Raw genomic sequence first — 115,343 nt, 5'->3', positions numbered from 1 at the left:
TGTCCACGTCGATGAAGCTGACACCCTGGTCGGCGGCGTCGGCCAGGAGCAACGCGCGGGTCTTGTGTCGCGTAGCGGGGCGTACGCTGTCGCGCCAGATCGTCTGCGGCTCGTGTGCGAAAGAGTCCCCGAGTTCGGTGTTGGAGGTCATCCATCCCGAGTGCCCACACACCCGGCAATGCACAGCGGGGAGGTAGGTTCCGTCAGCGGGTGGGCCGTCGTGCCACCAGTCGAAGCTCGGCTCTTGAGACACCTGACGCAGCATTCTGGTCAACTCCCGCACCCATAGCTGCACCTGCACGTTGAGGAGAGGACGGAACGAGCCGTGATCGTCACGGATGCGAGCAAGTGACAGTAGCGCGAGGAACTTCAGGAGCGCCTGCTGCACCTCGACGGGTCGTGCGGCGTTGTGTACTCCCCAAGGCAGAACGCCGGCCTGGGTGATGCGGGTTACGGCATCTGGCGGGGTAAGGGGTTCATCACTCAAAGCGTCTATCACGGCTCGAGTGAGAAAGTGGGTGCGCAGTGCATCACCGATCGCGATGGGGTCCGCGTAGTCGACAGGCGCGGCGTGCGCGCCCTGTTCGACGGCGGGTTCGAGAACGGCGCGCGCCAGAGGTTCCCACGATCCCTCCACAGCTGCATCGGGCATCGGCGCCTCGAGGATGACCTCAACCGCCGGAATGTCGAGGCTGAAATCGACATGAGGGACCACGTCGACGGCGGTCAGAGACGTTTCCGTGACGAGCGATTCGGGCGGGAACTCGGTTCCGAAGATGGTCTCGGCAAACCCACGCAGCTCATTCGAGTGGCTTCCCCCACCGAGCGTCGCGGAGGTCGCGACAGGGGTGACACGACCAAGCGGACGCCCCGTCTCCGCGACGCCGAGACGTGCGCCGAGTCGACGGATGAGCATGGCGACGTCGGTGCCCTGCGCGCCGTCGTAGGTGTGGAACTCGTCGAGCACGAGGTACTGCAGCGTGGAGGCAGCGTTGTCCCACAAAGGATTGTCGCCCACCCGCAGAAGGAGCAGGTCGAGCATCTTGTAATTGGTGAGCAGGATGTCGGGCGGGTTCTTACGCAGCTCGTCGCGGTTGTCGACGAGCTGGTTGCGCGTGGGGGTGCGCCGCCGGCCTGTACCACCGATGTAGACGCCAGCGGTGACATCGCTCAGCTGCGGATCGTCGTGTAGGTAATTCGCGAGACGACGCGCCTGGTCGGTGACAAGCGCATTCATCGGATACAGGATGATCGCTTTGATCCCCTGCTCGCCGCGCGCGGTGGCCCTCCGCGCGTGGTCGAGGAGCGGGACGAGAAACGACTCGGTCTTACCCGAGCCCGTTCCCGTGGTCACGATCGTCGGCTGCGCCGCGTCGTCCCGGGTGGAGAGCCGCTCGAATGCAGTTGCCTGGTGCTGAAAGGGGCGGAACCCCTTGGGCATCCATTCCAGCGGCGACGTCCACTTGGCTGGCACTTGCTGGTATGGCGTGCGCACCTTCAGGTAGGGGCCGCGGAAGATCCCAGTCTCCGGGTGCCGCAGGAACTCGCTGAGGGCCGATCCTGCGTTCGGATCAGCGAGAGCGAAGGTGGTGGACAGATACTCGGTGATCGAGTCCTTCGTTTCCTCTGCGAGCAGGGACGGGAACGTCGGCGCTACAGTGTCACCCATTCAGACCGAGCCTCCGCTCGAAATCGGCATACGCCGTCCGCATCTCGGCCTCGCGGTCAGGCTTGTAGAACCACGGCTTGTCGTGGCTCTCGTCAGGCGGGAACGGCGTATATCGGTCGAGCAGATCGCCGCAGTCCTCGCCTTCGAGGTATGCCTGCAGGAGCTTGTAGTCGTCCTTCTGTTGCTTGACGCCCTGAGCGTGGTGATCCTTGGCGATCTTCCGTCCGTTCACATCGAAGTACATCTCATATTCGTATTTGCGGAGCACCGGGAACTGCGCCCGGAACATCACCGCCAGGTGATCGGCGGTGAGGCCCAGCATCAAGGCTGCGAGCGCGTCAATTTCGACCAGGGCCGCGCGACGTTCGAACTCTGTTCGCAGCGGGGTGGCCATCGTCCAGCGCTGCTCTGCGACACCGAGATCGGAGGACGCGTCGAACGCCGGGGTCCAAGTGTCAGTGGCAAAAGCCTCCTGATGCAAGCCCTCCCACAGCGGGGCGTAGTCGCGGGTAAGGCAGTTCAGCCGGAGAGTGCGGAGAAGAAGGTACGGCCACGCCGGGTGGTCGATCGGCGCGGGGAATCGGTCGATCAGCTCGGCATGCACGTGGCTCATGCCACTGACCTTGACCAGGTAGTCGAACGGCAGCGATGCCCACAGCCCCGCGACCAGCGCGGTGTTTCTCGAATCCCCGGCTCGGACCGAGAGGTTCGAGCCGGTATGGACGGGCGCTGCGCACGTCGATACCGTGCACGTGTGCACGGTATGGACGTGCGCTGCACCAGGCGGGATCAGCGCCGCATGCAATGATCGCTCCAGCGCAGGCTGGGTCATACTCCGCCATGCGATACGCCAATAATCCGTCGCTGGCCGGTCACCCCACTGCGGGATCGCCGCATCGTAGCTCCCGCGCTCACAAGCACGCTGATAGTTGGTGCGTGGGATTACCCATTCCACAAGCTCAGAGAGATTCCACGTACTATAGTCGCCCTTGCTCTTGCACTGCTCATTTGGCTCCTTCGCGAACGGAGTTGCCACGGTGAAGTGTGGGCCCTGGTATACAACGTCTTCCCAGCCGCTTGGATATTCAGTTCGCCACTCGATGAAACCGTCTTCTTTGGCGATCTTTTCATTCCAGATGCTCGACCACCTGTACCCCACATCAGCCAGCCGCAACGACTGATGCGCGAATGTCGACAAGATCCCGATATGTTCGCGAGTCAATGGTCGAACAAGACGAGCATGCCTTGCAGGAGTTGCAGGAGGATCAAACAGTAGAGCCCAGTCTCCGAGTACCACGTCGTCGATTGTCGTGATCCGGGATGCATGTGGACGCAGATCCCATCCTCCCCAGGGATACTGAGAGCCTGGGACTTCGCCCGCGGGTTCTCCCGCCGCAAGCGAGCTGTCGATCACCGCTGGGTCTACTAGCCCGAAAGAATTTAGGAAGTTGACTACCCGGGGTGCGCCGTAGATCGATACGCCGAAGTATGTAACCTGTGCAATCTCATTAAACAAAAGAAGATGGTTCGAGAACTGCCAATGCCGCCGAAGCCGGGGGTATGCTGCGGCTCTCAGGTGCCCAGCCTTTGGATCCGTAAAGTGAGTCTCTGGATGAATCAGGCCAGCAACCCCTCGGCCTCCTGAGGACCGCCAAACACGCTCAATAAAGTTCGTGTAGAGATTTGTCCGCACGCCCCGAAGCACAGGATGCTCTACCGCTGACCCCAGGTGGGTAGCGGTGCCGCTCCACGACACCAGGTCACCAATGTATCTCGACAACGCCGACTTGTCGTCGAGCACCTGAGTGCGCCTGGCCTTGAAGGTTCGGTCAGGAATTCGTTCCTCCAGACCAAAATATGGGTCGGAATCTGCGAGCATGGTGGTTTCCAGCCAGTCTGGCCGCACCCACGGTGGGTTACCGACCTGCAGGTCGAATCCGCCGCGCTGGAAGATCTGCGCGAAGTCGAGTTCCCAGTGAAAAAAGCCTTGTTCTTCGGCGATTCCCCGCGCGGTTCCGAGCCACTGATGCTTCGACGCCAGCTTCCACACCGGCCTCATGCCGTAGAAGTCGCGCTCGAGGTCGTCCATCTCCGCTAGCTGACCAAAACTGTCGACCGCCTCGTGGAACATGGTCTGGCTACCATCGCCGTTGCGCACTCCGTCGAAGCCGAGCAGCTCTTCGAAGGTCGCAATCCACTCGTCAAGGCTGGGAGGTATGGGATGGTTTTCCTTCTGATCAGCGGGGTCCTTCCCCGGTCCAGTCAGGGGCCAGAACCACATCGCGCACCACGCATCCATTGCGAGCCGCAACCGCATGTACGGGCCCTCCGGATCCAAGAGGTCAGACTCGACCTGTTCACGCGTGACAGCGGTTTCGACAATTGGAAGCGCTGCGCCCCACATCGATCTGACGAGACACCTCTCGTTCGCTGATCGCGAGACGACGCAACGTCAGCTCCCACAAGCGCTCAACGCGGCGGGACAGGGCGCGCAGCCGGTCGAGCTGCTTCTTGTCCGGCTTCTTGGTCACCTCCTTGCGCCACTTCTTAAGCGCTTCAACCGCTTCCGGCATCAGCTCCTTGGCCTGCTTCGCATCGGCGGCGGCGGCCCATCCGCTGGCGGGCAACAGGAAGTGGTGGATTTCGCCGTCACCGATGGGCCCCTCCGACAGCGGCCGGTCGACGGGCGGGGTCGTGAGCCAGCTCTTCTTTGCCTTGCCGAGCGAAGTGAAGTCGTAGGTGGCGCGGCGGGCACCGATCAGTGAGTTGCCGCGGCGCAGGTGCAGACCGAACCACGGGGCCTGCAATCCACGGTGCATCACGTTGAGCCACAGCGACACCTCCGCCAGCTCCACGGCGGTGGCGTTGAGGTCCACACCGTAAGCGCGGTGCAAGGCCAGGTAGGCCTTCACCTTCTGCAGTTCGGTGGTGTACTGCTCGGGCTCGATCCGCTCGCCCAGCTCGTTCTGCCGCCGTACCAGGTACTCGGCGGCGAGCTGGTTGATCGCCTCGTTGAGGAACGCGCCGCTTCCGAGCGCCGGCTCACAGATCCGGTACTCGAGAATCTGCGCCGCGGTGGTCTCGGCAGTAATCAGCTCGGCAAGTGCGTGCTTGACGACGGTCTTGGTCAGCACCTCGGGTGTGTAGTAGGAGGCGCTGCGCTGCCGGTCGCGGCCTGAGAGCCGGAACACAAAGCTGCCCTTGGCATGCCGGACGATGTCCTTGCGCCCCGTCAGCCGGTCCTCGCGCCACACGATATCCTCGGCGGCGTAATCACCGGACTTGGTGGAGGGTACAAGCCACGAGCCCTTGTCGGCGTTGCCGTCTTTCGCGACTTCGACCATGTCATCATCAGCGATCAGACCGGAGTACGACATCAACCCTTCGTAGACGGCGCCGAGCTGGTTAATGCCGAGCTGGGCGTAGGAGATGTAGCCGCGCTGCTTGTTCTTGTTCTTCGACGGCTTCGACAGGAGCAGCAGGGTGAGCACCTCCTGCAGCACCCGATTGCTGATTTTGACGTCGTCGATCAACGGGGTGCGTTTGGGATCGAACAGGTCCGAGCGCATCGCCTCGAACACCAGCCCGTCACTGTCCTCGGTGCCAGCGCCGTGACCGTCGTTGACGAGCCGAAACAACAGGTCCAGTGACTCGTGCAGGTGATGGCCGTCGGCCGAGCGTCCGGTCAGGGGGACTTGGCTGATCTCGCGGAGCCGGTCCAGGCCGTACCCGGACCCGTACTCGGGCACACCGACGGGAAGGATGCCCAGCTCTGGACGAGCTTCCGCGAAGAGTAGGAACAGGATTCGGTACAGGAACCTCAGCGACTGGATCGTCAGGTCCTTTGGGAGTTCCGGGATCCCCTCGACAGGAAGGCCTGCCGCGCGACGCTGCGCGAGCACCTCGTTGGCGATCTTCTCGATCGAGATGCGCAGGCCCTCGCGGAGATCCTCGCTGACGCCGACGGCGTGCTTCTCGGAGTCCTCGGTAAAGGCATCGAGGGTCGCCTTACCGTCGTCGTTGGGCAGCAGCACGTCCGCGGACCAGAGTCCGGCGTGGTGAGCGAGCTCGCCAGCGGCCTTCTCGTCGCGCCGGTCCAACGCGGTCGCGACGTCGAAGGCGATGTAGCGGCCCTCAGACCACCGGGCGGCGTCGGTGAGCAGCACCGTGCCGCCGGCGATCACGAGCAGGTACCTCGGTGCGTGGTCACTGACGAACAGCTGGGTGATCGCTTTCGACACCGACGCAAGCTCTTCGGTCTTCTCGCTGGTGATCGTCAACTGCAGCGGGTGCAGCAACTCGGCGTCATCGGCGAACAGGGAGTCGGCGTCGGTCGCTGGCACCGCCTGCAGGATGTGCAGTGCGTCCGCGTCGGCCGCGCCCGGGAATCGCGCGATCAGCGGAACGGCGACCGGCGTCTCCCCCTGGAAAGTCTCCAGGACAGTCTCGTCCGGCTCGAAACCAACCGCCCGCAGCAGACTCGCGTGCGTCTCGGTCACCACCGTCGTGTAGTCGGGATGCGTCGGAGCGGGAAGCTCGCCAAGCGCCCGGAGGTAGCTGCCGCTGACCCCGGCCAGCCCCTTGATTGGCGTGGCCTTTTCCTGTTCCGCGCGTTCCTTCCATACCTTCCCCAGATCCTTCAATTTGCTGGGGAAGACCTCCGCGAGCCAGTGTTCCGACAGGTAGTCGTTGACATTGGAGATGGAGTCGAACATGGCTCAGCTACCTGCTTTCGGCACGATCACGGCGACGACGCGAACGAAGGGGTCGCCGCTGGCGGCGAGGGCATCGATGAGAGCCGTCGACTGGTCGACGGTCGCCTCGATATCCAGTCTCGAGCCGGTGCGGCGGCTATCGGTGACAATGTCGAGAGCGGTCTGCTCCCAACCCTTCAGCCCGCTGCGGTAGTCGTCGATGCGGCGGAGGAGATCGGCTTCGAAGTCGTCGCGCCGGTCGCGGATGTGTTCGGCGGCGGCGTCCACCGCCGCACCCACCCGGTACTGCAGTGCATCAAAGTCGACGTCGGCGAACCCGGCATTCGACGCGCCCTCCCGAATACCTGCTTGGTCGAGGGTCTCGTCGAAGTCCCCGACCTCGGGGTGGTCGGGAAGACCCCGTACCGCACCCCAGTGCGAGATCGCGGGCTGGCCGAGCGAGTTGGACCACACGGCCTGGGTGAGGAACACCGGCTCGTCCACGTTTCCGGACAAGACAGGAATCTCGTTGCGCCCGAACCGCGAGATCGATCGGTCGGCTGCCCAGTCGAGTACGGGATGGATGGGGGCCAGGAAGTGCACGTCCGGCCACGCACTGTCCGTCGACTTCCGCGCACGTTCCAGACGTTGCTCAGAGAACTCGTTGCTCCCGGACAGCCGGAGCCGATCCGCGATCTTCTGCTCGTCAAGGTACTCGGAAGGCAGGTCGCGGAACCGCGGAACCAGATCGGCCGGCGGGTTGAACGCGATCATGTCCTTGTCGTCGTCGCGTGTCACATCCAGTGCGTGACCACCGGGTTCGGCAGCAACGTCCTTGAGTGCGTCGGTGAGGTAGTTGTCGTCGTCCTTGAACAGCGACCGCCGCGGCACCTCCTCCGGCGTCGGGTCCCCCTCGTGACCGCCACCGGTGGCCATCAGGCCGGCGAAAGGATTCAGGGCCGCCGGTGTGGCTTCCGGGACCACCGCGTCCAGATCCTTGCCGTCGCGGATGGCCTTCATCACCGTCTGCTCTTCGATCTCCGCGTCGCGCACATTGAGTAGAACGCCTGCGTCACCGAGAGCCTGGTTGGCTTCGTACTCCTTCTGCAGCAGCTTGGTGACCACCCGCAGATCGCTCGGCACGTCGTCGGCGTCGCTGGTAAGCGCCAGGGCGGCGATCTGCGGTTCGTGCATCTGTCCATACCGGTCGATGCGACCGTTGCGCTGCTGGATCCGGATGAACGACCACGGCAGGTCGTAGTGGACCAACTGGTGGCATTCCTTGTGCAGGTTGAGACCCTCCGAGGCCATGTCGGAGGCCAGCAGGATGCGGATGTCCGAGCCGGCCTGGCCGAAGCTCTCGACGACGGCCTGCACCTTCTCGTCGGGAAGGCCGGCGTGCAGCACCTGTACCGCCTTCGCGGGCAGCTTGAGCCGCTTGGCGACCTCAGATTCGAGCCAGGTAAGAGTATCGATGCGCTCGGAGAACACGACAGCGCGAATGGGTGAGCCCTTGCCGACTCCGACCTCCGTGAGGTGGTCGATCAGCTTCACCAGCTTGGACGGTGCCTTCGCGTCGGCCTCCTCCGTCAGCTCGTCGAGCCGCAGCAGTGCCTTGGCCTCCGGGGATGTCGTGGAGTCGAGGGTCTTGAGGCGGCGTCCGACGCTCGCGCGCAACGCCTTCGGCGAGGACAGGAAGGCCTTGAACAGGGTCCACGGGAACAGCTGCCGTCCCTGCCCCGTCACCACCGAGCCGCCGTCCGGGTGCAGCCAGGTGTCCTCGAGCTCCCGCAGAACCGCGATCTCTGCGGCGTTGGGTACGACCTCGACGATCCTCGGAGTCCGCCGCTGCTTCCACTTGTGCGCAACGTCGAGCTTGACATCGGGAGAGTTGCGGTGCCGCCGGACGTAGAGGTGCTCGATGTCCTTGGCGGTGTACTCGGTTCGGTCGGCGATGGCGGTGGGGTCGAGCAGGTTCACCAGCTCCGCGAACGACTCCTGCTTGCCGTTGTGCGGTGTCGCACTCGCCAGAATCAGCGCATCCGTCTGTACAGCAAGCAACTTCGCAAGTTCATTGTTCTGGGTTCCGCGGTTGATCAGGTTGTGGCACTCATCGATGACGACGGCGTCCCACTTGTGGTTCTTCAGATGGTGCTTGTACTTCGCCGGGTTCTTGAGCGTGTCGATCGAGACGATCACCCGCTTGTAGTAGCTGAACGGGTTCCGGGAACTCGGCAAGGTCTGCTTGACCTTCTGGATGCCACCCGAGTCCAACCTCACGAGGGGGATCGCGAACCTCGTCCACAGTTCGTGCTGGAACTGCTCGAGGACCGCGCGGGGCGTGACCACGAGGATGCGCTCGCCCCGGCCGCGCCGAATCAGCTCCGACAACAGGATGCCGATCTCCAAGGTCTTACCGAGACCCACGGCGTCACCGATGAGGATCCGCGGACGGAGGTTCTGCAACGCCTGCGCTGCGGGACGGAGCTGATAGTCCATCCTGTCGAGGAGGCCCCGGTGGCCGACCGCAATGCGCGTCTCGCCGGCCGGGACCGGGCTGCTGCGACGCACCGATTCGAGCCACAGCCGTGAGCGCCGGAAGCCCTCCGATTCGTCGAGCACAAGCTTGCCGTCACGCGGATCGAGACGGTCGATCGTGTCGAGGGAATCGAAGAAGACCGCATCCTGGTCGCGGACAAGCTCGCCGATTCCGGTCACCTCGACGCGCGTGCCGTCACGCTCGGTGGTCCGCACCGACCGGACGAGCCACTCCTCGTCACGGACCACAACGCGCTCACCAGCGGCGATGTCTGCCACTCAGGACTCCTTCGAACAATTAACGATCGGGGTCAGATTAGTCCCCGAGAGGGCGGCATCGTGATATGACCACCAGTAATGCACCGGCCGCCGGGGCAGGGAGATTGTTGACCCCTCGCCCCGGCCGCCGGTCGGATCAGCCGTGGGAGATGAATCCGCTGAACAGGCCCTCGGACTCGCGCCCCTCCTCGGGAGTGCCGAACAACAGTGCGCGGTCAAGGAAGGTGTTGCTCAGCTCGCACGACGTTTCCGGAACCAACACGCACGCGTGGCAGGCGGCCAGGTTCAACGCATCGGTACCGGACGCCGTCGATTCGATGCAGACAGGGTCGGACGAACACCATGACAGTCTGGTCAGCCCCTCACGCAAGACGCCGGCGAAACTGTCGGGTGCGGCCTGCGATGCCACGCCGCCGAGGCTCCCCGCGGAGTCCGAGCTCGCCGTGTAGACGAGAATGCCGGCCATGTCGTCATCGACGTAGAGGCGCTCCCGTAGCGACGCCGCCGGGTAGCCGGCGTCCAAGGACAGCTGGTCGATCAGGACGTGCGCGAGTGTGTGAACGGCGACCTCCACGATGTCGACACGGGGAGCCTCAGGGCGACCGAACTCCGCCGCCCGGCGTCCGGCAGCCGTCTGGAGTGCTTGCTGTCGATCCTGCGCGAAGGGCTTCGCGGCCCATTCCGCCAGCTTGGCACGATCCAGTGCGATGAAGACGCCTTCACCGATCACCTCGATCGCCGGCAACCAATGCGTCCGCTGGCGCGACAGATCGCACAGCGCCTCGGACCCGGGCTCCGTCACACCGTCGAGGCGCGAGAACCCGTACAGCGCGCGGACCTCGCGCAGTCGAGTCACTTTCCGAACGTCCGTCACTAGATCGGGCAGAGACGGGTTCAGCTGCATCGGCAGGCACACGAAGTCTGCTTCGATTCCGATGTCCTCCCGCCCCGTTATCAGGGCATTGAACTCGTCGCGACGCAATGCGTCCTCACTGATGTCGTCGTCTGCCTCGGCCCCGCGTCGGCGTTCGATTTCCGCGGCGATGTCCGCGGTCGAGTATTTATCATTGGACAGCTTCGCGACTTTCTCGAGCACCTTCGGTGGAACCGGATCGAGATCCTCGAGCAGGATCCAGTGCTTGTCGACCAGTTTCGCCAGCGCTTCCGAGTACGGGGGAATGGAGATCGCCGACCGCACCGCCGGAAACCACACGTTCGACGCACCACGCTGCAGCACCCGCGGAGTCTCGGCGCAGTCCTGCTTCGCTTCTGCACCCAGCCACGGCCGCGCACCGCTGCAGGTACCGAACTCGGCGAGTGCCTTCGGTCCGAAGGTTCCATCCAAGTTCTTCGGAGCGACTCCGCAACTGCATTTGAGGACGAGGTCCGCAAGCGAGGACGTGCGTCCGAGGGACACCATCTTCATCTCATGCGTGGTTCCCTCGCCCCAAGCCGCGCCTTTATGGAGCCATCTGAAGTACGGGAACTCGTCGATGTGGCCCTTCGAGCAGGCAGTGATGAGACGGAACGGCGTCAGCAACGGCTTGTCCTTGCATTGAGCACATTTTGCGACGTTCCAGTCCTTCGCCAGGTCGTACAACGACCCGATGCGGCGGCACTTGGGATTGGGACAGACTTGGGTCAACGGAAACCGGATCACCGGGACGTCACGCGCCGTGCCTGCCGGCGGCGACTTCAGCTCGGCGACTCGGAGGGACCGAGCCAGTCGGGGTTCGCTCACCGGCTGTGCCCGGTTCTCGTTCCACTCGTCCAACCCAACGATCATGAAGCTGGTCGTTTCGGACGGAAACAGGCCACCGATTCCGTACGTACTGAGAAGTTGACCCCTGCGGGCCTTCGCTCCGGTCGTCATTACTTCCTCTTCATCGCAATCTGGTATAGGCCGCTTTCAGCATCCACTTCGCGCATGCTGCGCGTCGTCGGCCAGGGGACTTCTTCCAGTGAGTAGTCAATGTGGTCGTTCGTCAAAGCGTCAGAAGGATCTACCAGCAGTGCCGCTTCGAGATTCCGGACGTTCTGATATCGCATGTTCGGTTTCGCATCACCGGCCTCGACCCACACGTCGAGGAGTTGATCAACCTGGCTCAATGTGTCCTTGAGCTCACGCTCGCTTTCCTCGTCGCCCGGCTTATCTGAGTCCATGAGCACCGCTCGGGCCCGCCTCGCAATGAGATCAGCGATTTTGCGCAGGTCATCCCAGTGATTCTCAGCGAGGTACGCGGCCGTGTCCGGGGCGAGCTCCGGCACAAGCAACCGCGCCAACGAGACCAACACCCCATGGAGTCCGCGGTCCCGAGCCCTCGCCGCGAACGGCGTTGCGCTGGTGGCCTCAACGGCCCGGTACAGCGCCTGGTGGTACGGAACGAAGCTCTCGTAGTGTGACCGGTCCCGCGAGCGTGCCGCGTTGAAGATGGTGACCACGAGGCCCGGGAACTTGCGTCCGACACGGCTGGTCGCCTGGATGTACTCCGAACTCGACTGCGGCTGCCCCATCACCGTCATCAGCCCCAGACGGTCGATGTCGACACCGACGGAGATCATGTTGGTCGCCAACACGACATCATCCGGGTCACCGTCCGCAAGCGTCGCCTCGATCTGCTTGAGACGCAGGGGAATTTCCGACGAGGCAACACGGCTGGTCAACTCGTTTGCCGGTTTCAGTTCCCGCCCCTCGGTGTCCTTCCTGTTCGCCACCACCCGTAGTCGCTCGCGGACGTCGCCCTCCACCTGGAGGTTCGCACTGCCGAGAACGCGGAGGCTGTTGAAATAGCCGAGTAACGTCCAGTATGGATCCCGCGTCGCATCGTCTCCGTCGATGTCTTGGGCCGCCTGCAACAGGGCGGAGTACACGCGCACCATCAGAGTCGCGTGGCTGGAACCCGGTGACATCACGCCGACGTACTCGCGGGTTCCGTGCGTCTCCCGCGGAGCGGGCTCAGCAAAAAACGACTCGTCCGGGTTGATCCCCGGCGGCGGGAACTGTGCTGCCCGACGCGCGAAGACGGACCGGATCTGTTTCTCCGCCCGCCGGATCGTAGCGGTCGATGCGATAGCTTTCGGCTGGCCACGGTCGTCCGACTCCGCGAGGGGATCGGTCGAGCATGCCGCGTCGACCGCTGTCTCGTACAGGCCGACCATCGAGCCCAGGGGACCGGAAATGAGATGCAGCTCGTCCTGGATGATCAGGCTGGGCGGGTACCCGACACCGTCGCGGGCAAAGAGCTTGCCGACGTCTTCCTTCCACGCCATCGCAGCGAATTTGTCGACCGTTCCGAGGATCAGCTCTGGACGCTCGCGGTAGATATCCTCGTCGACAACGTGCACCGGCAGTCCGCTTGCGAAGTCACAGCCCACGGTCCCACATGCGATCTGGAGGTGTCGTTCCGGCAGCTTGACTATGGAGTAGTTGTTGTGGTCCATCAGATTTCCGCACCACGGACACTGGGTGAGCTGTACCGGATTCTTCTCCTGCAGCTCACGTCCGGAAGCGAGGTCACTGAGCGATCGTCGCGCCTCGGTCAGCGTGTTGGGGGTGCCGCCGCCACCGACCCAAAGCCCGATCGAGAACGGCAGATCACCGATGTCCGGGTTGGCCTTACGCACCGTTTCCAAGGAACACATCAGCATGGTGGCACGCTCGAACTGCTGAATGGTGAGAAGCCGCAGGGTATAACGCATTATGACGGCCACACCTCGTGCGTCGCGGTCCCCGAGTCTACGGTGCAAGATGGAAAACGCAACGAGCCCCAGGTAGGCCTCCGTCTTGCCACCGCCGGTGGGGAACCACAACAGGTCCGCGATCTTCCGGTCCGGATGGTGCCGGTCGGCCAATCCTGGAAGGTTCAGAAGGATATATGCGATCTGGAACGGGTACCACCTGTCCTCAGCACCGTCTCCGACTCTTCCTTTGGCTCCCTTACGGACCCAGTCCTGTCGTGCACGCTGCAATTGCATCGCTTCGTTCGACAAACGGAAGGCTCTCATGCTGGTCGGGTCATCACATAGCAGATCGATACCTGCCTCGATACGATCCGCCGCTTTACCTGCTGCGATTACGTGACGGCTTGCGATACCGAGCAACTCGGCCGGCACATCGGAGCCTCCCGATGAGAGATTTCCGTCGAGCGTCTTGATCCATTCCCGGTAACGACTTACGAGTCCGCGGAGACTCGCAATGGCTTCCTCGTCGGAAGCCGTTGCCAGGAATGACATCCGGAGATCCACGGAGTCGTCGAGAAGGCCAGGTCTCGCTCGCGATACCTCATAGGTTGGCAGGAACGTCGTCTCGACGCGGTCCACAGCCTCCCCAACCGTTGCGGTATCCCACTTCACGGCGCACCCATGGCCGATCGCGAAGGTCCGCTTGTTGCGGTAGAGCAACGCGGAGCTGTCGAGATCCTCGTCGTGGCCGAGGTTCACATAGCTGGTGCGGTCGACGATTGCCGGCACCGCTGTCGAGATGGCTAGACCTACTTGGAACCACGCCTTGCCGTCGCGTAGCTCTCCCTTTGTAGCTCGATTCGTGTTGCGCAGCGCCACCGAGACCGTGGAGATACCGTCACGCGGAGGCCTCACGTACACGTACAGCTGAAGTCCCTCGACGATATCGCTCTTCGGACCTACCACACCCGGTTCATCGATGGGCACCGAAATCGGCTCGAGCTCCAGTGGGGACCGTTGCCAATCGTCCGATCGCTTCTTCTTCGCTTGCGGGTCTTCACCTTCCACCGGCACTGCGGAGTAGGCCGCGCCCTTGATAGCGATCGTGATGTGAGAGGCATCCGCAAGCCGGGCCGAGAACGTCAATCCGACCGACGAGGGGTAACGCATCATGGCCTGCGCAACAGGACTGTCTTCGGTTGCCTCCCCGTCAGAGTCTGCGCCGTCCGGTTCGGGGGTTTCCTGGCGCCGATCGTCGGCGGGCCACAGTGCGCCCACGATGTACCGGTCGAGCGGCGCCTCCGAGATGATCTCGTGCTCACCGCCACCTGGACCGATAACGTCGCACACGAGTTCGTCGACCATTTCCGTCCTGAACCGGTACTTCTCGTCCAGGGACGTACCTGCAGCACTCACGAAATCTCCTCCATGTTCGACCAATCAGGTTGTGCCAGACCTATGACTCGCGGCGCAAGCCATAGCCCGGAAAAGCTGACATCAAGTTCCCTGGAACGCCGCGGGTCCCCGGCAACGGTTTCGACCGATACGAGCGACAGCCCGGACAATGTCGCCGGCCAGGAGCCACCCTTCATGGTGAATGCCTTGACGAGGGACTCGTTGAACTCCTGACTCGTACGTCCGACGACGCGTCCGTCCTCCGTTTGCAGGATGTACGAAGGTAAGTCGGCTGTGGACTGTGCCGGATCCAGGGTCGCCTCCACAGACATTCCGACGAGATCCTGAGAAACGAGGTTCGCTTGGACGATGGTTGCATCATTCGCAATCGAGACTGGGACATCAACTTCGACGTCCGTGTACTGGAACTCCACTGCCCTGGTGCGCTTCTTTGTCGACTTCCATTTGTTGACGCGCTCCTGGATTCGCCCAGGCAACCATTTCATCTCCTGGTACATCGCGTACGTCCTCGGCAACTCACACAAATAGATCGAGTCTCGCGCTCGACTGAGTGCCACGTACCGTTCTCGGATACCAGCCCACAACTCTTCACCCGCCCATGCGTACGGGCGATCGACGAGGAATACTCGATCGAACTCGAGCCCCTTGGCTTTGTGCACCGTGGAGACGATCACGTTGCTCGAATCAGGCTCGGTCAGGGTCAACGGAATGGCACCCGACTTGATCAAAGTCCGGATCCGCGCCACGTTGAGGGCATCGATCCGACGCGCATTGCCTTCCGCAGTTTTGAGAAGGTACCAGCCATCTTCTCCCTGGTCCTCGCCCAGGATTCGTTCCAGAGACGCTTCGACCTCTGACCTTCGAACCACTGTGCCGTCCAACGAACCTAGGGCCTGCGCAACCCAGCGTGCTGCGCCGAAGTCCTGCGACTGCCGTCGCACCGCGTGTCTGACACCGTGCTCGTTCAGGTACTTCGAGACCCGAAGGACCTCTCCGTTTGTCGCACAGAGCACGGCAGTGGTGCCGCTCTCGACGGATAACATGTCCACCCATTCGTCGATCTCTCCCAAGGGCAGCAAGCTCGCTTCGAATTCGTCCAGCGCGGCTTCAGCTTCGCCTGGATCCGACATGTCGCGGAGCCGGTGCCCCAGCTCGACGACTCGCCTAGGGTCAGTCCCACGCGCCCGGTAGTTTTCCCCGAGTCCGACGCTTCGGACACCGAACTCGTTCTCGAGCGCCTCGAAGACCTGCTGTGAGGACGTCTTGCTCTTCGACTTACCCAGCTGGAAGTCGTAGATGCCTTGGAGCGGATCACCGAGGGCCGTCACACCAACCTCGGGATCGAGCCTGCGCAGAAGCGCCAAGACGAAGTCTGCGCGGTCGCCGACGAGATCTTGCACCTCGTCCATTACGACGTGCCGGAGATCCTCGACCTGGAACGGTACCTCCTCGGACTCATTGAGCAGCATGGTGGCCCGACGAATCCGAGCTTCGTAGGAACCGATCGGCTCGACGTCCGCATCGAGCAAGATCCTTCCCGCGAACGAATCGAATGTGCGCACGTTTGCGGCCGCAACGTCGCGGTTTTCCAGACGCCTAGTCACCGCCGATACGGCGGCACGAGAGAAACTCAGTACCAAGACCTCCGTGGATGCAGAGAGCTGCTCCTCGTCGACCAGAAAGCCGATCCGCGCAGCAACAACTTCGGTCTTACCCTGACCGGCCCCCGCGATCACCAGCAACCGATCGTCGATCGGAGCCTCGACGACAGCTCGCTGCTGTTCGTTCAGCTCGATTGTGCCCTGCATTCCCGTCACTTCCTGTTCCACAAGTGGTCGAAATGATGGAACGCGAGTCGCGTTCCGAAGGCATCAATGTTGTCCCGCACGTTGACGATCAACACTTCCTCAGAACCACCGTTCTTTGGACCTCGCAGCCCGCGTCCGATCATCTGCTGGTACCGGTTGGGGCTGAACGTCGGACGAGTTACGTACACGGCACCAACTTTGGGAGCGTCGAAGCCCTGGGACAACACGTTGTAATTGGTCAGAACTCTGATTTCGCCGTCTCGGAAGCGCCGGACAAGTCGACGGCGCTCAGGGGCCGGGGTATACCCAGCGATCGATGCTGCCGGCACCCCACTGTGTGCCAATACAGCGGCCAACAGTTCGGCGTGCTGCACCGACGCCGTAAAAACCAGTGCGGTCATGTCCGCCGGTAATGATTCCAGTGAGTCCAGAATCGCCCTGTTGCGATCGTTATCCATCGCAACCTCATTGAGGTCGATCCTATAGTCGTCGAAATGCATAGCCGCAGCATCAGGGTCCTTACGCACCTTTGCCGGGGTCAGAGTCATGCCCTCGAGTTCGATATGACGTACTCGCGCGAGGATCCCCATGTCTTGGAGCTCCTCATGAGGGTCCTTTTCGAACACACCTCGGGTCAGAAGGTTGGAGTCGTACCGGTTGATCAGACCCTTCGTCTGATCCTCGTTGTGTCCGCGATATGGACTTGCGGAGAGCCCGATCAACGTCCGGTCGCGTTGATTGGTCCCACGTTTGAGCCACTTGAACAGCTCGGTGTACGTCTTGGTGATGGACGTGTGTGCTTCATCGACGAGGACCACTTCTGCATCCGTAAGCCACTCATGGTTGCCCTTGCGACTGAGCGACAAGAGTTTCGCGTCGGTTGCGACAACGAGATGTGCGCCGTCCTCCGCGGGAGTTGCATCATTTGCTCCCCACAAGCGACTGATCGTCAGTCTCGACCCCGGTTCCGCGATCGCGGACCATGTATACGACCAGGTCTCGACGGCCTGCTCACACAGTTCATCCGACTGCGCAATCCAAATCACAGTAGGTTCCGACTCCGACGCCTTCAGGTGTCGAATGATCGCCTCGACCGCAACACGAGTCTTTCCGGATCCAGTCGGGAGCGACACAATTCCTCGATTGAGCCCCTCTGGCCCAAGCACTTTCAAGAGGTTTTGAACAACTTTTTCCTGGTAGTCGTGGAGCGACGGAAGTCCGACCGGCCCAATGACCTGGAAGCGTGGCGGTGGCGCTGCCGCACGACTTCCTGCAAATTCAGCGGGCAAGCCGAGATCCTGTACCGCTGCTGAAGCATGCACGCCTCCGGTCAATCGAGGCAGGACAATTCCGTTCTCCTCGATTGCAGGAGCAATCCTTGTGAGAAGCCCTGCGCCCTTCGACGCCTTCGCCATGGCCGCGATGTCGGTATCCGACATCGTCCGACCGGTGCGGCGTTCGGCAAGAGCTTTTGCTCCGGCTGGAATTTCCTTTTCGAGTGCTTCTACACCGGCCAAGAGCACGAGCTTGCGATTCTCGTCCTTCTCCGCCCGGACCTGCTGGCGAAGTCTCTTCGCCTCTCCTCGAACTCCGATGTCCAGGACCTTCTTACGATCACTTTCGGTGAGTCCGAAATTGAACTCACGCGACAGCTTCGCCAGCAAGTCGTCGTCGGACAATCTGTCGAGGTGATACAACGTCGCTTCGCCATCACGCAGCAGGGCGTGGTCGGTGATCTTCGTGCCGGGGGTTGCCTCGGCACGCACCTCGACGGACACGTCGGAACACGGGATCAGCTCGATCGCCGGCAATCGTGGAACAAACGCACGGAGTCCGGGAAACCGATCTGCAATCAGTACAGGCTCGCCGGACGCAGCGGCAAGGATGGTACGGCTGATGATTCCTTGCGAATCGGACAGTCCCCAGCTCGTGATCAGCGCATTCTTCGCCGCAGCGTCGGTGGCGAGAATCGCCGCGTACCCACTGTCGACCAACGCCCCGTAGTCGCTGAGGTTGTCCGTGGCGTATGCCTCGGTGGGAGCGGTGAGGGTCGCGCGCGCGTGCGTCACTCCGATTTCGTCGGGTGCCGGAGCTCCGACCTTCGCAGCAGCCGAGTAGAGGCGATTGAGTGCGTCCTGATCAAGATGAATCCAGGGTGCCAGAAGGATCTGTTTCCAGTCGCGGGCGGTGACTGCCTCGCGCAACTCCAGAGCTCGAGCTTGCTCCGGAGTGACCCTGGCGACGGGCATAACATCGTCTGGCACGCCAGGGATACTCGCGAACGCCTCGCTTACGGGTTTGACGCCCAGCGGCGTCTCCAGTCGGCCGTGACGGATCATCCACCACACCCCCGGGTTGGTGAAATACATCGAGGGAGCCCCGCTGTTGCCCGTAATCTCGATGCTCCACCGCCTCGTCGACATGCGCAGCACATGCTTCGTGAGTGCACTGCGGCCCTGATCGCTCAGGCGACCCACGATGTCGAGCCCGCGAACAGTCCCCCCTCGCACGATCTTGACCCTCGACGCAGGGATCTTGAACCCAAGTTCCTTGGCCTGTCTGATTGCCTCCGAACGCGCAGTTTCTTCCCACTGCCGAAACCATTCCTCTTCAGCGCCTGGATGTTCCAACTCGGGCTCGGAGAGCGCCCCCAGGTGTCGCAGGAGCGTCATGTCCTTCGCATGGAAGGTCGTGTCCACTGCTACCCCGGCGTCGCGACTCCCGTCCTCCGGAACAACCACCCCGGGAAGTAGCACGTCGTCGAGCATTTCGATGCGGCGCGCAATAGTCCGCACCGGGACCCGGCCACGACCGAATCCTGTCTCCAACAACTTTCCGACCTCGACCACCGGAAGTCCGCGTGTCAGGTCCCACAACGACTCGACGAGACGACCGGTGATCTCGACCTTCGCCATCTGGTCGATCAGCGCTCTCAGACGGCCTTTTTGGTCTAGGCGGCCGATACCGAGACCTTCGAGAGTTTTTCTCACGTCCAGATCTGCGATGACCGCTGGATGGACAAATCGATTGTCTACTTCTGCGTCGGTATCGGGTAGAAATACGGTGCCCGGTCGTGGTGGCACCAGTTTCTCACCCGCTGTAAGAATGAAAGCGCCCTTGCGCATTTCGACCATGTGGTCGGATGCGAACCTATCGATATCGGATGCGAGCCGAATCGCTTCCTGTGCACCCGGCAGTCCCGCTGTTGCCAGATCATGTAACCATTCCCCCACACTTTGCGAGCTCTCACCGGCAAGCCTGACCAGGCGCGCCGCAGTCGCTACGCGAGCCTCGGTGCGCCAAACTGAAGGGTGAACCCAATTTCGGGGTGTGTTGGAGACGGACGCCCAACGCGTGAGCCACGGCTCGTACTCAAACAGGAATGCAGGCTGCCACTTCACGTTCCCCGGAAGGGTCATTCGACCGTCCATGTCGGGAAGACACGGTGCCGCCGCAACCGCTTCCATGATTCGATCGTTGATCCACGCATCAGCCCACGAACGGATCTCCTTTCCACGCGCGGGCAGGATGTCCATCACCGAGCCTGGGTCCGAATTATCAACGACGTCAGCCAGATTCGACGAAACCAGCGCAGGAAGGACACTGAGAATCTCTTCGTTGTAATGCCCTTTCAAGATGTCGTGTCGGTCTTCATTCGTCTTGAAGGGCGCGTTGATAATCCCGGTCAAGGATGTTGTCGAGGTCGTCGGGAAGTAGGACCAGAAGGTGCCCACCTTCGTACGTCCCTTCTCGGGGACTGCCCACGTGAGCTCGATACTGCCGCGCCCGGTGATTTCCCCCGCATCCTTCCTCGCGGCGGCACTCGGCTGATGCGTGGCGCGGTAGACGTTCCATACCGCGACCTGGTCGGACGATTGCAGGACTACTCGGCTTCCTTGTCGAATAGCTTGCCATTCTCGCCGCTCACGATCACGAACATTGTCTAGAACAAGTTGGTCGACGTGCTCACTGAAGAGAAGAAACTCTGGCGGGAAATTTGCCAACGCTCCAGAAAGCCAGTCGGAGCCGTCCAACAACGGGAGCCGGACAACGGTCGTCGCCCATACCATCAGCTCCGCGAGAACCGGATCGGTCGCGGCAGCCACTATCGGATCGAAAACGGTTGCCGTACGAAGCACAGGTGTGCGGTCTGCAGTCGGAACAACTTCTCGGATCAGCGACGCACTAGCCTTCCGGTCGAACCGGATCGACACGTCCCGGCTGATGATCTCAGGCGCGTCGGAGATGCCGAGGACGGATTTGAACCCCAGACCGTAGCGGCCGATCTCCTCGTCTCGCTTCCTCGACAAATGCGAGGCCATCAAAGTCTCGATTCCATTCCGCGTCAGAGGATCACCCTCGTTCGCGCAGTACAACGTGTCGTCGGTTAGGACCAGCACGATCCGCCCACGCCGTCCGACCAACGCATCCGCCGCGTTCTGGACGAGTTCGTGGAGTTGCTTGCGTCCGTACCCTCCCTCGACGTTGGAAATCTCGATCCCGGCGTCCTGTTCAACCAGGTTCGGCTTTGCCCGATAAGCGGCCAAGCATTGCTCGGTCTGCTCTCGTACGTGCTCTGCCATCGACCCCGCAACACCACTCCACTGCGCATTCATCCCTGCCCCATTCATCGACCACATGTTTGCCACCCCCGGCCGAAGCCGTCTGCGGAATGTCGTCAAACGAGCGCCTTTCGTTACGGGACATAACGGGCACTCGACGCCGAGCCGCACAACATTGCCAGAAAATGCCGACATGTCAAGAGCTTGGCACGCAGGATGCACCCAGCTGAGAACCGTGGCCTACTGGGCTCGTGTCCACGACCTGCGGATCATGCGTGGAGGGCAGTTTTCGAATCGATAGGCTGTTATCACATATCGACCTGCGCACGGTGCCTCGTGAATTCGGATCCGATCCACTTAGCGTTCACCGTCGCTGCGAAGAACTCCTCGTTGACGCGATCCGACATTCCGAGAGCAGCGGCCAAGATGTGGACGGCAAGCCGCGGCGGAATCGCGTTACCGATCTGCTGCGCGATCGCGTTGCCTGCCCAGGGATAGTCCCTGGGGAAAGTCTGCAACCGGCCTGCTTCTTGCGGACTGAACCGTCGGTCTCCGCTTGTCGTCACAACTCGATTCCGGGATACTTTGCCGGTAACGGTTGCCGCCGGTTCGTTGGACGTGCGCCTACCTCGCGCCTTCGGGTCGCCACCTGTTCCGTAGTTGGAGATTACTTCGAAGGGCTTCTTGGTGTCGAGTGCATCAGCCATCGTCCGCCAAGGAAGCAAGTGCACTTCACCCTCACAACGCTTTACACCTTTTCGGTAGCGTCGGTGAGTCGGTTCGGGGAGCACAGGATTGCAATCGCGGCGTGCAATAAGAATCGCACGGCGCCGAGTCTGTGGTACGCCGTACTGTTCCGTACAAAGGACACCGAACGCGGACTGGTATCCCACCGTCGCGAGTGCCTCTGCATACGCCTCCCACACCGGGAGGACTGCCGGTACCTGCTCCAGGATTATCGCTTCGTAGGGGCGGCCCGCTTGGTCAGCTTCCAGTGCCCATCGAAGCGGCTCGAGGACCAGACCTGTACGGTCGTCGTCGAGATCTTCGAGACTCGGTCGGACATCCTCACCCGCCGCCATTCGCTTCACGAAGGCCAACACCTGGTCAAGAGCCCGCCTGCCGGCACCCGAACCGGCCACCGTATAGGTCTGACACGGCGGCCCACCAGCAAGAACGTTGCACCCACTGAAGTCCGAGTCCGATGGGCCATAGTCACGGACATCACCGCGCTTTGTATCGAGGAGCGCACCGTCGCGCGTCGCGCAGGCATCGAGATCCCATTCCAGACCGATCACCGGAACACCCAGCCAGTGCGCGGCCACGTCGAGCCCGCCGGGCCCGGCGAACAAATCGACGATCCTGATTTGCCCAGGTAGACGGGGCAACGCGGCGGAACTCATGGGAGAGATTCTATCGGGCTGCCGCCGCCCGAAACGACAGACCCACCGTGGCCAGTGAAGGTCAAGCGCTGTAGGCACGCGTGGAGCGGCAGGGCGGCCACGCCCTCCCGATTCAAGAGCTGCCCAGGCGCACCATGTTGTCCATCCACGTATTGAACCGTTCGGTGTGCGCGGTCTAGGCAAGGCTGGCTCGGTCGTCGAGGAATCCGCGGATGAGACTGCGATCTTGACGGAAAGACTGAAGCGGTCCTTGACATGCATGCGTGTCCATGGTGCGAACTGGCGCGTTTCGTGCCAATGACGAGCTCGGACAAGACCCGGGTAGGTGCGGACCCGATCCTCGGCCGAGGATAGTTCTCCCTCGAACTGACAACTACCCCACTCGTGCATCAAGCGGCACCGGCCTCGGGTCCGAAGAATCCGGTCTCAGTATGTTTTCTCTCGACACAGCTAGGCGCTCCTACAATCGGGAGCGACGTGAGAGCCGGCGGGCTCTGCTCGTCGGGGCTATTCACGCAAACCTTTTTGCCTTGACCCGCTCCAGCGCAGCGTCGGTCCCCAACTCGCTTCGATATCCCGGATTCTCGAGATAGAACCGCAACAGCGAGTAGAGAAGCACCGGATCGATCGGGTGCATGTGACAATGCACTTCGATCATCGGTGTGATGGGCAGCCCGTCCCACCCGAGACCTCGGGGCACCGTCGCACGTCGCTCCCACTGTGCTGCTGGGTGCCCGAGAAGCACAACCGCCCAGTTTCCGAGTACTACGGGCCTGACGGTGAGGATGGAATGCCAGTCCAACGTCGATTCCAGACTCCAGCCTCGCTGGTGGATCACGTTCGGCGTCAGTACAAGTCGTCCACGGCGAATTCTTCCGATCAGCATCATGGGAAGAAAGAAGCCCACAACACATCCGAACACGCTCAACAAGATGACGAGCACTATCGTTCCTCCACCACCGCCGTGACGAAAAATGTCCGCTGCAGCCGACAGACAGAGTCCAGCCCCCGCGATGAAAAATGTCGTCACCACTGCGAATACGATCCGCGAATGTTCGATGACAGTCGCCGACACGCCGTTCCACTCCATGGTTCGAATCGAGCGCACCCGATTCCTGCGGGCGTTCGCCACGACGGGCATCAGGATCGCGCTCAGGAGAAAAACACTGAACAAGACTCCGTATTTCGCAATGTAAGGATCACCGATCACGAGTCCACCTGCCGCAATGAGTAGCGCAGGAACGGAAAACGCCGACATGACGATCACCGAGAGCACCAGGCGTCGAGTCCATCTTCGCGCCGACCATTCGATCGGTCGTGAGAGCTGATCAGAAGAGTGCATCCCAGATACCTTCCACAACATCGCCCACGGCCGATCCGGCCTCGGCGACCGCGTCGACACCGGCTGAAACAGCACCTCCCACATCTCCGATCCCGTTGGAGTACACAGCGTCTACCGAACCTGACGTGAAGAGACCCGCTGCTGATCCCGCGGCTGCACCGGCAATCGCCCCCGCCGTTGTCCCCAGGATCGGCACAACCGACCCCGAAATGGCACCGATACCCGCGCCCGCTGCCAACGAGGCGCCGAATCCCGCAGCCCCGGAAACAACCGCCTGGCCAACCGGTTTGTCCGTGGCAAGGACGTCGTATGCCACGCCTGCAACCGCCAAAGCTCCGCCGAGCTTGATCCCACTCGTTCGCGCCAGGCCGTCAGACCTGACAGCCGCGGCTGCCGCGTCGTCGGCACGATGGGCGAAAGCCCTCCCGAGATCGAAGTCTCGGTAGATCACCGAGGCTGGTGTACCGGGTACTCCCGCTCGCGCCAGGTCGACGTACTTCTGCGCTTCTCCGGCCAAGAACGCTGCGTTCTTCCTCAATGCGGCCGCGTTCACAACAGCGAGTGCACCGGATATGCCGTTCACCGAGTTGGCTGCAAAGAAGAACCATTTGCCTGTAATTTCCGCCCCAACGTTGCGGGTCGATTCCAGCGCGATCATCCAGACAGATCTCGCGGCTCTCACTGCGGCGTCGGCGATCTCGAAGGCTGCGGTCAGCTCGTCATGTCGACGTCGTGCCGACACAGCGGCGTCGTGGGCCGAAACAACGCTCGGCGACGCGTCCTCCGGCGGTACGCCGGGAACGGACGGCGGGGTTCCCGGTGGATGAATCAGCCCGCCTTCCACCGCCAATCCGGATTCCCGTGCCGCGTCGCGTGCGCGCTCGAGATCCGACTGGGCGGATCGCAGTTGGCCGGCCAGGTCGTCGATGTGCCGCCCGCAGTCGGCGATCGCCTCAGCGAAGCGCTCCGCGGTCTGTGCGTCAGCAGTGATGAGCTTCCTGAAGTCTTCACTTGCCGCGCCTTCCCATCCACCGTCCGCCAGGCGTCGGGCTGCATACATCGCATCGACCGCCCTGTCCACTTCGGCCCCGAGTTTCTCGTTGAGCCATCGACTCACGGTACGAATGGATTCGGGGTCACCGGGCAGGCGGGTATCGAGCGGCTGACTCATTCGGTCCACGCTCGGGTCAGGTCGGAGGCGAGATCGTGATCCCCGTTGCGATACGCGGTGTTTATTTCTGCGACGACAACGCTGGTTTTCGCGAGAGCAGCCACCAACTCGCCCCCGTTCTCGAGCAGCAGCGCCGCGATCCCCAGTACGAGCGCCGTCGCGTCCCCTGCATCGACCGACAACGGAACGGTCTCGCCGACTTCCCCGACAGTCCTACTGGCAGCGCCGCATGTCGCCGTGATCTCCTCGAGTGCAGTGTGATCGACGTAAAGGCTCACTCCCCCGGCACCTGTCCCTCCGGCGTGACAACATCCAGCAGCAGCAGGTCGAACGGGTCAGCGCGGTGAAGAGCCTCCAAGGCAACCGACGGGAGTGCAACCCACGGTTTGAGGTCCCCGCAACACCTCTGGAACCTGTCGAAGGCGGAGTAGGCCAGAAGCGCCGTCCGGCCATCTTTTGTGCGTCTCAACTCGATCACTGCGTCCGCCGGATCGGTCACTCTCTCGATGCACGGCAGATAAACGATCGGCGGTATTTCTCGCGCAGCACTGGTCACATTTCCCCCTAGGTCCGATCACCGATCCCCACCGGTGTTCCCCACCCGGATTCCGGCGCCAAGGGTAACGCATTGCGACGTGCAACAAGTGAGCGTGATCTTCGAGGGACCGTAGTCGCGCGTGGGGCACCCGGGTGTCAGGCATCTGCCGATATCGTTGTCGATCATTCGAACAGGGGACAGTCAGAAGACCCGCAATCCCCTAGAGTCACCTTTCTGAACTGTGCCTGCCACAATCACACTGCTTCGGCGTCGGATACCAACCTTCGCTCTCGCCGCGTTTGGTGCCTTACGCACTTTCACCGCCAATACCACCCCGTGGTTGATTTTTCGATTGATTTGGATGGCACACCGAGCCAACCCGCACGAAGGAAAGTACATGGTCCTACCCCTGATACCTGCCGCACTGATCGCGATCGGTGCCGTGACCGGTGGCGGCGGTGTTGCTCTCGGTGGCAAGGGCATTGCCGACCGGAAGAAGGCCTCGGGCCAGTTGCGTACGGCCGTAGAGCGCTACACGAAGCGGCGCGATGCCATCGAGGAACGCATAGGCAAGACGAATGCCGAACTCGAAGCGCTGGGCGACCTGCAGCAACAATCACTGGTGGACGTCGTGTTGCGAATGGCAGAGTTCCTTCGCCGCCACGAAAAGCAGGTCCGAGACAACGAGAAACTACTGGCCGACGGCCTTCACGCAGGCATCTCCTATTTCGACGGGCCGTGTGGACTCGAACTCAATCTCGGCGGGTGGATCAGCGGAGCGATGGGAGCGGCGGCGACCGGAGTCGGAACCGCGTCTGCAGTCTCGGCCGCGGCCACCAGCTTTGGGGTTGCCAGCACGGGGGCTGCCATTTCAGGCCTGTCAGGAGCGGCCGCGCAGAGCGCCGCGATGGCTTGGCTCGGCGGAGGCGCATTATCGGTGGGTGGAGGTGGAGTCGCGCTCGGGGCAACCGCGCTCAATGTCGTCACCCTCGGTCCCGCACTACTCATCAGCGGTTTCGTCATCAAGGGTCAGGGCGAGAAGGCACTCACCGAGGCCGCCGAACTCCGAACAAAGATCGACATCGCGAATGCCGAACTCGGCACCACAGATGCGCTTTTGACGGGTATCGACCAGCGGATCGATGAGCTCCGCGACCTCCTCCGCACATTGACCACCAAAGCCGTCGCGGCACTGGACCTTCTCGACTCGGAGGGTTTCGACCCACGCGTCCACGCATCCCGTTTCCAGAAGGCGATGGCACTCACCGTGGCCGTCCGGGATGTCGCTGCGACTCCCGTCCTCGACGAAGAGGGCGAACTGAACGAGGACAGCGCGAAAATGGCCGTACGGTACCGCCCCATGACCCGAGGAGCCGGCAGTGGCGCCGAAGAAGCCTGATCAGAAAATCTACGAAGGCGACGTGTTGGGCCCCGTGAGACGCGCGATCTCTGCCGCCGACGGATTCACCGCGCTATCCCAGTTGGTCACAGCTGCACAGGAGTGCATCGAGATCCACGCCGTCGAACAAACGAAGCGCGCGAGACTCCACACCTACGCAGCCGCGGAGGTCCAGCGCATCAAGTCCGCCGAGTCGATTGTCAAGGGATACTTCGAGCAGGCGTTCGCGGAGCGACGAGCGACGTTCGACGCTTTGTTCACCCGGCTAGACCAGGCACTCGAGCAAGACAACGCGCAAGCGATCAGTGACGTGCTGCGGGGAATCGTCGACATTGCCAAAGCATCTCCCCTCGCGGATCTGGGCGACCTCGGTCAGATCCGCGCCGCACTCGACGACCCAGACCAGGTATGGGAGCTCTGAAGTTCGGCACATGAACAACGATCCGATTCCCGCACCGGTAGATATCGGCGCACTCTCCGCCAACATGCGTGTCACGGCCGATGCGCTCGATGTCAGCGGTCATGTAATTCCCCAGGTTGAGGGGTCGGCCCGTCACGTAATTCCTCACCCGGCCGTCACGTAATTCCCCACTCTTGGGGCGTGTCGGCCGGGGTGTGGGTGCTGCTGCAGGTTCGCTTCCTCCCAAGGTCCACCGAGGACCTGGGAAGGGGCCCGACGGTGGCAAGGAGAACGTGGACGATGACCGATCTGATGGAGTTGTTCCGGCATTGGCATACCGGCCGCTCCCAGGTGCAGATCTCGACAGCCCTGGGACTCGACCGCAAAACCATCCGCAAGTACTTGGCCCCGGCGCTGGCGGCGGGGCTGACCCCCGGCGACGGCCACAAGTTCGACGAGAACCTGTGGCGCGAGTTGATCGCGGCCTGGTTCCCCGAAGTGGTGGACCCGACGCCGCGGGCGGTGACCTGGCCGGCGATCGCCGCCCACCACACCTGGATCGAGGGCCAACTCGACGAGTCGGTGACCGTAGCAACGATCGCCCAACGACTGCGTGACGACCACGGTGTCCCGGTGTCGGAATCAACTGTGCGTCGCTATATTTCGGCGAGATTCGCCGATCGGGTCGCGGCGTCGAAGGCCACGTTTCCTCGCGGGCCGGTCCCGCCGGGCGCTGAGGGGCAGGTCGACTACGGCAAGCTGGGGATGTGGCGCGATCCGGCCACGGATCGTCGGGTGGCGGTGTGGGCGTTCGCGATGATCCTGGCGTGTTCACGGATGCTGTTCGTCCAACCGGTGCTGCGGATGGATCAAACCTCCTGGTGCGCCTCGCATGTGGCCGCATTCGAGTTCTTCGGTGGCGTCCCGACGCGGATGGTGTGCGACAACCTCAAAACCGGGGTGGACCGCCCCGATCTCTACGATCCGCAGATCAACCGGGCCTATGCCGAACTCGCCGACTTCTATCAGGTGCTCATCGATCCGGCCCGGGCCGGAAAACCCAAGGACAAACCACGCATCGAGCGCCCGATGCCCTATATCCGGGACTCGTTCTTCCGGGGCCGCGAATTCACCTCGCTGACGCAGATGCAAGCCGCCGCGCTGACATGGTGCACCGACGTCTACGGCCGGCACCAGCATCGCGGTCTCGGTGGTGCGCACCCGGCGGTGGTGTTCGACGCCGTGGAAAAGCACACCCTGATACCGTTGCCGCCCAGGAGGTTCGAGCCGGTGGTCTACTCCACCGGCAAGCTCGTCCCGGACTGCCACGTCAAGTCCGGCAAAGCGTTGTATTCGGCGCCGTGGCAGCTGATCGGCCGACGATTACTGGTGCGCACCGCCGGGGATGTGGTGCAGATCTTCCACGACGAGCAGGTCGTGGCCACCCATATGCGCCGCCCCTCGGGACGGGCGACGAATTCCGAGCATTATCCGCCGGAGAAGACCGCGTTCACGTTGCAGACGGTGGTGTGGTGCCGGGCCCAGGCCGAGCAGATCGGGCCCGGTGCGGTCGCGATCGTCGACGAGTTGTCGCAGGTCAACGCGATCCATCGACTGCGGTCGATCCAGGGCATCGTCCGGCTGCGGTCGGGCTACGACGATGCCCGAATCGACGCGGCATGCGCCCGGGCCCTCGAGGTCGGTGATCCGCGCTATCGCACCGTCAAGGGCATCCTCGTTGCCGGCACCGAACACGACGGGCAGGATGTCGCCGATGCCGGTGTCACTGCCCCGGCGTTGTTGCGCGGGCCGGCTGCGTTCGACACCGAACGCTCAGCGTGAGACCTGCTGACCGACTATCTGTTTCCCTCTTCAGGAGGATTCTGTCATGACCATTCACGATCCCAGCCTGCGTGCTGCACTGAAAACATTGAAGCTGACCGGCATGCTCGACACTCTCGATGCGCGCCTGGCGCAAACCCGCGATGGGCAACTCGGGCACCTCGAGTTCCTGCAGGTTCTCTGTGAGGACGAGATCGCCCGCCGGGAAACCGCCGCCTTGGCCCGGCGGGTGCGCCGGGCCAAGTTCGAGCAGCAGGCCACCTTCGAGGACTTCGACTTCACCGCCAATCCGAAGCTCCCGGCCGCGATGCTGCGGGATCTTGCTGCTCTGCGATGGCTCGACGCCGGCGAGTCGGTGATCCTCTACGGGCCCGTCGGTGTCGGCAAAACACATGTGGCACAAGCTCTTGGACATTATGTGGCCCGACGCGGTGGGGATGTTCGGTTCGTCAAGTGTTCCCGGATGCTCGCCGATCTGGCCGGTGGGCATGCCGATCGCACCATCGGCCAACGGATGCGCGAATACACCCGGCCGTTGGTGTTGATCATCGACGACTTCGCGATGCGCGAGCACACCACCACCCAGTCCGATGATCTCTACGATTTGGTGTCCGACCGGGCGATTGCCGGCAAGCCGTTGGTTCTGACGAGCAACAGGGCCCCGAAGGATTGGTATCCGTTGTTCCCGAATCCGGTCGTGGCCGAGTCTCTGCTCGATCGGTTGATCAACACCAGCCATCAGATCTTGATGGACGGCCCGTCCTACCGGCCACGCAAACGTCCCGGGAACCGCACCGCGGCCGCGAACCGAACCAATCGGGGCACCGGCCCGGCTACCCTCGACTCAGCACGCCCCGCGCATAGGGAATTCCGTGACGGAAACCCCTGGGGAATTACGCGACGGTCGACAGCTCGAGTCTGCCGAGATGCTTGTCGAGTTCGCCATCCCGAAACTCGAGGCACTCGACCCGAACGAGATTCAGACCATCGACCCCGAGATAGGGACTCTTTCCGACGCCGCAACAGCCGACTTGCTGAGGGCACTCGGGGAGGAACTTTCGGATGCGCTGTGGGCTCTCAGGAAAACTCGGGCACATATGGTGGCCATCGCAACTCAGACCGATCGGATGTACCCGAAGGCACGGTGACGCGGGTGTGCACGTAACAGCACCAGAAGCTGGTCACCAGTGTTGATGCACGGACACCGACGGTTGGCGGTACCTACGATGCTGCGATCCTCCCGCGTCAGAGGAGCATCGCCCACGGCGATAATTGTGCGTCGCCCAGTTAATTCAGGTCCTGGAAACAACCGGCCATTTCGGGACGAAGCGAGCGCTACAGGTTTTGCCGCCAAACGTATGCACTTCAGGGAGGGGACTGCCCCCGGTTTGGTTGACATCTTGACCTGCCCCACGGTTAGGTTTCCAAATCTGGTGATGAGTCGAAGACCTTCCTGAAAGGCTCCGACCATGCCTCGCCCCTATCCTCCCGAGTTCCGCGCCCGCGCCATCGCGCTGGTTCGTTCCGGCAAACAGGTCAAACAGACCGCTTACGAACTGGGCATTAGTGCGGGATGTCTGCACACATGGCTCAAACAGGACCGCATCGATCGCGGGGAGATCCCCGGCAACACCACGGCCGAATCTGCAGAGCTGACCGCGGCCCGCAAGCGAATCCGGGAGCTCGAAATGGAGCTGTCGATCATCCGGCAGGCGTCGAAGTTCCTGGGCGAGGACAAGCCTCACCCAAAAGGGTCCACCCGGTGATCGACCGCCTGGCCGACGCCGGGACCCCTATCGACGTATGTTGCAGAGTGCTCGGAGTCTCCCGTCAGGGCTACTACCGATACAAGAGGCGACCGACGTCGGCGACCGATCTGCGCCGGCAGTGGCTGACCGGATTGATCCGGGAAATCCACGTCGCCTCTCGTGGCACCTACGGTTACCGCCGCATCTACGCCGAACTGACCATGGCAATGGGCGTCTCGTGTAGTTCACGGTTGATCTCGGTGCTGATGACGAGAGCCGGAATCTACGGCCTACCAGGCCCAACACGCATCAAGCGACTACGCGGGGTCGTCACCACCGGCGACCTGGTCAACCGCAAGTTCCATCGACTGCGACCGAACGAGTTGTGGGTCACCGATATCACCGAGCACCCGACGCGGGAGGGAAAGGTGTTCTGCGCCGCCGTCCTGGACGCGTTCAGCAGGCGAATCATCGGGTGGTCGATCGACTCGCGACAGGACTCGACCCTCGTCATCAACGCGCTTGATATGGCCATCCGGAACCGGCGGCCGGAGCCGGGCGGGATCGTGCATGCCGATCACGGAGTCCAGTTCACCTCATGGGCTTTCGGCCACAAGATCCGTGCTGCCGGACTCATGCCATCCTTCGGAAGTGTCGGCGACGGGCTGGACAACGCGATGATGGAATCGTTCTGGTCGTCGATGCAGATCGAGTTGCTCAACCGGAAGAGGTGGAAGACCCGCATCGAGCTCGCGAACGCGATCTTCGACTACATCGAGATCTTCTACAACCGGCAACGCCGGCATTCTCCGCTGGACTATCGCACCCCGATCGAACACGAACTACTCTCCGAGAAGAACCTCATCCCCGCCTGAGACTCATCACCCAAGGTGGAAACCAAGCAGTAGGGCAGGTCAAGTCAACTGAAGTGGGGGCAGTCCCAGGCGATGAAGAAGCTAGACAAGTCCACCAATGACAAGGTGTGGGCATTCATCGAGAAGCTCTCAGCCGACCACACCGCCCCGGGCCTTCACATCGAACCGATCAAGGGTTCGGTCGACCCCCGGGTCCGCACCGGCCGGGTAGACCTGAACTTCCGCGCGATCCTGTTCAAGATCGACGCCAAGCTCGGCGAGGACCCGACCTTCATCTACATGGGAACCTGGCCGCACGACGATGCCATCATGCTCGCCGAGCGCTCGAAACTGCGGGTGAATCCGATCAACGGCGTCCTCGAGGGCATCGACGATGCCCACGTTCCGTCCGCGGCAACGATGCGCTCTGTGCCCGAAGAGGAACAGCCGGAGGCGCTTCTGCGCGAACGGTCGCTGCTGTACGTCGCAGCGAGCCGGGCTCGGGATGCGCTCGTGGTGACGTGGATCGGAAAGAAGTCCGCGCTGCTGGGAAGCGCAACCGAGTAACAAACTGACGACTGCCACCCTCGCGCGAAGCCGGAACGCGTGAGGTGGCGGCGTAGCTCCTCACCCGCGCCCAGCTGCACGACAAGCTCGTTTCAAGATCGATCGAAGGCATGATGCATCCAACGAGGAACGCGGCGCCGACATCGACCAAGAGATGTCGTGGATGCCGTTCGTCACGCTCTGACAGGTCACGCTGGATATGGTGCTCGCAGCCGAGGTACCAGGTGGACTCGGCCACACCTACACCTCCGAAGCGGCGTTCTTCTGGACCGACCTTCTCGAAGTCGAGGACGAGGTGCGGGTCAAAGCAATCCTCGACGCACTGTCCCGGCCGAATGACGACACAATTCACCCCCACAATTAATCCCCGGCTGTATCGTTGACGACATCGTTCTGTCACCCCGTGATACAAGATCGAAATCCCTTGCGAATCGGCACAGGAATGCGAACCGGGATACGCCGAGTCACAGGTACTGGAAACTGCCGATGCGCGGAACTTCCGCGGAAAGGTGTCGCGTATGTGCACCCGAGTCGTGTGGCACGGCCCATCCGGTCAAGTGCTTGTAGGCCGGAACATGGATTACCACCGCGAGACCGCCACCAACCTGTGGGCGTTACCCCGGGGAATGACACGTGACGACGGGGTCGGCGGGCAACTCTCGTGGACGTCGAAGTACGGCAGCGTGGTTGCGGGAGCCTACGACGTGATGACCGTCGACGGCCTCAACGAAGCCGGGTTGGCGGGGCACGTCCTGTGGCTGACCGAGTCGGACTACGGACACCGCGACACCAGCAAACCCGCGCTGAGCGTCGCGGTGTGGATGCAGTACTTCCTCGACAACTTCTCCACCGTCGCCGACGCCGTCGCGTACGTCGAGGAGAACGAACTGCGGGTCGTGCCGCTGGGCGATCCCGCGACCGGCGAGGTGCCGGCGGTTCACCTCGCCCTCGACGATGCGACGGGCGACTCCGCGATCATCGAATACCTCGACGGCAAGCCCACGGTGTGGCACAGCCGCGACTACATAGTCATGACCAACTCACCCACCTACTGCGAGCAGTTGAAACTGCTCGAACGCGTCCAGGGGTTCGGTGGCGACGAACCTCTCCCCGGCACCGATGCGGCACCCGACAGATTCGCCCGCGCGACCCACTACGTCGGTCGACTTCCCGTCCCCGACAGCCAGGTTCAGGCGATCGCGGGAATGTTCAGCGTCATCCGCAACGCCGCACAACCGTTCCGAGTGCCGGATCCTGGGAAACCGTTTGCATCACAGACGCTTTGGCAGACCGTCGCAGATCTGACGGGCAAGCGTTACGTCTTCGAGTCGACGACGCGTCCCAACATCGTGTGGGTGGACCTCGAGGATCTCGACTTCTCGGAAGGCGCGTCGGCAGGCAAGTTGGATCTGCTCGGCGACACCGCCGTCGAAGGTGGTTTGGTGGGCAATGTCAGTGATCGCTTCGAGAATTCGGATCCGCTGACGTTCATCGCCCTACCGTCGTAGACGCCGCACCCTTCGTATACGAAGAATCCCCAAGAGACGATGTCTTCGGGAATCCTTCGCTGAGAGTTGTTGCACATCAATAAATATCAGGCACCTTGTACTTTGCTGAAGAAAGCGGGTGGAAAGACGCACTGTAACATTCCCGTCCGAGAACCTTTGCTACCAAGCTGTTTCAGTAATCGTCCCTCCCGGCGATCGATTGCATATCAACCCGGCCGGGTGTGATTCCGCGACGTTCCAGCTCGCCCCACAGTCCGGTCATTGCCGCAGCCGGGTCGAGGTAATATTCCGACTCCCGGACCCTCCAGAACTTCCACCCACTCCGGTGCAGTTCACGCTCCCGCTCGAGGTCGGCTTGCTGCCGGTCGGGGCTTGTGTGCCACTGCCCGTCATCGCACGCGACCGCGAGCTTGCCTGCCGCTCCGGTCACCACGAGATCGATGAAGTGGCCGTTCACCTCGACCCGCGGGTTCACGTGATAGCCGCGGGCGACGATGTCGAGGAACACTTCCTGCTGGAAGAGACTGTCGAACGCCTCGTGCCGCTCGTCGCGCGTCACGCTGTCCGGCATGGGTGCGGCGGGCAGCGTCGACGTCGACTGCATATGGGAGAGCAGCGAATACCGCAGGTCGGTCCGTCGCAGCGTGTCGAGCGTCCGCGAATGGAACAACCACAGCTGGTCCTGAGCACGCGACGCCGCAACGTTGAACCGCCGCTGGTATTCGGTACGCGTCATCGCCGCGATGTTCTGGTCTGGCGCGACGACCATCGACAGGAACACCACGTTCCGCTCGTCGCCCTGGAAATCGGGGGGCGTGCCGACGCGCAACCTGCGTTCCTCCCACTGGGCCGGGGTGAGCCGGTCCAGCAATTCGTTCTGGATGACGTCGACCTGCGACTGTCCCTGCAGAACGACCACGCCGAACGTCTTGCCGTCATATGCCGGGTCCTGGACACACTGCACGAGGGTGTCGACGAGGGCGTGGGCCTCGACGGGGTTCGCCAACGTGGAGTTCTGTCCCGTGACGGCAGCACTTTCGACGTACGTGGTGCGTAGTGGCGGCAGCCGGTCGGACCCGTACTGCCGCAAGGGAACCAGCGGATCGTCCGCATAGAACTGTTCGCTGGACCACGCGATGATCTCCGGCATCGACCGGAAGTGTTCCCGCAGCCGGATAATGCTTCCGAACCGTGACCGCAGCAAGGAGAACAGACTCGATCGCGGAGTAAAGCTGTCGCGCAGGTAGTTCGGAATATCGGGCAGGTACGAATCGAGACGAGTGAAGACGCCGTCGAGTGCACCCAGCGACACCGCGCTCGGTGCGCACTGCTTGTCGTCGCCGACGACGATCACACGCGGCGCCAGCCACAGCAGGAACAGACTGCTGATGTCGACCTGGCTCGATTCGTCGACGATGACGACGTCGAACGAATTCTGTTCGGGTGGAACCGAAGCGAGCACCTGCTGCAACGGCATCACCCACGCCGGCACCGCTCCCTGCGCGACCTGCATGGCCTCGCGCGCCGCTGCACGATAGCGCTCCGCATACCGCCCGGTTCCTTTACCGATACTCGCGACATGGTCACGGTACGAATGGAGTGCCTGGACCTGTTCGGCAGTCGTGCGGGCGAGACACGCACTCCACGCCTTCTCCTCGACGAGCTGCGTCGTCAGGCGCGTGATGTCCTTCTCGACTGCGTCGAGTTCACGTTCGAACTGCCCGTCGTCGCTACGTTCGTGGAAGCGCCGCACCCAGTCATCTGCACGTCGCCACGCCCACGCATCCTCGATGTGGGCGAGACGAACCGGCCACGCCAAGCTCAACGGATTGTCTCCGAGGGTCTGCGCGAGCGCCGGTGCAGCAGTCGTCAAACGCGCCTGCAGGGCTACGAGTTCCAGCTCCTCGCGTTGTTCACCGACCGCGCGATCCCACGCGTCGAGCGCCGCATTGATCGCGTCGAAGTCCGCTTCGTGGAAGGCTCGTGCTAGCGCGCGTCCTTCGGGCGACGCTCCGCCGGCAGTCTGGCCCCGCACATACATTCCGATGGATTCGAGCCAGTTCTTGCTTGCTTCCGCAGTGCCCGTCGCGGCGATGGCCCGGGCCGACTCCGCGATGGACCGCGCCTGTTCGACGCTCGCGATCCGCGGCGCACCGGGATGGACATCGCGTAAAGCCGATTCGACGTCTCGCACCCGTGCCACGAGACTGTCGATGATGACGCGGTCCCGGTCGATGAAGGCGAGGGTGCCCACAGCACGGCTGCGCGACTCGTCGAGCTCGATGTCGATGCCCAGATCGCGGAGGACGACCCCCGCCACCCGGATCGCTTCGAGCACACGGAGGTGTTCAGCGACGATGCGCACCGTGTGGGCGGTGGTAGCCGCCACGCCGTCGACGGTCGCCGGCTCACCGAGCGCCTCGACCGCAGATTGTTCGTCGCTTCTCAGGAACCGAGCGAAACCACTACGCCACGTCTCCCCGGCCTCCAGCTTGCGGGCGAGTGCGTCGTACGCCTCGAAGGCGAGCGGTCCCGATACCGGCACCTGGACCGAGCTGGCACCGACGATCCGGTCGGCGTCCTGCGCGGCCTGCACGAGTCCTGCGAGCTCGGCGGTCTTTCCCCACAGATGCTGAGCCTTCCCCGACAGGACGTCGTCGGCGACGCGACGAATTCGAGCGTCGAGGCGATCTGCATCCTTCAGAGCGCCCTGCAACTGCTCGCACCGCTCGCGGATGTGGGCGAGTGCCTCGAGGGATGCCCCCTCGAGTATCCGCAGCAATCCCTGCATCTCGTCGTTCGCGGTGCCGCTCGATGCCTGTGAGACGGCCGCGCACGCGTACTGGAGTTCCCTCTGGGTGGGGAGGGACAGCTCCGGGAAGCGCTGGTGCCGGCGTCGCGCACGCTCGACGCTCGACCGCTGATGGAGCGCATGGAGGGTGACGAGCTCGTCGACCGTCAGCGGCGGGGTGTCGGTGAGGAGAGGTGCGGGCAGCCACTCGTATTTGGGTCGTTGTGCGCGGACCCGCCGGACGATCGAGGCAACCGTCCCCTCGTAGCCGGCAGCGACCTCGGCATGGACCGATGCTTCCTCGGCTCGCGCCTGCCGGATCTGTTCCATCAGCGTCGCTCGACGGCCGAGTGCATCGTTCCGTTGCGTGGTGAGTTCGTCGATGCGTTCCTGCGCGCGCCGCGCGTTGAATTGCGCTTTGCGGATGGCGATTTCGCTGACGCTGCGGGTGAGTTCCACAGACCCGCCGTCGACCGGGTCGGTCACCGCCACACACAGGTCCTGGAGTTCGTCCGGAAGCTTGTCCCGGAGTACACGCAGCGCCTGCGCCTTCTCACTGGTGACCAGCACGCGCTGGCCACGCGCCAGCAGCGCGGACACGATGTTGGCGATGGTGTGGGTCTTGCCCGTACCCGGTGGGCCTTCGATCACCACGCCGCTGTCACCCGCGAGCCGGTCGAGGATCTCGCGTTGTTCTTCGTTCGCGGGCAGTGGAAGCAGCGGATCCCCAGTGAAGAGGGACGACGGCGTGCCGATGCGATCGAGCCATGCGACACGGTCTGCCGGCTCGATGGCTTCGACGAGCTGCGCCAGACCTAGTGGCACCGGGTTCGCTTCGTCGGCGGCGGCCTCGGTCATGCGGTTGTAGTACTCGATGAGTGCGTGGGCACCGCGTTTGCGCAGGACGAGTGCGGGTGACGGGGTGACGAATGCGTCGGGCGCCGATGCTTCTTCTGCGCGCTCGGCGACCTCGACGCGCAGGGTGAGCGCACGCTCGGCCCAGCTCTTCAAGAACGCCCGCGCGGCGGGATCGAGGGGCGATGCGACCTGAGTGACAAGGGAGTCGTGCAGTTCGCGGACACTCGACGGGTCGAACACCTCCAGCCCGGTGAGGATCTGAACATCTTCCAACGACGGGCCGGCGCCGGGATCCAACCGGACCACCAGGTCGCCGGAGTCGCCGTGCCGCTCGATGAGAGCGGATTGCGTGATCAGGTGTGTGCGAACCCGCGCGCCCGCAACCCGCTCGGACAGGTGCAGCAAACCCGACGCGACGACGAGTTCGAGCGATTCAGGCTGGTCTTCGAGGTCGAGCATCGTTCGCTGCAGGAACGTGTACAGATGCGACGCGGCTCGTCGTTCACGGTCGGCGGCCGCCCATGTCCGCCAGTCCGTGAGCCAGGCGTCGAAGCCTGCCGCGGTGTCGGGGGCCGTCGGGTCGAGTGCGGGTTCGATGTCGGAGTCGCCGATGTCTCCGCGAACATACGTCGCGAACTCTCCGGAAGGGAGTGGCGGGTCTTCGAGCTGAGCACGACGCGCGCGCAGGAAGACCTCACCCGACGCGGCGTGGGCTTTCAGGCCGGCTCTGATGTTTCCCTCCTCGAGGGACATCACGGCACGGTGTTTGTCGACGATGCGAACCGGTGCGCTGCGGGCTTTGACGAGCTCTGCCATGAAGGCAAGCAGGCGTTGCACGCGGTCCCTCAGTTCGGGATCGTTGTCCCTCGACGCGACGTCCACTCCACACCCTGCTTCCACCCGCCGACGGCAACGGACCCCACCACCTTAGAAACTGTCTCCGGCGAGTCCGCGTCCGGTCCCGCCTCGTCCCCGCACAAGTGCATTGAATTCCGCCGACACTACCCTTCGACCTGCGTAAAAATCCCCTGCTGTTACCGCCAGGACAGTGCAGGGGCACCAGTTGCGAGCAATCAGCCGACGCCGGGCTTTCCATGCATGCTATTTGCTCGCCCAACGGGGATCCGCGCACGGAAATGCGCGAGCGAATCACCATTGAGCGCGCAGATCGACAACGGTTCGGCTCATCAACCCTCACTGAGCAGGCGACCGCATCCCCATTCGTCGGTCGGAGCAACCACCCCTGGTGTCCGCCCGATAGAGCCAAGTCCGCGTCCGGTACCTGGCTGCGTCCCTAGCCGGTGGCTTCGACAAAGCGCGAACCAGAAGGCACCGGCTTGTTAACCAGCTCCCGCGGCGAGTGAAGATTCACGTACAACCGCGGAATCGAAGCCGGCGTCACCGCCAATTCTGCCGAGTGCGCGACAGTCTCGAGACGAGTCCGCACCGGGAGAAGCTGAAAGGCTACGCTCGGCTGGTAGTCGTGGGCAGCGGGGCTTCACACCCCGCCCAGCCGTTTCAGCAACTCCTCTCCACCGACCGTCCGTATGAATGTCGGGTCCCCGCACACGATCAACTGGTCGCGGGCCCGGGACAGCCCCACATACAACCGTTCCCGCGATCGCTCCTGCGGCCGCGATTCGTTCACGGCAAGCACGACGGCCCGACGCTCGAGTCCTTTGAATCCCAGGACGTGACCGTAGAACACCTGGTCGCTGTCCCAGAAACTCTCCCAGTACGCTTCAGGCCCGGCTTGCTGCCTCTCGACCTGCTCCGGATGTCGACTCCCGGTCGCGAGGAGCGCGACATCCTCGGGCCGCCAACCGCTTTCGAGCAACGTCTCGATGGCATCGTCGGCGCGATCGAGCGCATCTTCCGGTGCGCACGGAACGAAGGTGACGTCGGGTCCGTCGCCGCCGAGCAATCGCATGCGTTGCCCGACGAGCGGTGTGAAACACCCGGCGATCTGCTTGGTGTTGCGGAGGTTCTGATCGAGCACCAACGGCACCAGCGCAACCGGGGGAACACCTTCCCGATCGAAGACCCGCTGCCCTTCGTCGCTGAACACGTAGATCTCGCCGGCATCCTCGTCTCTCAATACAGCGAGAACCGGCCGCCACCAATCGTCGGCGAAGTCCTGCGCTTCGTCGACGACCACGGCGTCGAACCGCTGCCCGTTCGGAAGTTCGGCTGCGAGTTCCGCCATCCGCGCCGGGAGCACATGCTCCCAGAACGCCACGGTTTCTTCCGTACGCACGCTCTCCGGCGGACCTTCCGGGGCACCCCAGCGTCGGCCGAGTTTGTGAAATTCACCGACATAGGCGGGACGCTGTTTCCGTGGCAGTGCCCTGGTGACGCGTTCGAGGTAGGACGCGAGCCCGTGGGAATAGCAGATCAGCGCGACACGCTTGCCCTCCTTGGTGAGCCGACGAGCCTTTTCGATCGCGAGGAAGGTCTTGCCACTTCCCGCTCCTCCGCGGATCTCGACGCGGGGAAGCAGACGCGCCGCATCGAGTACCGCGGCTTGCTGCTGGGTGAGCAGGTTGCCGGCGTCCTCGTTCTCGAGCGCGCGCGAGACCACGTCGCGCTGAGGCAATCCACGCCCCGACAGCACATCTGCGAGTTCGAGGATCGAGTCCGCGTCGATCCCGGTCCTCGCGACGTACTGATCGATGAGCACCTTCATGAGCTTGCCGACGATTCCGCTCAGATCGTCACGGTCGACCACCTTCCAGCGGGGACATTCCGGCAAGGCGAAGTCTGCGGGAAACGAACTGTTGGGGAACACGACCACGTGATCCCAGCGCACGTGGCCGACGGGGCGGCGGGGATCGTCGTCGACGTACCGGCGCAACGCGTACATTGCGCCCCGCACCTGTCCCACCGGATCGATGACGGCGGGTCCGCCCGGGCGACGCTGATACCACGCGCCGTTCTCGTACCAGACTCCCCCGCCCTTGACCTCGAGGCAGATCACACCGTAGCCCTCGAGCGCCACGACGAAATCGATTTCGTGGTCCTTGTCGTGGTCGGTGACGCGCTGGTTCGCGACCACGAGGTCGTTCGGCCCGAGCTGATCGATCAGCGCCCGCCACACCACTTCTTCGGTGACATGCGCAAACCTCGGCTCCTGGGGAATACGAATGCTCATCGCGGGTCTCGCGACGGTAGTACCCGTGAGCGTTCAGGCATCGACGTCGACCCCGTACCGCACCGCGAGGGCCGCGAGGTCGTCGTCGTAGCCCTGCCCCACCGCCCGCAGACGCCACTTGCCTGCCCGGCGGTAGATCTCGGTGAGCACCATCGTGCGTTCGGTGGTCCCGGCGTCGAGGACGAAAGTAGCGGCAGTACCTTCGTCGCTGTCGACGCTGACGGAGACGGCGCCGAGGTCACCGAAGGTACGGTCGCCGTCGATGGCCGCCGCGATGGCGATGCGCTCGCACTCGGCGGGCAGCGACGCGAGGTCGACGCGGACGCACTGCTCACTGCTGCCGTCGATGGTCAGTTCCACCACCCCGTCGTCGAACACGGGGTTGTTGTAGAAGACGAAATCGTCATCGGTGTCGACTTTTTCGTCCGAACCGAGCAGGAACGCGACGATGTCGATGTCGAACTCGTCGTCGACAGCTTCGGCTTTCCACGCGATGTTCACCGACCAGGACGTGATCTTCGCGGGCAGGTCGGTCACCTCGCCGAGCGACAGCACCGGCGCCGTCATTCGGGATTCGGTCCGCATGTGCGGTGGGATCACACCCTTCTCCACCGCGGCGTTGACGTCGTCGGGGGTGAGGACGGGCAGCGCGCGTTGCAGCACCCGGGGCATCCGCTTGTCGCTTTCGCCGCCGCCGAGGACCAGCGCGTCGGTGACCGCGGCTGTGAAGTTCAGGGCGGGCCTGGCACCGAGTTGCGCGATGCGTGACCGCATCATCACCGCTTCGAGATGGGTTCCGCCCAGCAACAGTACTTTTCGGCCCGACCACAACTTGGGCTTGTGGCCCTGCAGCGCCCAGCCCTGTGCCGGCGCCGTGTCGTCGGGGGCGGGGGCGGTGACGACCTGCGGAGTCTCCACAGGGATCTGTGCCTGCGGCACGACATCGATGACGGTGGCGACTTTGGGCTCGCCGGGAGCGACCCGGGTGAGAAGGTCGTCGAGGTGTCGCTCGCTGATGACGGGAATGCCTTCGGCCATCGCCTTGCGCACCTTGGCGGTCTGCACGACGGGGTCGTTGCACACCAGCACACTGGTCTGCCGGCTCGCCTGGTTGAGGACGTCGAGCCCTGCTTCGGTGAGGCGCTCGGCGAGTGCCGTCCGCGGCGTGGCGGTCGACCCGCTGATCACGACCTTCATACCCTGCACGAGACCGGCGTCCGTGAGCTTGCCCGGGTTCTTCCACCGGCAGGGAACCCGGGTCACCGATGCCGGGTACACCGACTTGCTGCTCCGGCAGTTCACGACGGGCAGCGGAAGTTGCAGTGTCTGTGCCATTCCGGCGCTGCGCAGAAAGATTTCGGTCAGCACACGCGCGTCGTCGTACGCGTCGTGTGCCTGGAGTTGCTGAATCTGCCAGTGCTCCGCGAGCGTCGCGAGCCGGTAGTTGGGAAGGTCCAGGTCGAGGCGGCGCGACAACGCGAGCGTGCACAGCCGCTGCTGCACCGGAAGTGTCCTTCCCGCCCGCCGGAACTCGGCGTCGAGAAAGCCGTAGTCGAACGACGCGTTGTGGGCGACGACGGTGCCGCCGGCGAGAATGTCCGCCAGCTCCGACGCGATGTCTTCGAAGCGCGGCGCTCCCGCGAGCCGCTCGCGGGTGAGGTTGTGGATGTGCACCGGCCCGGGGTCGCAACCGGGATCGACGAGCGACGAGAACTCCCGCTCGACCGAACCGTCCTCGCGCAACGCGAGCGCGGCGACGCTGAGCACGCGGTGGGCGTTTGCACGCACACCCGAGGTCTCGACATCGACCACCACCCAGCGATGCCCTCGGGGCAGCGTGAGGGTTCCACTCGCCGGCGCACGAAGATCGATCACGTCTACCCCTCCGGATGTCCTCCCGGCCGAGCTGAAACTCGGTCCGATCGGACATTCTTACCGGAGGATTCGGCGCCTGAAAACTCGCCCCTGCACTTCTGCCGGCGCTGTAACGCCGTCGCTCATCCCGTCGATATGTGTGGTTCCACCGCCCAGCGATCAGGTCGAAGAATGTGCCGTGAGCAGCACTTTCAGCGCACCCGTCTCCCCTGCCCGGCCGAATACGTCATATGCCTCTTCGAAGTCGTCGAGGTTGAACCTGTGGGTGATCATGGGCGACGTGTCGAGCCGTCCACTCTCCACGAGCCCGATGAGCGTCGGAGTGGAATACGTGTCGACGAGGCCCGTCGTGATGGTCAGATCCTTGATCCAGATGTCCTCGAGATGCAGTGTCGCGGGCGAACCGTGGACGCCGAGGTTCGCGACGTGTCCGCCCGGCCGGACAAGCGCCACCGCCTGCTCGAACGTCTGCGGCACGCCGACCGCTTCCATCGTGACGTCGGCTCCGAGCCCACCGGTGAGGTCACCCACGACCGCTGCGACATCGTCGCGTCCACCGTTCAGAGCGATGTCCGCTCCGAAGGATCTCGCGGCTTCCAGGCGACTGTCGGCGAGGTCGACGGCCACGATATGGCTGGGACTGAACAACTTGGTGCCCAGAATCGCGGCGAGACCGATCGGCCCGGCGCCGATGATGACCACCACGTCGGCCGGACGCACACACCCGTTGAGTACTCCCACCTCGTACGACGTGGGCAGGATGTCGGCGAGCATGAGCATCTGCTCGTCACTGACCCCCTCGGGGATCTTGTAGGTCGAGTTGTCCGCGAACGGAACTCGCACCAGTTCGGCCTGGGTTCCGTCGATCAGATGTCCGAGAATCCAGCCGCCTCCGTTGAGACATTGGCCGTACCGCGCCTCGCGGCAGTATCGGCATCGGCCGCAGGCGGAGACGCACGAGACCAGTACGCGGTCACCGGCCATGAGATTGCGAACGCCGGAGCCGACTTCGACGACAGTGCCCACGGCTTCGTGACCGAGAATTCGTCCGTCCGTCACCGCCGGAACGTCACCACCGAGAATGTGCAGATCGGTGCCGCAGATCGTCACCGCGTCGACGCGCACGATCGCGTCGGTCGGTTCGGTGATCGTGGGGTCGGGCACGTCTTCCCACGCGCGTTGTCCCGGACCATGAAATACCAGTGCTTTCATCCTCGGCCTCCCGCCGATCGATGGCGATTCACTCTCCAGAATGACACCGGCCGGGACGTCTCCGGGGCATATCCGGGCTTTCGGACGCCGCGACCGCACGCATGCCGATCACGCCGAATCCGGTCCGGAGCAACCGATATGCCGCTTCCGTCCGCATCGAGACGCAGCGACCCGGTGCGGACGAGATCAGTCCTCATCGCCGCGCGGAACTGTGCCGGGACGCGCCTTCCGGAAACCGTCGCTGTCGATCGGAATTCCATGGCCTCTTCTCCCGAGAATTACCCCCTCATTCTGCTAGTTTTCGTCGCACGGCATCGAATTCCGTCCCCTCGACGTGGCTCCGGCGCAAAAGTCGAAACGGAATGGACGAACTACAGCCCGCCGGCAGAACGTCCTACGACGAAAGCGACCCGCCCGTGACGACGACGACCGACACCACTCCGGCCCCCGCGCCTCATGAACGCGTCTCCCTTCCCATGCGAATGCGGCATGGAATCATGAAGTGGCTCAGTCGGTTCAGCTTCCTCGGGCTGGTGGTGGCGTTGCTGTTCTATTGCTGGTCGCTCACGCCCTCGCTACTTCCGCGTGCGTGGTATCTGCAGGGGGTCGCCACCGGAATCAGCATCGTGACGGGCTACGGGATCGGCGTCCTGGTGGCATGGGGGATACGCAAATGCGGATTCGACGTCCGAGTGCCACCGAAAGCCGCAAAGGTCCTCTGGATACTGCTCGCGTTGGTCGCGATCGTGGTGGTGCCGACGTTCCTCGCGCTCGGGTCGCGCTGGCAGAACATCAGCCGCGAACTCGTGGGCATCGAGAGCGGAAGCAACTGGGACTATCCCGGCGTGCTGGCCGTAGCCCTGTTCCTCTCGCTGATCCTCCTTCTCATAGGGCGAGGTCTGCGTCGTGTCGCGCAGTTCATCACTCGGCAGGTCGTGCGGATTCTGCCGGTGCCCGTCGCGCGGGCAGTGAGTGTCGTGGTGGTGGGAGCCGTCGTATTTCTGGCGCTCGAGGGCCTGCTCGCGGCCGGGATCACGCGTATCGCCGACGGGTCGGCGAAGGTGGTCGACGAGGGCACCGCAGCCGGTGTCGTGCAACCGCAGTCGCCCGACCGGTCCGGATCCGACGCGTCGGAACAACCGTGGGACTCGCTCGGACGCGAAGGCCGGACGTTCGTCGCCGGCGGACCGACACCGGAGGAGATCGGTGCGGTCACCGGTAGGCCGGCCATGATGCCGATCCGGGTCTACGCGGGTTACCGCTCGATCGAGAACGCCGGAGGACAGTCCGAACCCGAAGAGATGGACACCCTCGCTTCACGTGTGGTGGCGGAACTCGACCGCACGAACGCATTCGATCGGGAGTATCTGGCCGTCGCCACCACGACGGGACGTGGATGGGTCAACGAAGACGTCGCGTCCAGCCTCGAATACCTCGCGGACGGGAACTCGGCGATCGCCGCGATGCAGTACTCCTTTCTGGCGAGTCCGCTGGCGTTCCTCGCCGACCGGGTTTCCCCACGCAACGCCGGTCGCGCACTGTTCGAAGCCGTGTACGACCGCTGGAGCGACCTGGACCCGAACACACGGCCGAAGCTACTGGTCTTCGGTGAATCCCTCGGATCGTACGGCGGCCAGTCGGCGTTCTCCGGGGCGCAGGACATGATTACCCGCACCGACGGCGCCCTGTGGGTGGGCACCCCCGATTTCACCGAGCAGTGGCGCAGGATCACCGACTCGCGCGATCCGGGCAGCCGCGAAATCCTCCCCGTCGTCTACGGCGGTCAGAATGTGCGCTTCGCCGCCACACCTGCAGATCTCACCGACCTTCCCGGACTGCGCCAATGGGAGTTCCCCCGCATCGTGTACTGGCAGCACCCGAGCGATCCGATCGTCTGGTGGTCCACCGACCTGATCCTGAACCGCCCCGATTGGCTCCGGGAAGAGCGCGGCGCCGATGTCGACAAGAGCATGTCGTGGATCCCGTTCGTGACGTTCTGGCAGGTGACCCTGGACATGGTGTTCGCCGCTGACGTACCCAGTGGCCACGGCCATGACTACGGCACCGAAGCAGCGTATTTCTGGGCGGACATCCTGGGAATTGAGGACCAGGCATTCGCTCAGCGCGTCTTCGATGCCCTCTCTGCGGGACCAGGCTGAGGGCGCGGACTCCGCCGAAGTTCGTTCCGCTCCGCCGAACCGGGTGTGCTAGCGTCTGGCGCCAACTGCGGATCCGGGGGGCTCATGAGCAGGCGGGGCTTGGCGACGTGTTCTCTCGTGGCCGCAATAGCTGTCACGACAGGATGCGGGTCTCCACCACCCCCCGACGAACTTGCTCGAGCCGAAACGGTTGTCGAGACGTCGGAAGTGCGCACACCGCGCGTCGTCGACGACTCCGGACGTCCTCCCGTCACCTTCGATCCGTGCCTCGACCTCCCCGACGACGTCATGACGGAGGCCGGCTACAACGCGGCGCACAAAGAGTTTTCGGATATGCCGATGGGGTCGTACACGTTCCTGGGCTGCACTTATCGGGATCCCACTGTCGTTCCCGGAGTTCGCCGCGGATACAGCCTTCTCGTGCTGGCAGGCAACGTCACACTCGAAGAAGAACTACAAAAGAACGGTCACGTTGCTACCGAGACCATGATCAACGACCGCCCCGCCCTCCTCGAGATCGATCCCGCCACTGGCGGGACCTGCAGGTTCGTTCTCCGAACGGCTTTCGGCATGGTTATCTTCAGCAGGATTTACCACAAGGACCACCCTGGCCCCGTGCCGCAACGCGAATGGTGCGAGGGACTGGAAGCGCTCGTAACGGCGCTCGAACCATCTATCACGAGCTGAGCCGAAACCACTTGGGAGGAAACCTGTGTCAGCCTTCGTTCGACTCGAACCCCATGTGATCGACGAACTAGTCACCATCTGTAACACCATGCTTGCCGAGCTGCACAAGGTCGGGGAAGCAACTGAGAGGCTTTCCGCAACGCACGGTTTCGGCGATCTCGAATCCGCCCGCCAACTCGCCGCCGGTTACAGCCGCAAGGCGGCCGGCACACCAGAATCCGCGCGCGAGCGGATCGAACAGTTCATCGACACTCTGACCCAACTGCGCGACGCGTTCGCGGCGGGAGGCGAGGACTTCCTCGACACGCAATTCGACTGGGCACGCGCACTCGACACCGCGGACAGGGACGTGTAGATCCTGATCTGCGCGTCGAACGGAGATTCGCTCACGATATTCGCCGCGCGAATCTCCGTCCGGCGAGCATTTCCTCTCTTTCAGATGGTTAACGGGGAGCGGCGTCCACCAGGTCGTGGGCGACGCCGTAGTCCACGCGCATACGGTCCATCGCTGCGTCCCGAACCTTGTACGCCCGCGCTGTGGTCCGAGCCTTGTCCGGGTAGCGCCGCTCCTGGATCCGGTTGACGAGGGCGAGCGCGGGTCCGGCCCGGCGCACCACGTGCTTGAGCGGGCTGTCCGGGATCCCCAGCGCATCGGCCTCCGCATCACCTACGAAGACACGCTGCAGGCTGTGCATCAGCGTGAGAGCGAGAGATGTTCGCACACGGTCGTTTCCGGGCAGGAGGTTCGCGAGTTCCGGGACGAGATAGTCGTCGGTGAGTGCGGCCACGAAATCTCGGTCGTCCTGGCTCGGTCCCGGAGAGGTCAACCGGTACAACTCCTCGACGAGCACGTGATCGGCTTCTTTACACAGGTTGAGTTCGTCGCTCATGCCGATCACATGCCCGACGTAGCGCCACAGGTGGTAGATGTCGTCGAGTTCCGTGCGGGTGAAACGCACGCCGAGCGTCTGCATCGCTTCGACACAGATGTGCCCGAATTCGGCGATGGTGAACGCCATATAGGGCTGAGGGATCGGCACACCCCATGCGTCCTCGTCCCACAGTCCGCTCGCGACGATGCCCCGGCGCACGTGTGCGTGGATGAGCCGCACCCGGACGGTGAATGCGAAACCTTCTCCGTTGCGGCGCATTCCGTCTCGCGCGATCACATGCCGCAGCCACTCCCCCACCTCGACGGAGCGCACCGCCGGCTGACTCACGTAACGACCGGTCAGCGCGAGAGGCTTCCCGGCGATCTCACTGGCGGCACCCCGAAGCAGCGACGCCGCCCCGAGCACCATGCCCATCACGGGGGTGTGACGGATGAGGGCATCGGCAGCGTGGTCCAGGCGGTCGTGGTCGAGCCACTCGGGTTCGTCGTCGAGGCGTGTGAACAGCGCTCGTAGCGACTCGGGAGCGTTCGGGACAGCGTGGATACCGTCTGCCAACGCCCTGCGTACTTCGGCTGTGGCCGAGGAGGAACCGAAATCGTCGGCGACGACCGCGTCGGCCAGTGGGTCGGCCTGCCACATCCCGTCCAGCCACCTGCTTCCGAGGTCGCCGTAGCGACGCACAGCGAGATCTGCGTTGACAAGTTCGCGCGGAATGCGTCGATTCATACATTCCATGCAAACACGAGAAATCCTCACTTACTATTCATTTCTTGTGACCAGCACACCGAACGGCAATTCGGCCGGTAGAGGGGTACGAACATCCCCGACTCAGCGCCGTGCCAGAGAGATGCGTACGCACCTTCTCACGTCCACGCACGAGCTTCTCGAGCGTCGGCCCGGGGCACGCGTCAGTACGACGGCTCTCGCCGAACACGCCCACGTGAGCATCGGCACCGTCTACCGCTACTTCCCGGACATGGACTCCATCATCGACGAACTGAGGATGACGGCCGTCCACAACATCACCACGGCGCTGTCGACGGCAATCGCCCGCGCGATGGACCAGGCGTCTCTCGACGCTATGGTCACGGTCGTGGAGGGGCTCACCTCGGCATTCGAGAAGCACGCCCCGGTCCTGCGAGTGTCCTACACCTCGAACGAGGCCGAGTTCGGCTTCGCCTGGGCCGACATCGAGGCCCCCCTCCGCCCCTTGGCGCGCATCATTCCCACACGCCTGCGCCCCGATCTCGACGACGACGCACTCGACGACCTGGTCTTCATCGTCATGGGTGCCACCGCGAGTCTGTGCTCCCGGATCGCCCTGCTCCGGCCCCCGGATGCCGACCGGACGAAGCTGATCTCGGTAGCGGCGAAGATGCTCCTGGCGGCAGTCGAAGGTGCGTGACCGATCAGCCGCGCACATCCTCGAGTAGGTCGTCGTCCAGCGAGACGCGTACGAGCGCCGCGGCAAGCGGAGCGAACCGGCCGTCGGGCGCGTGCTTCTCCAATTTCTCCGACTCTGCGGGCACACCGAGCGCTTCGGCGCCTTGCCGGGCACGCTTGTCGAGGTAGGGCCGGAGCCAGGTCCACACGTCCTGGACTTCGCGCAGGAAGATTTCCGCTCCCACAGGTCCGATTCCGTCGAATTCCTCCAGCAGACGGGCCGCTGCCGCAGCGTCACCGTCAGCACGCTGTGCCAGTTTTCTCAGATCGCCCTGGTACTCGGATTCGACTCGTTCGCCCATCTCGCGCAACCGAGTGGCAGTGCTCTCGTCGTACCGAACGTAGTGACCGCGTCCGAGCGCAGCAATCACGTCCGGACGTGGCGCCTTCGCCATTGCCTCCGGGGTACGCCATCCTGCCTGAAACAGTTCTTTCGCCGCAGCGACGGCGATATCCGCCGATATTCGCGTACTCGACAGCAACGCGAGGACGAGAAGCTCGAACAAGGGCTTCGGGGTGTCTTTCAGTGTGATGCCCGCATCCTCCGCGTACGTTCGTCCGGCGCGATCGAGCAGTTTTGTCACGGTGTCCATCGACATCCTCCTGGAAGCGGCTGGTTCTGTCGTGGTACCCGAATTCCCGACCCGCACACTCACCCACTTCGACGGGGATACGCTGCGGCGAAGTCCCGCCGAAGGAGCCCGATGACCGAGGACGCACCCAACCGCTCCCCCGCCGGCATCGTCGGCGGAGCAACCCTCGAAGAGAAGGCGGGCTTGACCAGCGGGCTGAACTTCTGGTTCACCAAACCGCTTACCCGGTTGGGCATTCCGTCGATCATGCTGACAGACGGGCCGCACGGCGTCCGCAAGCAGTCCGAGGGCGGCGACCATCTCGGGCTCGCCGACTCGATACCAGCGACCTGCTTTCCCCCCGCCGTCGCGCTCGGTTGCTCGTTCGACGCGGCCCTTCTGGAACGCGTCGGCGTTGCGCTCGGCTCGGAAGCCCGCGCCGAGCAGGTCGGTGTCCTCCTCGGTCCGGGGATCAACATCAAGCGGTCGCCGCTGTGCGGACGGAACTTCGAATATCTCTCGGAGGATCCGTTGCTCGCGGGCATCCTCGGCACCGCGCTGGTTCGCGGTATCCAGTCGCAGGGTGTCGGTGCGTCGCTGAAGCACTTCGCGGCGAACAACCAGGAAACCGATCGGATGCGGGTGTCGGCGGACGTCGACCCGCGACCTCTGCGGGAGATCTACCTGCGCGCTTTCCAGCGCGTCGTCGAGGATGCACGTCCCTGGACGGTGATGTGCTCGTACAACCGCATCAACGGGGTCTACTCGTCGCAGAATCCGTGGCTGCTCACCGACGTGCTGCGAGGCGAATGGGGATTCGACGGTCTTGTGGTCAGTGACTGGGGCGCCGTCGCCGATCGGGTCGCGGCGGTGGCCGCGGGCCTCGACCTCGAGATGCCGTCGAGCGGAGGTCGCACGGATCAGGAGATCGTCGACGCGGTGCGGTCGGGCACGCTGGACGAGACGGTGCTCGACACGGCAGCAGCGCGGGTCGTCGACCTCGTCGGCCGTGTCGTCTCGCGCGCCGAAGCGGGCGCGAGCTACAACGCCGACGACCACCATGCCCTCGCACGGGAAGCGGCGGCAGCGAGCGTCGTGCTCCTGCAGAACGACCGCGCCCTCCTTCCGCTCCCTCTCGACATGGACATTGCGGTGATCGGCGAACTCGCCCGCACTCCCAGGTATCAGGGAGCGGGATCGTCGCGGATCAATCCCACCCGGATCGACACACCGCTCGACGAGATCAACGCACTCGCGACCGGGAATGTTGCATTTGCCGCCGGGTACCTGCTCGACGGCACCGCCGACGACGCACTCCGCACGGCTGCCGTCGACGCCGCTGCCGGCGCCGAGGTGGCTGTTCTGTTCCTCGGACTCCCCTCCGAACTCGAATCGGAAGGCTTCGACCGCCCCGATCTCGAACTCCCGTCCGAGCAACTACGACTGCTCGACGACGTGGTCGCGGCGAACCCCGACACGGTGGTCGTGCTCTCGAACGGAGGTGTCGTGCGGGTGTCCGGCTTCGCGCACACGGTGCCCGGGATCGTCGAAGGGTTCCTGCTCGGACAAGCGGGGGGCGGCGCGCTGGCCGACGTGCTGTTCGGCATCGTCAACCCGTCCGGGCGTCTCGCCGAAACGATCCCGGTCAGGCTCGAGGACACTCAGTCGTTCACGAACTTCCCGGGCGAGCACGGGCACGTCCGCTACGGGGAAGGATTGTTCGTCGGCTACCGCGGCTTCGATGCACGACGCCAAGATGTGTCGTTCCCGTTCGGACATGGCTTGTCGTACACGACCTTCGAGTACGGCGCCGCGGCCGTGACCGCTGGCGACGATCTGGCCGTGACCGTCACGGTGACCAACATCGGAGACCGCGCCGGGTCTGAAGTCGTGCAGGTGTACGTCTCGCTGCCGTCGTCCGCCGTGTCGCGGGCACCCCGCGAGTTGAAGGGATTTGCGAAGGTATTCCTCGAACCCGGCGAGTCGCGGGAGGTCCGAATCGCGGTTCGCCGATCGGACCTCGCCTACTGGGACACCCGTATCGATGCGTGGGTGGTGGAGGGCGGCGTGTACACCGTGGAGGTCGGCGCGTCGAGCCGCGATATCCGGGTCACGGCGACTGCGGAAGTCGCCGGCGATGCCGTGAACGTGCCGTTGACGTTGGAGTCGTCGATCGGTGAAGTTCTGGCCAACCCTGCTGCCGCCGAAGCGCTCTCGACGATCTTCGTGGCGTCGGGAGACCGGCAGGCTCCGGCTCTCGATCCTGCGGTCCTCGCCATGGCAGCGTCGATGCCCATCGGCCGGATTCTCAGCTTCGGCGATTTCGGAATCGGCGAGGACGAGATTCAGCGCCTGCTCGATGCCGCCAACGGGTAATCCTGCGAATTTGCGCGGTGAATTGTTATCTGCCAACGCTATTGCGTGAGTAGATCCCGATTGAGCGCGCAGATCGCGGCGATACGGTTCTGCGTTCCCTGTGCTAGCGTCTGCGGCAATCAGCGGATCGGGGGGTCGCGTGGGTGGGTGGAGCTGTGTCGTGCGAGCGGTCGCATCGCTGGCTGTCGTGGTGACGGCGGTGGGATGCGCATCCGGCGCGGCGACGCCGAGCGAGCCGGAAGCTGTCGAAACCCCGACCTCGACGACGAGGACGCCGCGGGTCGTGGACGACTCGGGTCGCCCGCAGATCACGTTCGACCCGTGTCTGGATATTCCGGACGAACTGCTCGCGTCTTCGGGTTTCGATCCCAGGAGCAAGAGGCCCAAAGAGTTGCCGATGGGCACCTACAGCTTTCTCGGCTGCGATTATCGAGGCACGCTCCACATACCTGGCGTCCTTCGCAGTTACAGCCTGATCATCCTTTCGGGCAATGTCACCCTCGAGGAAGAACTCGCGAAGAACGGGCACGTCGCGACGGAGACGGTGATCAATGGTCGACGCGCTCTCCAGGAAGTCGATCCAGCTCTGTCTGGCAGCTGTGCCTTCGTACTCGAGTCGGAGTTCGGAATCGTCATATTGAGCCGCATCTACAACGCCGATCACACTAGGGGCGTTCCCCAGACGGAGTGGTGCGCGGGTTTCACGGAACTTGTCACGGACATCGAACCTCTCATCGACGGCTAGGACATCACTGAATGAGCCACTTCGTACGACTGGAACCGCACGTCATCGAAGAGATCGTCGCAATCTGCAACACAATGCTTCACGAATTGGGGTTGGCACGGGCTCAGTCGGAAGGGCTCACACGGACCGACGGTTTCGGCGACCTCGAGTCCGCCCGACAACTCGCCGACGGTTATGCACGCAAGGCCGCCGGAACACCGGAATCCGCACGCGAGCGCATCGACCAATTCATTGCCACCCTCACCGACCTGCGCGACGCTTTCGCTTCGGGAGGGGAAGCATTTCTCGAGGCCGAGTTCGACTGGGCACGACAACTCCGGGGGATGGAAACCGAGCTATGATGCCGCCGCGTGTGTCGGGATCAGCGAGGACGAGATTCAGCGCCTGCTCGATGCCGCCAACGGGTAATCTTCCAATCCAATTTGCGCGGTGGATTGTTATCTGCCAACGCTATTGAGTGAGTAGATCCCGATTGAGCGCGCAGATCACGGCGATACGGCGCTGCGTTCCCTGTGCTAGCGTCTGCGGCAATCAGCGGATCGGGGGGTCGCGTGGGTGGGTGGAATCGTGTCGTGCGAGCGGTCGCATCGCTGGCTGTCGTGGTGACGGCGGTGGGATGCGCGTCAGGCGCGGCGACGCCGAGCGAGCCGGAAGCTGTCGAAACCCCGACCTCGACGACGAGGACGCCGCGGGTCGTGGACGACTCGGGTCGCCCGCAGATCACGTTCGACCCGTGTCTGGATATTCCGGACGAACTTCTTATCGCGGCTGGGTACGACCCGCGAAGCAGAAAAGTAGCCGACTATCCGATGGGAAGTTATACGTTCCTGGCGTGCGGATACGATGGCACCGTTCATATCCCCGGCGTGCTCTTCCGATACGGGCTCAACGTTCTGGCAGGCAACGTAACCCTCGAAGAAGAGCTCGCCAAAGACCGACTCATTGCAACCGAAACAACCATAAATGGCCGGCAAGCGCTCTTGGAAGTCGACAACAACAACCAGAATTCCTGTTCGATCGCCGTGGAGACCGAGTTCGGCATTGTCATCTTCAGCCGCACGTACTACCCCGATCACACACGTGGCGTACCCAGAGAGCAATGGTGCAGCGGTCTCGATGACCTCGCGTCATCGATCGAACCGCTTCTCGACCTGACACACGGTTGACTCGGAAGGATCACATCCATGGCTGAGTTCGTCCGCCTCGACCCTGACGTCGTCGACGAGATCGTCGCAATCTGCAACACGATGCTGAAGGAATTGATTGCGACACGCGAGACAGCAAACAGGCTGCTCGAGACCCGCGGTTTCGGCGACCTCGAGTCCGCCCGACAACTCGCCGACGGCTACGCCCGCAAGGCCGCCGGAACCCCGGAATCCGCACGCGAGCGCATCGACCAATTCATTGCCACGCTCACCGACCTGCGCGACGCTTTCGCTTCGGGAGGGGAAGCATTTCTCGAGGCCGAGTTCGACTGGGCACGGCAACTCCGGGAGATGGAAACCGAGCTGTGATGATGCCGCCGCGTGTGTCGGGCACGGAACATCGAGTGCCCGTGGCAGGCTCACGAGAATGCATCCGTACGACGAAGGATTCGAGCCTCCGAAGGCCTGTGCCGAGTGGTGCCGGGCACGGCCCTTCGACCTTCAGGTGCTCGACGACGGCGTGACGGTCGATTTGCAGTGGTGGAACGATCATCTCGAGGACGCGGGACACGAGATCCGGTTGCGGGGACGAAACCTCGACGGCCGCATCGTCACCACCGGCACTGCGGTGGTGCAGCGCAACGACCTTCGGTTGGGTAGCGACCTGATCGATGCCGACCACGAGGCTCTCGGCCTGTTGTTCCTGTGTGCGGCATGGCGCAGCGCGCATCCACGACGAAGAGCGGTGCGGCGGTTCCCCGACGTCCGCGACGTGCGCACCCCCGAAGGTCGCCACCCGTTCGCGAAGATCAAACGTGTCCTCGACTATTGCGCCAAGACGAAAGGACTCCCCGACACCTCTCGTCAGACCTGGTCGGGCTGGCCCGACATTCCGGGAGTGGGTGTGCCGTTGATGGCGTCCTACCTGTGGGCGGTGGAGGCGCGCACGGACACCGGTCCCGCGCAGATGCTGGACCAGCACGGTGTATCGACGCTCGTGCACGAGGGATGGCTCGAGGACCCGTCGGTCGCAGACTTCACCGTGCGTCGCTATCACCGGTACGTCGAACTGATCAACACGTGGGCCGGTCTCATGGCCACGCGACCGGAATTGGTCGAGATGTGGCTCGTCGATCGGTGGCATGCGCGGGTCGTCGAAGCCCGGGACGGATCCCACGCGACTCCGCGCCTGTTCTGATCCGCGCGTACTTGTCCGCAGACACGGCATTTGTCCACAAGGGCGCCGGTACGTTGCCTTCGAACGCTCGGACCCGTGACCTGATCGGGCACGATCCGCTGCATGGACGAGCCGGAAGTGCTGACGAGGACGTCGCTCACGGCCGCAGGGGCGTCGGACAACGACATACGGCACGCGCTGCGCGCGGGCACACTCGTCCCGCTTGCCCGCGGCGTCTACCTGCGGCGGACCGAGTACGACGCGCTCGACGAGGCGGGGCGCCATGGCGTACACGCGCGCCACGTCGGTTCGCGTCTCGACCCGGGTGAAGCGATCAGCCATGTGTCCGCGGCGGTTCTCCATCGTCTCGACATCTGGAAGGTGCCGCTGACCCGCGTGCACATCTCGCGTCCCGGGCGACACGGGCGAATCACGCCACACCTGCACGCGCACCGCACGAGGTTCGGTGACGACGATCTCGTGGAGATCCACGGAGTCGCCGTCACGTCGGTCGCCAGGACGGTCGTCGATCTCGCCCGCACGCTGCCGCGCGACGAGGCGGTGGCAATCGGAGACTCCGCTCTACGCCTTCACCCGAACACACGCCGGCAGTTGGCCCCGGTACTGGCGCGGGCACGACACCGCACCGGTACGACTGCCGCGGCATCGGTTCTGGGTTTTCTGGACGGAAGAAGCGAGAGCGTCGGTGAATCGCTGTCGCGGATCCGTATGCGAGAGTCCGGGTTACCCGCACCGGATCTGCAACGCGAGGTGGTCGTGCGCGACGGACGGCGGTACCGCCTCGACTTCTTCTGGGACGGCCTCGGCATCGTCGGCGAGTTCGACGGCAGCATCAAGTACCGCGACCGTCGTGACCTCCTCGCCGAGAAACGTCGTGAAGACGCATTGCGCGACCTGGGACTGGAAGTAGTCCGCTGGAACTGGGCAGAGCTGGAGCGGTTCGAGGTGGTCGCGGGCCGGTTCGCACGCGCCGTCACCCGTGCACGCTCCCGGAATGCCGCAGCCGCGCGGTGAGTGGAGAGTTGCGCACGCTGTTCCGGGAGCCGATCCCCACTTACCGCGCAAATACCCCAGTTCACCTGCGGCGTATGATTCCCGGAGAAGTCCTGCCCGTCGAGAAAGGCCCCATCGTGTACGTCATCACCAACCGCATCGAGGTTCCCGCCGAGACGGCAGAGGCATTCGAGAAGGTCTTCGTCGACAGCATGCGCGAAACCCTCGACGGCGTTCCCGGCCTCAACCGCACGACTCTCCTCCGTCCGGCGGCCGACGGTCTCCCCTACCTGTCCACGATGGAGTTCGACTCCAAAGACGACTTCCTCGCCTGGCTGCGTTCCGATTCGTTCAAGGCCGCGCACTCCGACGATCAGGCACCCGGTATGCAGGCACCGTCGGCCGTCGAGCAGCACACGCTCGTCGAGGACATCGTCTTCGAGAAGTAGCAACACCCTCTTACACACGACGGCGCCCACCGGAGAATCTTTCCCGGTGGGCGCCGTCGTATCTGGGGTACGTCTACACCGCGACGGGCTGCCGTTCGGGCGCGACGACCGGCACGACCACCGGAGGCTGCGGCTGCGTCGCAGGCCGGGTGACCAGTGCAACCGTCACGTAGGCGACAAGCGCCACGATCGCCCCGAGGAAGGTTGTCCAGCCGTCGGCGGCTGCGGTGACGAGGTCGTTCGGGATGTAGAACAGGGTGTTGTCGACGCCGTAGATCGTCGGGGTGAGTACGAAGAAGCCGACGCGCACGCCGATGCCGCAGATCGCTGCCGCGGCGACGGCCCGGCCGTCACCCCGCTTCCAGAACAACCCGAGGATGAACGGCACCACGAGCGACGCCAGCAGCAGGTCGAAGGTCAGGGTGAGCAGGATGCCGGTCTGCGGAACGCGCAGGGCGACCAGCGCTCCGAACGCCGCCATGGGCAGCATGCACAGCCGGGTGGCCCGCATGACGTCCGAGGACATGGCGGCGTGTTCGCCGCCGACGCGGAAGAGGTTGCGTACCAGGACAGTTGCGGTGGAGAGCAGGACGCCGCTGATGGTGGTGAGCGAGGCCGTCACGAGTCCGGACAGCACCAGGATCGACAGCCACTTCGGGGCGTACTCGCCGAGCAGCACGTACAGGATCGGGCCGTCCACGGCGCTGTCCCCGACGATGGAGATTGCCGCAAGTGCGACGAACGAGAGCGGTACGCACAGAACGAGGATGCCGGTAGCCGCCGAGAAGCAGGCCCGCTGCGCGGCGTGCGGGCTCTTCGCCGAGAACACCCGCTGCATCAGGTCGATCGCGACGATGTTGCCGAGGCCGAGGGCGATCAGCGTTGCCCAGTTGATCGCGGCACCCTGCGCCGGGTCCGTGAGCTGGCCGAGACCGCCGATGCCGAGCCCTTCCGGAGCCGAGAATCCGGGACCGAACGCCACCCATCCCAGCAGGCAGACGATGCCGACCGCCATGACCGCAAACTGCACGACACCGGTGTAGACGCTTGCGAACATTCCCCCGGCCATCGTGTAGGCCAGAACGAACGGGATCAGAACCAGCACTGCGACGGTGTAGTCGAGCCCCACGAAGTATTCGAGAAGGTATCCCAGCGCGACGAGGTTGCCGGCGAGGAGGATGCCGAAGCTTCCGACCGTCAGGACCGAAGCGGTGATCTCGGTGCCGCGCCCGAAACGCTGCGCGAAGTACTCGGGCAGGGTCACGACACCGGTCGCCCTCAGCTTCTTCGCGAAGAACAGCCCGACGAGCAGCACGCTCAACGCGACGCCCAGCGGCATCGCGGCACCGGCCCAGAACCCGAACCCGGCAGCGAGATCCGCGCTGCCCAGTGTCGCGTTGGAGTCGATGACCTGGGACATGAGCAGCACCGCGAGGATCGGTGCCCCGAGGGATCGTCCTGCCAGGAGGAAGTTCCCCGTATCGCCCCGGACCTTACGGGTGGAATAGAAGCCTGCGCCGAGAAGAACGACGAGGCATACGGCAACACCGGTGATGATCATGGCAACTCCAGATGAGGAGGTCAGACGGCAGGAGCGCTGCGTTGAGCTTCGCGTCCGAGCGAGTAGAGGGGTCGTGCGTTGTCGGGAAGGGTGATCTCGCCCGAGGCGAGTCGGCGCTGCAGGTAGGTGAAGCTCTGCGCGGTTTGCGCGAACAGGTGGTCGCCTGCCCGCACACCGTCGTATCGCGGTCCGTCTGTGGTGACGAACTGAGGCAACGGCTCGACCCACGTGTTGTAGTCGACGTTGAAGAACAACGGGAACGAATAACGCTCGTGCGATACCTTACGCACCCGATGTGACGTCGCCGTAAACTCTCCGTTGGTCCAGATCTCCAGCAGGTCACCGATATTCAGCACGAACGCATCGTCGGCGTAGGGAACGTCGATCCACGTTCCGTCTGCGTTGACGACCTCGAGTCCGGGGGCGGTGGGCCGGAGCAGCGTGAACACCTCGTAGTCGGTGTGGGCGCCGATGCCGGGACGGTCTGCGGCGCTGGGGTCGTGCGGGTAGTGGATCAACCGCAGCTGGGCGGGCGGGGTGCTCACGTGCTTGTCGAAGAGGTCCGCGGGTTCTCCGAGCGCTTCGGCGAAGGCGCGCAACAACAGTCGTCCCAGCGAGAAGACCGCGTCGTAGTAGGTGGAGACGGGTTCGGCGAAGTCGTCCAATTCGGGCCATTGGTTGGGACCGAGCAGGGGGTTACCGGCCAGATAGTCCGGGTGATCGGACGGGAGGTCTATCGACAGGTCGTAGGCTTCCTTGTGGTCGGGAGTCGCACCCGCGAACACTTCCTCACCGGCGGGGACGTATCCTCTGTGGTTGGTCGAATTACCGATGTACACCTTCATTTTCACATCGTCCGGTTGCGCGAAGAACCGCTCGGCGGCACGCTGCACCGCCGCGAACGACGCGGGGTCGATGCCGTGTCCGACGATCTGCGCGAACCCTATTTCTCGTGCGGCACGACCCAATTCGGCGATAACGGCGCCGCGGTGCACCGGATCGCCGGTGACGAGTCCTGTGACGTCGATGGTCGGAATGCTGGTGAACGTCACGCCATGCCTTTCTGTTCTGTCTCGGGAAGATCGAGTCGGCGCCAGCGGCGCACGATCGGACGGCCGTCGACGTCGATGTCGGACGTCGACAGGATTTCGCCCGGCACGGGGTCGAGCGTGGCGCCGACCCGGAACGGGAGCGTGGAGGCGGTAATGCGCCACTCCCCGAGTCCGGTACTCCCGAAAGATATTTCACAGTTCATCAGTTCCCGGGCCGCCGACAACGTGCCGGCGCCGCGGATCTGCTCGTGCAGCGGTGCCCCGTCGATCGGACGGGTTCGGCCGCGGGCGAAGGCGAAGTCTTCGCCGACCCGGATCAAGATTCCGGGAGCGCCGGTCTCGACGTCTTCGAGCAGGTATTCGTCGATGCTCGACGACGTGGCGCTGATCCGCCAGTGCTCGAGGTAGTCCTCGAAGACACCGTGCTCGGCCACGGTCGTGGCGTCGAGCAGTTCCAGACTGCCCGCGTCCGGGTGTGGGCCGGGCGGGTGGACCGCCACCGTGCGGGTCCATTCCACATGCCCGCCGTGGGAGAGCAGACGCCCTGCGAACCCGTCCTGGGTTGCCAGGACGAGCAGGTCGTCGATGCTCGTCGCGCCCAGCGACCGGGCCTGCACCGGGACTTCCGCCGCGGGCCGACGAAGATCGCAGTACAGGCTCGCACCCTGCAGCCAGACGACCCGGCTGGTGGTGTCGGGCGCCGCGCCCGGGCGCGCCAGCAAGGTGCGCTCGAAGCGGGTGCCCGAAATCGTGAGGGTGTCGGCGGCAGTCATGCGCCGCCGGCTTCCCAGCGCGCCCGTTCCTGCGCGAAGGCAACGGACTGGACCGCTTGGAACGACTCGATCGATTCGGTGTTCTCCGAGAGGAATTCGCGGTGTTGCGCGAGGGAGAACGTACCGTCGGTGATGTCCACGCCTCCGCCTCGGCCGGCCGCGAGGTCGGCCCGCAGATCGAGGAGTTCCTCGGGGTCGACCGGGTACCACGAGATACGGTCGAAGAACCTGAGCAGCCACGGGGTGCCGTTCTCGAACGCGCCCGCGGGTTGCGGGTGCCGGTGGTTCCACACCTGGGTGGTCCGGCCGACGAACTGGTACCCGCCGGGTCCTTCCATGCCGTAGATGCACAGGTAGGCGCCGCCGATGCCGACCGCGTTCTCCGGTGTCCACGTGCGGGCCGGGTTGTACTTGGTGGTGACGAGACGGTGCCGGGGGTCGAGCGGCGTGGCGACCGGTGCTCCGAGGTAGACGTCACCGAGACCGAGCACCATGTAGTCGGCAGCGAAGACGGTGTCGAACACGTCGGCAACCGTGTCGAGGCCGTTCATCCGGCGGATGAACTCGATGTTCCACGGGCACCACGGTGCGTCGGCGCGCACGCCGTGCATGTAGCGCTGGATGGCCTCCCGCGTCGCGGGGTCGTCCCACGACAGCGGCAGGCGCACCTGCCGGCTCGGCACTTCCAGTTCGTCGCTGTCACCGATGGCATCCTCGGCTTCGGCGAGCAGACCCAGAAGCTTCGGGACGGGCAGCACGTCGGGATCCACCTTGACCTGCAGGGACCGGATGCCCGGTGTCAGCTCGAGAAGGCCGGACGGACGTTCCCCTTCGAGACGCTGGTGCAGCGCGTGGACGCGGGCACGCAGCGCCAGATCCAGTGTCATGTCGCCGTATTCGACGAGCACGTTGTCGTCTCCGCTGCGCCGGTAGGTGACGGCGGTGTTGCCGTCGCGGCGCGCGAGCACGCCGTCGTCGCCATCTCCTCCGGCCGACGACACGAGCGAGAGACCCGCGCGTCGCGCAACGCCGAGGTCGCGGCGTGACGCCGCGTGCTCCGACCGCACGGGCACGAAACGGATGGTGTTGCCCGGGGCGAGTTGCCCCAGCTTCCAGCGGTCCGCGGCGACGACCGTGACCGGGCACACGAAGCCGCCGAGGCTCGGTCCGTCCGGACCGAGCAGAATCGGAGTGTCACCGGTGAAGTCGAGTGCGCCGATCGAGTAGGCGTTGTCGTGGATGTTGGACGGGTGCAGGCCCGCTTCCCCACCGTCGGCGCGCGCCCACTGCGGCTTCGGCCCGATGAGCCGAACGCCGGTGCGGTCGGAGTTGAAGTGCACCTCGTATTCGGTGGCGTAGAGCGCATCGATGTCGTCGCGTGTAAAGAATTCGGGCGCTCCGTGCGGCCCTTCGGTCACCGCGATCTCCCAGCGGCTGCTCAACGCGGGCACGTGCTCGGCGGGCACCGCGGAGCAAGACCCCTCGGTGACGTCGCCGAGGACGAGCACATCACCGTCGCGGAGAGTGCGGCCTTCGTGTCCACCGAACGTGCCGAGGGTGAATGTCGAGGCACTGCCCAGGAACTCGGGTACGTCGAGCCCGCCGCGTACGAGAATGTAGGCGCGGAGCCCGGGGCCGGTCACCGCCCCGACGTCGAGCAGGCCACCCTCGGGGACGACGACGGGCCGCCACTGCGGGACGGGGGTGCCATCGACGCGCACCGTGACGGGCGCTCCGGTCACGCAGACCTCGGTGGCTTCGGTGAAGCGGAGTGCCGGGCCGGCCATGGTGGTCTCGAGCCCGGGCGCACCCTCGGGGTTTCCGAGCGCGACGTTGCCGAGCCGGAACGACAGGTCGTCCATCGGCCCCGACGGAGGGACTCCGACCTGCCAGTAGCCGGTGCGGCCCGGGTAGTCCTGGACGGTGGTGAGCATTCCCGGTCGTTCGACCGTGATCTTGGTGGTCATGGGCGTCTCATGCCCCCCCTCGGCCGGGTGACGATCATCCGCACCGGAGTCGGATCGAAACCGTTGCAGGGGTTGTTGATCTGGGGGCAGTTCGACACGAGGACGAGCACGTCGCGTTCGGCCCGGATCGCGAGGCGCTTGCCGGGAGCCGACAGACCGTCGACGATGCCGAGCGTGCCGTCGGCCTCGACGGGCACGTTCATGAAGAAGTTGATGTTGGAGACGAGGTCACGCTTGCCGAGGCCCCATTTCGCGCCTTCGATGAGGAAGTTCTCGACGCATGCATGCTGGTGCTTGGTGTGATGCCCGTAGCGCAGGGTGTTCGATTCCTGCGAACACGCGCCGCCGACCGTGTCGTGGATGCCCACCTCGTCCGCGACGAGTGTCATCAGCGGTCCGCCGTCCGCGTCGCGCAGTACCGAGCCCGTGGTCAGGAACAGGTTTCCCTGCCCCGCGACGGTGGCTGCAGCGCTGTAGCGGGCGGTGTGGTCGTGTGCGTCGTAGACGAGGGTGTCGACGGCCTGGTTGCCGTGGAGATCGACGATGGTGAGCACGTCGCCCGCGGCGACGACGGTGGACCAGGGTCCGCGGACCCCGACGACCTCGTCGAGCAGGACGCGGCCGGAAACGAGGGCGAGGTCCGTGGAGTCGAGCGTGGCGGTCATGTCAGTTCTCCATTCCGGAAGCAGCGGCAGCCCAGGCGTCTTCGGTGTTGAGCACGGCGCGCTGGTATTCGGGGTCGGTAGCGGGGAGCGAGTCGAGGTCGGCGGGTGCACGCCACGCGAGGATTTCGAGTGTGCTGGTCGGGAACTTCTCTGCCGGGTCCAGCGGGTGCGCGGTGTTGGCGAGCAGCACGATCACCGGCAGGTGGAGAATCAATTCGACGTAGGTGTCGGGCCCCGCCGAGCCGGTGCTCGTGAGCGTGCCGTCGTCCTCGACGCGCACGCCGTGGAAGAACGACAGCGACGGGGGCAGGTCGCGCGGGGCGAGATCGTGTTTCGCGGCGGCGACGGTGAAGAGTTCCCGTCCGGCGGGAGCTTCCGAGTGCAACTCTCCCGCTCCGTATTTCGCGGTGTTTCCCGCGAGGTGCGTGGTGCCGCACAGCGCGTCGTGGCGGCCGGAGGTATCGGCGACGATCGTGGCGAGCACCCGGCCCTGATCCGACAGCAGCGGATGGCCGGTTCCCAGATACGCCTGCCACGGCACTTTCAGCGTGTCGGCGACGTTGAGCCGCTCGTGCGGGGCGTCGGCGCGGAACAACAGGAGGTTCGCGCAGGCCGCACCGTGGATGTCGCGGAGTCGCAGGCGAGTTCCCCGGGCGAGCACCTTGCTCGTGTAGCGGCCACCGGGCACGGTCTCGGCCCAGACGAGGGAGGCGGCGCGTCCGGTGGGAGCGGCCGGCCACGCGGACGCCGGAACAGTGGGCATGCCGTCGGTGACGATGCCCGACTGTGCCCGTGCGTGGGCGCGGGCGGCGTGGGTGGTGGCCGTCGCGAGGGTCTCGGTCATGGTACTCCGATCGTGGCGCTCGGGGAAACTGTCACTCGACAGTTTTCCGAGCGCGCATATTCGGAGAATTGCCGCGGCGTAACAACTCCGTGACCCATGTTTCGTCCGGATTTCGGAGTTCTCACGGCCGGACACGACCGCGCGGCGCACACGACCGTTGTGCCATGGTGAGGGAGTGACCCACGCAGGACCGGGCCGTCCCCGGCTACGAGAACCACGTCGCCCCGGCGCCACCGCGCGTGCCGAAATCCTCGATGCCGCAGCCGAACTCTTCACCACCCGGGGGTTCGCGTCGACATCGACCCGGCTCATCGCCGACGCGGTGGGCATCCGTCAGGCGTCGCTCTACAACCACTTCGCGACGAAGAACGACATCCTCGTCGCACTGCTGGAGGACACCGTCGAGCCCACGGTCGAATTCGACGCGGGCCTGGATGACAACCACCCCGCGGCGGTGCGGTTGTGCGCACTGGCTTGGTTCGACACCGCCCAGTTGTGCGCGGGCAGATGGAATCTCGGTGCGCTGTATCTGCTGCCCGAAGTGCGCACCGAGCAGTTCGGGCGTTTCCGGGCAGAGCGGGAGCAGTTGGCGGTTCGTTATCGGGATCTGGCGGCCGAGATCGTCGGAGAGAACGATCCCCGGGCGGGCCTACCGTTCCGGCTCGTCGAGTCGGCCATCGCGATCCGCGCCGACGACGAACGAGTCGACGCCAAGCTCCCCGAGATGCTCGCGACGGCGTCGCTCGACGTTCTCGGCGTGAGCGACACCGCCGCTGTGAAGCGGCACGCACGTGCTCTCGTGATCGGGGTCCCCGATCTGCCTCCCGGGCACTGAGGCACGGGAGGCCGGGTCACCGGTTTTCGTCGGTGCTGTCCGACGGGGAACGGTTGGCCCCTTCGAGCACGTTGACCTCGCGCTTGTTGCTGCCCGGCCCGACGTGCGCCTCGGTGCGCATCTTCTCGGACATGTGCGGGTAGTGCAGTTCGAACGCGGGGCGCTCCGACCGGATCCGCGGTAGCTCGGTGAAGTTGTGCCGCGGCGGCGGGCAACTCGTTGCCCACTCGAGCGAGTTACCGAAGCCCCACGGGTCGTCGACCGTGACGACCTGGCCGTAGCGGTAGCTCCTGAACACGTTCCACACGAACGGCAGCGTAGAGGCACCCACTATGAAGGCACCGACCGTCGAGACCGTGTTGAGCGTGGTGAACCCGTCCGAGGGCAGATAATCCGCGTAGCGACGCGGCATGCCCTCGTTACCGAGCCAATGCTGCACCAGGAAGGTGGTGTGGAAGCCGATGAAGGTCAGCCAGAAGTGCCACTTGCCGAGGCGTTCGTCGAGCATCCGCCCGGTCATCTTCGGGAACCAGAAATAGATGCCGGCGTACGTCGCGAACACGATGGTGCCGAAGAGCACGTAGTGGAAGTGCGCCACGACGAAGTACGAGTCGTGCAGGTGGAAGTCGAGCGGCGGGCTCGCCAGGATGATGCCGGACAGACCGCCGAACAGGAACGTGATGATGAAACCGACGGCGAACAGCATGGGTGTCTCGAAGGTGATCTGCCCTCTCCACATCGTGCCGATCCAGTTGAAGAACTTCACGCCCGTCGGGACGGCGATCAGGAACGTCATGAACGCGAAGAACGGCAGCAGCACCGCGCCGGTCGCATACATGTGGTGCGCCCACACGGCGATCGACAGCGCCGCGATGGCGATCGTCGCGTAGACCAGGCCGCTGTAGCCGAAGATCGGCTTGCGGCTGAAGACCGGGAAGATTTCCGAGACGATGCCGAAGAACGGCAGCGCGACGACATACACCTCCGGGTGGCCGAAGAACCAGAACAGGTGTTGCCAGAGGATCGCGCCACCGGTCGCGGGATCGTAGATGTGGCCCCCGAGCACCCTGTCGACGATCGCCCCCATGAACGCTGCCGCGAGCAGCGGGAACACCAGCAGGACCAGGATCATCGTGATGAAGATGTTCCAGGTGAAGATGGGCATGCGGAACATCGTCATGCCCGGAGCGCGCATGCAGACCACCGTGGTGATCATGTTGACCGCGCCCAGGATGGTGCCGAGACCCGTGATGACCAGGCCGAGGAACCATAGGTTCGCGCCGACACCCGGCGTGTGTTCCTCGGACGCCAGCGGCATGTACGACGTCCACCCGAAGTCGGCGGCACCCCGAGGGGTGACCAGGCTGTACACCACCGTGAGCGAGCCGAACAGGAAGAGCCAGTAGCTGAACGCGTTCAGCCGGGGAAACGCGACGTCGGGGGCGCCGATCTGCAGCGGGAGGATGTAGTTCGCGAACCCGAACACCACCGGGGTCGCGTACATCAGCAGCATGATTCCGCCGTGCACGGTGAAGAGCTGGTTGTACTGCTCGTTGGACAGGAACTGCAAGCCGGGACGCGCGAGCTCGGTGCGCATCAGCAACGCCAGCAGCCCGCCGATGAGGAAGAAGACGAAGGAGGTGACGATGTACATCAACCCGAGCGTCTTCGGATCGGTCGTGGTGATCAGGTCGCGAATGACCGCGCCCTTCGGCTTGCGTCGAGGGGGATACGGCCGCTTCGCCTCGACCGGAGCAATCACCGCGTTCATCGGGCCTCCTCACGCCGCACGGGGCGACGATCTCGACGATGCAGACGGACCTGCACGCGTTCGACGGCGTGCGTCCTCAGCCTGCGGGGCAAGCAGATGCGTCCCAGAGTAAGGCGTGTACCTATCCCGCGGAGCGGTTCTCGGTGATTAGTTTTCGATCCTCACGTAGTGCCGGAACGACCTTTTCTCCGAGCAACCGCATGCTCTCCCACGAGGGATCCTCGGGCATGCCGGCACACAACGGATGGGTGGTCACGTCCGGGAGGATCCCCTCCCTGCACCGGCGGATCAGGCCGTCGGGCGTATCCACGAGATAGGTGCCCGCGGCGCGGAGTTCTTCGGTCGTGGTGGATCGATCGAACACGTGCGACAACGCGGTACCGCTCTGGTGCCAGGCGGCATAACCCCGGGCGTCGGCGAGCAGATGATCCCCGTACCGCGCCCAGAATTCGTCCGGATCGGCTGCGCAGAACACCGTTGCCGGTCCGGGCGGGGGCATCATCACGTGCCCGGGCCGGCGCCCGAGCCTCTCGCATTCCGCGCGGTACAGGTCGCGTAGCGCTTCGTCGGCGATCTGGGGCTGGAAATTGAGGCCGAGCCTTGCTGCCCGGCGCGCAGCGGTCGGTGTGCCACCGCCGTAATAGGCGACGGGGTGCGGGCGGGACAAGGGTGCCGGGGTCACGGCGCCGACCCGCCCGGCGCGGTCCACTCGCTGGGTCCGCAGTGCCTCGAGCACCAGTTCGAGTGCGTTTTCCGTGTCTTGCCCGCGACTGGTCCACGGTCGGCGATAGAGCGCGTACTCCTCGGTGCGATATCCGAGCGCGAACACATACGACACCCGGCCACCGGACAGCAGGTCGATCACCGCGATGTCCTCGGCGAGCCGCACGGGGTCGTAAAGATTGACGATCAGCGCAGAGACAGTGATGGGGATCGTGCGGGTCCGGGCCGCGAACGCCGCGGCGACCGGGAGCGGACTGGGCAGGTACCCGTCCTCCAAACCGTGGTGTTCGGAAAGCATGACGACGTCGTGCCCGGTGGATTCCGCGTACTCGACCTGTTCGAGTGCGCGCGCGAACAGCGCCTGCCGGTCGCGTGGTGTCGCACCGGGCGCACGGAAGTCGAAACGGGTCGCGAACAGGGTTCTGGACACGGCAGCCACTCGTTTCTCTCCGGCGTAACTCGGAACAGCCACAGCGTCGTCGTTTCACGCTGTGGGCGATTACCTTGCCGAATCACCGGACAACTGTCCAGACTCCTCGGTACGCGTGTTCCGGGTGTCGGCTCGAGGAGGATCGGTCCATGAACGGCAGGACAGCAGTGGTGATCGGCGGGGCGTCGGGAATCGGCTGGGCCACGGCCCGGCTTCTTCACACTCGCGGAGCGACCGTGGTGATCGCGGACATCGACGGGGCCGCCGCTCGCGCGCGGGCCGGCGAACTGGGCGCAGGCGCCCGTGCGAGCACCACCGACGTCACCGACGAGAGCAGTGTCGAAAGGCTCTTCGCCGAGGTGGTGGCGCGCGAAGGCGCTCCGGACACGGTCGTCGAATGTGCCGGGGTGTCGATGCCGGGGCGCATCACCGACCTCGCGCTCGAGGACTGGCAGACCACGGTCGATGTGTGCCTGACCGGTGCTTTTCTGGTCATGAAGCATGCGGGGCGCGTGGTGCGCGACGGCGGCAGCATCACCACGATCGCGTCGCTCAACGGGCGGCAACCCGCTCCCGGGATGGCTGCGTACTGTGCGGCGAAGGCGGGCGTCCTCATGCTCACCGAGGTTGCGGCGCTCGAACTCGGTGCACGAGGAGTACGAGTGAACGCCGTCTCCCCCGGACTGGTCGACACCCCGCTCACAGCGGGAGTCGCGCTGGTGCCCGGTCTGCGCGAGGACTATCTCGAGAACACCCCTCTCGGACGCGCGGGACGTCCTGAGGAGGTCGCCGAGGTGGTCGCGTTCGTCGCCTCCGATGCGGCGACCTGGATGACCGGAGCGACGATCGACCTCAACGGCGGCGCCCACACGCGCCGCTACCCCGATCTGCTCGCGCACCTCGCCGCGATGGCATCGCCGCTGCCGGACGCCACGAACCCGGGAAAGTAACCGCGATCCACGCCGGTGCGGCGGTGTGGTCCCGGCGGCGCGGACAAGGCATGGCTCTACCCGAGAACGTGTTCTACATTGTGACCGTCGTCACCGAACACTCCGGATTCACCCGACGTTGGGGGAAGGTCATACATGTCGGCACCGAGTACCGCTGTCATCGGCGCGGGAATCAGCGGCCTGACCACGAGCAAGATGCTGTCCGACTACGGCGTGCCCTACACGTGCTTCGAGATGTCCGATCGCGTGGGCGGGAACTGGGCCTTCGGTAACCCCAACGGACGCAGCAGTGCTTACCGTTCGCTGCACATCGACACGTCGAAGCATCAGTTGTCGTTCAAGGACTATCCGATGCCGGCGTCGTATCCCGATTTTCCTCACCACTCCCAGATCAAGGACTACCTCGACGGATATACCGACGCCTTCGCCTCCGCGACAACATCGAGTTCGGCAACGAGGTGCTCCGCGCCCGGCGCCTGGACGAAGGGGGCTGGGAACTCGACCTGGCAGACGGCGGCACCCGGCGGTTCGAGTTCCTCGTTGTCGCCAACGGCCATCACTGGGACCCCCGGGTCCCCCGATTTCCGGGCGACTTCACCGGGGTGGCGATGCACTCCCATCACTACATCGATCCGCAGACTCCGCTCGATTTCGCGGGCAAGCGCATTCTTGTCGTCGGCATCGGCAACAGTGCCGCCGACATCGCCGTCGAACTGTCATCGAGAACGCTTCGGACGGAGGTGACGCTCTCGACTCGGTCGAGTGCGTGGATCGTTCCCAAATACATCGCCGGGCGCCCCGCCGACAAGTACTACCGGACGGTGCCCTACGTACCGCTGGCCTGGCAGCGCAAGCTCGCACAGTGGGGGCAACCCCTGCTCTCCGGCAGGCCGGAGTTGTACGGTCTCCCGTCGCCCAACCACAAATTCTTCGAAGCCCACCCCACGCAGTCGGTGGAGTTGCCACTGCGTCTGGGTTCGGGCGACATCACCCCGAAACCCGACATCGAGCGGTTCGACGGCCGCACAGTGCATTTCGTCGACGGTAGCTCGACCGAGATCGATATCGCCGTCTACGCGACCGGCTACAACATCACGTTCCCGTTCTTCGAACCCGATTTCCTCAGTGCGCCGGACAATCACATCGCGCTCTACAAACGGATCTTCGCACCGGGACTCCCCGACCTCGCCTTCGCCGGTTTCGCACAGGCGACGCCGACGCTGTTCCCCTTCGTCGAATGTCAGGCGCGGGTGATCGCCGCGTATGCCGTCGGCCGCTACGCACTGCCCGCGGACGACGAGATGGAACGGGTCATCGTCGCGGACCAGCAGAAATTCACCGGGCACATGCTCGATCGTCCACGGCACACCCAGCAACTCGATTATTTCGCGTACGAGCACGACATCCGCACACACGAACTGCCGGCCGGACTTGCCCGTGCCCACGGAGGCGACCGATGACATTCCACTCCTTGCAGTTCCGGTCACGCGACGCCGATGTCGACGCCTGGCACTTCCCCGCGAAACCGGGACGGCTCGACGCGTCCGGACGAGCGCCGGTCGTCATCATGGCGCACGGACTCGGAGGAACGAAGGACTCCGGACTCACCCCGTTCGCGGAACGCTTCGCCGATGCGGGGATGCACGTCGTGGCGTTCGACTACCGGGGGTTCGGTTCGTCCGGCGGTGACGACCGTCAGCGCGTGGACCTCGACGGCCAGCTCGCCGATTACCGTGCCGCGATCGACGCGGCGCGGCGCCTCGACGGAGTGGACCCGGATCGCGTCGTACTGTGGGGTGTCTCGCTGTCGGGTGGTCATGTCCTGACGATCGCCGCACACGACTCGGGTATCGCAGCGGTTGTGGCACTCACACCGCTGGTCGACGGCCTCGCCGCCGGACTGCTCGCCGCGCGCCACACACCGGCGGCGAGCCTGCTGAGATCCACCGCCATGGGCGTTCGAAGCAAAGTCGGATCACGAATCGGGCGCGGTGCCAACATGATTCCGCTGGTCGGGGAACCCGGCGACATCGCAGCGTTGAATCTCGACGGGCACCGCGAGGGTTATCTCGCCATCGCGGGCCCGACCTGGCGCAACGAAGTCGACGCGACGATCGTGCTGGAACTCGGTACCTACCGCCCCGGCCGCCACGCCGCGTCGATCCGGTGCCCGGTACTGGTGCAGATCGCGGACTTCGATCGCAGTGCGCCACCCCACTCCGCTGCCCAGGCGGCCTTCCGGGCGCGCGCCGAGGTTCGCCATTATCCCTGCGACCACTTCGACGTATGGCCCGGGAAAGACTGGTTCGAGCCGGCAGTGACGCACCAGATCTTCTTCCTGACACGGCATCTCGCGGACTCTTCGACTCCGAAGCCGGACACCCCCGAGGTCTCCGGCGACCCCGTCTCTCCCCTCCCACCACACTGAGGACGATCACCATGGCCGACACCGTTCAGCAGGCACTGCGCGCACTACTCGACGACGACACCGCGGCGATCGTTCACGACACCGGACGCTGGACCTGGCGAGAGCATCTGACGGAGGCGTCGGCTCAGGCCTCGGCACTGCTTTCGATTCTCGACCACACCCGGCCGGTGCATGTCGGCACGCTACTCGGCAATACACCCGACATGCTGCACGCTGTGGCGGCCGCAGGGCTCGGAGGGTTCCCCCTCGTCGGCATCAACACCACGCGACGCGGCGAGAGCCTGGCCGGAGACATCCGACGCGCCGATTGCCAGGTGGTGCTCACCGATCCGGCGCATGCCCCGCTCCTCGACGGACTCGATCTCGGCGACATCACGGTGCTCGACGTCGCGAGCCCGCAGTGGCGGTTGCTCGTCGAAGGTGCGCCTCCCCTCGAGCCGTACCGCGAGGTGGAGATGATGGACCCGTTCATGCTGATCTTCACCTCCGGTACGAGCGGCGACCCCAAACCCGTTCTGCTCGCTCAGATCATGGTGATCTTCGCGGGCAACAACCTGGTGTCGCGCTTCTCGATCACCTCGGACGACATCGCCTACCTGTCGATGCCGATGTTCCACTCGAACGCGATCCTCGCCGGGTGGTGCGTGTCGCTGTGCAGCGGCGCAGCCATGGCGCCGGCGACGTTCTCCGCGTCGGCCTTTCTCGACGACATCCGTCGTTACGGCGCGACGTACATGAACTATGTCGGCAAACCTCTCGCATACCTTCTGGCGACGACCGAACAGAAGGACGATGCCGACAATCCGCTGCGGGTGGCCTTCGGTAACGAGGCCACCGACCGCGATATCGACGAGTTCGCGAGGCGGTTCGGGTGCACCGTATGGGACGGCTTCGGTTCGACGGAGACAGCCGTGATCATCACCCGCGAGGAGGGCACGCCCGAAGGCTCCATCGGAAAAGGACTCGCCGGCGTGGAGGTGTACGACTCGGTCACCGTCACGCAGTGCGCACCTGCCGAGTTCGACCACAACGGTGCCTTGAGCAACGCGGACAAGGCCATCGGCGAACTCGTCAACACGCAAGGGGGCGGCTTCTTCACCGGCTACTACAACGATCAGGAGTCGACCGACGAGCGGATGCGGCACGGCATGTTCTGGTCGGGCGATCTGGCATACAAAGACGCCGACGGCTGGATCTATCTCGCCGGCCGCACCGCGGACTGGATGCGCGTGGACGGTGAGAACCTCGCGGCAGCACCGATCGAGCGGATCCTCCAGCGGCTTCCGCAACTGAGCCGGGTCGCGGTCTACGGTGTTCCCGACGAACACGTCGGCGACCAGGTGATGGCAGCCATGGTGCTCCGCGACGACACGACACTCACCCCGGATGAGTTCTCCGAATTCCTTGCTGCTCAGGCAGATCTGTCACCGAAGGCGTGGCCGCGCCACGTCCGGATCGACGCCGACCTGCCGGTCACCGCGACCAACAAGATCCTCAAACGCGAACTGAAGGAGCAGGGAACAACCGCCGGAGCCGGCGCGCTGTGGTTGCGGACGGGTACCGACTACACCCCGGTGTCGTAACCGCCCGGCCACGCGGGCACGGGTCGCGCAGGGCCGCTCGCCGACCGCTCAGCTGCTACGTGCGAGGTACTCACCGAGCGCGGGGGCCTTCGGTCCGTCGAGACGCCAGAACGTGTCTCCGTCGTGCGACTCGATGTCGCCGCTGAGGAAACCCGCGACAGCGTCGGCGGCGGTGGTGGGGTCGGGGAAACGTCGCCCCTCCATCGGTCCCCGCGTGATCTCGAGCGCGCCCGTAGTCGTGTCGAAGCGTCCCTGCACGCGGTAACCGCCGACATCGGCGCACACCGCGACGCGCGGGTCGACCTCTTCCGGCTGCGCTGCGGGACGCGCTGCGGGGGCTGCCGTCCGGCGGGGGCTGCGCCGCGTGGGAGCGCACGTACGAGTGGTGTCCTTGACCGCGTCGAGCCCCAGCAGGTCCCAGCGGTCGAGGCCGTGCGCAACGCCACTGAGCGGGATGGGATGACTCCCGGTCGCGGTCCGGCCCGGGCGCTCGGTGAGCCACAGCGCGACCTCTTCCTCGATCCCGGCCTCGATCTCGGCCGACTCCACGATATAGAACGCGGGGGGCTTCTGCCCGAGGTCGACGAAGACCCAGTGCGACGACCCGGTCTCGTCGCTGCCGGCGATGCCGTCCTGCCGACGTGCGAGCCACGGTCCGCCCTCGGTGGTCCGCACGCGGACCACCCGCTTGACCCCGTCGGTACCGCGGACCTTGACGGTGCGCTGGTCGTCGAGAGGTTCTGCGCGTCCGCCGCGCTGTTGAACGTCCGTCACAAAAGCGGCCATGCCCTGACCTGCGATATCACCCATGCCTGCTGTCCTTCTCTCGTGCACGAAAACCGACGCGAGGTGGCGTGACGGCGTCGCCGCACAACTCGGGGGGTCTGCTGGTAACCCTACGGGTCTCAGCCTGGTAACGACAGTTTCTGTGAAGCATCACCGAAATACGTCCCCCTTCGTGGTCAGGGCTTTGACCCGTTCGACGATGCGGTCACGCAGTTTCGAGGGCGTGCGCCACCGCATCGCGAGCTTGTCGTAGTCCATCGCATGCTCGGCGATGATGTCCTTGAGCCGCTCCGCGTCGAGGACGTCGAGTTGCACCCGCAGCCCGGGCTCGCCGGCTTCGCGGTAGACAGCGAACGGGTCGAACGGGCCGGGCGCGCGCTTGCCGCGACGAGCAGGCGCTTTCTGCGCCGGGGCTACGCTCCCTTCCGGGGCTGTGTCGCGAGCCGGGACTGTGTTATCAGGGTCCGCCGCACCGAGCGCATATCGGACACTCGAGGTGCCTCCTGTCCCGGATGCCGGTCCCGCTCCCGGTGACACCGCTCCCTGCGAGAGCACGGTCGACAGCGACTTCGCGAAGCGGGGCGTACGGGCCGCTTCGTCGGCGACGACCCGGACGAGCGCGACGAGTTGTCCCGCCGTCCCCGGCGCGGTGTCGTCGAGCCTGAGCAGTGCCGCGGTCGCTTCGCCGATCTGCATGCGCAGACGAGCCTCGCCGGTATCCGGTTTCGTCACAGGTACACCTGCGCGTTCATCAGAATCGTCTCGGTGAGAATCCGCAGCGCGTCGAACTGCCCCGTATTGCCGTACTTGCGCTTGAGAGTGCCGTACGGCACGAACTCCGCGGAGGCGGCGATCTGGTTCGCTTCCGGAACCCACGCGGGTACGACATCGGCGATCCGGTCGTCACGCTGCAACTGTTCGATGATGCTGCGGTGGAGGTTGGAAGCGCTGCGATACTTCGTGATGACCAGACCGATTTCCCGGAGGGGATGACCCGTGCGCTGGGCAAACTCCTGAATACGCTTCTGCAGCTGGGGAATTCCGTACGTCGACAGGATGTCCGGGATAGTCGGGATCAGATACCCGTCGGCCGATCTCAAACCGTTGAGCGTGAGCATGCCCAGGTTGGGCGGGCAGTCGAGGAGTATGTAGTCGTATCGATCGGCGATCGGTTCGATCGCCTTCGTGAGGATCTCGATCGGCCGATGCGACCCCGGGTCCGCGTACTGCCGGTGACTGAGACCCTCCTGGATCTCGATGAGATCGAGCGAGGACGCCAGGAGATCCACCCCGCGCACGGCCCGGACCGGCGAGACGTCGTGCTGAAGGGCCTTCTCGATGTCGAACGAGGCGGTATCGGATTCGATCGCACCCCGGAACAGCGCCGCAAGGGTGCGGTCGAGCTCGTTGAGTTCCTTCCAGCGCTCCTCACCGATCATCATGGTGGTGAGGTTCGTCTGGGGGTCGAGGTCGACGAGCAGTACCCGCTGCCCGAACTCGGCGGCCATGAACTCGCCCAACGCCGCGGTCGTCGTGGTCTTACCGACGCCACCTTTCAGGTTGATCGTCGCGATTACCCGCGCCACCGTGCACCTCTTCGGAAAGATCGACTGCTCTTCCGATAGAAACGTACACCGCGATCCGGACAAACATGACGTCCGGTCTTATCTGCCCTTCGCCTCGACACCGACTCTCTCCAGCCCGCCCGAGGTATCCGCGCGGACGACCGAGTCGGCAGTTGCGAACCCGCTGAGCGCAAGCGCAGGCGCGCGGTCGACGACCGCGTGCACCACGCGCCCTTCCGACATGAACACGATCATCCCTTCGGCGCCCACCGTCGGAAGGTCCTTCCACACGAGACCCGAGGTATCGAGGATGCGGTTGACCTCGCTCATGAGCAGAGGAACACGGAAGTAGTACATCCGGTCCCAGTCCTCCCCCTGCAGGTCCGCAACCTGCGCGAGATCACCCAGCGTGCGTTCCTGACCGCCGGCGAGCACCTCGCTGAACGCTGATTCGAGCTGGGGATCGTCGACCACCGTCACCGCAGGATCCCCCCCGCATCCTGCGATGACCATCGCCATGACTCCGGCTGCTACCCCTGCCGATACCCGTCGTGCAAACACCCACGCCACCCCCGCCATTCGACCCCCAGATGAACGCGAGGAAACTACCACCGAATCGGACATTTGCACCAGTGAGGCGTCTCACATTTTGGGGACTGGGTGGCCGGACCCTGCCACACGCGGGAAACCTGTGACCGGACACAACGGACACGGTCAATCCTTGCCGGTGAGCTCCGCAATGTCGCTCCGGAGCGCGGTGTGCAGCGAACCGATGAGTTCCGCGGCCGACCCGAACTGGTCTCCGACGAAGTCGGTGTTCTCGGCCGAGAGCTCGCGCGCGCCCGACCGCCCGATGAGATCGTCGATACGCTCGTCGAGGCTCGCGGTGCGGCGTGCGACGTCGACCATGCCCATCCGGCTTTCCGCGTTTCCGAGCAGATCGCCGATCCTGGCGAGCGCCGCCACCCGGGCGAGAAGCTGGTCCCACACGGGATCGAGCGCCGCGACCCGCGCGTCCAGCGCAGCCCGTGCGCCGGCGCCCCGTTCGCCCGGGATACTCCCGATCGCGGCGCCCAATTCCACGAGCAGTCCGCGCAACGACACCGTATCGACGGCGATCTGAGTGATTTCCTCGGCCAGATCGAGCTGGGCCCGCTGTACCGCGAAGTACTCGGAGCGCCACGCCGCCGACGACTCGATCCGGTCGTAGAGGGAGCCCGCCAGGAACAACAGGGTGTCGTACCGGTCGACGAACCGGTCGTCGTCCTCCGGCATCCGGCGCGCGAGGAGATCGGCCGCTCGACGGCCGGCGTCTGCGGCGGGGGTGCGCTCCGACCACCGCGACACACGGTCCACCGCCACGGACAGGGCGGCACCTCGGGCCTGTTCGGCGGGCGCGACCGGCAGCGGCGCCGGAGTCTGCCGCAACGCCGCGAACAACGCTTCTCGCTGATCGAGTTCGAGGTGGAGCCCATCGCGGCGATCCCTGCGAACCGCACGCACACCCTGCGCGTAGTGCGACGGCGAATGCACGATGGTCTGCTCGGCAGCGCGGAGGCGCTTGGCGAGTTCGTTCGCGCGGTATTCGAGGACCAGGCGGGCGGCCCCGGGACGCTGCTTGCCCAGGCGGGCCACGAGATGAGCATGCTCGTCGGAGAGAAGGCGCAACGCTCCGAAACCGTCGACGGTGGGGAATCGCCGACCGGCACGCCGCCGGTTCGCGAGGACCGTGCGTGCCGATTCGTCGAGATGACCCGCGGCCAGCGCGAGTGCCGCCGCATCCGAGAGCGGGCCGTGCCTGCCGTCGATGGCACACCGGTCGCACCAGCGGCGCACCTGTCCCGCGATGCGTTTCCGTCGCAGGCCGGGCGTTTCGAACTCGTCGGATACTTCGGGTCGGTCTGAGCCGGGCATCGGGGCCTCCTCGTCGCCTTACTGTCTTCCACTGTCCCAGAAAACCGCGGTCTTCGATCGGCCCGGCGACGGACCTCGCACTGCCCGGACGAGACTTCGGCACGCGCGTGCGGGCGCATCAGTTCGATTGAGCGGACGCCGTATTCACCATTCGTGATCGATGTCACAGAAAGAGCCGGGCACGATCCTCCATCGGTCCACATGCGCTCGTGGATTGTCAAAATCGTTGCGGCACAAACGCCTACCCGGCGGTACGACGAGGGCAGTCGGCCCCGCTGCAAGTTACCCACCGGTGTTACCGCGCGGTACGAGCGAACGAGCCCACCGCAGCCGGCCTTCTTTCCCGCGGACGACCCCCGAAAAGCCCTGTACGGCAACGTTCGAGACCCGAAAAAGGAACGGTTTCCGCAGGTCACGCCGATTCGGGAAGCCAAACGTGACAAAGCCTCATGTTTCGGCCATGCTGTTACCCGTACGGGGCGTTTCCATCCGCACGGGGGTGTGTGTCGTCGATGGCGACGGCCACCGGATGAGGACAGGGGCGCGTTCGCACCGCCTTGACGATTCGGTTCGACAGAACCACAGCGTCGGCGATCGACACACGCATGCCCACCACACAGCACGAGGAGCCGACCGATCGATGTTCCCGCTCACGTTTACCGATCCGTGACGTAGGAACCGAAGACCGGATAAATTGTCTTCCTCATCGGGGTGGAGCTTTCGACGCGCGGCACCCACGCGCACAACCATGGAGAACGGTGGCAACGAGTATGTTCAAGCGGATCGCAGTGGTCAACCGGGGTGAGGCGGCAGTCCGCCTCATCCGGGCAGTCCGGGAGCTCAACTCCGAACACGGCTACGGCATCAAGACGATCGCTCTGCACACGGACGCCGAACGCCGTGCCATGTTCGTCCGTCAGGCCGACGAAGGCGTCACCCTTCGCCCTTCGACGACGGCCGCGACTTCCTACCTCGATCACGCAGAACTCGAGCGCGCACTCCTCGAAGCGAAAGCCGACGCAGTCTGGGTCGGCTGGGGATTCGTGGCGGAAGATCCCGTCTTCGCCGACCTGTGCGCGCGGCTGAACATCACATTCATCGGTCCGTCCGCGGATGCGATGCGTCTCCTCGGTGACAAGGTCGAAGCCAAACTGCTCGCCGAGAAGGTCGGGGTGCCGGTCGCCCCGTGGTCCGGCGGACCCGTGGAGTCCCGCGCCGATGCGCGTCGTCATGCCCAGGCCATCGGTTACCCGCTCATCATCAAAGCGCGCTCCGGCGGCGGCGGTCGCGGCATCCGCAAGGTCTACGCCGAAGACGAACTCGAACTGGCACTCGAGCGCACGCAGGGCGAAGCCGAACGGTCCTTCGGCGACCCCGTCGTCTTCATCGAACGCCTCGTCACCGACGCGCGCCACGTCGAGGTGCAGGTCATCGCCGACACGCACGGCAACGTGTGGGCTCCCGGCGTGCGTGACTGCTCCATCCAGCGCAAGAACCAGAAGGTCATCGAGGAATCGGCTTCCCCGCTGCTCACCGCGGAACAGTCCGACCACCTGCGCTCGGTGTCCGCCGACCTCGTCCGGGCCGCGGGATACTGCGGCGCCGGAACCGTCGAGTACCTCTACCAGCCGCACTTGAAGACGTTCACCTTCCTCGAGGTCAACACCCGCCTGCAGGTCGAACACCCCATCACCGAGGTCACCACCGGCATCGACCTCGTCAAACTCCAGATCCTCGTCGCCTCCGGAGAGCCCCTCGTGGGTGACTGCCCGCCGGAATTCGGCCACGCGGTCGAGGCACGGCTCAACGCCGAGGATGCCGCCAACGGGTTCGCGCCCGCGCCCGGCACGGTGCAACTGCTCAAATTCCCGCTGGGGTCCGGCCTGCGGGTGGACACGGGCATCGCGCAGGGAGACGTGATCCCTCCCGACTACGACTCGATGGTCGCCAAGGTCATCGCTTGGGGACGGAACCGTGGCGAAGCGCTCGCACGCCTGCGCACCGCCCTGCGAGAAACCACGGTCGTCCTCGACGGAGGCACCACCACCAAATCGTTCCTGCTCGACCTGCTCGACCGCCCGGAGGTCGTCGACGCGTCCGCCGACACCGGCTGGCTCGACCGCACCGGTGCCGGCAGCGAGTCCGGGCCGACGCGAGTCGCCGACATCGCACTCGTCGCGACCGCCGTCGATGTCTACAACGCCGACGAAGCCCGCGAGCGCACCGCGTTCCTCGCGTCCGCACGCGGCGGCCGGCCACGCGCCGGACATGCCGTCGGCCGCAAGATCGAACTGAGCTACCAGGGTCAGGCGTACGAACTCGTGGTCGGCCAGGTCGGACCGCACCGCTACCGGCTCGACACCGGAGTGACCGAGTTCGACGTCGAACTCGAACGTCTCGGAGACTACGAATCGCGGCTCACGCTCGACGGTCGCCGCCACCACGTCGTCTCGATAGCCGGGCCCGCCCATTTCCTCGTCGAGGTCGACGGGATCAGCCACCAGATCAGCCAGGACGAGGCCGGAGTCGTCCGCACTCCGGCGCCCGCTGTCGTCGTTGCCGTCCCCGTCGCGGTCGGCGACGAGGTCGAAGCCGGGCAGACGCTCGTCGTTCTCGAGTCGATGAAGATGGAGACCGCGGTCCGCGCTCCGTTCGCCGGTAAGGTCCGTGAGATCCTCGCCGTCGTCAACGCCCAGGTGGACGCCGGCGCCCCGCTGCTGCGCGTCGACCAGATCGTCGAAGAAGTCGTCACCGAAGCCGTCGAGCGCGTGGAGTTCCCCACCCCCGGACCGGCGCTCAGCGACGATCTCGCTGCGGATGCGCTGGCGCGGCTCGATTCGCTCGGAGCGCTCATCACCGGGTACGACGTGTCGGCCAAACGGACCGCGGCGCTTCTCGCCGAGTACGAGCGTCTCTCGGCAGGTGTGCGGTCGTGTGATCTCGTGCGCGCCGAACTCGCTCTGCTGACCACGTTCGCAGACGTCTGCGACCTTTCGCGAAACCGTCCGACCGACGAAGAGCGGAACACCGAAGACCGCGTGCACAGCCCCCGCGAGTTCTTCCACGGCTATCTGCAGTCGCTCGACGTCGAGGTCGGCGGTCTGCCCGACAGCTTCCGTGCTCGCCTCTCGCGCGCGTTGCGCCATTACGACGTGACCGACCTCGCGCGCACCCCCGACCTCGAGGACGCCGTATACCGGCTGTTCCTCGCGCTCGAACGTATCGAGACGCACGTGCCGGTCGTCACCGCACTGCTCGAGCGCTGGACCGACCGCCACGACACGGAGGCCGGCGTCTCCCACGAACTCAACGAAGTCCTCGACCGGTTGATCGGCGCGACGCAGGTCCGCTTCCCGGTCATCGGCGACACCGCACGCAACTTGCGCTACAGCTACTTCGAAGAGCCGATGATCCGGAAGGCGCGCGAGCAGGTGTACGACGGGGTGCGCGGTTCGCTCGCCTACCTCTCCGAACACCCGCAGGCGGCCGACTACGCGCAGCGCATCGAGTCCCTCGTCACCACGCCCGAACCTCTCATCGACCTTCTCGCCCAGCAGATTTCACGCCCCGGCACCGTCCCCGGTCCGCTGCTCGAAGTCATCACGCGACGCGCGTACAAGATCCGGACCCTCGAGGACGTGCGGTCGTGCGTCGTCGACGGGCGCCAATTCGTCACCGGAAACTTCGATCTGCGGGGTACCCGGCTGTACCTGATCTCCGCGGAGACATCGCATTCCGGCCTCGCCTCGGTACTCGACGCAATCGAGCAATCGGCGTCGACGCTGCCCGGTGTCGAGAACCTGGTGATCGACCTGTACGTCGCCTGGGAGGACGCGCCGGCCGACGCGGACGCTCAAGCCGCGGCGCTGTCCTCGGTCCTGTCCACCCGCGAGATCATCGCGCGCGCACGACGCGTGACGGTGACGGTGTGCCACACCGATATCGCCGAAGAGCACGTATTCACCTTCCGCGCCTACGAATCCGGGTACGCCGAGGAAAGCAACATCCGCGACATCCACCCGTTGACGGGGCAGCGTCTCGATCTGTGGCGACTGAAGAACTTCGACGGCACGCGCCTGCCCTCCAACCCGGACACGTACCTGTATCACATTGTCGCGAGGGACAATCCGTCCGACGAGCGCTTCATCGCCCTCACCGAAGTGCGAGATCTGACCCAGCAGCGCGACGACAGCGGCCGCATCGTGAGCCTGCCCGCCTTCGAACGCGCCCTCGCGAGTTCGCTCGACGGCATGCGCCGTGCCCAGGCCGCACGCGGTGGACGACGCCTCGATACGAACCGCGTGGTCCTCTACGTCTGGCCCGTCGTCGACCTCGACGTGAAGGATCTGCGCCGGATCGCCCGCAGTGCCGCACCGTTGACCGTGGGTGCGGGCCTCGAGGAGATCACCGTCATCGGATGGTTGCGCGAGAACCCGGGTCAGCCCGCGCGTGAAGTCGCGTTGCGCTTCTCGTACCGATCCGGCGCCGGTGTCGTCGTGCGGGTCACCGAGCCGCCCAAGGAACCGCTCAAGCCGCTCGACGAGTACACCCAGAAGGTGCAGCGCTCGCGGGCCCGCGGAACCGTGTACCCCTACGAGCTGATTCCGCTGCTGACCGGCAGCGACGGTACGTTCGTCGAGTACGACTTCGACGAGCAGGGACAGTTCGGCGCCGTCGACCGCCCGTACGGCCGCAACACCGCCGGCCTCATCGTCGGCATCGTGGACACTCCGACGCCCCGCTATCCCGAGGGCATGACCCGGGTTGCTCTGTTCGGAGATCCCACCAAGGCACTCGGCACCGTCGCCGAAGCCGAGTGCTCACGCCTGGTGGCCGCGATCGACCTTGCCGAGAGTCTCGGCGCGCCGGTCGAGTGGTTCGCGTTGTCGTCGGGTGCCACGATCTCCATGGACTCGGGTACCGAGAACATGGACTGGGTGTCGCGGGGTCTGCGCCGCATCATCACGTTCACCCAGAGCGGCGGCGAGATCAACATCATCGTGACCGGCATCAACGTCGGCGCACAGCCGTACTGGAACGCCGAGGCGACGATGCTCATGCACACCAAGGGCATTCTCGTCATGACCCCGGACAGCGCGATGGTGCTCACCGGCAAGCAATCGCTCGACTACTCCGGCGGAGTGTCCGCGGAGGACAACTTCGGTATCGGCGGATACGACCGCGTGATGGGTCCGAACGGCCAGGCCCAGTACTGGGCACCGAATCTCCGAGTAGCGGTCGAAACACTCTTTGCGCACTACGCGCACGCCTATGTCGCTCCCGGCGAGCGCTTCCCGCGCAAAGCCGACTCCGCCGACCCGGTCGATCGCGACGTGCGCCTCTACCCGCACGTCCACCCGTCGAGCGACTTCACCACGGTCGGCGAGATCTTCTCGTCCGACACCAATCCGGACCGCAAGAAGCCGTTCGACATCCGCACCGTGATGCGCTCGGTCGTCGACCAGGACCACGCCGTGCTCGAACGGTGGGCCGACATGGCCGACGCCGACACCTCGGTGGTGTTCGACGCGCACCTGGGTGGTACCCCGGTCAGCGTGATCGGGATCGAGTCGCGCGCCATCCCCCGCAAGGGCTGGTTCCCGACAGACGGGCCGGACCAATGGACGTCCGGGACGTTGTTCCCGAAGTCGTCGAAGAAGACGGCCCGCGCCATCAATGCCGCAAGCGGAAACAGGCCGCTCGTGGTGCTCGCGAATCTGTCGGGCTTCGACGGATCACCCGAGTCGCTGCGCAACCTGCAGCTCGAGTACGGCGCCGAAATCGGCCGGGCCATCGTCAATTTCGACGGTCCCATCGTCTTCGTGGTGGTGTCCCGGTACCACGGCGGAGCATTCGTCGTGTTCTCGGGCGCACTGAACGAAAACATGGAAGTACTTGCCGTCGAAGGCTCGTTCGCGTCCGTTCTCGGCGGCGCTCCCGCTGCCGCGGTGGTCTTCACCCGGGACGTCAACAAGCGCACGGCGAGCGATCCCCGCATCACGGAGATCGAGTCACGTCTGGCGGCAGCCGAAGACGGGGAGAAGTCCCGTCTCGGTGTCGAACTGGGCGCCTTGCGCGTCGCGGTACGGTCCGAAAAGCTCGGCGAGGTCGCTGCGGAGTTCGAGGCGATCCACAACATCCAGCGTGCCCAGCGGATGGGCTCGGTGCACCGGATCGTTCCCGCCGCCGAATTGCGCCCGCAGATCATCGCTGCCGTGCAGCGAGGAATGGCGAAATCGCTCGCCTGACACGGCCGAGCACAGGGGGCCCGCACCGATCGGTGCGGGTCCCCTGTGTGTGTGCCTCCGGACACAAGACCCTGTGCAGCACAAACGATCCGGGACGCAATGCACGTCGATTTCTGACTTCTTTCTCAGGAATGTTTCATGTCCGGCTCCTACCTTCGGTACTGAGGACCAGTAAGGAAAGGGGTGCGGAAATGCGCATCGACAAGCGATGGCTCATCGCGGGTGTCGCGGCAGTGGCCGTGGCAGCCGGTTCGGTGGGGATCGCAACCGCTGTGGACTCCAACGAGCCCACAGGTCCGGGCCAGGTGACGGCACAGACCCAGGACGACACGCAGGAAGCGGAGGACGGCCAGGACACCCACGACTCCACCGATCGGGGCCGCGAACGTCCGGACTCGGCGACGGCTCCGGACGCGCAGCGTGGTGTCGAACGCGAACCGGGTGACCGCACGCGCTACGGCGGAGAGCGACCCGACGGACCGAGAGGACCGCATTCGGACCGCGAGACCGGACCCGAGGAGGGTGACGGACCTCGTGCAGAGCGCGGACAGGGCGACGGCCTGCGCGACGGGCGCGGACCCGGTGCCCACCATCGTGAGCACGAAGGCGAGCACCCGGACCACGACTCCGGACCTCATGACACCGAGCAGGACGGTACGCACACCTAGGCCCCTGCTCGCCGTCCGGCGAGGTGGACCACCGGAACAAGAGCCCTGCCGCGCATGCGCGGAGGGGCTCTTCGTGCCTCGGTCGCTGTCGACCGACCAGTTAGGTCACACCATGGCGAAGGCCCCTTCCATCTCGGATGGAAGGGGCCTTTCGTCTCGATCGGATCAGAGCCAGCGCGGGGGCGTCAGGTCTCCGGCTTCGACGCCGACGGCGCCGCGTCCGGCAGCCCACCGCACCACTGAGGGAAGCGAACCGCGCACCACGTGGATGGCTTCCGCGTCCGGCGTCACGGCGATCGTGCTGCCGCCGTCGACCTCGAGTGCGATACCCGCGCCGAGTTCCTTCTTCCGCCACATGCCGACGATGTCGTCGAGCAGCGACTCGAGGACCACCTTCGGGAAATCACCGAAGCGTCCGCCGTTGTCGAGATCCACCGCGTGGATCCAGACCTCACGCGTGCGCATCCAGACAGTTTCCTCGGCAGGAACCAAGCGGCCCTGCGCGGTCCGGACCTGCGCCTGCCACGCGGACTCCGGCAGGTGACGCCACTTCTCGTCGAGCCGGGCCACGGTGTGAGCGAACAGGTTACGAAGCGCGGCGGGACTCAGCGTGGCGCCCTCGGCGATCTCCTGCGCCCGCTGCTCGGTGGAGGCGTACATCGGGGTCTCCACACCGGTGGCAGCCCAATCCATCAACCGGCACAGTGCGGCCGCGTTGTACCCGATATGCGCCGTCAGGTGCTGGCGGGTCCACCCGTCGAGGAGGGTGGGTCCGGCGAGTTCGTCGTCGGTCAGTTCCGCGAGCCGCTGCGACAGGTACGCCGTGCCGCGCCGTGCGATGAGCAGGCGTTCGGAGAGTTCGAGATCGTTGAATCCCACGGTCTTCCTTCTCCTACTTGATGATCGTCTTGTTCTTGACGGACCCGAGGCCCTCGATGGTGACCTCGCAGACGTTGCCGTCCTGGATGTAGCGTGCCGGCTTGCGGGCATGGCCCACACCACCGGTGGTGCCGGTGATGATGACGTCGCCGGGCTGCAGCGTGACGATGTGCGAGATGTAGTCCACCAGCTTGGCCGGGGTGAACACCAGATCGTTGGTGTTCGACGACTGCATGACCTCACCCTCGAGGCGGGTTTCGATCTTGGTGCCGAGCTTGTAGTCGGTGTCGAGGACGGGGCCGAAGCCGCTGGTCTTCTCGAAGGTCTTGCCCTGGTCCCACTGCAGCGTGCGGTACTGGTAGTCGCGCATCGTGTAGTCGTTGATGACCGAGTAACCCGCGATGTACTCCTCGGCGTCGGCCTCGGACACCTGGTACGCCTGCTTGCCGATGACGACGGCGAGCTCGGCTTCCCAGTCGAGCTGCGAACCGGCGTACGCCGGGACGATCACGTCGTCGTACGGGCCGGTGAGGGCTTCCTTGAACTTCGAGAACAGCGTCGGGAACTCGGGGAGTTCGCGACCCATCTCCTGGATGTGGGTGGCGTAGTTGAGTCCGACGCACACGATCTTGCCGGGGCTGGGGACGACGGGTGCGTAGTCGGCATCGGCGAGGTCGACGGTCTTGCCCGCTGCCTTCTCGGCGACGGCCTTCCAGTCTGCGTCGTTCAGCAGTTCGGACAGATCGGCGTAGCCGTCGATCACGGTGGCGGTGGAGTCGTCGTCGACACGCACCGCAGCGGTTGCGCCGTCGAGTCGGAGAGTTGCAAGTCGCATGGTGGGTCAGGCTCCTTCGGAGATGATGGTGCGGTTGAAGTGCAGACGCTCCACGATGGGTGCGTCCGAGAACGCGAACAGGTCGACGCCCTCATCGGTTTCGAGCGACCACTCGACCCAGGACGGGACGACGATCATGTCGCCCTTGGCAACATCGTGCGGGGTTCCGCCGAGATCGAAGCGACCCTGGCCTTCGAACACCTGGAAGACGAGCGACCCTACGTCGCGACGGGGGCGGGTGTGCGCGCCGGCGCGAAGACGGTGGAACTCGGCGCGGATCGTCGGCATGACGTCGCCGCCGGTGGTCGGGTTGGTGTAGCGGATCGCGGCGTGGCCCGGCTCGGGCGTCGCGGCGTAACCCTCGTCCTCGAGCGCAAGCTGCTCGGTGAGGGCGCGATCGGTGTGCTCCCAGCGGTAGCAGGCGATGGGCGAGCTGGTCTTGCGGTCGAGCCCGACGAGCGGACGCAGACCGGGATGGACCCACAGTCGCTCGGAGCGTGAGATGTCCGGCGTTCCCTCGTCGGTCACGCCGTCCGAACCGAACTCGAAGAATCCGGTGTCGGTGTAGTGAACGAACGGAATGTCGAGACCGTCGATCCACGCCATCGGCTGATCGGTCTCGTTGTGGTGGCCGTGGAAATTCCACCCGGGCGTGAGCAGGAAGTCACCGCGGCGCATCGCGACGGGGTCACCGTTGACGACGGTCCACACGCCTTCACCCTCGACGACGAATCGGAAGGCGTTCTGGGAGTGGCGGTGCTCCGGTGCGGTTTCCTTCGGGCCGAGGTACTGGATCGCTGCCCACAGGGTGGGCGTGATGTACGGGACTCCGCCGAGGCCGGGGTTCGCCAGGGCGATCGCACGGCGTTCACCACCGCGCCCGACGGGCACGAGGTCGCCCGCGCGCTGCGCGAGCGGGTAGAGCGTCGACCACTTCCAGACGAACGGAACCGCCTTGGAGGTCGGCGCCATCGGCATGAGGTCCCCGAGCTGCGTCCACAACGGATCGAGATGCTCGGCCTCGAAATCGTCGTAGAGCTTCTGCAGTTCCGGGTCGTGCTCGGTCATGATTTCTCCTCGCGAAACGACACACACGTTGGGCGTTGATCACAACCTATGCCGCACCGTCCGCCAGAGCACACAATATTCTTCCCTGTGGAATCTTGACGTAGATCTCATCCTTCGATGTGTGCGACGTCCACCTCGAGGCCCCGGATCGCCGCCCGCATCTGCTGCACCAGTTGCCCGTGCAGGTGCTGCCGGTACCGGGTCGCGGGTACCGCTGCGGTGAGCGCCGCGATCGCGTGCCCACGACCGTTCCGCACCGCGACCCCGAATGCCGCGACGCCCTGTTCGGTCTGCTCGACGTTGACGGCGAATCCCACGCGCCGGGCCGCTTCGAGTTCACTGACGAAGATCTCGAACTCACCGGGAGCGAGCCGCCGGTCCGTCTCGGATGCGGTCGGGCCCTGGCTGATGGTCGGCGGGCCCGCCGGTCGGAGGTACAGCTGTTCGAGCGTGCGCCGGGGGAGTTCGGCGAGCAGGATGCGCCCGCCCGCGGTGAGTTCCGCCGGGAGTACCTGGCCTTGCCTGTCCCCCACACGCAGCATCGTTGCCGCTTCTGCCGTGTACAGGAAACGTGCCTGCGACCCGATCCGGAGAACCAGGTTGATGGTCTCGCCCGTCATCATCGCGAGCGCCTCCATGTGCGGACGCGCGATATCGGCAAGCTCTCTGGTCCATCCGTGCTTCGCCGGCCCGGCCCCCATCGCGGGACCGGGGTGGTAGCGGCGCTTCTCGTCCTGCACGGCGAAGCCCCGGTAGACGAGCATCGCCAGGAGCCGATGCGCGGTCGACGGCGCGGTGCCGAGCGCCTCCGCCGCGTCCTTCACCCGCAGTGCTCCGACGTCGCGGAGCAACTGCAGCAGGTGCAGCGCGTTGTCCACGGACTCGAGCGAGTACGACGGCTTCGTGATGCGTTTGCCTGGTTTCGGCGCATTCTGCATAGAAGAACTTTATTGCACCGAGCACGTGAGCGCATCAACGTTGGATTCATGCACATCTCCCCAGGGGCCACCGTCGCCTCCGGTGCACGCCGTCTGCCCATGGCTCCCGGCAGCATCGCAGCAGTCGTCGTCTGCTGGCTGTTCGTCGTATTCGACGGATACGACCTCATCGTCTACGGCAACGTGATCCCCAGCCTGCAGGACGAATGGGGAATCAGTTCCTCGACGGCCGGCACACTCGGCAGCCTGGCATTCCTGGGCATGATGATCGGCGCCGTTCTCGCGGGCCGGTTGTCCGACGCGATCGGACGCAAACAGGCGGTGGTCGGCTGCGTTGTCGTCCTCTCCGTGTTCACCGCGTTGTGTGCCGTCGCTCCCGGACCTGCGGTCTTCGGCATCCTGCGCCTGATCGCCGGAATCGGCCTCGGCGGACTGGTGCCGACGTCCAACGCCCTGGCTGCCGAACTGGTGCCGAACAAGTGGCGCGCCGCCGTCGCGACGATGATGATGTCCGGCGTGCCGATCGGCGGTTCGATCGCGGCCCTCGTGGGCATCCCGGTGATTCCCCACTGGGGCTGGCGCCCGATGTTCCTCTTCGCGCTGATCCCGCTCTTCATTCTCGTTCCGCTGGCGATCAAGGTGCTGCCCAAGCACGCCCCCGATGCCCATCCCGGCAACGCCGCGGGCGGCTTCAAGGAACTGCTCGGTACCCGTTTCCGCGCCGTGAGCATCATGTTCGCGGCGGTGACCGTGGTGACCCTGCTCTCGTGGTACGGCCTCGGCACCTGGCTTCCCAAGCTCATGCAAGGTGAGGGCACCGACCTGGGCAACGCGCTGACTTTCGCGCTGGCGCTCAACCTCGGCGCCGTCGTCGGCTCGTTCGTCACCGCCTGGGGCGGCGTGCGCTGGGGTTCGGTGCCGACGAGCATCGTCGCCGCGCTGATGGCCGGTGTCGCGCTGCTGACCCTGCTGCTCGATCCGCCGGTCGCCGCGGTGTACCTGATCTTCGTGATCGCCGGTGTCGGTACCCACGGCACCCAGGCACTGATCATCGCGGCCGTCGCGTCGTACTACCCCGACCACCTGCGGGGCACGGCGCTCGGCTGGGCTCTCGGCGTCGGCCGGATCGGTGCCGTTGCCGCCCCACAGATCGGTGGATGGCTGCTCGCCGCCGGACTCGGCGCCCACTCGAACTTCATCCTCTTCGGCGTCAGCGCCTTGATCTCGGCGCTGTTGCTCACGGTGATCTGGCAGAAGTTCCCCGTCCGCCACGACGCGCCGCGCGGCCCGATCCTCACTCACTGATCTCACAATTCCCCCCACCCGAAGGAGTGTCATGTCCGATCTGAAGGACGCGCGAGTACTGATTGCCGGCGGCGGCATCGGTGGCGTCGCCAACGCCCTCGCTCTCGCCTTGAAGGGTGCGAACGTCACGCTCTTCGAGCGCGCCGCCGAGTTCGGTGAGGTGGGCGCCGGACTCCAGATCGGACCGCACGGCTCGCGCATCCTCCAGTCGCTCGGCGTCTACGACGAGGTGATCGCCAAGGGTGTGCTGCCCAAGAACCTCGTCTTCCGCGACGCTGTGACCGCCGAAATCCTCACCAAGGTAAACCTCGGCCGCGACTACCAGGAGCACTACGGCGGCGTGTACTTCGTGGTACACCGCTCCGACCTGCACTCGGTACTCGTTGCCGCTGCACGTCGCGCGGGAGCCGACCTCCGCACCGATTCGACGGTGACCGATGTCGTCACCGAGGGTGACACCGTGCGCGTCATCCTCGAGAACGGTGAAGAGCACATCGGTGACATCGCGCTCGGGATGGACGGGCTGCACTCGCGCCTGCGTCCCAAGCTGTCCGACGACAAGCCCGTCGGCTCCGGCTACGTCGCGTTCCGCGGCACCTTCCCGATGAACGAAGTCCCCCTCGAAGAGGACATCGAGGACGTGGTGGGCTACATCGGCCCGCGCTGCCACTTCATCCAGTACCCGCTTCGCCAGGGCGAGATGCTCAACCAGGTCGCCGTCTTCCAGTCGCCGGCGTTCCTTCGCGGCGAGGAGAAGTGGGGCAGCCCCGAGGAACTCGCGCACGCCTACGACCACTGCCACGAAAGTGTCCGCTCCGCCCTGAAGTACCTGTGGACGGACCGCTGGTGGCCGATGTTCGACCGCAATCCGATCGACAACTGGGTCGACGGCCGCATGCTCCTTCTCGGCGATGCCGCACATCCGCCGCTGCAGTACCTGGCTTCGGGCGCCGTGATGGCCCTCGAGGATGCCAAGTGCCTCGCCGACTACGCGTCCGAGGACTACAAGGGCGACAACGCGAACTGGCCGAAGATCCTGCAGGATGTCAACGCCGAGCGCGCGCCGCGCTGCAACCGCATCCTCACCACCGGCCGGATGTGGGGCGACCTGTGGCACCTCGACGGTGCAGGCCGCGAAGCTCGCAACGAGTTGTTCCGCATCCGCGACACCTCGAGCTACAAGTACACGGACTGGCTGTGGGGTTACTCCTCGGACCGTAACCGCTGAGCCGGGACACCCCCGCGCGACGATCACACCTGTGGCCCGCAGATCCGGAAGATCTGCGGGCCACAGGCCTGTCATGCGTCCTACACGATTGTTTCGCTCAGCTCCGCGAGTCGGCGTTCCGCGCGCACCACTGCGTCGCGGGCCTCGGCAAGATCCGCCCGGATCGCCTCGAGGTGCCGTCGGATGCCGAGTGTCATGTCCCCCGGTTCCGGGATCGAGACGACGAAGGAGCCCCTTCCCTGCCGCGTCTCGATGAACCCTTCCTTCCGCAGCACTTCCTGCGCGTCCTTCACCACGGACGGCGACACCGCGTAGTGAGCCGCGAGCTCGTGGATCCCCGGGAGCTGGTCGCCGACTGCCCATTCGTTCCACGTCATCCGGTGCTGGAGATCGGTTGCGACGGCTTCGTACTTGTAGGCCATACCGCACACCGTAACACTTTTACGTAACACCGGAACGGTGTTGTCGCCGGTGCTGCTCTTGGACCGGCCACAACCGCGGTGTCGTGCACGCCGGACCGCGCGGTGTCCGGGCGCAGGCGATGAACGCCGACGGCAGCCTCGAAGACGATTTCGTCATCACCGGACAGGGACGCCTCGTTCACCTGTGCAACGCCCCGTCACCCGGCGCCACGTCGTCCCTCGCCATTGCCGAACACCTCGTCGCGACGGCCCTCGAACGCGTGCGCCGAGGACGCCCACGCGTAGAGACGAACGAATACGGGCATGCTCACCGGAAGAATTCCCCACGACGCTAGGAGCATCGACATGGCACGTATCGCGGTTTTCGGCGGACACGGCAAGGTGGCGCTCCACCTCGAACGTCTCCTCTCCGACGCCGGCCACGAGGTCAGCGCGGTCATCCGCAATCCCGACCACGCCGACGACGTGCGCGCCGCCGGTGGCACGCCGGTGGTTGCCGACGTCGAACAACTCGATGCGCTCGCGTTCAACGAGTTGCTGCAGGGTCACGATGCGGTCGTGTGGTCCGCAGGCGCAGGCGGGGGCAGCGCGCTCCGCACATACGCCGTGGACCGCGACGCCGCGATCGCATCGATGACGGCCGCGCAGCAGGCGGGTGTCCGGCGGTATGTGATGATCTCCTACTACGGGTCGCGTCCGGATCACGGTGTGCCGGAGGACAACAGTTTCTACGCCTACGCCGAGGCGAAGGCCGCGGCCGACACGCATCTGCGGGCCGCCGAGTTGGACTGGACGATCCTCGGGCCGAGCAAACTCACGCTGGATCCGCCCACGGGCCGCATCGACATCGCGGGTCACGGCGCGACCGAACCGGGCGAAGTGTCGCGTGCAGATGTGGCAGCCGTCGCCGCCGCGGTACTCGAGCGACCCGAAACCGCCGGTCTCACCATCGAATTCAACAACGGCGACACGCCGATCGGCGAGGCGCTGGACGCACTCCGGTAATCCGGCCTACGTCGGAAGTCGTACTGCGGTTACGTCGCCGGACGGACGACGGTGACACGCCGGAAAACTAGCGTCGTCACCATGACACACAACACTTTCTCGCCCCGTACCGCGGTGATCGTGGCCTACAGCTGGGTCACGCTCATCGCGTTCGGTGCAATCCTCACCGAAACAGTCATCCTCTACCCCAACGTTTTCCACGATCCCCCGGCGTCTCTGGATCTGACCGTCGAGTTCATGTCGGAAGCCGGTCCGTCGGACTTCTTCCCGCCTCTGGGTGCGCTGACGGTAGCCCTCGCAGTGGCGTCCGTGTTCCTGCTCCGGCGCGACAAGAAGGTCCGGCCGTGGGCGGTGGCGAGCCTGATCTCGCTGGTCTTCGGCGAGTTCGCGTTCTCGGCCTTCTACTTCTGGCCACGGAACACGATCATGTTCGACGAAGGGGCCGCCGTGCATTCTGTCGAGGTTCTCCGACAGACCGCGGTCGAGTTCGAGACAGGCCACTGGGTTCGTCTGACCATGAGCGGCGTGACTGCCGTCCTGGCCTTCGTCGCGTTGTTCAAGGTGCTCGCGGCTCGCACGTCCACGCCTGTGCCGGTCGAGGCTAGGGTCGGGTGACACGCCCGGTAGTTCCGCTCGCGGGCGTACGGCGAGGTGACGACCCCTCGCCGTACGCGCATTTCTGGTCCGGGTCCAGGCGGCCGCCGGTAATCTCGCCGACGTAGCGCCGATCGCCACAGGTGCGGGCGGGATCGCCGGGTACTCCGTCACTGCCGCCCGGAACGGTGATCACACGCACGACCGGAGGAAAGGCACCGACCATCTCCGCGCAGACCAGCCCAGCAGCCGGAAATATGTTCCGGCAGGACCGCACGACCGATGCGCTCCTCGCCGGGGGATTGTTCGCGATCATCTGCATCGCGATCGCCGCCGATCTCGGGGGCGGCGAGCAGGGGCCACCTGCGCTCGCCTTCCTGTTCGGCGCGTTGTTCGCCGCACCGGTCTTCTTCCGCCGGCAGCGCCCGGTCACCGTTCTGCTCGTCACGGCCGCCGTCCTGGTGGCGTATTACGCCCTGGGGTTCCCGCCCATCGGCTTGGCCCTCCCGCTTGCGGTGGCGCTGTACTCGGCCGCGGAGTCCGGGCACCTGCGATGGGCGATCGCCGTTTCGGGCGCGCTGGTGATCCTCTCGACAGCGGTCAGGATGTTCCAGGGCGATGATCTTGCCTACCTGCTCGGATTCGAATCGGCGGGGTCGGTGGGTCTGATGGCGGCGGTGATCGCACTTGGCGACAGCGTGCGGTCCAGACGCGCACTCGGCCGAGAACTGGTCCGCAGGGAACACGCGGCCCGCCTCGAGCGCGAACGCGAGGCCGCCCGTCGCGTCGAACGCGAACGGCTGCAGATCGCACGCGATCTCCACGACCTGCTCGCGCACACCGTGTCCGTGATCTCGCTGCACACCGACGTGGCTGCCGAGTCCCTCGACGACGATCCCGCCCTCGCACGCCGATCGCTGGTGGCCGTTCGCGACTCGTGTTCGCGCGCGGTGTCCGAACTGCATGCCACGGTCGAGGCACTCCGCTCCCCCGCCGGCACCACAGCACGCGGGGACCACTCGCCTACACCCGGACTCGCCGAGATCCCTCGACTCGTCGACACCGTCTCCGACGCAGGCGTAGCGGTGCACATCGAATCCCGGGGCACCCCGGCAACACTGCCCGCCGTGGTGGACGCGACCGCGTACCGGGTGATCCAGGAGGCTCTGAGCAACGTCCTCCGTCATTCCGATGCGACGAGAGTCGTTGTCGCCCTGGACCACCACAACGATGTACTGCGAGTCTGCGTGAGTGACAACGGCCGCGGGTCGCGGGGTGGCCGCACCACCGGATGGGGCCTGACCGGCATGCGCGAACGCGTCGCGTTGCTGGGCGGGACCGTCGACACCGGCACTCCGGACGGCGGAGGATTCGTCGTCGATGCCCGCATTCCCGCGGGGGGTCCGTCATGATCCGGGTCGTGCTCGTCGACGATCAGGCTCTTGTGCGTGAAGGACTGCGCGCATTGCTCGAGCGCACGGACGACATCGTGGTGGCGGGCGAGGCGGACGACGGGGACGCAGGCGTGCGCGTGGTCACCGAGACGCGTCCCGATGTGGTGCTGATGGATATTCGGATGCCCGGGACCGACGGGATCGCCGCGACCCGCCGGATCATCGGCGATCCGGCACTTTCCCACGTGCACGTGGTGGTACTCACGACATTCGACACCGACGACAACGTGCTCGACGCGATCCGTGCGGGTGCCGTCGGCTTCCTCGTGAAGGACACCGCACCCGGAGATCTCCGCAACGCGATCCGCACCGTGGCGGGCGGGGACGCCATGCTCTCGCCGACTGTCACCCGGCGCGTGATGCAGGCCGCCGCACGCGGGGCAGGCGCGCGCGACACCGGGCAACTCGACGGACTCACGAACCGGGAACGCGAGATCCTTGCCGAGGTCGGCCTGGGTCTGTCGAACGAGGGGATCGGCTCGAAGCTGTTCATCAGTCCCGCAACGGTCCGCACGCATGTGACCCGCATCCTCACCAAACTGCGTGCGCGCGACCGCGCCGGCCTCGTCGCGATCGCCTTCCGTACCGGCCTCGTCACGCCGGAGGATCGGTAGACCCCGGTCGTTACCCGAACCCGAACAGCGGCGGGATGACGACGACCGCAACCGCGGCCCACACGCCGTAGACGGGCAGGTACCGCGTCTGCCAGCGTTCCACCGCGTCGAAACCGCAACGGCGGCGCAAGAAGCGGACGCCGAACCACCCCGCCCCGACCAGGTTGACCAGCAGGACCAGGTTCAGCCCGAGCGCCGTCACCTTGTTGGCGGTGAATCCGAACTCGGCGATCCGCGTGAGCATCGCGGCGAGCATGAGTGCGTCGACGGCCAGCGCTGCGGCGACCAGAACGACCTGAAGAGTGTCGAACACGTCCGGAGGCGCGTGCGGGTCGCGGGCGGAGATGGAATACAGCAACAGCCCGAGGACCAGCACCAGGATCAGATCCATAAGGATGAGCAGTTCGCGATCGACGCCCAGGATGCTGCGCGATGCCACGGACGCGACGAACAGCGCGAGCAGCATCGCGACGGTGAGCGGCGTGAACACCCGGGTGAGGACGGGAGCGATGTTCTCGATCACCTCCTGTTTGGCCTCGACGAGCCAGGCCGCCGCGATCATCGCTCCGGGGGGCGCGAAGGGCACGACCCATTGTTCGAGGAACCACTCGACGTCGACGCCCAGCGCACCGAAGGCCCCGAGCGTGAGTCCGACGAGGACCGCGCCGCCGAGCGCGAGCAAGGTCAGATAGACGACCCACTCCCCGGTGAACCTCACGAAGTCCATCCGCCGCCGTTGGGATCGCCACTCGCCTCCCACGTACGCGACTCCCACGACGAGCCACAACAGAATGGGGGCGTGGATCGCCGCGATGATTTCGGTGGAGCCGGCGCCGACGAACGGGAAAAGGTTCAGCGCCGACGCCGTGAGCAGGAACGGAATCGCCAGGGCCGCCGCGGCGCGCACCGGCATATCGCGCTTCCAGGCGAAGTATGCGACGAGGAACGGCAACACGAACAGCGATGCATTGCGTACCAGTGCCTGTTCCGGGAGCCACTCCAGTCCGGCTTTGACGGCCACCCCCGCGCAGGCCGCGAGCGCGATCACCACGCCCAGCTCACGCGGATGCCGGCCGGAGGCGGACTCGGTGCCTGCCGGAACGAGCACGAGTTGCTTCCACAGGCGGTCGGAATGTTCGCGGGCGAACTCGCGAGAAATCTCGTCCACGCTGCCCATGCGTCCCACCGCGACCAGGAATGCTTCGCTCGACGTCAGCCCGGCAGCCGAGAGATCCTCGACCTGATCCCGCAGGTGGCCTTCCATCTCGTCGACGTCGAGCGGGGAAATCACCCGGTGACCGGAGACGTAGCCGCGCCAGCGGGCGATCTGGGATTCGAGTTGCGCGTCGGCGTCCATCACGTCAACCCTTCTGCCGCCGGGGGCAGCGCAGACTGCCACACCTTCTCGAGGGCCGCGGCGACGACCGACCATTGCGCCGCGCGTTCGACGAGCATCTCGGTGCCGGCATCGGTGAGTGTGTAGTGCTTGCGCCGACGGCCGTTCTCGGCGATATGCCAGCTCGCAACCACATAGCCCGCGCGCTCGAGGCGATGCAGCAGGGGGTAGAGCATTCCGTCGGTCCATTGGATGCGACCGCCGGACAGCTCGTTGACCCGCTTGAGGATTGCGTATCCGTAGGACTCGCCCTCGGCGAGTATGCCGAGTACCAGGGGCGTCGCCGAGGCTGCGACCAGATCCTTGTCGATGAACACGAACCCTCCATACCTAGAGCATCTAGGGATATAAAGCGAACCTAGCAGCTCGAGGTATCCGTGGGCTAGAGGGCGTTACGCCCGGTCGGGATCCGCGGCAGATCCCCTGGCCTCGTCTGCTCTGTCCCCGTCTGCCCTGTCCCCGTCGTCGCGGCTCAACGTTTCCGTCACCCGGGCACGACCGCGCTCGAGGACGTCGCCGAGCGCTCCGCCGACCGCCTTGAGGGGACTGTCGATGGAGTCGAGTGCCTCGGCGACATCCGGATCTTCGTCCGCGAGCCAGCCGGCGTCATCGGCCCGGAAGGCCGCGCGGTAGTCCTCGAGATCACGCCGCAGCGTCGACAATGCGCGCGTGGTGCGGCTCGAGGACAGCCGGCGAACCACCTCGAGCGGCGATCCCTCCGCGAACCGCGCGAGGGTCCTGCGCGCCCGTCGCAACAGGTCGGCGTCCCCCTCGAAGTGCCGGGCGAGCGCGGACCGGGCAGCCGCGACGACCCCCGGATCGGAACCCTCCCGGGCGATGCGAACGCGATGCCACAGAAACAGACAGTCCTCGACCAGCACGAGCAACTGGAGTGTCTCGCCCAGTCGTTCCTCGACCGCGATCGTGTGCAGGTATTCCAGGTGCTCCGGCACCGGCCTGTCCGCGTCGGCTCCGTCGAGCAGGGCCGACGCGTGAGCCTGCACGCGCGCGACGGTCTCGTCGAGCCGCGACCCGAGCTCGGCCAGCGGCGTCCAATCTGCGTCGGGCAGCGTGCCGCGGTGGTCGACTATCGCGGCAGCCCTGGTCAGGGCGTTGTGCCGCGTGACGATATCGCCCAGGGCGGGCGCCCCTACGGATGCGAGCACGCTTTCCACGGTGTCCGGAGCCGCGTCTTCGCCCTCGAGACGGACGATGGCTGCTTCCACGGACGCCACGGCCCCGCGCAGCGCGTCCACGACGGAATCGGTGGCGGTGGGTTCGGTGCTCGCGTCGGTCATTGCTCCATCGTGCTACGGACGAGAACCGATCGCATCAGGTGCCCTCGATCGTGGGCGGCAGCCGGCGGCGGCGCAGAGTCACCTTTACCGGACCCCCTGGGTTCTGTGTCCGGGCCGAGTCCGGCTCGCCCGGTCCGGTGCACCCATGGCAGAGAGCGATACCTGCGATCCTGGAGGGGTGGCGGACCCGAGTCGGATAGAGCGCATCGGTCCCGGCGACCTGACCGAACTCGTCTCGGATGTCGGGCCGGCGCCCCTCCACGTCGGCGCCGTGATCTTCCTCGCCGGTGGCGTCGAGCCGGACCCGGTGGCGCTGCAGGCCGCGCTCACCGAACGACTGACCGGGATTCGGCGACTGCGGCAGTGCCTGTCCGAACCTGCGCTCGGGCTCGGCCGACCCTACTGGCTGGACGACGAGCACTTCGACGTCGATGCTCACCTGTCGCAGGTGCGATGCCCGGTTCCCGGCAGCCGGGATGCCGCCATGGCCCTCGCGGTGGACGCACTTACCCGGCCGCTGCCGCGGTCGCGGCCGCTGTGGCGCGCGATTCTCGTCACCGACATCGCGGATCCGCACGGGAACACAGCACTGGTGACGGTGATGCATCATGTGCTGGCCGACGGGATCGGAGGACTGGCCGTGCTGGCGCATCTGGTCGACGGAGCAGACGTCTCGGACGAGCTGGGCCGCTCGATTCCGCCCGAACGGCACCGGGCCTGTCCGAAGCCGAGGACGAGAGAACTGCTCGCCGACAACGTGATCGAACGGCTTCGCAGCCTGCGCCGAGTTCCACAGGCCGTCGCGGGTCTTCCTGCGGCGTGGGCGGAACTCGGACGGGGCATCGGTGGACGTGCCCCCCGATGTTCGTTCAATGCGCCCACGGGTGTTCGACGTGCGGTCGGGACGGTCGAGGTGGATCTGGACGCGACCCGTGTGGAGGGGCGGCGATGGGGCGCGACTGTCAACGATGTGCTGCTGGTCGCCACCTCCGGTGCGCTTGCCGACATCCTGCGCACGCGTGGCGAGTCCCCGTCCGAGTTGGTGATCTCGGTTCCGGTCTCTGCTCGCGGTGCGAACACGGACGGGGAATTGGGCAATCAGGTCGGCGTCATGCCTGTCCGGGTACCACTGGCCGGAACTCCGGCGCAGCGGTTGGTTTCCGTTTCCCGCAGCACCCGTGCACAGAAATCGAGCGTGCGAGGGCGGTCGGCGGCCCTGCTCGGCCCGCTGTTCCGCGCCCTGGCAGCCATCCGGATCTTCCGTTGGTTCGTGGATCGGCAGCACCTGGTCAATTCGTTTCTGTCCAACCTGCCGGGCCCGTCGTCACCGCTGAGGGTCGCCGGAGCCAGGGTCACCGCGATTGTGCCGCTGATCGTCAATACGGGAAACGTGGGCGTCGCCTTCGTGGCACTGTCGTATGCCGGCACCCTGACAGTGACGATCATCGTCGATCCCGACCTCGTTCCCGAGGTTCGCGAACTCACAGAAGCCCTGCACGAACAGTTCCAGGCGATCACAGTCGGCGGCACGTCGGCGCAGTAGCCGCGACCGATCGTCCGGTGAGCGTGCTCAGCTCCGCACGCGTATCCACGCTTCTTCGAGGAGGGCGACCACGTCGGTCTCCCGTCGGGCCCGGTAGGCGGACAGAATTCGACGAGGCCGGGTTTCCGCACCCAGGCCCAGAGCCGTCGCGAACGCCTCGGCCATTCGGTCCTCGGGGACTACCTCAGGAGTCGTGTGCCCGACCAGCGCGAGCGCCTTGCGCAACGGTTCGGCGTTGTCGGCGACCGTGCGCAGCGGCAGCACGTCGAAATGGCCGTCGGCGCGGAAATCGAGGAAGAGTTCCCCGTCCGCATCCACCCCGAGGTCCTCGAGGAATCTGCGGATCGACCCGAGTAGCGGTGCGGGCCCGGCCCAGCGCAGCGTCTGTCCTCCCAGGCGCGAAGGCAGAACGATCTCGCTCCCCGGATCGCACCCGACGATCGCGGCAACCGCCGACGGCACAGCACACTCGGCACCACGCACGTGATCACGCGTGACCGGAATGCGCAGGCGCCAGCCGTCGTCGAGCCGGTAGAGCCGACGGGTCCGCTCGGGTTTCGACACCGGCACGTGGGCACGCGGCCGGCGTCGCACGCGACCGTCGACCACCTCGAATTCGCCCCCGGCAGCGAAGGTACGGGCCGAATCGCCGGAGATCCCGAACCGCTCCACCAGCGCGGTCTCGACGACGTCGGCCGGAGCGCTGCCGTGTCGATCGTCGACGAGACGCGCGATGCGGTTGCGGATCGCGGTCACCACATCGGTGTCCCACTCCACGAGCGACCACCGGTCGTCGGCGACCGCAAAACGCTCGTCGTCGGACAGTTCCGCGAAAAGAGTGTGCACGTCGGCGTTCACGCCCATGCGGGCGACGAGTTCATCGGCGGTGTGCGGATCACCCAGCACTTCGAGCACCTGGGCGGCGCGGCCGGGGAGGTCGTCGCGCGGCGCGAGGAGCCTGCCCTCGAACATCGCGGTCCCGCAGTACTCCGTCCACGCGGCGAACTCGTCCGGCGGCAGCGTCCAGGTCGCCTGCACCGCGGCGGGTTCGACGACCCCGTTGCCGGATTCGAATTCCGCGAGCAGTGCCCGGGTCTGTTTCTCCGCGTCGGGCAGATCGGGAACCGCCACCCATCCGTCGGCCACCTCGAATCGGTCGTCGAGGCGGTGCAATACCTTCCACAACGGGGCGTCGAGCGCCGGGACCGGACGGGTGAGGACCGGAAAGTCGCGCAGGATCCGGTCGAACGAGGCGACCGGCCGCACCCGCACGCGCAACGCCGCGAGCAGATCACCGACCGCCGTGCCGAACGGGAACGTCGACGGTGCCGCCGGGTCGTCGACGCCGTCCCGGACCCGTCGTCGCAGCGCCTGACGTTCCGGTTCGGGCAGCGCCTCGATGTAGTCGCCGAGCTCGGCAATGGGGTCGCCCGGCGGGGCGACCGGGAGATCGAGGGCGGTCAGCGCACGGATACGCGCTGCCACGGTCCGGACCTCCTCGGGCGCTCCCTCGTCGAGTTCCACACGCAGCAAGGGACTCTCGTGGTCGCCGCTGAGCATGCGCCAGCGCGCCAGCTGCGCGAGGTCCTCGAGGAGCAGGTCGAGCGCCGGAACATCTGTCCTCGAACCCGCAGACATCTCGGCGGTCCCGGGCGCGGAAGCAGCGGAGTCCGAGTCCCGCAGCACCGTCGCGACGAGGACCGCACACACGATCTCGTCGACGGTTTCGCGGTCGGAACCACGCATCACGAACAGGTCCGCCGGACTGCGGCTGAACAACTCGGCGGTGGTGGGCGCGTGCGGAAGACGCGCGATCACCGTTGCCGCAGCGGCATCGAGGTCGAGCGCGGAGACCGGCACCTCCACCTCGCGACGCAACGCATCCGCGAAGCGCAGGTCCGGGTGATCGGTGACGTAGATCCGGGCCAGTTCCGCGCACATCTCGGGGATGCCCGCCTCGTGCGCGGTGTCGGCGGGCGACTGGACCTCCCACCAGCGGGCGGTGGGAGCGAGCGCCGAGAGCGCGACAGTACGCGCCGACCCGTACCGATCGAGCCACGGCATCAGCTCACTCCACGGCCGGTCCTCGAGTTCCTCGACCGACAATGCCCGCGACCACAGCGACACGACCTGTTGCTCCTCTTCCACGACCGAGGGGACGGCCGCGGACACCGTTTCCGCGACCGACGCCCTGATCAGGACACCCGGCCGCCAAGCATACATTTCGGCCCGTCGGCGAGCCTTCCGCCGACGCGTGCACGCTCAGCGGGACGAGCTCGCATCACGTCGCGGCGGCATCACGTTCGGTGTCGCTCTGAGCTTCCGACCGCAAACGCAGCAACACCAGCCCCGCAACCGAGGCCACGATGAGCGAGCCCACCGCGCCGTGGACATGGAGGGCGTACACGGCGATGCCGGCTCCCACCAGACCGACGAGCAGCGCGACCCAGAGCAGCGCTTTCCCTACGAACACACTCATTTCCCCGTACCTTCCGGCAAGTCTCCATCCGATCCGAAGGATAGTGTCACTTGTCACAGATCCTTCGCCGGGCACGCGGTGTGTCCACGAATCGTGCTCGTCTTGCCGCGCGACCATACTGGGTCCGACGAGAACGATGCGCGAGAGGGTGGAGGCACGAGGTTGACCGATCCGAAGACCGGCAACGATCCTCAGGCGGACGTGGTGATCCTGCGGGACGTGACGCTGCGTGACGGCCTGCAGCTCACCGGGAAGATGCTGTCCACCGAACGCAAGGTCGAGGTGGTGCGAGCCCTGTTCGCCGCAGGGGTACCGGAACTGGAGATCGGGTCGCTCGCCCGCCCCGATCTCGTTCCTCCGATGGCCAACACCCTCGAACTGGTGTCGGCACTCAACCCGGACGAACTCGATCGGTGCTGGGTGTGGGTCGCGACCCCACGGCACGTGGAGAAGGCGATCGCGGCAGGCGTACGCCGCTTCCAATACTGCTTCTCGGTGTCGGACGCTCACAACCGAGCCAACATCGGCCGCGACACCGACGCGAGCCTCGAGGCGATGCCGGCTGCCGTGGACCAAGCACACGCCGTGGGAGGCAGCATCCAACTGTGTCTCGCCACGGCGTTCACCTGCCCGTTCGACGGTCCGGTCGACCCCGACCGGGTGCTGGAGATCGCGAACGACCCGCGTACCGACGGCGCGGCGGACATCGTCCTCGCCGACACCCTGGGTCAGGCGGTACCCGGTCAGGTATCGGCACTGGTGACCCGGGTGCGCACGGAATCACCGCAGCGGCGCATCGTCTACCACGGCCACGACACCTGGGGCCTCGGTGTCGCGAACAGTCTCGCAGCGGTGGCGGCCGGGGCGAGCGTGGTCGACGGCGCGCTCGCTGGACTCGGCGGTTGCCCGTTCGCGCCGGGAGCAAGCGGCAACACCGCGAGCGAAGACCTGCTGTTCGCGACACGTCCGTCGTGGCTGACACCGGCCGGTCTCGGTGCGCTCGTGCACCTCGGCGAGGACCTCGTCACCGAATTGGGCGAACCGAATCGCTCCCGGGCGCGTCAGGGCGCGCGCTCCGACGCGCAGGCCTTCGAGTGGGTACTGCGGTGACGGCGCACCGTCCGGCGACCGATCGGCGGGTGCCGTGCGGATTCTGATCGCACCCGACAGTTTCAAGGGCACATACGGCGCGGCCGACGTTGCCGAGGCCGTGGCCACCGGCGCCGAGTCCGCAGGACACCGTGCGGTGCGCATGCCCGTCGCCGACGGTGGTGAAGGCACCCTCGACGCACTGCTCGGCCCCCTCGGTCTCGAGCGCGTCGAGGCCGCCGCGGTGAATCCGTGGCGGGTGCCGTGCCGGGCTGTGTTCGGCATCGGCCCGGACGGCACCGCCGTCGTCGAACTCGCCGCGGCGAGCGGCATCACCACGCCACACGACGGCCCGCGCGACGCGGTCACGGCGGACACCTACGGCACCGGAATGCTCATGGCCACAGCGGCGCAGCGCGGTGCCCGCCATATCGTCGTGGCGGCAGGCGGATCTGCGACCACGGACGGTGGACTCGGCGCCATCGCCGCGATCGACGACGCCGGCGGCCTCGGTGGCGCACGAGTGACGGTCCTGACGGACGTCACGACCCGGTACACCGATGCGGCGCGGGTGTTCGGACCGCAGAAGGGCGCCGATCCCGCGACAGTCGAGGCGCTGACCCGGCGCCTCGAGGAGACTGCGCTGTCGCTCCCCCGCGACCCGCGAGAGGTCGCCGGAACGGGTGCCGCGGGCGGGTTTTCCGGCGGCATGTGGGCACGGTTCGGTGCGGAACTGCGCTCCGGTGCCGACTTCGTGCTCGACTCCGTGGGTTTCGACGCTGCCGTGCGCGATGCGGACCTGGTGGTCGTGGGCGAGGGCAGGCTCGACGGGCAGTCGCGCGCGGGCAAGATCGTCTCGGCGATTCTCGCGCGCTGCGACGGCGTGCCCGTGGTCGCGGTCGTGGGCTCGGTCGGCGACGATCTCGGCGACTATCGCACCCGCTTCACCGATGTCGTGGTCGCGTCGGACACCGGCGCGATGATCCGGGCGGGCGCGGGACTGCGCCTCTGACACGGCGTTCGGCGTCAGGGCACGACGGGGCGCTCCGGTGCGCACGGATCCGGCTCTGCGGGTACGGCCCCGTCGGGACCGACGGCGCCGGGGCCGGTGGTACCGGGGCCGCGATCCGCTCCCGCTCCGGAGGGGCCGGGCAGGTCGGGGTCGGACGCGCGGGCGGGCCACGACACCGGCCGCGCTGCTTCGCACGGGTCCGGTGTCACCGCGACAGGCGTTTCCGGTACCGGCACCGCCACCGACGCCGGTTCCTGCGCGGGTGCAGGTTCCTGCGCGGGTGCAGAGGGTGACATCGAGGTGCCCGGATCGTCCGGCGTGGAACCGTTCGTCTGCGCGATTCCGCCGACGGCCACGGCGAGGCCGCCACCGAGAATCGCGACCAGTGCGACGAGAGCGGCGAGGAGGGCCGCTCCCCTGCCCCGGCCGGGTGCAGGCGCGGCGGCGGCCACCGGTTCGGTCCGTTTCGCAGCGACGAGCGATGCACCGGTCGCGCGATGCCAGGGCACGCCGTGCGGAGTGACGAACGGGACGCCCAGGATCGTTGCCAGTTCCCTCGCCGGTCCGGCGTCGCCGGGCTGCAGGTCGAGGAACACCAGGGCTTGCGGCGTCCGTCCCGCGCGGGCGATCGCTTCGTCCATCGCCTCCGGCAGCGATTCGGAGTACCCGCCGAACACATCGCCGGACGGAGAGACCGACGCGAGCACGGCACGCGACCCCGTGTCGACGATCGAGGCGGATTCGACGCCTCCGGTGCGGGTGTGGACTGCGAGCACCGGGGTCGACGAGAGTTCCGGAGCACCGGCGAGGTACGCCAGCCGCGCGTCGTCGAGGTCGACGACCTGGACGGCGCTGTCGGTGACAGCCCCGATCGCGGCAGCGATGTCCTGGGTCTCGTCGGCGCCGCCGGGCGTCACCGTCAGCCCGATCGCCTGGATCGCCAACGAGGCCGTCGCGGCTCGCTCCGTCATTGCGACGACGGCTCGCGCCGCGGTGTCTGCAGCGGCCGCACCGCGTTCCGGAACCAGCCGCTGAGAGTCGAACGGTCCGAGCGAAGGCACGTCGGCGTCGACGAGTACCGCGCACACCTCACCGTCGTCCACGGCAATGCCGAGCATCGGACGCATATCCTGTCCCCTCGCCGACTCGCAGGTTTCAGCACGGAAAGCACGAGCGTAGCCGACGGCCCGGAGACAATCGGGGACAACTCGCCACCGGGGTCACTGCCGGTAGCAGCCGGTGGTGAGGGCGACCGTCGACGCGACGTAGCTCCCGAACGTGATGTACGAACCGTCCGCGGCGAACATCCGAAACGCGAATCCCACATCCGGCGGCATGACGAGCGGTTCGTGGAATCCCGAACGTGCCGCGACCTTCTCGACGACGGCAGCGGCCCGGCTCAGCGCGTCGGCGGGCACCGGCACCTCCGATCCGTAGATGGGCAGGTGCACGAGGACGCCGACGGCGCCGTCGGGCAGCGTGCACGCGGTCGACGTTCGCGCGAACCGCGGCGTGAAGTGCAGGTCCGGAAATTCTGCGGACAGCGCGGTGAGGACGGAGCGCTGCGCGCCGGTGTAGAACGCGACGGCACCTCGGCTCGTCGATGCCACCGGTTCCGGCTTCGCGACGGGGACCGGACGTGGACCGCAGGCCGGTAGGGCAACGAGAACAGCGAGCAGTACCGCGGCGCGGATCACCGCGCGCCTCATGCCGCACCTCGTCCCGCAGCACCGGAGACGACCGCGGCGACCTGGTAGGAACTCGTCGAACCGGGCTGGAGATAGGAACTGTGCCCGGTGATCGCCGTGAGTGGTTCTCCGGTGGCCGACGCGCCCGCACCCGAGGGCAGATGCGTCAGCCCGTCGAGGAAGCTCGGGTCGCCGCCGAAAGTGCCCACGTCGGCAAACGCATCCCACCTGGCCTCCACCAGATAGGCTGCGCCCTCGGACAATCCGAGATCGCGCACGTCGTCCGTGCCGATCCCCGGCGCGCCCAGGAACACCGCGGCGTCGGCGTCGGCACCCTGCTGGAGCGCGAGACCCGCGACGACGGCGCCGTAGGAATGCCCCACCACGGTGATGTCGGGGGTGTCGGCCCTCGATGCCCCGAGACCGTCCAGGAAACCCGACAGGCGTGGTGCCGCGATCTGCGCCGCGAGATCGGAGACGGGGCTGCGCTCGGTGTACGCCAGCCCCCAACCCCATTGCGGCGCCTGATAGTTCAGCCACGTGACTGCGGCGACCCTGCCGCCGTTCTCCGCGGCGTCACCGAGGTGCTGATGTGCTTGGTCGCGTAACGCCGAGACCTGCGTGTCGTACCCGCCGAGACTGCCCTGGAGCGTGGAGCCCGCACCCGGCACGAATACAGCCACCCGGTCGGCGTCGTCGACATTCCCGACCGCGACCGCGGCCATCGCCTCCCGGCCCGTCAGATCGAGGGCCAGGAGATGGCGGTCCCCTCGTGCCAGCACCTCGTCGAGCGCGTCGATCGCCGCGAGTTTCTTGGCCGTCTGCTCGAGTCCGGCGTCCGCGTCGATGAACAGGCCACCGAACACGGTGCCGCCGAGTTCGGCCTGCAACTGCGCCGCGACTCCTTCGAGTCGCCGGCGTTCGATGCCGAGGAGCGCGCGGTTGGCGGCGTCGCGCGGGCCGGCCGGAATTCCGTCCAGTGCTCCGATCAGCGCGGGGTGCCCGGAGAGCAGGGCGGTGCGGTCGCGCTCGTCCAGCCCGGCCCACCAGCGCGCGACCACGTCGGGCGGGGTACCCGGCGCGGGAGGACTCGGTAGGTCGGGAACCTCCGTGCGGGTGCCGCCGAATCGCAAGGATGTCGCGTGCTCGGCGCGGCCGGGCTCGTCGAGTTCGCGCGAGAGCATCCGCGCCGCCTCGCGGTCGAGTTCGGCGGCACGCGCCAGCAGCGCGGCGACCCGAGCCTGAATTCCGGCACGGGCAGCAGTGGGCGGCGACGTGCCCGGCGCCGGATGCACGGTGCCGTCATCGGCGACCACGACACCCCTCGCGGCGGCGTCGGACCGTATCGCCTCGAGTTCGGCGCGGAGCGTCCGCAGTCTCGGTGCGACCAGGAGCGCGCAGTCCCGCACCCGGAGAAGCGAATCCGACCGGGCCGCAAGCGCCTCGGCGCACAGGGCGACCTGCCGGCCGGCAGCATCGTGCGCGTCACCGCCCCAGCGGCCTTCACAACGCGCCCGCATAGTCACCGCCTCGCGCACGTGCTCCACATCGGCAGCACATCGCCCCAGGGTTTCCTCGAAGTCGCTCAGCGCGTCCGGGTCCCACCGGATCAGATCGTGCATTCTCATGCTCTCCACCCCCTGCCGCGGCAGCGTAGGGGCAGAAAAACGGCCGGCCCCGCGGAGTGTCTCCGCCGGGCCGGCCGCTGTGGATGAAAAGGAGGACTGTGGATCGTCTCCCCGTCAGAGGTCCGAGATCGCCTCCAGCGGAGCTGTCTTCGCGGCACGATTACCGGGCCACAACGCGGCCAGCACGCCGATCACTCCGGAGGCCAGCAGCATTCCCACGACCTGCGACCACGGCACCGAGATGATGTCGAGTCCCTGGTCGGCGAGAGTCCGTACGAACGCCCAGCCGAAGGACAGGCCGAGGATCACCCCGACGATCGCACCGAACACCGCGATCAGCAGGGACTCGAGATAGATGGTGCGCCGTACCTGGTTGCGTTGCATCCCCACCGCGCGCAGCATCCCGATCTCACGTCGGCGTTCGACCACCGACAGCGCCAGCGTGTTGACGATGCCGAGGATCGCGATGACCACGGCGAGAGCGAGCAACCCGTACAGGATGGCGAGCAGAGTATCGATCTGCTGTGCCTGCTGACCCTTGAACTGCTCACGGTCGAGAACCTGGACGATCACGTATTCCTTGGTGGCGGCCTCGAGGCCCGACCGCACGGCACTCGGGTCCGCCCCGTCCGCGACGTTCATCAGCACGACGATCGCCGACCGGGTCGCCGGGGGTGTGAACTGCTCGTAGATCTGCTGGGACATCACCCAGGGGCCGATGATCTGACTGTCGGTGTAGACACCGGCCACGGTCGCGTCCACGGTGTTGCCGTCACGGCTCGTGACCGGGACCGTCGAGCCGACCGTCCAGCCCTTCTCACTCGCGGTGCTCTGGTTCACGAGCATTTCGTTGCCCGTGGCCTCCGGCACGCCTTCCACCATCTGCAGATCGATCACGTCGTCGAGCACGCCCGTCACCGCCGTGCCGAAACCGTCCTCTCCGTCGAGGTTCGCCCGGACACCGTGGACCGGCACCACTTCCACCACACCGTCGACCCCTTGCGCCGCGTCGGCCGCCGGGAGCGGAACTCCGAACATCTGCGGTCCGGTGAGCATGAAGTCTGCTTGGACACCGTTGTCGACGGCAGCGTCCACACTGGCCTTCGCCGACGAGCCGAAGACACCGATCACGGACACGAGCATCAGGCCCAGGGTGAGAGCGAATGCGGTGGCTGCGGTGCGCCGCGGGTTGCGGGTCGCGTTGGTACGTGCCAACCGGCCGACGGCGCCGAACGGGCGGGCGAACACCGCACCGAGAGCACCCACGACGGGCCGCGACAGCGCCGGTGAGGCAAGCATGACCGCGACGACGAGCAGGAACGCCCCACCGCCCACGGCGGAGGCCGCCCCTCCACCGGTGCCCTGCGCGCCGAACACGACGAGCACGACACCCACGACCGCCGCGACAATGCCCACGATCGTCCGTACCCGGAGGCCTTCGACGGTCCCGGTGGACTCCTCCCGCATCGCGGCGACAGGCGGCACCCGGGTCGCGCGGCGTGCCGGGGCATACGCGCTGATCGCGGTGACAACGACCCCGACGATCAGGGCCACGAGGACCGTGCGCGGCGCCAGTTGCAGCGGACCGGACGGCAATCCGAGGTCCGCGGCGTTCAGTGCGGCACGCAGGCCGTACGCGAGCGCGACACCCGCGGCGATACCGATGACGCTGCCGATCAGTCCGACGACGAGCGCCTCGAGCGTCACGGAGCGGCCGACCTGTTTCCGGCTCGCGCCGATGGCCCGGAGCAACGCGAGTTCGCGGAGTCGCTGCGCGACGATCATCGAGAAGGTGTTGTAGATGATGAACGTCCCCACCAGCAATGCGATCGCACCGAAGGCGAGCAGGAAGTAGTTGAGGAAGTTCAGTGCTTCCGAGACCTCCGACTTGGTCTCTTCGGTGACCTCTGCCCCGGTCTGCACCTTCATGCCCGGCACAGCCGCCGCGACCTCGTCCCGCAGTTCGTCCGGGGACAGGGAGCCGTCTCCCGCAATGTTGAGGTATCCGACGTGCCGGCCATCGGTGAACAGCGACGACGCCTGCGATTCGGTGAACATCGCCCCGATGTAGCCGCCGGTGTCGGTCTCGAGGTTGTAGATGCCACTCACCGTCACGGGGACCATGCCCTGCGCGATGGAAAGGATGGAGGTCTGGTCTCCGACGTCGAGGCCGCCGCGCTCGGCGGCGCTGGCGTTGAGCGCGATCTGGCCGTCTTCGGCGGGCGGAGTGCCCTCGATGAACTCCTGCGACTCGCCGACGAATTCCTCGGGCGGGAAGTACGCGTACCCCTCCACCGGGGCGCCCCCGGTCTGGATCGCCGCACCGTCGGAGCCGAGAAGGACGAGCGTACCGCCGATGTACGGGGTCGTGCGGTCCACGGCGGGAAGCGCCTCGACTGCCGCGATGTCCTCGACCGGCACGCCGCTCGAACCGGATTCCTCGGCGCTCACGCGAACATCGACGCCCTGCGCGACGTCGCCGAAGATGCCGTCGAACGTGCGCTGCAGCGTGTCGGTGAAGACGAACGAACCGGTGATGAACGCCGTGCCCAGCACGACGGACAGCACGGTCAGCGCAAGTCTCACCTTGTGCGCGGCAAGATTGCGCAATGCCACCTTGCGGATGGGATTTCCACTCATGCTCGGAACGCTCCTACTTCGCCAGAGGTGACATGGCGGCAGGATCGAACTGCTTCATGCGATCCAGGACCGAGTCGGCGGTGGGGTCGCGCATCTCGTCGACGACACTGCCGTCGGACAGGAACACGACCCGGTCGGCGTACGCGGCGGCGCGCGGGTCGTGCGTGACGATCACGACCGTCTGCCCGAACTCGTCCACCGAGGCACGCAGGATGGACATCACCTCTCCGGACGAACGCGAATCGAGGTTGCCGGTCGGCTCGTCACCGAAGATGATCTCGGGGCGGCCGGCAAGCGCTCGGGCACACGCGACGCGCTGCTGCTGACCACCCGACAACTCACCGGGTCGGTGGCCGAGGCGGTCGCCCAGACCGAGGCGCCCGACGATGGTGTCGAGCCACTCCTGGTCGACTTTCCGTCCGGCGATGTCGACGGGCAGCGTGATGTTCTCGAGCGCGGTGAGCGTCGGGACGAGGTTGAAGGCCTGGAAGACGAAGCCGACGCGGTCGCGACGCAGTTGCGTCATCTCCTTGTCGGACAGGCTCGTCAGATCAGTGTCACCGATGAACACCGCGCCGGAGGTCGCGCTGTCGAGACCGGCGAGGCAATGCATCAACGTCGACTTGCCCGATCCTGACGGGCCCATAATGGCGGTGAATTCACCGGCGGCGAATTCCACCGTGACACCGTCGAGTGCGTGAACGGCGGTTTCGCCTGTTCCGTAGATTTTCTTGAGGTCCTGGGATCGGGCTGCGGGAGCCGAGTGCGATGGCATGAAACCATCTTCCTCGGCCGCACCCTCTCGCACCATCGGGGAGGACCCTGATCCCTGTTTCAGGGATTCTGCGGGTGCACCTGCGTCGGCAGCGGCTTCAGGCCCAGCGTGCCTGCCCCCCGTCGAGCGGAACCGTCGCGCCGGTCAGGTAGCGGGCATCGTCGCTGACGATCCACGCGACCGCCCGGCCGATGTCTTCCTCGCAGTCGCCGATACGCCGCAGCGGGATGGTCGCGACGAACTCCGCGGCTTCCTCGGGGCGGTTCTCCGTCCACCACTCCAATCCCGGGGACATCGCGTGGGGCGCCACGGCGTTGACGCGGATACCGTCGACACCCCATTCGGATGCGGCGGCCCGGGTCAGCGATCTGAGTGCCTCCTTGACCGAGGCGTACCCGCCGTACCCGGACATGTCCCAGCGCACGGCCGCGGAGCTGACCATGTTGACGATCGAGCCCCCGCCGCGCGCCTTCATCAGGGGATACACCGTCTGCATCGCGTGCAGGGACGCCACCGGCCCGGTGCGGTAGGCGTTCTCCATCAGCTTCGCGGTGAGGTCGAGAACGGGTCCGAGCGGGTTGAGACTCGCATTGTTGACGAGGATGTCGACGCCCCCGAACAACTGAGCCGTCCGCTCCACCGCGGCGGTGATCTGGTCGAGGTCGGCGATGTCGCATCGGAGCGGCTCGGCGGTGCCGCCCACCTCCCGGATCTGCCGGACCGTGTCGTCGAGCTTGCTCTCGGTGCGGCCGGTCACCGCGATGGCGGCGCCCTCACGGGCCAGAGCCAGCGCGACGCCCTGACCGATTCCCTGCCCGGCGCCGGTGATCAGTGCAACCTTGCCGTCCAGCTTGCCCATGAGATCTCCCTGTCGTCGGCGTCGACCGAATCAAGCAGATCCTGCGATCGCGCGCGGTATTGCCGTCCCGCTGACCGGGAAGCTCCCCTACCCTGGGTCCATGCGGATAGGCGCCCACGTCCGTCAGGACGACGACCCCATCGGGCAGGGTGAGCAGCTCGGCGCCGATCTGGTGCAGCTGTTCCTCTCGGACCCACAGAAATGGGACACCCCGGGTGAGCACCCGAGGAAGGATCAGATTCTCGCGTCGGACATCGACGTGGTGGTGCATTCGCCGTACGTGGTGAACGTCGCGAGTCTCAACAACCGGCTGCGCATGCCGTCCCGGAAGGCTGTCGCCGACCATGCCGAGGCCGCGTCGCACATCGGGGCTTTCGGCCTGGTGGTCCACGGTGGACATGTGCGCGACGGCGAAAATGTCGCGGCCGGTGTCGAGAATTGGCGGAAGCTGTTCGAACGCCAGGAGGACAAGGGCGGCTTCCCGGTGCCGATCCTGGTCGAGAACACCGCGGGCGGTGATTTCGCGATGGCGCGGTACATCGACGCGATCGGCAGGCTGTGGGATGCCATCGGCGACTACGGCGCCGGTTTCTGTCTCGACACCTGTCATGCCTGGGCGGCGGGCGAGGATCTCGTCGGCATCGTCGACCGTGTCAAAGCGGTGACCGGACGAATCGACCTGGTGCACCTCAACAATTCGAGAGACGAATTCGATTCGGCGCGCGACCGGCACGCGAACCTCGCCGACGGCACCATCGATCCGCAGTTGCTCGCCGAGATCGCCGTGGCGTCCGGTGCGCCCGTCGTCCTGGAGACGCCCGGCGCCGGTATCGCCGACGACATCGCGTACCTGCGCGAGCACACCGCGTAGGGCTCAGGAGGTCGCGGCGTCGCTGCGCCACTGTCCGATGCCCACCACTCTCAGCAAGGCGAGGGCTTCCGCAGCGGGTGTATCGGCGCCGCCGAGTAGACCAGCACGGGCTGGTCCGCGTCGGGTATTTTCGTCGATCCCTTCGGGCGAGTGCGGTCGGTCAGCCCGGCAGGTCGCCGGTGAGGTAGCGCTGAAGCGTCGGAGCGACGATCTCCACGATCCGTCCCGACGGCAGCGACGCGAGCGGTTCGAAGGCGAGGATGTACCGCACGAGCATGATCCCGGTCATCTGGGTCGCCACGAGTTCCGCCCGAAGTCGTCCCGTTCCGGCGGGGTGGTCGATCCGGGCGAGCAGCGGTTCGAGCGCGACCTCGAGCAGCAGGGTCCGGATCAGACTGCCCTCGCCACCCGCGATCTCCGAGCGGAACATCGCGACAGCGGCGTCGCGGTGCTCGGAGTCCCACAGCCCGATGACAGCGGCGGCGAGAGCGTGTCCGAGGCCCTCGAGGGGCGACGCGTACACCGGCGCAAGGACGTCGTGCGGATCGACGGGCAGTGCGATCGACGCGGTGAACAGATCGACCTTGGAGCCGAAGTAATGATGCACGAGGGCCGGGTCGACATCCGCTTTCGCGGCGACCGCACGAATCGTGGTCTTCTCGAACCCGTTGGCGGCGAAGAGTTCCCGTGCGGCGTCGAGGATGGTCTCACGCGCGCCGGACGTTCCCGGCCGCCGTCCCGACCGCGGGCTCACTGCGTGCGACGACGCAGTGTCGCCGCCCCCAGCGCCAGCGCCACCGCGATAAACCCCACGACGACGACGAGATTGCGGAGCATCGGACCCGTCGTTCCCTGCCGACTCGCGACCTCCTGCAACGCTTCGACCGCGTAACTGAGCGGAAGGACATTGCTGATCCAGCGCAGCCAGTCCGGGAGATCCTCGCGCGCCACGAGCAGGCCGCACAGCAGGAATTGCGGAATCACGAGTACCGGCATGAACTGCACAGCCTGGAACTCGGTGCGGGCGAACGCACTACACAACAATCCCAGCGAGACGCCGAGAACTGCCACCAGGATCGCGATCACGAGAACCCATGCGACCGGACCCTCGGCGGCGACACCGAGCAGGCCGAACGCGACGACACATGCCAGGCCGGCCTGCACGACCGCCGCCGCGGAGAACGCGCTCCCGTATCCGGCGAGGAGATCGAGTTTCGCGAGCGGGGTGGCGAGAATCCGCTCCAGAGTTCCGGAGACTCGTTCGCGTTGCATCGCAATGGAAGTCACGAGAAACATGACTACGAACGGCAGTATCCCGAGCATGACGATCGCGATACGGTCGAACAGGGTCCGGCCGTCTGGGCCGGCCGGGGTGTTCTGGTACATGAAGTACAGCAGGATCATCAGAAGGCTCGGTACCAGGGCGATCATCACGACGGTGCGGTGATCCGCCTTCAACTGCCGCAGGATTCGTTCGGTGGTCGCCGCATACGCAACCGCATTCATGACGGTGCCTCCGTGCTCGTACGGATCAACCGGAGAAACGCGTCCTCGAGGCGGGTTTCGCCGGTCCGGTCGCGCAACTGCGCAGGGGTGAGTTGACCGACGAGTCGGCCTTCGCGCAACAACAGCAGGTCGTCGCAGCGGTCGGCCTCGTCCATCACATGACTGGATACGAGCACGGTGACGCCACGTCGCGCGAGTGAGCGGAAGTGTTCCCACAGTTCGACTCTCAGCAGCGGGTCGAGCCCTACGGTCGGTTCGTCGAGCACCAGGAGTTCGGGATCCCCGACGAGCGCGCACACGAGCGACACGCGTCCGAGTTGCCCACCGGACAGCGCGTCGGCGCGGGTACGGGCGTGGCTTCCGAGCCCGACTGCCTCGATCGTCTCGTGGACGGTGGAGCGAGGTCTGCCGTAGAGGGAGGCGAAGTAGGCGACGTTGTCGGTGACAGTCAGGTCCGGGTAGACGCTCGCCGACTGGGTGACGTACCCGACGCGACGGCGGAGTTCGACTGTCCCGGCGGGGAGACCGAGCACGGTCACCGTGCCGGATTCGACGATCTGCCCGCCCACGATCGAGCGCATGAGCGTGGTCTTGCCACAGCCCGACGGGCCGAGCAACCCGGTGATCGAGCCGCGCGTGACCTGAAGAGAGACCTCGTCGAGGGCGAGATGGGGACCGCGGCGAACGCGAAGATCGTGCACATCCACGGCGAGGGAGTTCGGTGGAGTATTCATCGCGACTCAATTCATCGAGCGTTGAAATATGCGTTACGGCTACTGTCCGCCGTGATGTGATCGACGTCAATGCCTCCGAGCGCCTTCCCGGATTCCCGAGTCGCGCGCCGTACCATGTGCCCCATGATTCGCACCCGTATCGGCCTCGCCGTCTCCGCCGCCGCGTTGGTTCTCGCGGGTTGCTCCGCTTCGGACAACGATCCGGCACCCTCGCCGGCCGTGTCGGTGAACACGCCGACCACGCAAGCGCCCGAGCCGGACTCCTCGAACACCCCCACCGATGCGGCCGAGAAGGTCTCCCCCGCGGGTGCCGGAGCGAAACTCACGGTCACCGATATCCGGACCGGAGTGCACGAGGGCTTCGACCGCGTGGTGTACGAACTCGACGGCGAAGGCACACCCGGATGGCGGGTCGGCTACGTCGCCGAAGCCGTCCAGGACGGGAGCGGCAACGATGTCACCGTCGCCGGCGATGCCGTCCTGCAGGTCCTGATCGACGGATCCGCGTACCCGTTCGACAGCGGTGTCGAGCCGTACGCCGGGCCCGATCCCGTCCTCGCCGCACCGGGCGGTTCGGTGGTCGAGGTCACCGGCTCCGGTGTCTTCGAAGGCGTCACCCAGTCGTTCGTCGGCGTCTCCGAATCCGGCACCCCGTTCGCGGTCTATTCGCTCAGTGACCCGGAGCGTGTGGTGATCGACGTCGCTCGCTGAGGCGGAGAGAGCAAAAACGGTTGGGTCCCGGACTGCCCGGAACCCTAGGCTTGACCTCTAGCGCACTCGAGGTTCTACCGTCGGGTGCGAGCTGAGGAGGCACCGTCCATGAGCATGGAAGTCACCGCGTGGAACGCGATGTACAACGCGATGCACGCAGAGAGCGATCGACGCCCGTTCTCGCGCGCCACGCTGAAGCGGATCGCCGCGTTCGCCGGTCCGCACCGGCGGAACATCACCATCTACCTCCTCCTGAGCGTCGCGATCGCCGCGCTCGGCGTCGCGACACCGGTCCTCGCCGGCCGCGTGGTCGATGCGATCGTGGACAACGCCGCAGTATCGGTGGTGGTGTGGCTCGCCGTGATCATCGCCGCACTCGCACTCGTCGAGGCCGGCCTCGGCATCGCCAACCGGTGGTTGTCCTCGAGCATCGGCGAAGACCTGATCCTGGATCTGCGCACCACGGTGTTCGACCACGTACAGCGGATGCCCGTCGCGTTCTTCACGCGCACGCGCACCGGCGCACTCGTCTCTCGTCTGAACAACGACGTGATCGGCGCGCAGCGCGCCTTCAGCGACACCCTGTCCGGGGTGGTCGGCAACCTTGTCACCCTCGTCATCACCCTCGTGGTGATGCTCGGGATCTCCTGGCAGATCACCCTGCTCGCACTGCTGCTGCTCCCCATCTTCATCGTGCCCGCCCGCCACATGGGGACTCGGCTCGCGCAACTGAGCCGCGAAGCGGCAAACCACAACTCGGTGATGAACACCCAGATGACCGAACGGTTCTCGGCGCCCGGCGCCACGTTGATCAAGCTGTTCGGCCGGCCGTCCCAGGAATCCACCGAGTTCGCCGTCCGCGCGCGCCGGGTGCGCAACATCGGCGTGCGCACCGCGATGCTCCAGAGCGTCTTCGTCACGGCGCTGACCCTGGTGTCCGCGCTCGCGCTCGCGCTCGTCTACGGACTCGGCGGCTTCTACGCGCTGCGCGACCAACTGGACCCCGGGTCGGTGGTCGCGATGGCCATGCTGCTCACCCGCCTCTATGCCCCGCTCACCGCGCTGGCCAGTGCCCGCATGGACGTGATGAGCGCGATGGTGAGCTTCGAGCGGGTCTTCGAGATTCTCGATCTCGAACCGCTCATCAAGCAGTCCCCCGACGCCCGCGACGTGCCGAAGGGCCCGGTATCGGTGGAGTTCCGAGACGTGAGCTTCGCGTATCCCTCTGCCGACAAGGTGTCGCTCGCGTCGCTCGAGGAAGTCGCGGTGCTCGATTCCCGCGGCGGTGAGACGGTGCTGCACGATCTGTCGTTCCGGGTGGAGCCGGGGCACATGGTTGCCCTCGTCGGATCGTCCGGTGCCGGTAAATCGACTGTTGCACAATTGATTCCGCGTCTCTACGACGTGGACACCGGCTCCGTGTCGCTGGGCGGGGTCGACGTGCGCGACCTGAGCACGGATTCGATCCGCAGCACCGTGGGACTGGTGACCCAGGACGGACATCTGTTCCACGACAGTGTGCGAGCGAATCTGCTCCTCGCCCGGCCCGGCGCCACCGAAGACGAACTGTTCGACGCCCTGCGCCGCGCGCGACTGGCCGACCTGATCGGGTCACTGCCCAACGGACTCGACACCGTGGTGGGCGAACGGGGCTACCGCCTGTCCGGCGGCGAACGCCAGCGGCTCACCATTGCGCGTCTGCTGCTCGCCCATCCGCAGGTCGTGATTCTCGACGAGGCCACCGCGCACCTGGACTCGACGTCCGAAGCCGCGGTGCAGGAAGCACTCACCGAAGCACTCGCGGGACGGACATCGGTGGTCATCGCGCACAGACTGTCCACCATCCGGGCCGCCGACCAGATCCTGGTGGTCGAGGACGGCCGAATCGTCGAGCGCGGCACCCACGCCGAACTCCTCGCGGCGGGGGGCCGCTACGAAGAACTCCACCGAACCCAGTTCGCCGATTCCCTGCGTGTCAGGGTGAGTTGAGTCCAACGGTTCACAGCAACCCCGCCTGCAGGGCAAGAGACGGATCAACCCCAC

The 115,343-nt window shown here is 65.6% G+C and carries 86 protein-coding genes and 5 pseudogenes (1 of these 91 running past the window's edge); 40 read left to right on the top strand and 51 right to left on the bottom strand.

Annotated elements, in window-relative coordinates:
* The 13 genes from HF877_RS18840 to HF877_RS18785 form a co-directional block, all read right to left on the bottom strand.
* A protein-coding gene (locus HF877_RS18840; RefSeq protein WP_169622718.1) for a DEAD/DEAH box helicase crosses the window boundary here: on the bottom strand, positions 1-1,669 show its 5' portion. It extends 4,685 nt beyond the left edge of the window; only the first 1,669 of its 6,354 coding nucleotides appear in the window; it begins with the start codon at positions 1,667-1,669; its stop codon lies beyond the left edge, outside the window.
* Positions 1,662-3,986: a hypothetical protein gene (locus tag HF877_RS21420; protein WP_240952700.1), complete on the bottom strand. Its 2,325-nt coding sequence runs from the start codon at positions 3,984-3,986 to the stop codon at positions 1,662-1,664. The genes HF877_RS18840 and HF877_RS21420 overlap by 8 nt, the downstream gene beginning before the upstream one ends.
* A gap of 40 nt (positions 3,987-4,026) precedes the next feature.
* Complete coding sequence (locus HF877_RS21415) at positions 4,027-6,384, bottom strand: hypothetical protein (RefSeq protein WP_240952698.1); 2,358 nt, start codon at positions 6,382-6,384, stop codon at positions 4,027-4,029.
* 3 nt (positions 6,385-6,387) lie between these two features.
* Positions 6,388-9,180, bottom strand: a complete 2,793-nt coding sequence (locus tag HF877_RS18830) for a DEAD/DEAH box helicase (RefSeq protein WP_169622717.1) — start codon at positions 9,178-9,180, stop codon at positions 6,388-6,390.
* A 136-nt stretch (positions 9,181-9,316) separates the two neighbouring features.
* Entirely contained in the window at positions 9,317-11,053 is a 1,737-nt protein-coding gene (locus HF877_RS18825; RefSeq protein WP_169622716.1) for a DUF1998 domain-containing protein, read from the bottom strand.
* Positions 11,053-14,277 carry a helicase-related protein gene (locus tag HF877_RS18820; RefSeq protein ID WP_346765239.1) on the bottom strand — a complete coding sequence of 1,075 codons (3,225 nt, stop codon included), beginning with the start codon at positions 14,275-14,277 and terminating at the stop codon, positions 11,053-11,055. The genes HF877_RS18825 and HF877_RS18820 overlap by 1 nt, the downstream gene beginning before the upstream one ends.
* Positions 14,274-16,106, bottom strand: coding sequence for a UvrD-helicase domain-containing protein (locus tag HF877_RS18815; protein WP_346765238.1), 1,833 nt, complete (start codon positions 16,104-16,106; stop codon positions 14,274-14,276). The genes HF877_RS18820 and HF877_RS18815 overlap by 4 nt, the downstream gene beginning before the upstream one ends.
* Positions 16,091-20,701 carry a DEAD/DEAH box helicase family protein gene (locus tag HF877_RS18810; protein ID WP_169622714.1) on the bottom strand — a complete coding sequence of 1,537 codons (4,611 nt, stop codon included), beginning with the start codon at positions 20,699-20,701 and terminating at the stop codon, positions 16,091-16,093. Before HF877_RS18810 ends, HF877_RS18815 begins: the two co-directional genes overlap by 16 nt.
* Before the next feature lie 254 nt (positions 20,702-20,955).
* A complete protein-coding gene (locus HF877_RS18805) occupies positions 20,956-22,050 on the bottom strand; it encodes a DNA cytosine methyltransferase (protein ID WP_169622713.1) in 1,095 nt (364 codons plus the stop codon).
* A gap of 511 nt (positions 22,051-22,561) precedes the next feature.
* Positions 22,562-23,326 carry a hypothetical protein gene (locus tag HF877_RS18800; RefSeq protein WP_169622712.1) on the bottom strand — a complete coding sequence of 255 codons (765 nt, stop codon included), beginning with the start codon at positions 23,324-23,326 and terminating at the stop codon, positions 22,562-22,564.
* A 52-nt stretch (positions 23,327-23,378) separates the two neighbouring features.
* Complete coding sequence (locus HF877_RS18795) at positions 23,379-24,563, bottom strand: hypothetical protein (protein ID WP_169622711.1); 1,185 nt, start codon at positions 24,561-24,563, stop codon at positions 23,379-23,381.
* Positions 24,560-24,841: a hypothetical protein gene (locus HF877_RS18790; RefSeq protein WP_169622710.1), complete on the bottom strand. Its 282-nt coding sequence runs from the start codon at positions 24,839-24,841 to the stop codon at positions 24,560-24,562. Before HF877_RS18790 ends, HF877_RS18795 begins: the two co-directional genes overlap by 4 nt.
* Positions 24,838-25,119 carry an SAV_915 family protein gene (locus HF877_RS18785; protein ID WP_169622709.1) on the bottom strand — a complete coding sequence of 94 codons (282 nt, stop codon included), beginning with the start codon at positions 25,117-25,119 and terminating at the stop codon, positions 24,838-24,840. The genes HF877_RS18790 and HF877_RS18785 overlap by 4 nt, the downstream gene beginning before the upstream one ends.
* Positions 25,120-25,498: 379 nt before the next feature.
* Between HF877_RS18785 and HF877_RS18780 the strand changes: the two genes are divergently transcribed.
* The 8 genes and pseudogenes from HF877_RS18780 to HF877_RS18745 all read left to right on the top strand — a co-directional run bounded on the left by HF877_RS18780 (position 25,499) and on the right by HF877_RS18745 (position 33,419).
* On the top strand, positions 25,499-26,500 hold the full coding sequence (locus HF877_RS18780; protein ID WP_169622708.1) for a hypothetical protein: 1,002 nt from the start codon (positions 25,499-25,501) through the stop codon (positions 26,498-26,500).
* Positions 26,481-26,921, top strand: a complete 441-nt coding sequence (locus HF877_RS18775) for a hypothetical protein (protein WP_169622707.1) — start codon at positions 26,481-26,483, stop codon at positions 26,919-26,921. Before HF877_RS18780 ends, HF877_RS18775 begins: the two co-directional genes overlap by 20 nt.
* A gap of 279 nt (positions 26,922-27,200) precedes the next feature.
* The gene (gene istA, locus HF877_RS18770; protein ID WP_169622706.1) at positions 27,201-28,742 is read left to right on the top strand and encodes an IS21 family transposase; all 1,542 of its coding nucleotides are present in this window, start codon (positions 27,201-27,203) and stop codon (positions 28,740-28,742) included.
* Positions 28,743-28,788: 46 nt separating this feature from the next.
* A pseudogene (gene istB / locus HF877_RS18765) lies at positions 28,789-29,541 on the top strand (IS21-like element helper ATPase IstB); the annotation flags it as partial.
* A gap of 670 nt (positions 29,542-30,211) precedes the next feature.
* Positions 30,212-31,365, top strand: a pseudogene (locus HF877_RS18760) (IS3 family transposase).
* Positions 31,366-31,437: 72 nt separating this feature from the next.
* Positions 31,438-31,734: pseudogene (locus tag HF877_RS18755) on the top strand (DNA helicase UvrD); the annotation flags it as partial.
* Positions 31,735-32,110: 376 nt separating this feature from the next.
* Positions 32,111-32,275 carry a hypothetical protein gene (locus HF877_RS18750; protein ID WP_240952694.1) on the top strand — a complete coding sequence of 55 codons (165 nt, stop codon included), beginning with the start codon at positions 32,111-32,113 and terminating at the stop codon, positions 32,273-32,275.
* 154 nt (positions 32,276-32,429) lie between these two features.
* Positions 32,430-33,419: a linear amide C-N hydrolase gene (locus HF877_RS18745; RefSeq protein ID WP_169622705.1), complete on the top strand. Its 990-nt coding sequence runs from the start codon at positions 32,430-32,432 to the stop codon at positions 33,417-33,419.
* A gap of 172 nt (positions 33,420-33,591) precedes the next feature.
* Here the strand turns inward: HF877_RS18745 and HF877_RS18740 are convergent, their stop codons facing one another.
* The 4 genes from HF877_RS18740 to HF877_RS18725 form a co-directional block, all read right to left on the bottom strand.
* A complete protein-coding gene (locus HF877_RS18740) occupies positions 33,592-37,950 on the bottom strand; it encodes an AAA domain-containing protein (protein WP_346765236.1) in 4,359 nt (1,452 codons plus the stop codon).
* 616 nt (positions 37,951-38,566) lie between these two features.
* Complete coding sequence (locus tag HF877_RS18735) at positions 38,567-40,219, bottom strand: ATP-binding domain-containing protein (protein ID WP_169622704.1); 1,653 nt, start codon at positions 40,217-40,219, stop codon at positions 38,567-38,569.
* Between the two features lie 33 nt (positions 40,220-40,252).
* The gene (locus tag HF877_RS18730) at positions 40,253-42,094 is read right to left on the bottom strand and encodes a TerD family protein (protein WP_169622703.1); all 1,842 of its coding nucleotides are present in this window, start codon (positions 42,092-42,094) and stop codon (positions 40,253-40,255) included.
* Between the two features lie 159 nt (positions 42,095-42,253).
* Positions 42,254-43,306, bottom strand: coding sequence for a zinc-dependent alcohol dehydrogenase family protein (locus HF877_RS18725; RefSeq protein WP_169622702.1), 1,053 nt, complete (start codon positions 43,304-43,306; stop codon positions 42,254-42,256).
* Between the two features lie 497 nt (positions 43,307-43,803).
* On the opposite strand from HF877_RS18725, the gene HF877_RS18720 reads away from it, so the two are divergent.
* The 3 genes from HF877_RS18720 to HF877_RS18710 all read left to right on the top strand — a co-directional run bounded on the left by HF877_RS18720 (position 43,804) and on the right by HF877_RS18710 (position 46,507).
* The gene (locus HF877_RS18720) at positions 43,804-45,465 is read left to right on the top strand and encodes an alpha/beta-hydrolase family protein (RefSeq protein ID WP_240952692.1); all 1,662 of its coding nucleotides are present in this window, start codon (positions 43,804-43,806) and stop codon (positions 45,463-45,465) included.
* A gap of 117 nt (positions 45,466-45,582) precedes the next feature.
* Positions 45,583-46,152, top strand: a complete 570-nt coding sequence (locus HF877_RS18715; RefSeq protein WP_346765235.1) for a DUF3558 domain-containing protein — start codon at positions 45,583-45,585, stop codon at positions 46,150-46,152.
* A 25-nt stretch (positions 46,153-46,177) separates the two neighbouring features.
* Positions 46,178-46,507: a hypothetical protein gene (locus HF877_RS18710; protein WP_169622700.1), complete on the top strand. Its 330-nt coding sequence runs from the start codon at positions 46,178-46,180 to the stop codon at positions 46,505-46,507.
* A gap of 88 nt (positions 46,508-46,595) precedes the next feature.
* Here the strand turns inward: HF877_RS18710 and HF877_RS18705 are convergent, their stop codons facing one another.
* The gene (locus HF877_RS18705; RefSeq protein WP_169622699.1) at positions 46,596-47,771 is read right to left on the bottom strand and encodes an oxygenase MpaB family protein; all 1,176 of its coding nucleotides are present in this window, start codon (positions 47,769-47,771) and stop codon (positions 46,596-46,598) included.
* A 121-nt stretch (positions 47,772-47,892) separates the two neighbouring features.
* On the opposite strand from HF877_RS18705, the gene HF877_RS18700 reads away from it, so the two are divergent.
* Positions 47,893-48,450: a TetR/AcrR family transcriptional regulator gene (locus tag HF877_RS18700; protein ID WP_169622698.1), complete on the top strand. Its 558-nt coding sequence runs from the start codon at positions 47,893-47,895 to the stop codon at positions 48,448-48,450.
* A gap of 4 nt (positions 48,451-48,454) precedes the next feature.
* Here the strand turns inward: HF877_RS18700 and HF877_RS18695 are convergent, their stop codons facing one another.
* The gene (locus HF877_RS18695; RefSeq protein WP_240952689.1) at positions 48,455-49,081 is read right to left on the bottom strand and encodes an endonuclease; all 627 of its coding nucleotides are present in this window, start codon (positions 49,079-49,081) and stop codon (positions 48,455-48,457) included.
* A gap of 111 nt (positions 49,082-49,192) precedes the next feature.
* Here HF877_RS18695 and HF877_RS18690 point away from each other — a divergent pair, with 111 nt between their 5' ends.
* The 8 genes from HF877_RS18690 to HF877_RS18655 all read left to right on the top strand — a co-directional run bounded on the left by HF877_RS18690 (position 49,193) and on the right by HF877_RS18655 (position 55,966).
* Positions 49,193-51,436 carry a glycoside hydrolase family 3 C-terminal domain-containing protein gene (locus tag HF877_RS18690; RefSeq protein WP_169622696.1) on the top strand — a complete coding sequence of 748 codons (2,244 nt, stop codon included), beginning with the start codon at positions 49,193-49,195 and terminating at the stop codon, positions 51,434-51,436.
* A gap of 160 nt (positions 51,437-51,596) precedes the next feature.
* Positions 51,597-52,181: a DUF3558 domain-containing protein gene (locus HF877_RS18685; RefSeq protein ID WP_169622695.1), complete on the top strand. Its 585-nt coding sequence runs from the start codon at positions 51,597-51,599 to the stop codon at positions 52,179-52,181.
* An 11-nt stretch (positions 52,182-52,192) separates the two neighbouring features.
* Positions 52,193-52,522 (top strand): hypothetical protein, encoded by a 330-nt coding sequence (locus tag HF877_RS18680; protein WP_169622694.1) that lies wholly within the window; start codon positions 52,193-52,195, stop codon positions 52,520-52,522.
* A gap of 231 nt (positions 52,523-52,753) precedes the next feature.
* The gene (locus HF877_RS18675) at positions 52,754-53,347 is read left to right on the top strand and encodes a DUF3558 domain-containing protein (protein WP_169622693.1); all 594 of its coding nucleotides are present in this window, start codon (positions 52,754-52,756) and stop codon (positions 53,345-53,347) included.
* An 18-nt stretch (positions 53,348-53,365) separates the two neighbouring features.
* Positions 53,366-53,695, top strand: coding sequence for a hypothetical protein (locus tag HF877_RS18670; protein WP_169622692.1), 330 nt, complete (start codon positions 53,366-53,368; stop codon positions 53,693-53,695).
* Between the two features lie 58 nt (positions 53,696-53,753).
* A complete protein-coding gene (locus HF877_RS18665; protein ID WP_169622691.1) occupies positions 53,754-54,524 on the top strand; it encodes a hypothetical protein in 771 nt (256 codons plus the stop codon).
* Between the two features lie 102 nt (positions 54,525-54,626).
* Positions 54,627-55,538 carry a hypothetical protein gene (locus HF877_RS18660; RefSeq protein ID WP_169622690.1) on the top strand — a complete coding sequence of 304 codons (912 nt, stop codon included), beginning with the start codon at positions 54,627-54,629 and terminating at the stop codon, positions 55,536-55,538.
* A gap of 74 nt (positions 55,539-55,612) precedes the next feature.
* Positions 55,613-55,966, top strand: coding sequence for an antibiotic biosynthesis monooxygenase (locus tag HF877_RS18655; protein ID WP_206037343.1), 354 nt, complete (start codon positions 55,613-55,615; stop codon positions 55,964-55,966).
* Positions 55,967-56,039: 73 nt separating this feature from the next.
* Here the strand turns inward: HF877_RS18655 and HF877_RS18650 are convergent, their stop codons facing one another.
* Genes HF877_RS18650 through HF877_RS18625 form a run of 6 tightly spaced genes read right to left on the bottom strand, consistent with a single transcriptional unit; the run spans position 56,040 to position 62,828 of the window.
* Positions 56,040-57,527 (bottom strand): sodium:solute symporter family protein, encoded by a 1,488-nt coding sequence (locus HF877_RS18650; protein WP_169622689.1) that lies wholly within the window; start codon positions 57,525-57,527, stop codon positions 56,040-56,042.
* 20 nt (positions 57,528-57,547) lie between these two features.
* Complete coding sequence (locus HF877_RS18645) at positions 57,548-58,579, bottom strand: isopenicillin N synthase family oxygenase (RefSeq protein WP_169622688.1); 1,032 nt, start codon at positions 58,577-58,579, stop codon at positions 57,548-57,550.
* Complete coding sequence (locus HF877_RS18640; RefSeq protein WP_169622687.1) at positions 58,576-59,352, bottom strand: hypothetical protein; 777 nt, start codon at positions 59,350-59,352, stop codon at positions 58,576-58,578. The genes HF877_RS18645 and HF877_RS18640 overlap by 4 nt, the downstream gene beginning before the upstream one ends.
* Positions 59,349-61,319 (bottom strand): 5-oxoprolinase/urea amidolyase family protein, encoded by a 1,971-nt coding sequence (locus HF877_RS18635; protein WP_169622686.1) that lies wholly within the window; start codon positions 61,317-61,319, stop codon positions 59,349-59,351. The genes HF877_RS18640 and HF877_RS18635 overlap by 4 nt, the downstream gene beginning before the upstream one ends.
* Positions 61,316-61,984 carry an urea amidolyase associated protein UAAP2 gene (locus tag HF877_RS18630; RefSeq protein WP_169622685.1) on the bottom strand — a complete coding sequence of 223 codons (669 nt, stop codon included), beginning with the start codon at positions 61,982-61,984 and terminating at the stop codon, positions 61,316-61,318. Before HF877_RS18630 ends, HF877_RS18635 begins: the two co-directional genes overlap by 4 nt.
* A gap of 1 nt (position 61,985) precedes the next feature.
* The gene (locus HF877_RS18625) at positions 61,986-62,828 is read right to left on the bottom strand and encodes an urea amidolyase associated protein UAAP1 (RefSeq protein ID WP_169622684.1); all 843 of its coding nucleotides are present in this window, start codon (positions 62,826-62,828) and stop codon (positions 61,986-61,988) included.
* Positions 62,829-63,003: 175 nt separating this feature from the next.
* Here HF877_RS18625 and HF877_RS18620 point away from each other — a divergent pair, with 175 nt between their 5' ends.
* Positions 63,004-63,663, top strand: coding sequence for a TetR/AcrR family transcriptional regulator (locus HF877_RS18620; RefSeq protein ID WP_169622683.1), 660 nt, complete (start codon positions 63,004-63,006; stop codon positions 63,661-63,663).
* Positions 63,664-63,679: 16 nt separating this feature from the next.
* Here the strand turns inward: HF877_RS18620 and ctaD are convergent, their stop codons facing one another.
* Both ctaD and HF877_RS18610 read right to left on the bottom strand, forming a co-directional pair.
* Positions 63,680-65,434 carry a cytochrome c oxidase subunit I gene (gene ctaD, locus HF877_RS18615; protein ID WP_169622682.1) on the bottom strand — a complete coding sequence of 585 codons (1,755 nt, stop codon included), beginning with the start codon at positions 65,432-65,434 and terminating at the stop codon, positions 63,680-63,682.
* A gap of 121 nt (positions 65,435-65,555) precedes the next feature.
* Positions 65,556-66,587 (bottom strand): LLM class flavin-dependent oxidoreductase, encoded by a 1,032-nt coding sequence (locus HF877_RS18610; RefSeq protein WP_169622681.1) that lies wholly within the window; start codon positions 66,585-66,587, stop codon positions 65,556-65,558.
* Between the two features lie 149 nt (positions 66,588-66,736).
* On the opposite strand from HF877_RS18610, the gene HF877_RS18605 reads away from it, so the two are divergent.
* The 4 genes and pseudogenes from HF877_RS18605 to fadD1 all read left to right on the top strand — a co-directional run bounded on the left by HF877_RS18605 (position 66,737) and on the right by fadD1 (position 71,548).
* A complete protein-coding gene (locus HF877_RS18605) occupies positions 66,737-67,537 on the top strand; it encodes an SDR family NAD(P)-dependent oxidoreductase (protein WP_206037341.1) in 801 nt (266 codons plus the stop codon).
* 135 nt (positions 67,538-67,672) lie between these two features.
* A pseudogene (locus HF877_RS18600) lies at positions 67,673-68,997 on the top strand (NAD(P)-binding domain-containing protein).
* Positions 68,994-69,965: an alpha/beta fold hydrolase gene (locus HF877_RS18595; protein WP_169622680.1), complete on the top strand. Its 972-nt coding sequence runs from the start codon at positions 68,994-68,996 to the stop codon at positions 69,963-69,965. Before HF877_RS18600 ends, HF877_RS18595 begins: the two are co-directional and overlap by 4 nt.
* Before the next feature lie 11 nt (positions 69,966-69,976).
* The gene (gene fadD1, locus HF877_RS18590) at positions 69,977-71,548 is read left to right on the top strand and encodes a fatty-acid--CoA ligase FadD1 (protein WP_169622679.1); all 1,572 of its coding nucleotides are present in this window, start codon (positions 69,977-69,979) and stop codon (positions 71,546-71,548) included.
* 48 nt (positions 71,549-71,596) lie between these two features.
* On the opposite strand, the gene HF877_RS18585 is transcribed toward fadD1, so the two are convergent.
* From HF877_RS18585 to HF877_RS18565, 5 genes are all read right to left on the bottom strand, one after another.
* Positions 71,597-72,358: a hypothetical protein gene (locus tag HF877_RS18585; protein WP_169622678.1), complete on the bottom strand. Its 762-nt coding sequence runs from the start codon at positions 72,356-72,358 to the stop codon at positions 71,597-71,599.
* Positions 72,359-72,484: 126 nt separating this feature from the next.
* Entirely contained in the window at positions 72,485-73,066 is a 582-nt protein-coding gene (locus HF877_RS18580) for a hypothetical protein (protein WP_346765234.1), read from the bottom strand.
* Positions 73,063-73,920 carry an AAA family ATPase gene (locus HF877_RS18575; RefSeq protein WP_169622677.1) on the bottom strand — a complete coding sequence of 286 codons (858 nt, stop codon included), beginning with the start codon at positions 73,918-73,920 and terminating at the stop codon, positions 73,063-73,065. The genes HF877_RS18580 and HF877_RS18575 overlap by 4 nt, the downstream gene beginning before the upstream one ends.
* Positions 73,921-73,998: 78 nt before the next feature.
* Positions 73,999-74,418 carry a hypothetical protein gene (locus HF877_RS18570; RefSeq protein ID WP_240952687.1) on the bottom strand — a complete coding sequence of 140 codons (420 nt, stop codon included), beginning with the start codon at positions 74,416-74,418 and terminating at the stop codon, positions 73,999-74,001.
* Positions 74,419-74,613: 195 nt separating this feature from the next.
* Positions 74,614-75,813 (bottom strand): hypothetical protein, encoded by a 1,200-nt coding sequence (locus HF877_RS18565; protein ID WP_169622676.1) that lies wholly within the window; start codon positions 75,811-75,813, stop codon positions 74,614-74,616.
* 770 nt (positions 75,814-76,583) lie between these two features.
* On the opposite strand from HF877_RS18565, the gene HF877_RS18560 reads away from it, so the two are divergent.
* Positions 76,584-82,061, top strand: coding sequence for a carboxyl transferase domain-containing protein (locus HF877_RS18560; RefSeq protein WP_169622726.1), 5,478 nt, complete (start codon positions 76,584-76,586; stop codon positions 82,059-82,061).
* 191 nt (positions 82,062-82,252) lie between these two features.
* Positions 82,253-82,729, top strand: coding sequence for a hypothetical protein (locus HF877_RS18555; RefSeq protein ID WP_169622675.1), 477 nt, complete (start codon positions 82,253-82,255; stop codon positions 82,727-82,729).
* Between the two features lie 165 nt (positions 82,730-82,894).
* Here HF877_RS18555 and HF877_RS18550 read toward each other — a convergent pair whose 3' ends face one another.
* The 4 genes from HF877_RS18550 to HF877_RS18535 form a co-directional block, all read right to left on the bottom strand.
* Positions 82,895-83,608: a maleylpyruvate isomerase family mycothiol-dependent enzyme gene (locus HF877_RS18550; RefSeq protein ID WP_169622674.1), complete on the bottom strand. Its 714-nt coding sequence runs from the start codon at positions 83,606-83,608 to the stop codon at positions 82,895-82,897.
* A gap of 13 nt (positions 83,609-83,621) precedes the next feature.
* Complete coding sequence (locus HF877_RS18545) at positions 83,622-84,443, bottom strand: fumarylacetoacetate hydrolase family protein (protein WP_169622673.1); 822 nt, start codon at positions 84,441-84,443, stop codon at positions 83,622-83,624.
* Positions 84,444-84,449: 6 nt separating this feature from the next.
* Positions 84,450-85,511 (bottom strand): cupin domain-containing protein, encoded by a 1,062-nt coding sequence (locus tag HF877_RS18540; RefSeq protein WP_169622672.1) that lies wholly within the window; start codon positions 85,509-85,511, stop codon positions 84,450-84,452.
* A gap of 107 nt (positions 85,512-85,618) precedes the next feature.
* Positions 85,619-86,449, bottom strand: a complete 831-nt coding sequence (locus tag HF877_RS18535) for an IclR family transcriptional regulator (RefSeq protein ID WP_169622671.1) — start codon at positions 86,447-86,449, stop codon at positions 85,619-85,621.
* A 99-nt stretch (positions 86,450-86,548) separates the two neighbouring features.
* Here HF877_RS18535 and HF877_RS18530 point away from each other — a divergent pair, with 99 nt between their 5' ends.
* Positions 86,549-87,754, top strand: coding sequence for an aromatic acid/H+ symport family MFS transporter (locus HF877_RS18530; protein WP_240952712.1), 1,206 nt, complete (start codon positions 86,549-86,551; stop codon positions 87,752-87,754).
* A gap of 31 nt (positions 87,755-87,785) precedes the next feature.
* Positions 87,786-88,982 carry an FAD-dependent monooxygenase gene (locus HF877_RS18525; protein ID WP_169622669.1) on the top strand — a complete coding sequence of 399 codons (1,197 nt, stop codon included), beginning with the start codon at positions 87,786-87,788 and terminating at the stop codon, positions 88,980-88,982.
* A gap of 80 nt (positions 88,983-89,062) precedes the next feature.
* Here HF877_RS18525 and HF877_RS18520 read toward each other — a convergent pair whose 3' ends face one another.
* Positions 89,063-89,404 (bottom strand): winged helix-turn-helix domain-containing protein, encoded by a 342-nt coding sequence (locus HF877_RS18520; RefSeq protein WP_169622668.1) that lies wholly within the window; start codon positions 89,402-89,404, stop codon positions 89,063-89,065.
* Positions 89,405-89,496: 92 nt separating this feature from the next.
* Between HF877_RS18520 and HF877_RS18515 the strand changes: the two are divergent.
* The 5 genes and pseudogenes from HF877_RS18515 to HF877_RS18495 form a co-directional block, all read left to right on the top strand.
* Positions 89,497-89,646, top strand: a pseudogene (locus HF877_RS18515) (L-2-hydroxyglutarate oxidase); the annotation flags it as partial.
* Between the two features lie 103 nt (positions 89,647-89,749).
* A complete protein-coding gene (locus tag HF877_RS18510) occupies positions 89,750-90,409 on the top strand; it encodes an SDR family oxidoreductase (protein ID WP_169622667.1) in 660 nt (219 codons plus the stop codon).
* 81 nt (positions 90,410-90,490) lie between these two features.
* A complete protein-coding gene (locus HF877_RS18505; RefSeq protein ID WP_169622666.1) occupies positions 90,491-91,024 on the top strand; it encodes a DUF1772 domain-containing protein in 534 nt (177 codons plus the stop codon).
* A gap of 167 nt (positions 91,025-91,191) precedes the next feature.
* Positions 91,192-92,415: a sensor histidine kinase gene (locus HF877_RS21660; protein WP_169622665.1), complete on the top strand. Its 1,224-nt coding sequence runs from the start codon at positions 91,192-91,194 to the stop codon at positions 92,413-92,415.
* Positions 92,412-93,071, top strand: a complete 660-nt coding sequence (locus tag HF877_RS18495; RefSeq protein WP_169622664.1) for a response regulator transcription factor — start codon at positions 92,412-92,414, stop codon at positions 93,069-93,071. The genes HF877_RS21660 and HF877_RS18495 overlap by 4 nt, the downstream gene beginning before the upstream one ends.
* A 10-nt stretch (positions 93,072-93,081) precedes the next feature.
* Here HF877_RS18495 and HF877_RS18490 read toward each other — a convergent pair whose 3' ends face one another.
* From HF877_RS18490 to HF877_RS18480, 3 genes are all read right to left on the bottom strand, one after another.
* Positions 93,082-94,428 carry a permease prefix domain 1-containing protein gene (locus tag HF877_RS18490; protein ID WP_169622725.1) on the bottom strand — a complete coding sequence of 449 codons (1,347 nt, stop codon included), beginning with the start codon at positions 94,426-94,428 and terminating at the stop codon, positions 93,082-93,084.
* Positions 94,428-94,784: a PadR family transcriptional regulator gene (locus HF877_RS18485; protein ID WP_169622663.1), complete on the bottom strand. Its 357-nt coding sequence runs from the start codon at positions 94,782-94,784 to the stop codon at positions 94,428-94,430. Before HF877_RS18485 ends, HF877_RS18490 begins: the two co-directional genes overlap by 1 nt.
* Positions 94,785-94,859: 75 nt before the next feature.
* Complete coding sequence (locus HF877_RS18480) at positions 94,860-95,765, bottom strand: hypothetical protein (RefSeq protein WP_206037338.1); 906 nt, start codon at positions 95,763-95,765, stop codon at positions 94,860-94,862.
* Between the two features lie 178 nt (positions 95,766-95,943).
* Between HF877_RS18480 and HF877_RS18475 the strand changes: the two genes are divergently transcribed.
* Positions 95,944-97,308, top strand: coding sequence for a wax ester/triacylglycerol synthase domain-containing protein (locus tag HF877_RS18475; RefSeq protein ID WP_346765233.1), 1,365 nt, complete (start codon positions 95,944-95,946; stop codon positions 97,306-97,308).
* A gap of 27 nt (positions 97,309-97,335) precedes the next feature.
* Here the strand turns inward: HF877_RS18475 and HF877_RS18470 are convergent, their stop codons facing one another.
* The gene (locus HF877_RS18470; RefSeq protein ID WP_240952685.1) at positions 97,336-99,531 is read right to left on the bottom strand and encodes a hypothetical protein; all 2,196 of its coding nucleotides are present in this window, start codon (positions 99,529-99,531) and stop codon (positions 97,336-97,338) included.
* Between the two features lie 58 nt (positions 99,532-99,589).
* Positions 99,590-99,787, bottom strand: coding sequence for a hypothetical protein (locus tag HF877_RS18465; protein WP_169622661.1), 198 nt, complete (start codon positions 99,785-99,787; stop codon positions 99,590-99,592).
* A gap of 204 nt (positions 99,788-99,991) precedes the next feature.
* On the opposite strand from HF877_RS18465, the gene HF877_RS18460 reads away from it, so the two are divergent.
* Both HF877_RS18460 and HF877_RS18455 read left to right on the top strand, forming a co-directional pair.
* Entirely contained in the window at positions 99,992-100,897 is a 906-nt protein-coding gene (locus HF877_RS18460; RefSeq protein ID WP_169622723.1) for a hydroxymethylglutaryl-CoA lyase, read from the top strand.
* A gap of 34 nt (positions 100,898-100,931) precedes the next feature.
* A complete protein-coding gene (locus tag HF877_RS18455; RefSeq protein ID WP_169622660.1) occupies positions 100,932-101,888 on the top strand; it encodes a glycerate kinase in 957 nt (318 codons plus the stop codon).
* 14 nt (positions 101,889-101,902) lie between these two features.
* Here the strand turns inward: HF877_RS18455 and HF877_RS18450 are convergent, their stop codons facing one another.
* From HF877_RS18450 to HF877_RS18425, 6 genes are all read right to left on the bottom strand, one after another.
* Entirely contained in the window at positions 101,903-103,006 is a 1,104-nt protein-coding gene (locus HF877_RS18450) for a hypothetical protein (RefSeq protein ID WP_240952683.1), read from the bottom strand.
* Positions 103,007-103,108: 102 nt separating this feature from the next.
* Positions 103,109-103,597: an LppA family lipoprotein gene (locus HF877_RS18445; protein ID WP_169622659.1), complete on the bottom strand. Its 489-nt coding sequence runs from the start codon at positions 103,595-103,597 to the stop codon at positions 103,109-103,111.
* Entirely contained in the window at positions 103,594-105,204 is a 1,611-nt protein-coding gene (locus tag HF877_RS18440; protein WP_169622658.1) for an alpha/beta hydrolase, read from the bottom strand. Before HF877_RS18440 ends, HF877_RS18445 begins: the two co-directional genes overlap by 4 nt.
* Before the next feature lie 114 nt (positions 105,205-105,318).
* Positions 105,319-107,844, bottom strand: a complete 2,526-nt coding sequence (locus tag HF877_RS18435) for an FtsX-like permease family protein (protein WP_169622657.1) — start codon at positions 107,842-107,844, stop codon at positions 105,319-105,321.
* A 13-nt stretch (positions 107,845-107,857) separates the two neighbouring features.
* The gene (locus HF877_RS18430) at positions 107,858-108,619 is read right to left on the bottom strand and encodes an ABC transporter ATP-binding protein (RefSeq protein ID WP_169622656.1); all 762 of its coding nucleotides are present in this window, start codon (positions 108,617-108,619) and stop codon (positions 107,858-107,860) included.
* A 97-nt stretch (positions 108,620-108,716) separates the two neighbouring features.
* On the bottom strand, positions 108,717-109,478 hold the full coding sequence (locus HF877_RS18425; RefSeq protein WP_169622655.1) for an SDR family oxidoreductase: 762 nt from the start codon (positions 109,476-109,478) through the stop codon (positions 108,717-108,719).
* 100 nt (positions 109,479-109,578) lie between these two features.
* Between HF877_RS18425 and HF877_RS18420 the strand changes: the two genes are divergently transcribed.
* Positions 109,579-110,349 carry a deoxyribonuclease IV gene (locus HF877_RS18420; protein ID WP_169622654.1) on the top strand — a complete coding sequence of 257 codons (771 nt, stop codon included), beginning with the start codon at positions 109,579-109,581 and terminating at the stop codon, positions 110,347-110,349.
* A 160-nt stretch (positions 110,350-110,509) separates the two neighbouring features.
* Here HF877_RS18420 and HF877_RS18415 read toward each other — a convergent pair whose 3' ends face one another.
* The 3 genes from HF877_RS18415 to HF877_RS18405 are packed head-to-tail and all read right to left on the bottom strand — an operon-like array spanning position 110,510 to position 112,589.
* Entirely contained in the window at positions 110,510-111,103 is a 594-nt protein-coding gene (locus HF877_RS18415; RefSeq protein WP_169622653.1) for a TetR family transcriptional regulator, read from the bottom strand.
* Positions 111,100-111,855 carry an ABC transporter permease gene (locus tag HF877_RS18410; protein WP_169622652.1) on the bottom strand — a complete coding sequence of 252 codons (756 nt, stop codon included), beginning with the start codon at positions 111,853-111,855 and terminating at the stop codon, positions 111,100-111,102. The genes HF877_RS18415 and HF877_RS18410 overlap by 4 nt, the downstream gene beginning before the upstream one ends.
* Positions 111,852-112,589 (bottom strand): ABC transporter ATP-binding protein, encoded by a 738-nt coding sequence (locus HF877_RS18405; protein ID WP_169622651.1) that lies wholly within the window; start codon positions 112,587-112,589, stop codon positions 111,852-111,854. Before HF877_RS18405 ends, HF877_RS18410 begins: the two co-directional genes overlap by 4 nt.
* Positions 112,590-112,712: 123 nt before the next feature.
* Here HF877_RS18405 and HF877_RS18400 point away from each other — a divergent pair, with 123 nt between their 5' ends.
* Complete coding sequence (locus HF877_RS18400) at positions 112,713-113,300, top strand: hypothetical protein (protein ID WP_169622650.1); 588 nt, start codon at positions 112,713-112,715, stop codon at positions 113,298-113,300.
* Positions 113,301-113,408: 108 nt separating this feature from the next.
* Entirely contained in the window at positions 113,409-115,289 is a 1,881-nt protein-coding gene (locus tag HF877_RS18395; RefSeq protein ID WP_169622649.1) for an ABC transporter ATP-binding protein, read from the top strand.
* Positions 115,290-115,343: the final 54 nt, after the last annotated feature.

Source organism: Rhodococcus sp. BL-253-APC-6A1W, assembly GCF_012843405.1.
In the GTDB taxonomy this organism is placed as follows: domain Bacteria; phylum Actinomycetota; class Actinomycetes; order Mycobacteriales; family Mycobacteriaceae; genus Rhodococcus.
Note: the sequence above shows the minus strand (reverse complement) of the source record. Positions and strands in the feature narration are given on the sequence as shown.

Excerpts from the sequence above, each read along its gene's own strand:
- HF877_RS18540 (WP_169622672.1), bottom strand. The coding sequence starts at position 85,511 with ATGACCGAGCACGACCCGGAACTGCAGAAGCTCTACGACGATTTCGAG.
- HF877_RS18630 (WP_169622685.1), bottom strand. The coding sequence starts at position 61,984 with ATGACCGCCACGCTCGACTCCACGGACCTCGCCCTCGTTTCCGGCCGC.
- HF877_RS18565 (WP_169622676.1), bottom strand. The coding sequence starts at position 75,813 with ATGCCCGGCTCAGACCGACCCGAAGTATCCGACGAGTTCGAAACGCCC.
- HF877_RS18410 (WP_169622652.1), bottom strand. The coding sequence starts at position 111,855 with ATGAATGCGGTTGCGTATGCGGCGACCACCGAACGAATCCTGCGGCAG.
- ctaD (WP_169622682.1), bottom strand. The coding sequence starts at position 65,434 with ATGAACGCGGTGATTGCTCCGGTCGAGGCGAAGCGGCCGTATCCCCCT.
- HF877_RS18805 (WP_169622713.1), bottom strand. The coding sequence starts at position 22,050 with ATGAGTTCCGCCGCGTTGCCCCGTCTACCTGGGCAAATCAGGATCGTC.
- HF877_RS18555 (WP_169622675.1), top strand. The coding sequence starts at position 82,253 with ATGCGCATCGACAAGCGATGGCTCATCGCGGGTGTCGCGGCAGTGGCC.
- HF877_RS18635 (WP_169622686.1), bottom strand. The coding sequence starts at position 61,319 with ATGACCACCAAGATCACGGTCGAACGACCGGGAATGCTCACCACCGTC.
- HF877_RS18545 (WP_169622673.1), bottom strand. The coding sequence starts at position 84,443 with ATGCGACTTGCAACTCTCCGACTCGACGGCGCAACCGCTGCGGTGCGT.
- HF877_RS18735 (WP_169622704.1), bottom strand. The coding sequence starts at position 40,219 with ATGAGCATTCGTATTCCCCAGGAGCCGAGGTTTGCGCATGTCACCGAA.
- HF877_RS21420 (WP_240952700.1), bottom strand. The coding sequence starts at position 3,986 with ATGCGGTTGCGGCTCGCAATGGATGCGTGGTGCGCGATGTGGTTCTGG.
- HF877_RS18465 (WP_169622661.1), bottom strand. The coding sequence starts at position 99,787 with ATGAGTGTGTTCGTAGGGAAAGCGCTGCTCTGGGTCGCGCTGCTCGTC.
- HF877_RS18425 (WP_169622655.1), bottom strand. The coding sequence starts at position 109,478 with ATGGGCAAGCTGGACGGCAAGGTTGCACTGATCACCGGCGCCGGGCAG.
- HF877_RS18490 (WP_169622725.1), bottom strand. The coding sequence starts at position 94,428 with ATGGACGCCGACGCGCAACTCGAATCCCAGATCGCCCGCTGGCGCGGC.
- HF877_RS18625 (WP_169622684.1), bottom strand. The coding sequence starts at position 62,828 with ATGACCGAGACCCTCGCGACGGCCACCACCCACGCCGCCCGCGCCCAC.
- HF877_RS18750 (WP_240952694.1), top strand. The coding sequence starts at position 32,111 with ATGGTGCTCGCAGCCGAGGTACCAGGTGGACTCGGCCACACCTACACC.
- HF877_RS18400 (WP_169622650.1), top strand. The coding sequence starts at position 112,713 with ATGATTCGCACCCGTATCGGCCTCGCCGTCTCCGCCGCCGCGTTGGTT.
- HF877_RS18700 (WP_169622698.1), top strand. The coding sequence starts at position 47,893 with ATGCGTACGCACCTTCTCACGTCCACGCACGAGCTTCTCGAGCGTCGG.
- HF877_RS18665 (WP_169622691.1), top strand. The coding sequence starts at position 53,754 with ATGCATCCGTACGACGAAGGATTCGAGCCTCCGAAGGCCTGTGCCGAG.
- HF877_RS18705 (WP_169622699.1), bottom strand. The coding sequence starts at position 47,771 with ATGAATCGACGCATTCCGCGCGAACTTGTCAACGCAGATCTCGCTGTG.
- HF877_RS21415 (WP_240952698.1), bottom strand. The coding sequence starts at position 6,384 with ATGTTCGACTCCATCTCCAATGTCAACGACTACCTGTCGGAACACTGG.
- HF877_RS18520 (WP_169622668.1), bottom strand. The coding sequence starts at position 89,404 with ATGGCCTACAAGTACGAAGCCGTCGCAACCGATCTCCAGCACCGGATG.
- HF877_RS18795 (WP_169622711.1), bottom strand. The coding sequence starts at position 24,563 with ATGAGTCAGCCGCTCGATACCCGCCTGCCCGGTGACCCCGAATCCATT.
- HF877_RS18585 (WP_169622678.1), bottom strand. The coding sequence starts at position 72,358 with ATGGGTGATATCGCAGGTCAGGGCATGGCCGCTTTTGTGACGGACGTT.
- HF877_RS18660 (WP_169622690.1), top strand. The coding sequence starts at position 54,627 with ATGGACGAGCCGGAAGTGCTGACGAGGACGTCGCTCACGGCCGCAGGG.
- HF877_RS18495 (WP_169622664.1), top strand. The coding sequence starts at position 92,412 with ATGATCCGGGTCGTGCTCGTCGACGATCAGGCTCTTGTGCGTGAAGGA.
- HF877_RS18605 (WP_206037341.1), top strand. The coding sequence starts at position 66,737 with ATGAACGGCAGGACAGCAGTGGTGATCGGCGGGGCGTCGGGAATCGGC.
- HF877_RS18435 (WP_169622657.1), bottom strand. The coding sequence starts at position 107,844 with ATGAGTGGAAATCCCATCCGCAAGGTGGCATTGCGCAATCTTGCCGCG.
- HF877_RS18810 (WP_169622714.1), bottom strand. The coding sequence starts at position 20,701 with ATGAATGCGCAGTGGAGTGGTGTTGCGGGGTCGATGGCAGAGCACGTA.
- HF877_RS18725 (WP_169622702.1), bottom strand. The coding sequence starts at position 43,306 with ATGAAAGCACTGGTATTTCATGGTCCGGGACAACGCGCGTGGGAAGAC.
- HF877_RS18570 (WP_240952687.1), bottom strand. The coding sequence starts at position 74,418 with ATGGCGATGGTCATCGCAGGATGCGGGGGGGATCCTGCGGTGACGGTG.
- HF877_RS18510 (WP_169622667.1), top strand. The coding sequence starts at position 89,750 with ATGGCACGTATCGCGGTTTTCGGCGGACACGGCAAGGTGGCGCTCCAC.
- HF877_RS18655 (WP_206037343.1), top strand. The coding sequence starts at position 55,613 with ATGATTCCCGGAGAAGTCCTGCCCGTCGAGAAAGGCCCCATCGTGTAC.
- HF877_RS18440 (WP_169622658.1), bottom strand. The coding sequence starts at position 105,204 with ATGAGAATGCACGATCTGATCCGGTGGGACCCGGACGCGCTGAGCGAC.
- HF877_RS18445 (WP_169622659.1), bottom strand. The coding sequence starts at position 103,597 with ATGAGGCGCGCGGTGATCCGCGCCGCGGTACTGCTCGCTGTTCTCGTT.
- HF877_RS18825 (WP_169622716.1), bottom strand. The coding sequence starts at position 11,053 with ATGACGACCGGAGCGAAGGCCCGCAGGGGTCAACTTCTCAGTACGTAC.
- HF877_RS18525 (WP_169622669.1), top strand. The coding sequence starts at position 87,786 with ATGTCCGATCTGAAGGACGCGCGAGTACTGATTGCCGGCGGCGGCATC.
- HF877_RS18480 (WP_206037338.1), bottom strand. The coding sequence starts at position 95,765 with ATGACCGACGCGAGCACCGAACCCACCGCCACCGATTCCGTCGTGGAC.
- HF877_RS18720 (WP_240952692.1), top strand. The coding sequence starts at position 43,804 with ATGAAGTGGCTCAGTCGGTTCAGCTTCCTCGGGCTGGTGGTGGCGTTG.
- HF877_RS18430 (WP_169622656.1), bottom strand. The coding sequence starts at position 108,619 with ATGCCATCGCACTCGGCTCCCGCAGCCCGATCCCAGGACCTCAAGAAA.
- HF877_RS18450 (WP_240952683.1), bottom strand. The coding sequence starts at position 103,006 with ATGCTCGGCATTGCCGTGGACGACGGTGAGGTGTGCGCGGTACTCGTC.
- HF877_RS18560 (WP_169622726.1), top strand. The coding sequence starts at position 76,584 with ATGTTCAAGCGGATCGCAGTGGTCAACCGGGGTGAGGCGGCAGTCCGC.
- HF877_RS18745 (WP_169622705.1), top strand. The coding sequence starts at position 32,430 with ATGTGCACCCGAGTCGTGTGGCACGGCCCATCCGGTCAAGTGCTTGTA.
- HF877_RS18640 (WP_169622687.1), bottom strand. The coding sequence starts at position 59,352 with ATGACTGCCGCCGACACCCTCACGATTTCGGGCACCCGCTTCGAGCGC.
- HF877_RS18535 (WP_169622671.1), bottom strand. The coding sequence starts at position 86,449 with ATGCAGAATGCGCCGAAACCAGGCAAACGCATCACGAAGCCGTCGTAC.
- HF877_RS18690 (WP_169622696.1), top strand. The coding sequence starts at position 49,193 with ATGACCGAGGACGCACCCAACCGCTCCCCCGCCGGCATCGTCGGCGGA.
- HF877_RS18680 (WP_169622694.1), top strand. The coding sequence starts at position 52,193 with ATGAGCCACTTCGTACGACTGGAACCGCACGTCATCGAAGAGATCGTC.
- HF877_RS18505 (WP_169622666.1), top strand. The coding sequence starts at position 90,491 with ATGACACACAACACTTTCTCGCCCCGTACCGCGGTGATCGTGGCCTAC.
- HF877_RS18670 (WP_169622692.1), top strand. The coding sequence starts at position 53,366 with ATGGCTGAGTTCGTCCGCCTCGACCCTGACGTCGTCGACGAGATCGTC.
- HF877_RS18595 (WP_169622680.1), top strand. The coding sequence starts at position 68,994 with ATGACATTCCACTCCTTGCAGTTCCGGTCACGCGACGCCGATGTCGAC.
- HF877_RS18420 (WP_169622654.1), top strand. The coding sequence starts at position 109,579 with ATGCGGATAGGCGCCCACGTCCGTCAGGACGACGACCCCATCGGGCAG.
- HF877_RS18470 (WP_240952685.1), bottom strand. The coding sequence starts at position 99,531 with ATGTATGCTTGGCGGCCGGGTGTCCTGATCAGGGCGTCGGTCGCGGAA.
- HF877_RS18650 (WP_169622689.1), bottom strand. The coding sequence starts at position 57,527 with ATGATCATCACCGGTGTTGCCGTATGCCTCGTCGTTCTTCTCGGCGCA.
- HF877_RS18405 (WP_169622651.1), bottom strand. The coding sequence starts at position 112,589 with ATGAATACTCCACCGAACTCCCTCGCCGTGGATGTGCACGATCTTCGC.
- HF877_RS18395 (WP_169622649.1), top strand. The coding sequence starts at position 113,409 with ATGAGCATGGAAGTCACCGCGTGGAACGCGATGTACAACGCGATGCAC.
- HF877_RS18695 (WP_240952689.1), bottom strand. The coding sequence starts at position 49,081 with ATGGACACCGTGACAAAACTGCTCGATCGCGCCGGACGAACGTACGCG.
- HF877_RS18530 (WP_240952712.1), top strand. The coding sequence starts at position 86,549 with ATGGCTCCCGGCAGCATCGCAGCAGTCGTCGTCTGCTGGCTGTTCGTC.
- HF877_RS18780 (WP_169622708.1), top strand. The coding sequence starts at position 25,499 with ATGGTCCTACCCCTGATACCTGCCGCACTGATCGCGATCGGTGCCGTG.
- fadD1 (WP_169622679.1), top strand. The coding sequence starts at position 69,977 with ATGGCCGACACCGTTCAGCAGGCACTGCGCGCACTACTCGACGACGAC.
- istA (WP_169622706.1), top strand. The coding sequence starts at position 27,201 with ATGACCGATCTGATGGAGTTGTTCCGGCATTGGCATACCGGCCGCTCC.